This is a genomic window from Flavobacterium terrisoli (assembly GCF_030167905.1).
Taxonomy (GTDB): Bacteria; Bacteroidota; Bacteroidia; order Flavobacteriales; family Flavobacteriaceae; genus Flavobacterium; species Flavobacterium terrisoli.
Map to the genome: position 1 here is coordinate 57672 of NZ_JARGNA010000001.1, position 115343 is coordinate 173014.

A 115343-nucleotide genomic window follows, 5' to 3' on the forward strand; every position below is an offset into this window, starting at 1 on the left:
GTAGGTAAAGATGTCTGCTTTGCCGGAGAAGTAGGTTTGTCTGGTGAAATCCGTCCGGTAAACCGAGTGGAACAACGCATACAGGAAGCGGAAAAGTTAGGTTTTGCCACTATCTTTGTGTCTAAATACAATAAGATTGCGGTCAAAAACCCGCTGATTAAAATCGTTTTAGTCTCCAAAATCGAAGAAGTGGTCGAACAATTGTTTGGGTAATTTATAAATCCTAATCCTATAAATTATTCGCTAAATTATATAAACCAAAATTTGGTGGCTATAATTACTTTTGATTTAGCAATAAAAATTGAAAAACAGCGTTTTAAGTAAATAACAACACCTATTTATGAAAACAAAAATACTTTTCTTTTTACTTTTTTTAGTTGGTCTTATCTCCTGCAACCCGTCAAATACTTTTAGCCAGTTTGATAAAATGCCCGAAAGTAACCATTGGGAACAATCCGATGCCAAGACTTATGAATTTACCATTGACAATGATACCATTCTCTACGATATAAAGTTCCTTTTCAGTCATGTTTACGGATATCAATTTCCTGATTTTCCGTTGGATATTAGTATAGAAAGTCCGGATGGAAAAAAAGAAGTTTTAAATACGACTTTACTGATCAAAGATGGTAACGGAAATGACCTTGGAGAATGTTCAGGTGATATTTGTGATCTTTCAACAATTATTCGAGGGAAAACCATTCTTCAAAAAGGCAAGTATAAGATTACTGTTTCACATAGTTTCAAAGGACCATATTTGCCCAATGTAATTGGTGTTGGATTAGAAGTTGACAAAGCAGAATAAATGAAACGAAAAAACAAAAAAATAATATTCCGAACTCTAAAAGTCTGTGGTGTTCTCTTACTGCTGGGAATTGCTTTGCTTTTTGTTTTTCGGGATGCTATTTTGGAGAAAGTCATTCGCCGCATTGATGCCAAAATGGAGCGCGATTACCAATGCCATTTGAACATTGTCAAAGCCGAATTCCATGGTTTAACCGATTTAGAGTTCCAAAAGATTACTTTGGTTCCTGAAGCCGCGGATACTTTGGTTCGCATAGACGAATTGAAAACCAGTGTCAGCTTTTGGAAATTAATTATGGGCGATATTCAGTTGGGCAAACTCGAAATCAATAAAGGTTATGTCCAGTTGGTGAAAACCAAAACCGGCAACAACTATGATGCTTTTCTGCGTTCCAAAAAAGAAAAATCAGACAATGACGAAGTCAATTACGCCAAACTGTTAAACCGAATTTCTTCCAATTTGATGGATTTGGTGCCAACAGACATGCATGTCAAAGGCTTTGCGTTCCGATTTGATGATAGAAAGAATGGCCATAAAGCGGTATTTGATTTTAGCCGGCTGATTTTAGCCGATAAAAAACTCAATACTTTAATCCAGGTAACTTCTGATGGTTTCTCCCAACAATGGGCAGTCAATGGTTTTGCCGATCCGAGAGACCGAAAAGCCGATTTGGAATTTTACAACCCAAAAAACGACACGATACGACTTCCTTATCTGGACAAGAAATTCAACCTAAAAGCCGGTTTCAAATCGATTCATTTCAATCTGGAAAACCTATCGATGGATAGTGGCGATTTGCATATTGAAGGTTATTCTTCTATTCAGAATTTGATGGTCAATCATCCCAAAATCGCCAGCAAAGATGTCGTTATCAAAAACGCCCGTTTTGATTACCACTGGATAGTCGGGCCGCGTTTTATGGCTTTGGACAGTACGTCAATCATGCAGTTGAACAGCATCAAATGCAAACCTTATATTTCGTATACCAATGAAGATGAAAAAGTATATGCCTTCAAATTGAACATTCCTAAAATGAGAGCACAGGACTTTATTGTTTCGCTGCCAACGGGTTTGTTTCGTCATTTTGAAGGCATGGAAGCACAAGGTTATTTTAGTTATGCGCTCAATTTTGAATACAACGACCACAAACCGAATGACATCATTTTTGAAAGCAAACTCTTCCCCGAGCGTTTAAAAATCACCAAATATGGCGAAGCCGATCTGAACAAAATCAATGGTGAATTCATTTACCGAGCAATTGACAAAGGTGTGGCACAAAGACCGATTGCCGTTGGGAATTCCAATTACAGTTATACGCCGTTATCCGAGATGTCGCCTTATCTCACAAAGTGTGTGCTGACCAGCGAAGATCCATCGTTTTTTGACCATAAAGGCTTTATCAATTCGGCGTTCAAACAATCGATCGCCAAGAATATCAAAACCAAAAAATTTGCGCGTGGCGCGAGTACCATCAGCATGCAATTGGTCAAAAATGTATTCTTAACCCGAGAAAAAACCTTATCCAGAAAACTGGAAGAAATCCTTTTGGTTTACATCTTAGAGAACAATCGCATCAGTTCCAAAGAGCGCATGCTTGAAGTGTATTTCAACATTATAGAATGGGGGCCAAATATCTATGGCATTGGCGAAGCATCGCGTTTTTACTTTAACAAAATCCCGCGTGATTTGAATGTAAACCAATGTTTGTTCCTGGCAAGCATTATCCCGAAACCCAAAGGTTTTATGGAGCGTTTGGTCAATACCGAAAAGCTCAAACCTTATGCCCAGCAGCAAAACGATTTCCTAATGCGATTGATGTTCAAAAGAAACCTTATCACCGTCAGCGATACCATCGGCAACTTTGCTTTGGATGTTTCAGGACCGGCCAAAATGTATCTCAGACAAAAACCAACTGCCGCTCAAAGCGATAGTTTGAGTGTGGATGATTTTGATTTCTAATTATTTGAATCTTTTGAGGAATTCTTCTTTGTAGGTTGGGGAAATTTCCACTTCGGCTTCGTCAAAAAGCGTAACAAAACCACCTTTGTTATAGGTTTTTACAAAATTGACATTGATGATGTGTGACTTGTGGACGCGCATGAAAGGATAAGGCAAAATCTCTGAAAAGTGCTTTAGAAAACGGCAAACCATTTTTTTGCTGCCATTGGCCAGATACAAATCTGTGAAATTCCCGTTCCCGCGAAGCCTTACGATGTCTTCCATTTTGACCACTTCAAAACCTTCCAAAGTAGGTAAAATCACCTGTGCTTTTTCCGGTTTGGTTTCCCTAAAATTCTCCACGATGATTTTGTTTCTGTTGAAGATTTCGTGGTTCATGATTTGTTGCTGCACTTTGTTCACTGCCACGATTAACTCTTCGATGCTGATGGGTTTGAGCAAATAATACGCCGCACTCTGATTCAACGCCTTCAATGAATATTCCGAAAATGCGGTGACAAATATGGTTTCAAAATGCAAATCCTTACAGGCTTCCAACACGTCAAAAGCATTCCCGAAAGGCATTTCCACATCGAGAAAAACCAATTGCGGTTGCACTTCATGAATCAATGGAACAGCTTGTTTGATGTTTTCGGCTTCGCCCAAAACTTCAATCTGCGGACAATACTTTTGAAGATAATTCTTCAGTACTTCCCGCGCTGCTTTTTCGTCTTCAACGATTACACTTCTGATTTTAGATTGGGTCATGGCATTTTATAAATAAAAGGGAATTCAATGGTTACAATGGTTCCGGTTAGCGGTTTTTCTTTTTCCTTGAGGCTGAACTGAATGTCTTTTTGGTACAATTCCTTGAGCAATGCAATGCGCTCTTTGGTATTGTTAACGCCACGCGACTGGTGCATTTTTTGGTTGTCGGTTTTGAGTTCATTGCTCTGAGCCAATCCAATGCCATCATCGTCAACAGTAATCACGATGCCGTTTTTATCGGGTTTGACCGTAAGCAACAACAATCCTTTGTCTTTTTTGTAACGTAGACCGTGCCAAATAGCATTTTCCAGATGTGGCTGGATAATCATATTGGGTACAAAAACGGTATCGGTATCCAACGTTTCATCGACTACAATTTTGTAATCAAACTTATCGTGAAAACGAAGGTGTTCTAAATCAAGATACTTCTGCAACTGCTCAATTTCGTTGCTCAGCGTGACAAAATCATTATTGGAATTGACCATGATATTGCGCATCAACTGGGAATAATTGGTCAGGTATTTATTGGCTTCCAACTCTTTATTTTGCGAGATAAACTGGTTGACGCTGTTGAGGCTGTTGAAAATAAAATGTGGATTCATCTCTCTGCGCAAAGACTGCAAAGCAATTTTTTTGTTCTTTTTCTTGATTGCATAAAATGCCTTGACGATTAAGGAGAAAAAAACCAGCAGTAAAATTACAGCTCCAATCAGAAAGAAGTTAAAGGTGTTTTTCTTCTCAATCAATTCGTCTTTTAGTGCTTTTTCTTTTTCGAGCTGCTCGATTTTATCTTCGGTAACCTGAAATATTTTAGAGTCGATTAAGGTCGTATCCGATTCGATTATCCTATCGAAATTTTGCAGAAAGTCGCTGTAAATCGCCAAACTTTCCTTGTCATTACCTTGTTGTTTGTAATAGTTCACCAAAGCAATCAAACTCTTTTTCACTTCAGCAGTATTTCCTTTTTCAGATGCCAAAGCGTAAGCTCTTTTCAATTCATCGACTGCTTTTTCGGGCTCATTTTTCTTAAAATAAATAGTAGCCAATTTTTGCTGTTGGATAATCTGTGTCGTAAAATCATTATTGGTTTCCGCTTCCTGCAATAGCTTCTGATTGATGTCTAAGGCTTTGTCAAAGTCATTTTCAGCCACATAAATCTCTGCAATCTTGTTCTTGATATTGATGGCTTTTGGTGATTTGGTTTCGGTAAAATCCAAAGCCCTGTTGTAATTCATAATGGCTTCTTTCGGATTGGCTTCGGCTTTGCTGGCTTCGGCTTTTTTCTCATAAGCATCGGTCAATTCATCCTTTTTATTTTCTTTTTCCAAAATCTTGATGTTGGAATCTAGATAATTGTTTTTGCTTTCGGAAGTACTACTGTTGCTAAGTCGTTTGACATCATTGGCATTGACTTTCTCCAAATCTTTGTCTGACGTTTGCTCGCTTGCCATTTTGTAATTGCTCGTCGCTTCTTCAAATTTTTTCTGACTTTCCTGCACTTTAGCGAGGTTTCGAACGACTCTGGCAACGTCATCTTTTCGTTTGAGTTTGGTGTATGTTGTCAACGCTTTTTTATAATATTCTTCGGCTTTGACCACATTCCCTTTCTGACTGAATCCTTGTGCCAAATCCTCATAGCTTTTGGCGATTTTGGCTTCATCATTAGAATCTAAAGACTCTTTTAATTCGACGGCTTTCTGACTGAATTTCTTCTGTACCGGCTGGGACTGTTTCTTCTTAATAGTGTCCTGAGCCTTGGCTTCAAAAGAAGTCAAAAGCAAACCGAAAATGATCATTATAAAAGAAATACCGTAGCGCATATTGATAAAATAAAGGCAATGTAAAGTAAATCAATTTAAAATGGTTGTACAAATCGTTTCACCAAGTCAAAAAGCGGTTTCACCCTTTTTGAAAAAAACGGATTTTAACAATTTATAGGTTTGTATGGTAATCATCAAAAACCATCCTATGAAAACTTATTTTTTACTGATTTTGGCACTTGTTTTTTGGAACTCCAATGCACAAACCATCGATTCCCGAAAATACATTGAAGTAACCGCTAGCGCCGAAATGTCTGTACAACCCGACGAGATTGAACTCGAAATTGTTTTAATGGAATACGACTTGAGTGGTAAAAAAGTAAAACTGGATGATATTCAGGACAAGTTCTATAAAGCGCTTAAAGACAATCATATCGATACCAAAACCCTGGCACTGGAAAGTACTGACAATAGTTGGTATTGGTGGTATTGGTGGAATTATCGCCACGAACATTACCGTACCAAAACCATTAAACTCAAACTGAACAACCAAACCAACTTCCTAAAACTGGTAGAAGATTTAAATGAAAAATGGACGCAAAGCATTCGCATTTCCAAAACCACTCACCAGGAAATCCAGCGTTTGCGGAAAGAAGTCAAAATCGAAGCCATGAAAGCCGCCAAAGCAAAAGCCACTTATTTACTTGAAAGCGTTGATGAAAAGATAGGGCATTTGTTGGCTGTGGAAGAAATGCCCGAAGCCACTACAAACTACAACAACTTTTGGTACGGAAGGCAAAACCTCTTGAGCAACGTCAGCAATTCGGTAGTGAGCAATTCATCTTCCGATCCCGATTCCGGAATTGATAATGTTGGCGCCATCAAATTACGTTATGAAATTAAAGCAAAATATGAAATTCAATAATCTTAAAAACAACTATTATGAAAACCGAAAATCTTTTAATAGTCTTGAGTGCTTCAGCCCTTTTGGGCGGAGTATTCCTCAAAAATGAAATTGCATCAGGCAACAAAGGTGCTGTCAATTATGAAAAACCTAAACCTGAAGAAAAACCCTGTGTCTTTATGTCGGTTATGGGTGAACAATCCGTAAGCAATTATGCTGCATTCAAAGATGATTCCAAAATGACAGCCGTCATAGAAGCCGGTCAAAATTGGCTCTTAAAAGCCCAAAACAAAGATGGTGGCTGGGGCGCAGGTTCGCACGGTAATCAAAGAGAAATGAATCCACATGCGGTTAGTTCGGATCCGGCAACAACAGCCATGGCAGCGATGGCTTTATACCGCTGTGGCCATACCATTGATAAAGGAATCTACAAAGAAAAACTCACTGATGCATTACTTTTTTTGCTTAACGAAGTTGAGAAAAACAAAGACGGTGAATTCATTACTCAAATTCGCGGAACGCAGATACAATCCAAATTAGGCCAGAATATTGATGCCGTTTTAACCCTTCAGTTTTTAAACCAGGTAATTCCAACATTAACCAATCAACAGATGGCGGACAGAGTGGAAAAAGCCATTCAGATTTGTGTTGATAAAATTGAAAAGTCATATGGTAGTGATGGAAAAGTATCCGGTGCCGGATGGGCTGGCGTACTACAATCCTCATTTGCGAATTCAGGTTTGGAACAAGCGGCCAAAAACAAAAACATTAAAGTCAGCAAAGAAAAAATTGATGCGGCCCGAAATTACCAAAAAGCGAATTACAATCCTGACAATAATACCGCGAAAACTGAAGATGGTGCCGGCGTTATGCTTTATGCCGTAAGCAGTTCTGTCAGAGGAAGCGCCGCCGAAGCACAGGAAGCTGAAAAAATATTCGAAGAAGCAAAGTCATCAGGGAAAATTGATAAAAGCGCTAAAATGAATCGTGAAAACCTGGAAAAAATAGGGGTTTCCAAAGAAAAAGCAGCCAGTTATGATGTAGCCGATAAAGTATACAAAGCCGCCAAAGTAAAAGCCATGGACAATGATGTCCTAAATGGATTTGGCAATAACGGCGGAGAAGAATTCCTGAGCTTCCTGCAAACCGGCGAATCTATGATTGTAAAAAAAGACAACGACTGGAAAAACTGGTATGACAATATTGGCGGAAAATTAATCAAAATCCAAAACGAAGACGGAAGTTGGAACGGTCATCACTGCATCACCAGCCCGGCATTTTGTACTGCCACAAGTCTGTTGATTTTAACCATTGAAAACGACATTAAAAACCTTCAAGAATAATCTAAAAACTAAAACCATGAAGACAAACCTCTTATTAAGATCAGTGCTTGTTGCCGTTTCATTGACATTATTGAGCTGCAACCAATCGAATGCCAAACCTGTAGAAAAAGCCAAAACGTCAACTGAAGAAACCACCAAAATTCAAGTGGCACTTTTGCTGGATACTTCCAACAGCATGGACGGTTTAATCGAACAGGCCAAATCACGGCTTTGGAACATTGTCAATACTTTGACCACTTTGAAATATGAAGGCAAAACGCCCAATATAGAAATTGCATTGTATGAATATGGCAATGACAATCTTTCGGGGCAAACCAACTTTATCCGACAAGTAACGCCTTTGACAACCGACCTTGATTTAATCTCCGAAAAACTCTTTGCGCTTCGCACCAATGGCGGTAATGAATACTGTGGCGCTGTGATTCAGGATGCGACCAAGCAACTCAAATGGGACGACGGAAGAGACAATATGAAATTGCTTTACATCGCCGGGAATGAAGGTTTTAATCAGGGTGGCATTGATTATAAAGAAGCTTTAGCAACCGCTTTGCAGCAAAAAATTTATGTCAACACCATTTACTGTGGTGATCAGGCTTCGGGTATAAGATTACTTTGGAAAGATGGCGCTGATAAAGGTCAGGGCAAATATTTCAATATCGATTCCAATGCTGCGGTACAATACATCAATACGCCTTATGATGTTGAAATTACCAAATGCAATGACAAAATCAACACCACTTATATTGGTTATGGCAGCAAAGGAGAATCCAAAAAAATGAATCAGGCCACACAGGACAAAAATGCCGAAAGTGTTTCTTATGCCAATAAAACGGAGCGTTCTATCAGCAAAACCAAAATGGTTTACAAAAATGACGATTGGGATTTGGTGGATAAAGTAAAACAAGACAAAGACGCTGTACTGAAACTCAAAAAAGAGGAATTGCCCAAAGAGTATCAAAACAAAACAAAAGAAGAAATTCAAAAAATAGTGGTTGAAAAAACCGCTGAAAGAGAGAAAATCCAGAAAGAAATAGCAGTATTGGCTAAAAAACGTCAGGAATATATTGACGCCGAAGCCAAAAAAACCAAAACCAAAGACGATTTGGGCGACGCCATCGGCAAGTCGATTGTTAGTTTGGCCAAAACCAAAGGCTATACTGTAGAGTAAAGCAAAGATTATAAAAGGTGATTTTTAAAAACTACAGCCGGAAACAGTTGTGGTTTTTATTTTATATACTAATTCCAACCTTTTTGCGTTATAATTACTCTATCTCTTATACTCTAACTCTTTATATATGAAAAAACTGTTTTTATTAGCGTTTTTGGTTTCAGCAATTGGGTTTGCACAAGACAACTCCGCCACCGTACTTTTTGACTATGACAAATTCTTTTTGACTGACAGTGCCAAGTCAAAATTGGATGCTGTGATTTTAAAGATGAATTTGAACCAATTAAAATCGGTGGAACTTAATGGCAATACCGATGCCGATGGGAATTCGAAATACAACATTACTTTATCAAAAAACAGGGCAAATGAAGTGCTGCAATATTTGGTGTCCAAAGGGATTCCGGCTGATAAAATCCAATTGAGATTTGATGGCGAAAACAAACCGGTGGCAGAAAATGCCAGCGATACCGGAAAGCAACAAAACCGAAGAGTGGAAATCACTTTTGCTTTTGAAGAGGAACAATACACCAACACCATCTTTACCAAATTGCAAAAGGAAAGCCAGCACTTTACCGGAAAATCGAATGAAGTCATCACAATTACCGGAAAAGAAGGAACCAAAATCACCATTCCGAAAAACACATTGATGAAAGCCAACGGTAAATATGCTATTGGCAAAATTGATATTGAACTTCAGGAATTTTACAAGAAATCGGATGCGGTTGGTGCCAATTTACACACGATGTCTAATGGGATTATGCTCGAAAGCGGCGGGATGATTTATATCAAGGCAACCTCAAAAGGGGAAGAATTACAGTTGAAAAAAGGAAGCAAAATGACCATTGAATTTGCTTCAAAAAACAACCCTGGCGATATGCAGACTTTTTATGGCTACCAAAAAAAAGACAAATCCGTTGATTGGAGCACCAACGAATTGATTCCGGTGGTGTCTGAAGATGAACAAGATGGCAATGCCTATTGGATGACAATTAGCACTTATTTTATCAATGACAAAATTATTTCCCGTGATACCGTTAGAGGAAGCTCTGACGGACTTGAAACTTCAAATAAGAGATTCCAAAGAAAAGCTGAAGAATCAAAAAACGTCAAAGCCTTACAAAATACAATTTTACAATCAACAAAGCTGGGTTGGATCAACTGCGACCGTTTTTATGATGTAAAAGACAAAACGGATTTGTTTGTCAATGTTGATTTGAAATACAAACCCGAAGTCAGGCTGATTTTCAAAGATATCAATTCCATCATGTCGGGCTATATCAACAATGACAACAAAGTAGTTTTGGGCCAAATTCCGATAGGCCAAAAAGCCACGCTGATTGCTTTTAGCTGTGTTGCCGATGAAGTTTATATGGCGGTGAAAGAAATCGAGATTGATAAAAATGGCGCTATCGATTTAGCACTCAATAAAACCTCCTTGGAAGAATTTAAAACCGCTGTACAGCAACTTAATTGATCTTTTCATTCTAAAACGCAATCAATAAAGATTGCGTTTTTTGTATAACCCTTTGATTACAAAAGTTTTATTTTTAACTTTACCAAAAACAACCTACTATGAAAAGAATTCTACCTTTTGTTTTTGGCCTTTTAACCACTTGTGCTTTTGCCCAAACTATCGGATTGCAAAGTTTTGCAACCGGTTTTACTTCTCCTGTTGAAATCGCTCATCCGGCCAATGATGCCCGATTATTTGTAGTGCAGCAAGGCGGTTTAATCCGAATTGTCAATGCCAACGGAACGGTAAATGCAACGCCGTTTTTGACTTTAACTACAGCGACCATTTCTACCGGTGGCGAAAGAGGTTTGCTGGGTTTGGCTTTCCACCCCAATTATGCTACCAATGGTTATTTCTATGTGAACTATACCCGTGCCGGTGATGGCGCTACGGTAATTGCCCGTTATACGGTTTCGACCGACCCGAATATAGCCAATGCTGCAAGTGCTTCTATATTATTAACTATATCACAGCCATTCAGCAATCACAATGGCGGTTCTATAAAATTTGGTCCCGATGGTTATCTTTATATTGGTATGGGTGACGGCGGAAGTGGCGGTGATCCCGGAAACAGAGCCCAAAATATCAATGAAAATTTAGGCAAGATGTTGCGCATCGATGTTGATTCGGCTTCGCCTTATGCCAGTCCGTCAACCAATCCTTATGTTGGCATTGCAGGTAATGATGAAATTTGGGCCATCGGCATGCGTAATCCCTGGAAGTTTTCTTTCAACCGTTTGAATGGTGATTTGTGGATTGCTGATGTAGGTCAGAATGCCATAGAAGAAGTCAACAAAACAGCCTGGCCTTTACCAAATACGGCGCTGAATTTCGGTTGGCGATGTTATGAAGGCAATGTTGCTTATGATAATTCCGGCAGTTGTCCGACTTACGCTAATACCGTTGCTCCGATTTCAGTTTATACTCATGGTGCTACCGGTCGTTGTTCGGTTACCGGAGGTTATTTCTATACCGGTTCGACCTATCCTAATTTTGCCAACAAATATTTCTTTGCCGACTATTGTACTGCAGAAATCGGCTGGATTAACAATGCAGGAACGATAACCTGGAATTATGATGCTTCGGGTGTCATTACAACTTTTGGCGAAGACAAAGACGGCGAATTGTATGTGGCCAATAGCGGAACAATTTATAAATTGATTGATACTTCTTTGGGAACGGATAGTTTTAGCCAAAATGGATTGCGTATGTATCCGAATCCGGCCAATAATGAATTGTTCATTAAAAGTGAAAACAACATCGTGTTATCTTCCCTAAAAATAATTGACCTCACCGGAAAAATCATCTTACTTCAAAATCTAAACGATGCCGAGACAAACATGGTAAACGTTTCAGGTATAGCCAAAGGAATGTATTTGGTTGAAATAGGAAGTCAATCCGGAAAGTACTTTCAATCTAAACTTGTAGTGGAATAAGTCAGCATGAAGAATCTTTTTTGGGGCATTTTAATCATTATAGCGGTTTGTTCCGGCTATCATTTTGTGGTCAAAAAAAGCTCTGAAAATCATATTGCTGCCACTGTTTCAAATGATATAACCAATCAAAGATTAAAGAGCAAAGTCGATAGCATCAAAACATTTCTCGCCAAAAAAACCGAATATAATAATGAGGTCGCTTTCTTTATTGACATGAAAATCAAGTCGGGCAAAAACCGCTTTTTTATCTATAATTTAAAAGAAAACAAAGTCATAGATGAAGGATTGGTTGCCCATGGTTCGGGTTCGGAAACCGGTATTGAGGGCCAACTTAAATTTAGCAATACTCCAAACTCCAACAGCTCTTCCCTGGGAAAGTATGCTATCGGAAACCACTATAACGGAAAATTTGGCAAGGCCTATAAACTCTATGGTTTAGACCGTAGCAACAGCAAAGCTTTTGATCGTTTCATTGTACTGCATTATTTCAGCAAAGTTCCTTATGAACAGCAAATAAATCCTATCTGCAACAGCTTGGGTTGCCCAATGGTAAATGAAAAGTACTTTAAGAGAATTGAGAAAATCCTCGATAAGACCGAGAAGAAAATTCTTTTGACCATTTACTATTAAAAGAAGGCATTACTTTTTCTTGTTTTCCAACTCAGCGATTTTTGACAGTAAATCATTAATCTGTCTTTCCTTTTGCTTATTATCGGTAATCAGAAAATTAATCTGGGCGATAATGCTCTCCGGAAAATTATTTTCAAAATCAATGCATATTATTGGTTCTCTTTGATTTATTTTCAGATAATTGGATTCCGGCTTCTCCTCCAAAAAATAATTGAACCCAACATCAAAATAGTGGCAAACCTTATTCATTAGGATAAAATCAATCGATTTGTCCTCACTGCTTTCAATATGACAAAGCTTGGTTTGTGAAATTCCCAAGATTGTGGAAAGCTCCATCTGAGAAATTTTTTTGCTTTCTCTCAACCGCTTAATCTTAATTCCGATCTCCATAATTTATTCATTTTGAGTTTAACATTATTTATAATCAAATAGAATTTTACTACAAACATAAATAATTTTGAGTGATTTTATTTGTTAAATTTTAAACTATTTGTATTATGAATGTAAGAATTATCTATTTTTGTATGAGCTTCTTATTTTTCTCTGTTTTTTTAACCGGCTGTCAGACAGAGGATTTGTATTTAAAAAATGAAGAAGCAGGAATTAAGAGTGATGTTCGAATCAAACATCTAAAAGGATTAGAGGCAAAGAAAGCCGGAAATTTGTTAAAAAGTGTATTAGAGAAATCGGGAGGATTGCATCTGGGTTCGGGCTCTGCGTCCATGAGAACCGATGAAGAATCTATCGATTACAACAATATACTTTTGGTGCTGGATACGTTAGGAATAAAGAATTACACCTTTAAGATTTTAAATCATCCTAATGACGACTACAAAACTTTCCACAATTTGGTTTTAACCGATAAGAATGGTGAATTTGAATTAACGGTAATGAAATATGAAATGACCGATTCATTTGCGGAGCAGTATGCTGCGTTTCTGAAAAGTTTTAACGAATTTGAAGGCAAGATTTCTGCCATGGGTTTGAGTACAGCTTTAGACCCTTGCGGTGAAATTGTAAATGATTATCCTGCTACTATAGCCAATCCTAATGAAGATGATGGCGGTGGTAGTGGTGAAACTGATCCACCACCAGCGGGCAATCCGGGAGATGGCAGTTCTGTAGGCGGCGGAAATACATGGTGCCTAACACTTGTGATAAAATTTGTATGCTCTTGTGGCAGGTCATATGGCAGCTGGGATGATTATACGGGTTCAATCTGTGGCGATGGCAGTAATCCCGGTTTTACTGTAACTATGGTAATCAGTTATAGTTTAGATGCAGGCTGTAGATCAGCTGGCGAACCTTGCAATCCGGATGGGGTGATTGGGGTGATTGACCCAGAGGAGACACCTTGTGCTGGAGACCCAGTTAAAGACCCTAAAATTTGTCCTTCATCTCCCTCTAACCCAGCGGGTGGCACTTATGGCTGCACGCGAAATGACCCCAATCGAACATGTGACGGATATGTTGGAAAGAAAAAGCATGGAGGAGTTGATATTCAAGGAAACCTAAATGACAAAGTATACAGCATGTATGGTGGCAAAATAGTTAATATTCGAAAAACAATGGGTGCTACTCAATATCAAGCTAATTCTTTAGGAAACTATATTGAAGTTGAATCAGTGGTAAATGGACAAACGATTAGGATTAAATATTGCCATTTAGGAAATGTCAATTTTGAAGAAGAAGACATAATCCCTCAAGGAACAAACATTGGCACTATAGGAAGATCTGGTAATGCTGCTGCTAAAGGTGTTACTACTCATCTACATATTCAGTCAACAGTTAAAATTGGAAGTACTTACCAAGCATCAAATCCAATTGATCTTTTTACAACTACATTTAACGAAGTGACATTTGAACCTGAAACCGATTGCAATTAAAATTTAAAACATTTAAAATATGAAAAAAACAGTATCCTTTTTATTACTTATGGTAACAATCATGAGTACTAATGCGCAAAACAATGACTCGTTATTATTCAGTCAAATAACAATTAATGCATTTTCAATTGTACAAACAGAAAACTCATTAACAACACTATTGGGAAATCCTAGTTCTATAGATAATTATGAAAATGAAATCAACAAAGAGACTTGGTTGGATTATAAATATTCTGTGAATTCATTTTACTTTTTTGAGAATAAAATGGTGTCATTTGATTTAAAAAACAGTGCTTTTTATTTTTACAATCCTTCGATAAAGGCCGGTAACAATATTTCAGAAGTTAGTAGCTTTTTCCCAAATTCTTATTCAAATAGAGAAGTAATAGACAATTTAGGTTTTATAATTATTGACATCAATATGCAAGATGGAACAGCATCTGATACATTTGTTGTCATAAATTACAGTCCAACTTCTAATGTAATATCCTCAATACACTTAGGTTCAAAATAATTAAGGCGCAGGATCAGGAAATACCACTTGAATTTTATTAATTCCGGCAACAACTTCAGGAGACAGTTTTATTTCAAAAGCTGTAATGTTCTCCTGAAGTTGTTCCATTGTAGTCGCACCAATAATCGTTGACATCACAAACTCCTGCTGGTTTACGAATGCCAATGCCATTTGGGTTAATGTCAGTCCATTGGCCTGTGCCAATTCCTGATATAGTTTTGTAGCTTTATAACAGTTTTCATTTGAATAACGGGTAAACTGCGGAAACAATCCCAATCTTGAGGTTGGCTGAATGCCATTCAAATGTTTTCCGGTTAAAAAACTAAACGCCAAAGGCGAATAAGCCATCAAACCTACATTTTCGCGCAAACAAATTTCGGACAAACCTACTTCAAACAAACGGTTCAATAACGAATACGGATTTTGAATGGTCACAATTTTAGGCAAATTGTGCTTTTCGCTTTCGCTGATAAACTTCATCACGCCATATGGATTCTCATTCGAAACACCAATATGCTTGATTTTTCCTTCTTTGATTAAACCGTCATAAACGCTTAACACTTCAAAGAAATTGTCCTGCCATTGCGGGTCAACTTTGGAAACACCGCGTTGCCCAAACATATTCATTACCCGTTCCGGCCAATGCATTTGGTACAAATCGATATAATCTGTCTGCAGATTTCTTAAGCTCAATTCTACTGCTTCGTGGATATTTTTTTTGGAAAAATCCAACGGTTGGCGAATGTAAGCCATACCTCGATTGGGTCCGGCAATTTTAGTAGCAATTACTAAATCTTCCCGCTTTCCCGTTTTCTTTAACCAGGTACCGATATATTTTTCCGTCAAACCAAGTGTTGCCTGACGTGCCGCAATCGGATACATTTCTGCAGTATCAATAAAATTAACGCCTTTTTCAACGGCATAATCCAATTGGGAATGCGCATCGCTTTCGGTGTTTTGTTCGCCAAAGGTCATCGTGCCCAAACAGATTTTGCTGACTTTTATATCGGTATTCGGTAAAGTGGTATAGTTCATTTGTCTTGCTTTTCGCTGGGCAAAAGTAAAATATTAACACCGTTAATTTTGCCCGATTAACGGATTTTTTGGAAACGTTTACACAAAAAAAGGTTCCAAGTCAAAACTCAGAACCTTAGTCGCTCAGCACCTTAGTGCCTATTTCTTAAAACTCATTCAGCATTTTAGAAATTTCATCCAATTTTGGCGTCAAGATGATTTCAATTCTACGGTTTTTGGCTTTGCCTTCCGGTGTATCATTGCTCATGATTGGGGCGAATTCGCCACGACCGGCCGCGGTTAAATTCTTCTTTTGAATACCTCCGTTTTCCCCTAAAATATTTACGATAGCAGTGGCTCTTTTAGTCGATAAGTCCCAGTTGCTTTCAATTCCGCCACCAATACTTCCAAGAATTTTGTCATTATCGGTATGGCCTTCAATCAAAACGGTAATATCCGGATTTTGTGCCAATACTTTGCCTACTTCAACAACCGCTTTTCTTCCTTCTGCGCCAACAGCCCAACTTCCGGTTTGGAACAACAATTTGTTTTCCATCGAAACATAAACCTTTCCATTTTTCATTTCAACGGTCAATCCTTTTCCTTCGAAGGCGTTCAAGGCTTTTGATAAAGTGTCTTTTAGTTTTTTCATCGCGGCATCTTTGGCCGCAATCATGCTTTCCAGTTCGTTCAAACGTTTGGTACTTGCCGCCAATTCATCTCTCATTTTATTCAATCGGTCTTGTTCTACAGCCATAGCTTTTTCTTTAGCTTCTAACTGTGCTAACAATTCACGGTTTTTATTCATATTGGTTTCCAAAGCATCATTGCTGTTTTTTTCCAATGCCGAATAGGATTCCTGCAATGCTTTTAAATTATTAGAAGTTGCCGTGCAATCTGCCTGTAGTTTGTCTCTGTCTGCCTTTAACCTGGACAATTCAGCCGTCAATGACTTGTTTACCGAATCAAACTCGGCATTGGCCTTGTGCAATTCATCCACTTCATCAGCCAAAGACCTGTTTTCCTTTTTCAAATCGGTGTATTTGTTCTCCAAATCATTGTAGATTTTTTTGGAAACACATGATGTCATTAAACTCAGTATGGCTAGGCCAAAAAATAATTTTTTTATCATTTTTTCTATTTTTATTTCGCTGCGCACCGATTATTAATTTTTCTTAATATCAAATGCCTCGGGTCTATATTCTATTCTCTTTGTTCTTATTCAATCTCTACTAAAACCGGACAATGGTCTGAATGTTTGGCTTCGGGTAAAATCACTGCTCTGGTCAACCGGTTTCTTAATGGCTCACTTGCCAAACAATAATCAATTCTCCAACCCTTGTTGTTATTTCGGGCTCCGGCTCTATAACTCCACCAACTGTAATGATGTGGCTCTTTATTAAAATGACGGAACGTATCTATAAAACCGCTTTTCATGAATTTGTCCAACCAGGCACGTTCTTCGGGTAAAAATCCGGAAACGGTTTTATTGCGGACTGGGTCATGAATATCAATGGCTTCATGACAAATGTTATAATCTCCGCAAATGATAAGGTTTGGAATCTCTTTCTTTAATTCGTCAATATAATTCCGGAAATCATCCATATACATGAACTTGTGACTTAATCGGTCGATATTGGTTCCTGAAGGCAAATACAAACTCATCACCGAGAAATCATCAAAATCCAATCGAAGGTTTCTGCCTTCAAAATCCATATGGGCAATTCCGGTTCCGAAAACCACATTTTTGGGTTTTACTTTTGACAAGATAGCTACACCGCTGTATCCTTTTTTATTGGCCGGAAACCAATAGTGATAAGGATAACCCGAAAGTTCTACATCAAGCAAAGGAATCTGGTCTTCGGTAGCTTTTATTTCCTGGAGACAAATTATATCGGGATTGGCTTGCTGCAACCAATTCAAAAATCCTTTTGAAATCGCTGCACGAATGCCATTAACATTATAAGAAATGATTCTCATTAAGCTTTACATTAGTTTTAACTTGGTTGAATTCGACCAAAAGGCCTCGAGTCCAAAAGTAGATAAAAACACAAACATTTGAAACCCAAAATACATAATAAAAAATTAAAATTTAACGGCTGTTTTCCGTTTTTTCTGGAAGCTATTTCGCGAGAATTACTATCTTTGTTTCTTACTCAAAAAATGAACGGTATAAATGGGTTTAGTTACTGCTAAAGAAGTTGCAAAGGCAATAAACGCTGATAAATATGGGGTTTTAGGAACTTTTTGTGGCTGGTTACTAATGAAAGCTCTAAAAATTTCGACCTTAAATAAAGTCTACGACCGCAACAAACATTTGAGCGAAGTAGAATTCCTGAATGCCATTTTGGATGAGTTCCAAATTAAGTTTGAAATTCCTGAAGAAGATTTAAAAAGATTACCAAAAGAAGGTCCGTATATTACCATTTCAAACCATCCGTTGGGTGGAATTGATGGTATATTATTGTTGAAATTAATGCTCGAAAGAGAGCCTAATTTCAAAATCATTGCCAATTTCCTGTTGCATCGCATCGAACCGATGAAGCCTTATATTATGCCTGTGAATCCTTTTGAAAATCACAAAGATGCTAAGTCAAGCGTAATCGGGATCAAGGAAACCCTGCGTCATTTGAGTGATGGAAAACCGTTGGGCATGTTTCCTGCTGGAGAAGTTTCAACTTATAAAGATGGGCAATTGGTGGTCGATAAAGACTGGGAAGAAGGCGCAATTAAAGTGATCAGAAAAGCGCAGGTTCCTGTGATTCCGATTTATTTCCATGCCAAGAACAGTCGCTTTTTCTATTTCTTATCCAAAATAAATCCAACACTTCGTACGGCCAAACTGCCTTCTGAATTGTTGACCCAAAAAGACCGCGTGATTAAAGTTCGTATCGGAAAACCGATTTCGGTTGCCGAACAAAACGAACACAAAACCATTGAGGAATACTCAGAGTTTTTGCGTCGCAAAACCTATATGTTGGCCAACTCTTTCAATGAAGAATCTAAATTACTGAGTTCACAAAACCTGAACCTCAACTTAAACCTAAAAACGCCTAAGAGCCCAAAGCAGATTGTAAAACCTGCCAATCACGACAAAATCTTAGAAGAAATTGAAGTATTAAAGCAAGGCGATTTTAGATTATTGCAAAGTAAAAACTATTTGGTTTTCTTAGCAACTGCCGATATAATTCCAAACATTTTACACGAGATTGGCCGCTTACGCGAAATTACTTTTAGAGCTGTTGGTGAAGGCACAAACGAATCCATCGACCTTGATCAATATGATAATTATTACCAGCACATGTTTTTGTGGGATGATGAATCACAGCAAATTGCCGGGGCTTATCGCATGGGATTTGGTTCTGAAATATTCCCGAAATATGGAATAGAAGGTTTTTATCTGCAGGACTTATTCCGATTTGAGCCCGAATTGTATGGCATGATGGAGCAATCCATCGAAATGGGAAGAGCATTTATTGTTAGTGATTACCAACAAAAACCAATGCCTTTATTCCTGCTTTGGAAAGGAATTGTGCACACAACATTGCGTTATCCGGAACACAAATACCTAATTGGCGGCGTGAGTATCAGCAACCAATTCACCGAGTTCTCAAAATCGCTGATGATTGAGTTTATGAAGTCGCATTATTATGATCCTTATGTGGCACAATACATCCATCCGAAGAAAGAATTCAAGGTAAAACTGAAAGATGCCGATAAAGACTTTGTTTTCAATGAAACCGAGGCCGATTTGAATAAATTTGACAAAATAATAGACGAAGTCGAACCGGGAACTTTGAGATTACCGGTGCTGATCAAAAAATACATCAAGCAAAATGCCCGCGTGGTTGCGTTTAATGTTGACCCATTATTCAATAATGCAGTCGATGGATTGATGTATATCCGAATTGCCGATTTACCGGAAAGCACCGTAAAACCTGTCATGGAAGAATTTCAGGCCGAACTCGAACGAAAAGAGAAAAATTACAAATAAAAAAGTCCCGAATAAATCGGGACTTTTGTTTTTATATAGAGCGAAACTTTAAGCTGCTTCGAATCCTTCTATTGCTTTTGGATCTGAACCGTATTGGTTTTCTCCACGGTTTCCTTCAGTAAAAAACAACACTATAAGCCAAATAGCGCCCACTAATGGAATTAATGCTATAAATAGGAACCATCCGCTTTTGCCTACGTCGTGTAAACGTCTTACTGCTACAGCCAATCCCGGTAAAAACACCGCTAAAGCATAAATAGCATAAACCCAGCCATAAGGCAGTGGTGCGAAATTAGTTCCCAATCCACCGTCAATCATGATTGCGACGATGGCAACAATTAAATTCATTAATGTGTAATACCAATATTCTGAACGTCTTGCACGTCCATTAAAGTTGGCATAGTTTTCAAATACTACTTTTTTGTACCATTTTAACATATTCTAGATTTTTTGGTTAGCCCTACTCTTTATGGATTTTCGGTTACTCCTTTTTGGTTAGTTATTTCAAATATAAAAGAATTTAATTATTAAATGCATTTTTACATAAAAAAAGGCAACTCAATGAGTTACCTTTTTTATTATTCCAGCTTTACCTTTTCCTGAAAGGCTTTCCAGTCTTTATCAGTTAAAGTTGGTTTGCTTTTTAATTTCTTCCCTTTGATATATTCTAAAATATACTTGGCCCGTGCTTCTGATTCCGGGTGGTCTGAAATCCAGTACATCGCTTTGTCTATATTGCTGTCCATCGCCATTTGGTACATAAAATCGGCCATAGGTTTTGGATCAATTTTGGCGTTTATCATATAATCAACACTGGTGATGTCGGCTTCTTTTTCCAGAGATCTGTCATAGGCTGATGATGTCAGGGCTTTCAAAATTTCCCTGGCCATTGCGCCACCTTTGCTTCCTCCAGCAGCCGTTAACAGTACTGAATATCCCAATTCTTTGGACAATTTCTTCATTACGTGGTTTTTCTCGATGTGAGCAATCTCGTGTCCTAAAACACCCTGTAAGGCTTCCTGTCTTTTACAATCTTCGATTAAACCGGTATACACCACCAAATGGTTATTGGGCAACGCAAAAGCATTGATTTCATCTTTGATGATGATATGAACCTTTAACGAATCCCTTTCAATATCATTGGCTTCACACAACGGATTAATCAAACTGTCCAGTGTTTGTACTAGCGTATCATTGGTTACTATATCTTCGGTATTCGAAATTTCAGACCAAATCAAATCACCCAATTTATTTTCAAGATTTGATGTTCTTTCTTTTACGTCAAAGAACTTCATAAAATCCAATTGGGAAAATCCAAACCAAACCGCCGTAAATCCCATTACTATAATTAGCCCCTGAAAAATGGTTTTCTTTATCATTATGGTTTACAAATTAAGTTAGTAATATTTCCAAAGAACAAAAACTGCACATGTTTCCCTTTTCGGGTTTGTACAGCCGCGTAAATAGTGGAGAAAATCTCCAATATGTTAAACAGGATTACCGTAAAGATATAAGCAAAATACTCATTGCTGACTTTTTCATCTGAAAACAAAATTGAAATAGTCCACCAAAAACTGGCACTGTTGATTCCAAGCAAAGCCAATTGGGAAAATAAGGCTTGTGTACAATGCCATCGTACAAAATAAGTACCTTTTCTATTGGCCAAAAAGAAAAAGAAAGTCGCCAAAAGGTTAATGATCGGCAAAGGCAATCCCGCAATTAATGCGACCAAAGACATCAAATAACTGTTGGATGATTTTTCACATTCGTGCTCGCCCGGTTTATAGGCAAAAGAGGTTTCTTGTATCATAGATTTTTATATAAATTCCAAATCCAATTGAGAAGTACTAAAAGGATTAAAACAATGGCTATCCATGGTTTTCTAATCGTAGCTTCTGCTTTTTTATAGGCTTTAAAAAAGGTTTCCTTTTTTAAAGCAATATCGGTCAAAACCCAAACAGGGCAGCCTATCATGATTACAGCAACAATTATTCCAAAAGGGTTGAGTAATAAGGAGTCAATTAATTTACCTTCCAAAAGCAACGTTACAGCCCGAGTGGTACCACAGGACGGACACGGATAACCGGTCACATTTTTGATGATACACACTCCAACTGTTTCCCGTTGTATATTTTGAATGGAATAAAAAAGATAAATAAATCCCGCTAAACAAGCTATAAGCAACAAGGAATATAACTTATTTCGGGTCATTTATTAATAGAATGTGTTTTGGAATACTTCCATATTTTTCTCGCGAGTGGCACCCATAATAAGGAACCAATCTACAATTTGCCAAATTCCTAAACCTCCACAAGTTAAAAGTTTGGCCACGCCCATTCCGGTATCACCAATCATAAAACGGTCAATTCCTAAAGCACCACCTAAAAGTGATACAATTAATGAAGTTGTTGGGTCTTTGAATTGAAGAGTTTGCACTAAACCCCATTTAGATTCGTCAAGGCTTAATAATTTTTCTCTAACAGCGTTTAGATGATGGCTTTCAAAATACTTTGCATTCATCATCATAAACATGTCAACTTTTTGTGCTTCCATAATAATGTTTTATTGGTTATGTTAAGATGGGTCTAATATATAAAATTCTTATAAAAGAACACTATTCCCTAAAGACTATTACAAAAATGCGGAGTCAATAGGCTCCCAAAGTTCAATCTTGTTTCCTTCAGGATCTAATATCCAACCGAATTTCCCATAATCATAAGTCTCCATTTCGCCCACAATTGTTACACCTTCTTCCTTTAAAACTTTTAGCAAAGCTTCCAAATCGTGCACTCTGTAGTTCATCATAAAGGGTTTTTCGCTTGGCGAAAAATATTTGGTATTGGCCTCAAATGGCGACCATTGAGTAGAGCATTCATTTCCTTCCTTGTCTTTCCACCAAAATGTCCAGCCATAGGTATCCACCGGGATTCCGAGATGTGTTGCATACCATTCCTTTATCGCATTTGGGTCTTCACATTTGAAGAAAAAACCACCCAAACCCGTTACTCTTTTAATGTCTTTATCGCTCATCTTGCTCACTTTTATAAAAAATGGTTACCGCCAATAAAAGTAAAACGCCTTCAATGGAAAAGAAAACCATATGATTTAAAAACTCCTGAGCAATATAATTACAGCCCAATCCGAAAGCAATCAGCCCGATACTCAAATACAAAACCTGAACACGGGCAACGTGTTTCCCTTCCAGAATTGGCTTTGCCAAAAAGAACATCCAAATGCTCGAAAGCAACATCATGATTGATGAATAAAGCCAAATCATTTGCATTCCCTTTGTGGCTTCACCTCTAATTTCTCCTTTTTCGATATGATCTAACACTGCCGGAAAACCCAGAAAGGCATGAGGGAAAAATTGCAGGAAAGTTAGGATTCCCACAACTACAACTAAGTAATAACTAACTTTGTTCATAAATCAATCTTTAAAAGGTTTATAAACAAAGCTAGTAATTAAATTAATGCTTGATAATTATCGGATTACTTTTTTGGTGACTGAAATTCCGTCTTGTGAAGTAATTTGGACTAACAATACCTGATTCGCCAAACTGACATTAATCACCGTTTGGGCCGCATTGACATTTTTTTGCTCTTGCAATAATCTGCCTCTGATGTCAAATACTTTAACCGAATCCATTACGATACTGCCGGTATTGACAACCAATTCCTCAGCAGGATTTTCATAAACAACCACCTGATTTTCATTGAAAGTTGGCAAACCAACACTCAAAGGGATTTGGTAAAGAATGTCAAATCGGGAGTCAAATGTACCCGCTGCGGAAGTGAAAGTATAGCTTCCTGTTTTTAAATCCTGAATGATTCCGGTAGTATTATCCCTTAAGTAAATGCTTTGTTCCCCTAAAAACAATCCGTCAACATGATCAATCGCAATGGTATAATTTCCGGCATTGGTGGCCTTAAAATTCATTGGAACAACATCATTAATATCAAAAGGCAATGCTCTTCCTTGTATGGCATATTTTTCGGCACCAATAATTGACGTCAAAGCTATATCGCCATCGTTGATGTATTTACCGTCAATTGACACATCATATCCCAGAGTAGCATTGGCAACATATCCTAACAAGGTTTGTGAGAATGAACCCGTACTATTGAAGGCATTTAACCAAATCTTACTTTGCTCTGCAATATCAGAAGTAGTATTTGAATTTCTGAAGAACTGATTGGCATGATTATCAACACGCATTGAATTATTAAAGTTGAGCGCAGTTCCGTTGCCAGAGGCTTCTACAAAAAATCCCTGTCCGGTCTGAATGACACCATTAGGGTCAAAAACCTGTGCTTCACCATTACTGGTAAATCCGATAGTAGTCCAGGTACAATAGGATGGACTCAAAACATTGTTGGTCTTTCTCCAAAAATACAAAGCTCCGGTAATATTGGCACTGTTGGCCGAAACAAAAGCATTGGCATTAATCGGTGACGGATATGGATTTCCAACCAAATTGAATCGCTGTCCGGATGCAATGTCAGTCATTGTATAATTGTAATTTCCATTATTTGGCACTCCCGAAAATTGTCCGTTCCAGACAGTAGGTGTAGTCGGATGTGTATTCGGCATTCTTATCAAATATCCTTTCGCTGTAACAAATGTAACCGAAGGCGTTATGGCATCATAGAAATTGGTACTGGTATTATAGGTATAGAAACGATTCGTTAATGTTTCAGGAGAAAAATCTAAAAGTGTCTGGCTTCCTAAAACAGGGCTAGACCATAAAGTATAGTCTAATCTCATCAAGGCAGAACTGTTACGTCTGACAAAGATTGACCCCGAATTGGCATTTGTTGTTCCGCCCTGAATCAAATTTGCATTATTATTAAAGGTAACCACACTTCCTGTTTCAGTAACCAAAGCACCACTTAACGTAACCGTATCACCTGATGAAATCTGGACCACAGCATTGTTGTTGATAGTTAACGAACAGGCATTAATATTATTTCCGCCGGAAGTATATGCATCTGAAATTACTGCACTGGTTGTGGCATTTGGTGCTCCATTAGTCCATATTCCACCGCTCCAGGTTGTGGAACTTATAGTAACACTAGTATCTCCTGAGTTGGCTTCCGTACACAGACCGCTTTGAACAACGGCTCTGAATCTGGTTGTTTGGGTTAATGCTCCCGAGGTATAACTAGCAGAAGTATTTGAAATAGGTGTCCAAACAGAAAATGGACTTACAGAAGATTCCCAACGTATTACATTACCCGTATATCCCGATAAAGTTAAAAGTCCACTGGTTGAACCTGCACAAATTGACGAACCACCAGACGTTGTTCCGCCAACAGACGCCGGGGAAACCTCAACATTTGCATTATCAGTAGCAGTAATTCCATTATTGTCTTTGATAGTAATCACATAATTCAAAGTTCCTGAAGCCGTAGTTGAAGGAACAGCAGTTTCATCCGTTCCCAATCCGCTTGACCACAAATAAGTATAAGGTGCATCTCCACCTGTTGGAGTAGCCGTAAGTGTAACCACATCATTCAAACAGAAGGTACCGTAACCGGAAATCATTGCGGTGAAATTGCCGCCTTTGATTCCTGTAAAAGCAGAAGTCTGACCACTTGTTAGTGTAGCTCCGGTGGCCAAAAGTGTATTGCCTGACAATGCGGTATATTTTATCCAGGGATTGGAAGCCTGGTTAAAAGTTCCATTCAATTGTGCACTACTAATATCGCCTTCCATACCTGTAATATCTGATGCACTATATGTAGCCGAAATATTAGCCATGGCACCTGTAATTCCTGACTCGCTTACTTTCCAATAACGTGTCAAATGGTTGGTTGTACTTGAGTTATTAGGATGAATGGCATCAACTACTGAAACACCTACATAAGCACTCGAAAAGGAGCCTGCCGTTACTGAAACCGTTATCGGTGAATACTCTGCCGTAACAGTGTTATCCCCAATCGGAAAAGTATAAGAACCGGTATTAGTGAAAGTTCTTCTTACTTCTCCAGAACCACTGGCAACTATCATATTGGTTGCCGAAAATGCTCCTGAAACTGCTGCTGCTAAAGTCAGGTTATAATTCCCTAAATCTAGATTCCCTGCAGTTAAGGTAAGGGTACCATTAACAAAGGTATTGGTCCCGAGTGAAACACCGGAATCCAAATTATTAACGGTTAAATTATTGAAAGTTGGTGTGGAAGTCCCGGCAATAATTTGAGGTTCTGAGCCCAACATTGCTATTGTCTTCCCTGTAAAATCAACCGACTGATTGAGTGTAAGATTTCCGGCTATGTTTAAGGAAGTTGGGAAAACTGCCCCGGTTCCGTTTATAATCAGGTTGTGATAGGCCTGTAAGCCTCCATTTGGAGTAACAATTGTTTGATTGGTACCCGTGTAAATCACCGTATTTTCAATTGAGCCAGAAGTAAAGCTTCCATTACGGGTGAACGTTCCCGCAATCTGCATAATGTTATCCGTTAAAGGTCGCAAACTGGCTCCGGAATTGATGGTGATATTATTGAAATTAGTACTTCCGGCCATTGTGGCATCGGCATTGGTAAAAATAACCGCACTTGTTCCGGTTCCGGGATTATATGTTCCATTATTAATCCAAGCTCCGGCACCATTGTTAACTGTAAACTGCGAATTAGCCGGCGCATTCAAAATTCCTCCTGCATCAATATTTAAAGAACCTAACAATACTGCCGGATTCAAAGTAGGATCATTTGGTGTTGTAGCCGCATCCGGAATATAAACAATCGTAAAATCTGATGGCGTGGCATTTGGTGTCCAATTGGCCGCTGTTGTCCAAGAATCACTTACAGAGCCGTTCCATGTTAATGATCCCGCCGCTGATTCATCCAATGTTAAAAGCACCTGGTTAAAAGTTCCAGTAAAATACAATCCAACATTCACATTGGTCAATTCAACCCAATTTTCAGTTGTATTATAATTGGATCTTCCTTGTTCTAAAACAGTAGAAGAAGCAACGATATAAGCCCAGTCCACTAATTTAATTTCAGCATTGCCATTGAGTTCAGTATCTAAATAATGCGCCTTAATCACTGCTTTGGTTCCTGAACCTCCGGTTTGTATAAAATCATACGTTCGATTGATGGCTCCTGTTCTCCAGCTTGGTGCTGCTCCTATGGCAATTTTCAAACTCATGGATGTTGGCAATGTTCCGATATTTGGAAATATTATCGAGGTATAAGTATTCCCAAATGTATAGAGCGTATTTGCAACGATGCTATTTCTTGTTACAATTCCTGTAACATCACCTATTCCTGTATTGGTTGCATTTGCTCCCATGGTTAATGTAAAAGTTGCCATCGAAAGACTTCCTAAAGTTGAAGATGGATTGGCTGTTGGCAAATGGAGAACATCATTCACTGTTAAATTTCCTGCTGCGGTAGCGCCACCAGTAGATGATGAAGTTAAATTTTGGTAAGTTCCTACTACTATAGTTTGGGCCGCTGAAGTCGCATTATAGTTTATCGTTCCTGAACCACTCCAGGTTTTCCCTGAAGGAATCGGTAAAGATGATGTGTTTTGAGTCGATATCGTTCCGTTATTTGCGATTCCGCTTAACGTACCTGTTAAAGCATTGGTTCCCAGATTAAGAGTTTGCCCTAAAACAGTAGTCAAAGTTCCGTTAACCACAACAGGGTTCAAAACAGTTACAGTATTGGATGCTGTAGTATTGATGCTTAAATTATTCAATAAATTAGTTGTTCCTAAAGTAGTCTGGTCAAAACTCAAAGACGGACTTACCGCTCCACTAATAATCAGGTTACTTGAAGCACTTCCCTTTAATCCTCCTGTTGTTGTATTAGTTACTATTCCATTTAGGGTTAAAGTATTTCCATTGAGATCAACCTTACCTCCGTTAAATGTAATATCACCGGCAACTGTTGTGCTGCCTGACAAAGTCGCATTTCCTAAAACTACAAAGTTTTCTGCATTGCCATTAAAAGAAGCATAGTTCGTAGACGGGTTGGCCACCATAACAATATCGTCCAATCCAAACTGATCAAAATCAACACTTCCAGAAACTGTTGCTCCCGACCATCTGAAATAATAATAATTGTTGTTGGCTATACTCAATCCTGTTAGTGTTACAACTCTGTAATAGGCTTTCCATCCGGGTGAAGCATCGGCTGCTGCCGGAGAAACTACATTAAGCCCTGCTACTCCTGTATAAGTCGAATTGTCTGCTGAATGACTAAAATTAAAACTGCTTGAAGCTGCCTGGTCATTATAAATATAAACTTTATAGCCGATACTTATTGAAGTCACCGCGGCTCCGGTCTGATTTTGAAAACGCAGTGTTACAGTACCCGGAGCAAAATCTCCGGTCGCTGGTTTTATTCCTAATGAAAAATTATTGGTTGTTGTCTCAAAAGCATAAACCCCACCAACCGAAACAGATCCTGTAGCTGTTCCTCTATCATAATCCTGTCCGTCTGTACTTGTTCCGCCAAAAGCAATTGCGCCATCAGTAAAACCAGTCATAGCCCAGGCATTGGAATTTAATTCCCCATTTGTTAAAGATGGTGACAACCCTGCCGCCTGATAGATACCTTCGTTTACTCCATCGATGGTGGTATCGAAATTAATGGTATTGGCTGTATTGGCTGTATAAATTTGCCATCCAACTGGCGCGTTAAGTGTCGTTCTGTTTCCGGTTGCGGGTGTGGTGGTTAAATAACTTTCCGTACCGGCAGAACCATTGTAATCATAAACCGCTACGTGGTAGGTCGTATTTGGCTGTAATCCGGAGAGGTTGATCGTATTGGCAGTTCCGGCATAGATAACATAATTTCCCGTACCGATTTCGGAACCTGCGCCAAAAGAATTAACCGCAGTATAAGTTACACCATCAACAGGATTTGAATTAACAGCACTTCCGTTTTTAATTAAAACGATATGGTTTGCCCCGTTTCCATTGGTCCAGTTAACAGTAAAAGTAGTCGATGTTACTGATGTGAAATTAACTGCAGTGGCTTGAATCGTTGGTTTTGCAGCAATAACTGTGGCAGCTACAGAGATTGTTTTTGTGGCACCTCCAGTTGTTGTATGATCAATTGTGGCAGCATAAATCCCCGATGGTGCCGAAGCTTTAACTCGGGCATAAATAGTTGTGTTACTTACACTTCCCGCCGTTTGTGTCAAGGACAATGACGCAAAATAAGTTGTCCCATTGGTTGAAATTTCAAAATTCGCAGGCGCTGTTATACCGATATTAGCCGTTAAATTGGTCCCGCTTACGGTATACGTTTGAGCAGAAGAAGCGGTTCCTGTTATGGTCGTCATTGTGTTTAAACCACTGGTAGAAAGGGCAATATTAGGAACTCCTGCCGGGTCGATGGTAAAGTTTTGTGCATTCGATACCGCTGTTCCATTAGCTACAGTAATAGCTGCTGTTCCTGCCGTAGTAATATCTGTTGCCAGTATGGATGCTGTGAGTTGAGTTGTCGAAACAAAGGTTGTACTTCTGTTACTCCCATTCCATTTAACCACACTGGTTCCGTTTACAAAATTGTTTCCATTAACCGTGAGTGTAAAAGCTCCGGTACCAGCTACTTTTGAGGGTGGTGCTAATGAGGTGATGCTAGGCACCACTACGGTTATTTTAACATTGTCAAATAGCGCCGATTGGTTAAACTTTGTGCTAGCATTCCAAAACCCACCCATAATTGGCAAAGCGGTTCCTGTGTAGGTACTGTTCACCGTTGGGCTTCCCTGCAATGTCAAACTTCCTGAATTGGGATCCAAAAAGGCCGTACCATCATTTCTCACATAAAGTTTCCAAGTATTGGTAGATGGTGTGTAAATAACCTTTACACTGATATAAGGATTCCCAAAATCAGTAAGCCCTGAAGTATTAGAGGTAACAATTGTCGTCGAGGTTTGAAGTCCGGAAGAATAACTAACCAATCTCAAAGGATCCGTTTTTCCCGAATTCCCTAAAGTCACTGCATAACCAGTTCCTGAACTGTTTGTGGTTCCTGAAGTTCCGGCAAGGATAAAAGCAACACCATAATTCCCACTGGCAAAACCACTCGGATTAGCTTGTGGCTGACGCATATTAAATGTCCAGGTAACATCGCCAGGATTCGAATTTAAAGTTGTGCTGTAAGGTGTTAAAAAACCAGCAGTGTTAGTATAACCCATAACCCATCCGGCCAAATTTCCCGCTGATGAGGCATCGTTGCCCAAGATTAATAACCCAGAATTAATTCCGGCTCCATAATCAACCCCGCTTCGGGACAAATTCCAAGTCGGACTTGTTCCTATAGGTCCATTTGCAGTAGTAAAAGTTGTTCCTGCTGAAGTGGTAAAATTATCATTAAAAACAGTTGCAACTTGAGCATTTAAATTTACTGTGCTGAAAAACACCAGCAGCAAAGCAGTAAAGAGTAATCTTCTTTTCATAATATTGAAGTTTATGTTTGATTTTTGTGGGGCGAAATGCAGTAAATAAAGAATAATGATTTTTTTCTTATTTTTTTAATTTATAAAAATCCTAAACATTTATAAATGAGCAAGTAGAGAGAATAATTTTTGATTTATTTTACAAATTTCAGGAAATGTACAAGAATCTAAAAGAATTAATTTCACAAATCGATAAACAACACAATTGTATAGACCAAAGGCTGTAATATCCTGTTAAATAACCTGTTTTAAATATTTTTTTAAGAAAAAACTTATTATTTTTATTTTGGCCTTCAGATAAAATTATGGTTAAGTCCTATGATTTTATCGACTATGGTCTGCGCCAGTTTTTGATGACTTTCAAATGTCCAGCCGGCGATATGTGGCGTTAATAAAACATTTTCGGCTTCCAATAAATACTCAAAAGCTTTTGGTTTTTCAGTATCGATAAAAAGATTCTCAAAAGATAATTTCTCATATTCCAGCACGTCCAATCCGGCGCCTAAAACTTTCCCCGATTTCAAGGCTTCAACCAAATCAGCCGTGACAACATTATTACCACGTGATGTATTGATAAACCAAAACGGTTTGGCAAAAGCATTGATGAATTGCGTGTTTAACATCTTATCCGTTTCAGGAGTTGAAGGAATGTGCAGGCTTAATACATCGGCTTTGGCCTGCAATTCTGAAAGCGAAACCTGTTTGGCATTGGCATCACCAACATTATCCAAAATATCATAACACAAAACTTCCACGTCAAAGCCTTTCAGTTTTTTGGCAAATGATTTTCCCATATTCCCATAACCAATGAGACCGACCGTTTTGCCATCCAATTCATGACCACGATTGCCTTCACGAACCCAATGTCCCTGACGCACCAATCTGTCGGCTCGGTTCAGTTTGTTAAGTAAAGATAAAAGCATACCCAAGGTATGTTCGCCAACGGCATTTCGGTTGCCTTCCGGAGCCGCAATGAGGTGAATGCCTTTTGCTGCTGCATACTCACAATCGATACTTTCCAATCCGGCGCCAACACGGGCAATGAATTTGAGATTAATTGCTTTATCTATAAATTCTCTGTCTATTTTAAATCGACTGCGGATAACAACGCCATGATAGTTTTGAATTTTGGCTTCGATTTCGGTTTTAGAAGAAGTAAAATCGGCTTCATTCTGAAAACCGGCTTGTTCCAATTGTTCCCACAACAATGGATGATTGCTGTCGATATGAAGAATTTTAATGTCTTGGTTGGGCATGATGGCAAATTGAAGAGTAAAGATAGTATTTATTAAAAGACAATAAAAAAAGCCATCAAATTTCTCTGATGGCAATTTCCTTTTGAATGGCTTATAATAATCGTTGGGTGTTATTCCGCTACGATACATACAATTCGGCTAAGCCTCGGGTTATTTTTTGAGTACTTGTATAACGGTTCCTAATAATACATTGGCACCAATCGCCAAATCTTCATACGAAGCATATTCCAGCGGATTGTGGCTGATGCCGTCTTTGCAGCGCACGAATATCATTCCGTAATCACAGGCATAAGACAACGCCAATGCATCATGGAAAGGTCCGCTCATCAGTTCGATTTCATCCAATTGTAGTTTTTGACATTCGTTGTGAATGATTTCCTTAATCCAGTCGGCACAATATCTTGGATCACTTTTGGTGTCTTCGGAGATTTCGTAAGTCAGTTTATGTTTGGCACAAATTGATTCAATTCTATCGCGAAGCTGTTTCTCGTAACGGTTTCTTCGTTCCAAATCGATGTCGCGCAAATCAACGGTAAACGTGACTTCTTCCGGAATAATATTTCTGGATGCCGGAAAAATTTGCAGCGTTCCAACGGTTCCCACAGTTGGATTTCCAGGAACCTGCGTCGCAATTTCATTGACCGCTACAATAATTTCGGCTGCGCCAACTAACGCATCTTTACGAATCGGCATTGGTACGGAACCGGTGTGTCCGGCCATTCCTTTGAGTTTGACTGTCCACCACAATGGTCCCGAAATTCCGGAAACCACTCCGATAGGTTTGTGTGCCAAATCTAAAATCGGGCCTTGTTCGATATGGAGTTCCAAAAAGCAAAAAATGCTTCCGGGTTTGTATTCGGATTCCTTGAATTTGGTAATATCACACCCAAAATCCTTTAAGGCTTGTCCGCGAGTAATTCCGTCCTTATCGGCGCGTTCCAACTCGCCTTCTTCCAGTTTTCCCAGAATGCCGCGTGAACCAAATAAGCCTTTGTTAAAACGCCAGCCTTCTTCATCGGCAAACGAAATGACTTCTATACTTCGTTCGGGAACGATGCCATTATCGTGTAAAGTTTTAACAACTTCAATCGCACACAACACGCCTGCTACGCCGTCAAAACGTCCGCCATACGGTTGCGAATCGAGATGCGAACCCATCATCAAAACGGGTAGATCGGGATTTTTGCCTTCGAGCCTTCCGATAAGGTTTCCGAAGTTATCGATGCGAACCGACATGCCGGCTTCCTTCATCCAGGAACCGGCGATTTCAAAACCTTGTTTTTCCAACTCGGTATGCGCAGGACGACAGGTTCCGGTTTCACCGATTTTGCCTATTTCAGACATGGCTTCAAAATGGCTTTGAAGTCGAGTTCTGTTTATATTCATTTTATTATAGTTCTTTAGTTTTATTTATTGACGAACTAAAGTTCGTATACCTGACTGCCACTGGCAGTCCTCCTCTTAATCTCAAATATCCAGGAACCGGCGATTTCAAAACCTTGTTTTTCCAACTCGGTATGCGCAGGACGACAGGTTCCGGTTTCACCGATTTTGCCTATTTCAGACATGGCTTCAAAATGGCTTTGAAGTCGAGAAGAATTTATTTTCATCTATTTTGAATTATAAATTATAAATTATAAATGAAAAATAGCATCGGAATTAAAACCCAATTTAAAATTCAACATTTAAAATTTAAAATAATTTTTTAGTGGTCGTTTAACGGTCTGCCTTCTCTTTGCCAGTCTTTCCAGTTCACGTATTCCGGTGCCACGCGGTGGACTTCCATCGTGATACATTCGTCAACCGGGCAAACCAATTTGCACAAATTACAGCCTACACATTCTTCTTCTTTGACAGTGTAATTGTTGTAAGGAACACCTCTTTCGATGTTGATGGATTGGTGCGATGTGTCTTCGCAGGCGATGTAACACAAACCACAGTGGATGCATTTGTCCTGATCGATTTTGGCGATATGATGGTAATTGATATCCAAATCTTCCCAATGCGTTATTTTCTCTACTGATTTACCAATGAAATCAGTCGTTTTCTGATAGCCTTTTTCATCCATCCAGTTGTTTAAACCTTCGCACATGTCTTCCACAATTCGGAAACCGTGCGTCATCGCAGCGGTACAAACTTGTACAGAAGTTGCTCCTAACAACATGAATTCGACTGCATCTTTCCAGGTACTCACACCACCAATTCCGGAGATTGGCACTTTATTGGTTACCTCATCTTGGGCAATTGTAGTCAGCATTTTTAACGCAATCGGTTTCACGGCCGGACCGCAATACCCTCCAAAAACACTTTTCCCGGCTACATATGGATTCGGCACCAAAGTATCCAAATCAATTCCGGTGACACTTTGAATCGTGTTGATTAAACTCAACGCACTCGTTCCACCTTCTACTGCAGCTCTTCCTGTTGGAACAACAGAATGCACATTGGGCGTAAGCTTGGTAATTACGGGAATCGTTGCTTTTTCCATAACCCATTCGACTACCATTTTGGCAATTTCAGGATCTTGTCCGACGGCGGCTCCCATGCCTCTTTCAGTCATTCCGTGTGGGCAGCCAAAGTTGAGTTCAAATCCCATCGCTCCGGCATCTTCACATTTCATGATGAGCTCGTGCCAAGATTTGCGGTCATTGTCCGCCATCAGCGAAACAATCATCGCTCTATCCGGGAACATTTTTACAACTTGGGTGATTTCTTTTAGGTTGATATCCAAAGGTCGGTCACTGATTAATTCGATGTTGTTGAATCCCATGATGCGCTTTCTTCCATATTCCACAGAGGAATAACGGGAGGAAACATTCTTTACCTGTGAACCTAGAGTTTTCCAAACGACACCGCCCCAGCCGGCTTCAAAAGCACGGACAACGTTGATTAATTTATCGGTTGGCGGCGCACTGGCAAGCCAGAATGGATTCGGTGATTTTATGCCTAAAAAATCGGTTGATATATCTGCCATAATCTTAATTATTGAAGGTTGGTTTTAATTCGGATTCGATGATGTAATCCGGACTGATGATGTATTTTAAAATAGCGGCTGCTCCGTCTTTTCCGGCCTGAACGGCATCGACAACTTCTCGCCCACCGTTGACACAATCGCCACCGGCGAAAACTCCGGCTATTTTAGCTGCTGATTTTCCGCTCACTGAAATTTTGCCATTGTTATTTTCGATATTATTGTCATTGACTAAAGATTGGAAAGGCATTTGCCCTGCTGCTTTAATCACCATATCCACATCCAACGTAAACGTTTCTCCGGAAACTACCGGACTTCTTCTACCACTGGCATCAGGTTCGCCGAGTTTCATTACATCGCAAATGAGTTGAGATACTTTGCCATTATCGCCTTTGATTTCTTTTGGAGCAGCTAACCAGATTACTTTACAACCATCCAATTTGGCGATGTCCAATTCTTTTTCGGTACACGGCATTTCAGCCTGCGTTCTTCGGTACACCAAAGTCACATCGGAAGCGCCTAATCTTTTGGCTTGTGTTGCCGCATCAATCGCTGTCATTCCCATGCCGATTACGGCTACTTTATCGCCTACGGCAATTTTGGAATAATCGTTATCGCGTAATTCGTAAATGAATTTGATGGCATCTTCCACGCCTTGCAAATGTTCGCCTTCAATATCCAATTGACGCGCCATTCCAACTCCGAACGCCATATACACGGCGTCATAGTTTTGTTGCAAATATTCTAACGTAACATCTTTGCCAAATTCCTGATTGTATTTGATATCAATGCCACCGATAGATGTGATATAATTTACCTCATCTTCGCAGAACTCCGGTGTCACTTTATAGGCTGCAATGCCGTAGGTCATCAAACCGCCGCCTTTACTTTCTTTTTCATAAATGGTCACATCTATTCCTTCGCGGCTCAAGGTATGTGCACAACTCAATCCCGCAGGACCGGCGCCAACGATGGCTACTTTTTTACCTTTCGAAGGTTTTCTTTCGAATAATTGCCAGTTGTTTTCCATCGCTTTTTCGGTTGAATAGCGTTGGAGTTTGGCAATATTGATTGGTGTTTCGTGCATTAAATTATAGACACAAGCACCTTCACACAATTTCTCTACCGGACAGACTTTGCTGCAACCGGCACCCATAATATTGGAAGAAAAAATAGTATGTGCCGAACCTTTGAGGTTATCGGTGGTGATTTGTCTAATGAATTTTGGGACGTTGATAGACGTTGGACACGACTTCATACAAGGCGGATCGTAACAGAACAGGCAACGGTTGGCTTCCACCAAAGCAGAATCTCTGGTTTCAAACGGCGGATGAATATCGGTGAAATTTTCCTGGTATTCGGCCGGAGTTAATCGGTTATTTTTTATGCTCATATTTTGGTTGGGTTAATTATCTTAATTATATCTTTTTGGTTCATTAAGGCGCAGTTATTTCGCCATAGGTTTCAGGTCTTCGGTCTCTGTAAAATTGCCATTTGCCACGGATTTGTTCGATTAAGTCCAAATCGAATTCGGCTACCAACAACTCATCTTTATCTTCGGAAGCACAGGCGAAAATTTCGCCTAGCGGATTGACGAAATAAGACGTTCCGTAAAAACGTCCGAGGTTCCATGGTTTTTCAATTCCGACACGGTTGATACAACCCATGAAATAGCCATTGGCTACGGCATGCGCCGGTTGTTCGAGTTTCCATAAATATTGGGATTGCCCAACGGTTGTCGCAGACGGATTGTACACGATTTCAGCTCCGTTCAAACCAAGACATCTGGCACCATCAGGGAAATGACGGTCGTAGCAAATGTAAACACCGACTTTCGCATATTTTGTTTGAAAAACAGGATAGCCTAAGTTGCCCGGTTTGAAGAAATATTTTTCCCAAAAACCACCCGTTTGCGGAATGTGATTTTTACGGTATTTGCCCAAATAAGTCCCATCGGCATCAATGACAGCAGCAGTGTTGTACAACACGCCGGCTTGGTCTTTTTCATACACCGGAACGATGATAACCATGTCATACTTTTTGGCATACACTTGCATTCTTTCGGTCGTTGGACCAGGAACACTTTCTGCCGAAGCATACCAAGCGCTGTCTTGTCCCGGACAGAAATACGGCGTGTTGAAAATTTCCTGAAAACACAAAATCTGAACACCTTGACGACCCGCTTCTTCAATATACGGAATATGCTTTTGCAGCATCGCTTCCATGATTTCGGGAATTGTGCCTTCGCCTTCCGTTTTGGCCAAACTCAATTGGATTAAACCCGATTTTACTATTCTTGCCATAGCTTTTTTATTATTTTGAATTATAAATTATAAATTTTGAATTATGGCTTTTCATTTAAAATTCAACATTTATAATTTAAAATAATTTAAATCTTTCCTTGTACTTTATTTCGTTTTACAAACTGACCGTAGCCTTTTTGTACTTTACATTCATTATTGTCAATAACCACTGTGCCGCGAAGCAGAACGGTTTTTACTTTCCCTTTCAATTCCCAACCTTCATAACCGCTGTAATCCACATTCATATGATGCGTTTTGGCGGAAAGCGTGTGTTTTTCATTGGCGTCAATCAGAATAATATCGGCATCGCTGCCTACGGCTATGGTTCCTTTTTTCGGGAACATACCGAAGATTTTTGCCGGATTGGTACAAGCTACTTCGACGTATTTATTCAAGGTGATTCTGCCTTTGTTTACGCCTTCGCTGAAGAGTAATTCCATACGGTTTTCGATTGCGGGATGGCCATTCGGGATTTTGGAAAAATCATCTTTCCCCATTAATTTTTGTTCCCACATAAACGGGCAATGGTCGGTTGCCACGACCTGCACCATTCCCTGATTGATTCCGGCCCAAAGGGTTTCCTGATCTTTCTTTTCACGCAATGGAGGCGACATTACCCATTTGGCACCTTCAAAATTTTGCTCATACAAACTGGCATCCAACAACAAATACTGGATACAGGTTTCTACAAACACATTTTGGTTTCTTCTTGTAGCATTTCGAACGGCATTTAATGCTCCCTCGCAAGTCAGGTGAACAATATAACCCGGACAGCCTGTGTAATTGATCATATCTACAAAACGTTCGCTGGCTTCAGCTTCGGTAACCTCGGGTTGTGATAAATAATGATAAAGTGGAGACATTTTTCCTTCTTCTTTATGTTTTTGGATTAGGTAATCAATCATATCGCCGTTGGTTGCGTGAACATTAATCAATCCTCCGTGTTTTTTAACTTCTTCCTGAAGGCCAATCATTTGACGGTCATCAATCATCAGCGCGCCTTTGTACGCCATGAAAGTTTTGAAAGACGTGATGCCTTCGACTTCAATAAAATGCTGAATTTCTTTTTTGGTTTCGTCATTGAAATCGGTCACCGCCATGTGGAAACTGTAATCGCCCACCGCATTGTTATCACTTCTGCCTTTCCATTCCTGTAGGGCAGATTGCAGGCTTTTGCCTTGCGTTTGCAGGATGAAATCTATCACAGTGGTCGTTCCGCCATATAAGGCCGCACGAGTTCCGGTTTCGTAATTGTCGCTGGAATACGTTCCCATGAACGGCATGTCCAAATGCACGTGTGGATCTATTCCGCCTGGCATTACCAACTTTCCTGAGGCATCAATTACTTCATCGGCCTGAACATTTAAGTTTTTACCGATAGCAGAAACCGTTTCGCCTTCAATATATATATCAGCCACATAATCATCGGTAGCTGTTATAATTCTTCCGTTTTTAATTAAAATACTCATAATCTAATCTTGATATTTTCTCATTAATAACCAATACACAAAACCACTCAAAATAAAGCCGACAAACCATGCATAATTGTACAAGCCTAATAACCAAGATGGAAATAGGTCTGCCGGAAACACTTTTATTGTGGTAAAAAATCCCGGTACATTGGGTAGAATTCCAATGACTAAGGCAATGATGGCACAGAAATTAAATCCTTTTATAAAAGCATAAATCCCATCCGTTTTATACAACTCATCAACCTGTAAAGTCTGTTTTCGGATGAAATAATAATCGACTATCATGATGCCACCAACTGGTCCGAGTAAACTCGAATAGCCTACCAACCAAGTAAAAATATAACCCGTTGGATCGGCAATCAGTTTCCAGGGAAAGATCATGATTCCGATAATTCCTGTGATATAACCACCTTTTCTGAAGTCGATTTTGGAAGGCGATAAATTGGCAAAATCATTCGCCGGACTTACTATATTCGCGGCAATATTGGTTGCTAATGTTGATATCGCCACCGCAATCATCGCAATGCTAACTAACAATTTACTATCAAACTTTCCGGCTAAAATCACTGGATCCCAAATGGTCGTTCCGAAAACAATTGTGGTTGCCGAAGTCACTACAACCCCTACGAATGCAAACATCGTCATCGATGTTGGTAAGCCGTAAATCTGTCCTTTGATTTGGGCTTTTTGGGATGTTGCGTATCTTGTGAAATCGGGAATATTTAAAGACAATGTCGCCCAAAATCCCACCATTCCGGTCAGCGCCGGAAAGAAGAAATGGAAGAAATCAACGGAATTGGTGAATTTAGATTTGGTTTCCAAAATTGGACCCAAACCATTTGCCGCACTAATTGCCCAGAACAGCAAAGCCAATGCGGCAACCGGTAAAAAGATGGCTTTGAACACCAATAATTTTCTTATGCTGTCTACTCCTAAATACACTACATACATATTGAGTAACCAAAACAGCAAAAAACAAATCGCCGGTCCGGTTTGCAATCCCCAGGAATCCGGGAAAACTTGTGGTAAGGTTTCAATACTTGGTATCCACAAGCGCGCCATTTGATAAATCGCAAATCCACCAATCCAGGTTTGGATTCCGAACCACCCACAAGCCACAATGGCTCTGAGGAGCGCCGGAATGTTGGCTCCTATCGTCCCGAAGCTCGCTCTCGCAAATACCGGAAATGGAATTCCATATTTAGCGCCCGCGTGACCATTTAAAATCATAGGGATTAAAACAATGGTGTTTCCTAAAAATATGGTCAAGATTGCCTGCCACCAATTCATGCCACCTTCAATCAGCGAACTCGACAGCATATAGGTCGGAATACAAAGACTCATACTGATCCACAGCGCAGCATAATTCCAAGTCGTCCAGCTTCTTTTTTCAGCTGGAACCGGCGCCAAGTCTTCACTATACAAAGACGTGTTTGTATGATTTTGGTTTTCGGACATGTTGGGTTTAGAGTTTTATTTCGCTGCGCGCCATACAGTTCGGCTACGCCTCGGGTTGTTTATACTAAGGCAGCGTCTGAAATTTTTAAAGCTTCACTGATAATCGCTAAACCTTCATCGATTTGCGCTTCCGTGACACATAATGGCGGTGCTATAAAAATGTAGCCCCAGCGAACAAACGTGTACATGCCTAATTCACGTATTTTGCCCGCAATGGCATTGGTCACTTTTAAATCGTCACCGGCGCCATTATAAGGCGAAATCAATTCGCCTGTCGCTTTGTTTTTTAACACATCCAAACAGCCTAACAATCCTGTGTTGCGGAAAGCTCCCATACTCGGATGTTGGCTTCGCATCGCTTGCACTCTGGATTCTAAATAGACTCCCATTTTTTGGGTATTTTCTATCAATCGGTCGCTTTCATAAATATTGATTACAGCTAAAGCCGCCGCCAATGCTACCGGATGACCATTATAGGTCAAGCCAATCATCATCGGTGTGTTCTGAAATTTCTCAGCAATTTTATCGGAAACCATCAAACAGCCTAACGGCAAATAAGACGCGGTTAATCCTTTCGCCATACAAACCATATCGGGAACGATGTCGTGGTTTTCAAAACCAAACCATTTTCCGGTGCGGCCAAAACCACTCATAACCTCATCGGCTACGAATAAGATTCCGTATTTTTCACATAGTGCTTTTACGCCTTTCAAGTAACCTTTAGGATAATGCAAACAACCCGAAGAACCGCTTTCGCCTTCAAAAATAAAAGCTGCAATATTGGTTTTGCCTTCGAGATGAATCACTCTTTCTACGTATTCCAAACTCAGATTCAACTTGGTCGTTTCGTCTAAATCTTTCATCCCAAAGAAATAATATGGATCATCAAGATGCACCGCATTTGGCATTTGTTGGGAATCATTCGCTAATTTTCTTGGATCGCCACCAACGGTCATGCCGCCAATGGAACCGCCGTGAAACGCTCGGTATCTTCCAATAATTTTATGCCTTCCGGTGTACAATCTTGCTAGTTTAATGGCATTGTCAATCGATGACGTTCCGCATAAAGTATAGAATGCTTTGTTCAAATCGCCCGGGCATATTTCGGCCAATTTTCTTGACAACTTCGCTCTGATTTCCGTCGTGCAACTTGGCGTTACAAAACTTACTTTTTGCATTTGCTCTACGACTGCATCGGTAACTCTTTGGTCACCATGACCGATATTGACAGACATTAAGCCCGAAGAAAAATCGATGATTCGGTTACCGTCGTAGTCATATAAATACACGCCTTCGGCTCTTTCTATCGCGATTGGGTTAACACTCGCTTGGGCTGACCAGGAAAACAAGCTAAATTCTTTGCTGTCGCTGATGATTTGTTCTTTGCTCAAGGTTTGTTCTTTTGTAACCATTTTTTTCTATTTTGAATGTTGAATTATAAATTTTAAATGGGTTTGTACTAATCTAGAATGTCCTAGCCCCGATAGTAGCAAGTATCCTTTTTTCTAAAAAAAAGATACTGCGGATAGCGGGATTAGCTCCTGAAAATTTCCAATAATTTAAAATTCAAAATTTATAATTTATAATAATTTCTTCTTAGCTCATCCAGTTTACACCGGCTTCCGCATTCCATTTAATCGTGCTCTTTTTCAATTTGGTCCAAAACTCAATTGAGCTTTTTCCGGTAATATCGCCTACGCCAAATTTACTTTCGTTCCAACCGCCAAAACTGAACGGTTCTCTCGGCACCGGAACACCCACGTTTACGCCAATCATTCCCGCGCTGGCTTTGTCGATAATGTAACGTGCCATACCGCCATTTTGGGTAAAGACACTCGCGGCATTTCCGTATGGATTTTTGTTTTCGATGGCTAAAGCTTCATCAACCGTATTGGTTCTAATGATAGAGATTACCGGTCCGAAGATTTCTTCACGCGCCACACTCATTTCCGGTGTTACAAAGTCGATTACTGTTGGCCCAACATACGTTCCGTTTTCCTTTCCGGCTACTTTGGTATTTCTACCATCGACTAATATTTTGGCGCCGTCTTTTTCGGCTTGAGTGATATAACTTTCGATTCTGTCTTGAGATTCTTTATTGATGACTGCTCCAAGGTTTTGACCCGGAACAATTTTGCGTGCTTCATCACAAATTTTGCCGACAATTGCATCCACATTTCCAACACCAATCATCGCCGAAGCGGCCATACAACGTTGCCCGGCACAACCTGACATGGAAGCCGCTACGTTTTGCGCGGTCATTTCCGGAATCGCATCGGGTAACACCATCAGGTGGTTTTTGGCTCCGCCTAGAGCTAAGCATCTTTTTAGATTATTGGTGGCTCTTTGGTACACAATCTTCGCTACTTTGGTCGAGCCCACAAACGAAACCGCTTCAATTTTGGGATGGTCACAAATCGCATTTACAATATCAACATCACCATGAACGACGTTGAAAACACCATCCGGAAGTCCGGCTTCTTTTAACAATTCAGCCAAACGACCACAGCTCAACGGCACTTTTTCTGAAGGTTTGATGATCATACAGTTTCCTAATGCAATCGCATTCGGAATCGTCCAATTGGGTACCATCGAAGGGAAATTAAATGGTACAATAGAAGCCACAACGCCCAACGGCACATGCTCTGTTCTGCATTCTACGCCTTTGCTTACTTCCAGTAATTCTCCTGTAATTAATTGTGGTAAAGAAGTGGCAAACTCGGTGAGCTCAATGCATTTTTCTATTTCGGCTACAGATTCACCATAAGTTTTTCCGTTTTCTTCGCTGCACAATTCTGCGAGTTCTTTTAGGTTTTTTTCCAATAACGCTTTGTATCTGAAGAACACTTGTACTCGTTCCTTAATAGGTGTTTTGCTCCAGGCTGGAAAGGCTGCCTGTGCTGCTTTCACTGCATCGTCTAAATCTTTCGCACTTGACAAAGGGACTGTAGATAAAAAACTCCCATCTAAGGGAGAAATAACGTTTAAAGTTTGTGTTGTTGAGGATGGGACGAACCGCCCATTGATGTAATTCTGAATTGCTGAATATTTCATTTAAATTATTGTTATTTTACAAATATTTTAATAAAAGTAATAACAATTTCATAATAAACAAATTTTAGCTATGAATTATTATCATTTTGGTATTTTTAGCCAAAATTCATAAGTATTAACAAGGCGAACCGTTATAAAACTATAGAATTGTAACAAATTCAACAGATTACACACTAACTTTACGCGATTCATGGTTAAATCGACTTTTGTTGGCGGTTTACCTTGTAGATTAGCATTTTAACCAAATTAAAACACAATGAGAAATACAAAAATTTTGCTATTATCAGCCTCCGTATTATTGGCGGCTTGTAGCCAAAAAGAACTCACTTCGGGTATCAATAAAAAAAACATGGATACGCTGGTAAAACCCGGCGACAACTTTGCCAAATATGTAAACGGAACCTGGATGAAAACCGCCAAGATTCCAGCAGACAAAGCGTCTTATGGTGCTTTTGATATGCTGTATGATCAATCTCAAAAAGACGTTAAAGCCATTATCGAAGCAGCTGCAAAAGGCAGTAATGCCGAAGGTTCAGACGAACAAAAAATCGGAGATTACTATGCTTCATTTATGGACAGAAAAACACGTGATGCCAAAGGTATTGCACCTATTCAACCTGAATTAAAGGCCATTGATGCGATTGCATCTTATGATGACCTCGCGGCTTATTTTGGCCAGGCCAACAGAAAAGGAATTGCTATCCCGTTTAGTGTTTCGGTGTATACTGATTTTAAAGATCCTACTAAATATACTCTAATTACCTGGCAAGGCGGTTTAGGTCTTCCGGAAAGAGAATACTATTTGGCTACCGATGCTAAGATGATGGATATCCGCAAAAAATATGTAGCTCATATAGAAAAGATGTTTCAATTGACCAACCAGCCGAATGCGGCTCAAAGTGCAGCGACTATCATGGCTTTGGAAACCACTTTGGCCGGCCAACACATGAAAAAGGAAGAAACCCGTGATATTGTAAAATTGTACAATGCCTACGCGGTAAAAGATTTAAAAACTTTGATGCCTGATTTCAACTGGACTGCGATGCTGAAAAATGCCGGAGTGGAAAAAGAAAAAAATCTGGTGGTAACTCAGGTAGAATATACCAAAAGCCTGAACAACATTATCAAATCGACACCGATTGACACTTGGAAAACCTATTTGAAATGGGGTGTAATCAATAAATCGGCCGGTGTTTTAACAACCGCTTTAGACAAACAAAACTTCGAGTTTTACGGGAAAACTTTATATGGAACCGAAAAACAACAGGAAGACTGGAAACGTGCAGTGGAAACTGTAAACGGCGGTTTGGGCGAAGTGGTAGGCAAAGTATATGTAAAAGAACATTTCTCTCCTGAAGCCAAAGAGCGTATGGTTGGTATGGTGAAAAACCTACTGAAAGCCTATGCCGAAAGCATCAAAACATTGGATTGGATGAGTGAGGCAACTAAAAAAGAAGCCTTGAAAAAAGTGGACAACTTTATGATTAAAATTGGTTATCCTGACAAATGGAGAGATTACTCTGCGCTCAAAATCGATAAGAATGATTTTTATGGTAACGGCTTACGTGCCGCCGAATTTGAATACAACCGTAACTTAGCCAAACTGGGTAAACCGGTGGATCGTACAGAATGGGGAATGAATCCTCAAACAGTTAACGCCTATTACAATCCTTCGTTAAACGAAATTGTATTCCCGGCTGCGATTTTGAAACCGCCTTTCTTTGATTTGAATGCGGATGATGCTGTAAATTATGGTGGAATCGGTGCGGTTATTGGTCACGAAATCGGTCATGGTTTTGACGATCAAGGAAGTGCTTTTGATGGTAAAGGCGTTATGAAAAACTGGTGGACACCACAAGATTTAGCCGCATTTAAAAAGAAAACAGGCGCTTTGGTTGAGCAATACAGCAGCTTTAAGGCATTCCCTGATTTGAATGTAAACGGTGCTTTTACTTTGGGTGAAAACATTGGAGATTTAGGCGGATTGAGCATTGCGATTAAAGCTTACAAAGCTTCATTAAACGGAAAAGAAGCTCCGGTAATGGATGGCTTTACCGGTATGCAACGTGTGTTTTTAGGTTGGGGACAAGTTTGGGCAGAGAAATCCCGTGAAGAGGCTTTGCGTAGCCAAATAGCAGGCGATCCGCATTCACCGGCATTGTTCAGGGTAAACGGAACCGTGCGCAACATTCCTGAATTCTACGAAGCGTTCAACATCAAACCAACTGATTCATTATACTTAGCGCCTGAAAAGCGTGTGAAGATTTGGTAAACAAAACTTTTTATAAAAGAAACCCCGACGTGATGTTGGGGGTTTTTGTTGGTTAAAGAAAGTAATCCTTAATTCCACTTTTTTTCCTAAGTTTGAGAATCAAAAAATTCATTTTATGAAAATCAGAGCCAACCTTTTTAATTTCATAGCGACAATCTTGTTTCCGTTTTTCTGCTTCAGCCAAATTACCATTACCAATACCGCTGAAGTAGCCAAAATTAAACAAGGCACAACCTTCTTTGCGATGAAAGATCCGGCCTCGCCCAAAGACGTGGCTTTTGTTGAGGCCATAAAAAAAGCATGGACACTTTCGAAAGTAGAATGTATCAAATATACTGATGTAGAAAAAAACATTGCGCCCAATAATAGCTTTGTGACGATTGGCGCCAACATGACCACTTCCAATAGTACTACAGCCGCTACCGAAACCCGCATTTATTTGGAACTGTGGACAACCAACGGTAAGTATACTTATGACCCAAAGAAAAGAAGACACTTCAATCAGACCGATAAAATCGTAGTCGCGACTATAGAACTCTTTGGCGACTTCTACGCCCAAAACAATCCAAGCGCATTATATAAAATGGATTATGATGCTGCCGGACATTTTAAAAATTGGGGAACCGGCGTTTTATCCAATTACATCCAACAACTGAATTTGCTCTTAGACAAAGGCACTGAAACCCTCGCCAAAACCGAAATCAGCAACAAAGAAGAAATCAAAAAGATGTCAACTTCTACACTTTTCATCCCCGATTATGCAATGATTAAGTTTTCTAAAAACTCCGATGACGAAAGCAAAAAATATGATGATAAAGAAATATTTGATGGATTTTCACAATCTTATAAAGTCTTGCCTTTGGCCGAGCTCAATGATAAAATCCTGACAAACGCCATGCCGTTTTATTACTTATTGTTCATCAAAACCCCAGCGGAGAAATTTGTCACTGTAACCAACTCACAATCCGGAGAAATCATCTATTCGGCTTATTCCGGTTCGGCTGCCAATTTCAAATCCGCCGACTTAAAAGAGCTGCAAAAAGCAGTATTGAAAAAGTAAATTATACATTTCTCAAAAACAAAGTGGTTATTTTTTAAATTCTCAAAAACAATTCTATTTCATTAAAATTTAGATAAAAATTTAATTTTACCCTAAACAAATTTGCCATTTACCATCAATGATTTGCAATTTTAAATAACTTTACCCTATAAAATTAGGGGTTGGTTTTAAAATTGAATTTTCATGAAAATCGAAAAACGCTGGATAGTTTCTTTTCTCATCATTACTTTAGTGGCCATTTCGGGTTTATTCTGGCCTGAAAAATTGGCCGAAAACAACGATGCTTTCAATCCTGTTGACACGATTAGTTATTCCGATGTTGCGTGGCTACTCACCGCTTCCTGTTTGGTTTTATTAATGACTCCCGGTTTGTCTTTCTTTTACGGCGGAATGGTTGGAAAGAAAAACGTGATTTCCACCATGCTCAAGAGTTTTATCTGTCTTGGTGTAATCAGCATGCTTTGGGTTGTAGTTGGTTTTTCACTTTCTTTTGGCGCTCCGATTGGTCCAACGATAAATGGCGTACATTATGGCATCATTGGCAACCCGTTTGATTTTGCTTTCTTTAGCTATGTCGAAATGCATCCGCACAAGACTATGGCTTCCTCGATACCTTTTATTTTGTTTGCTTTGTTTCAAATGAAATTTGCAGTCATAACACCGGCCATCATTACCGGCGCGCTTGCGGAACGCATCCGTTTCATTTCCTTTTTGCTCTTTATTTGTTTGTTTACCCTTTGTATCTATGCGCCTTTATGCCATATGATTTGGCACCCAAACGGTCTCTTGGGCAGTTATTTCGGTGTAAAGGATTTTGCGGGTGGAACGGTTGTTCACATGAGTGCAGGTTTTGCGGCATTGGCTGGTGTTTTAGTTTTAGGTAAAAGGAAAAACAGCGAACACATTCCAACAAACATTCCGTTTGTGTTGTTAGGCACAGGCATGCTTTGGTTTGGCTGGTTCGGATTCAATGCCGGTTCGGCTTTAGCCGCTAATGCTACGGCAGCGATGGCTTTTGCTACTACCACGATTTGTTCTGCTTCCGCGATGTTGTCTTGGGTGTTTTTTGACCGAATGAATGGCAGAAAAGTATCGGCTCTGGGCGCTTGTATCGGTGCTGTAGTTGGATTGGTAGTCATCACGCCTTCTGCGGGTTATGTGACCATTCCACAAAGTATTTTCTTCGGATTTATTGGCGCTTTGGTCTCCAACAAAATGGTCTATTGGAAAAAACTAAAACAAATCGATGATACCCTTGATGTATTTGCCTGTCATGGCGTGGGCGGAATTATGGGAATGATACTCACTGCAATTTTTGCCAAAGGAGAAAATGCGAGTTTACTCTATGGCGGCTGGAGCATCTTTGGTCATCATATGATGGCTTTGGTGTTGGTTTCCGTATTTACTTTTGGTGGTGCTTATTTATTGTTCAAACTGACGAATATTATCATTCCGATTCGTGTTTCAGAAGAATCAGAAAATATGGGATTAGACTTGTCCCAGCACGGCGAAGCCTTTTAGTCTTCCAAAAGCAAAGTGGCTAAAGCGTTGTCCCTTTCGTAGATGTCTTTATGGAAATTGATAACACCGTCTTCATCTACCCAAGCAGTGAAATAACCAATATAGACTGGGATTTTACTTTTTAAAGTATACCACTTTTCTTTACCGGCGTTCATGGCTTCTTCAATTTTTTCGGGTGTCCAATTGGGATCATCAGCCAAAATCATATTCGCCAGTTCTTTGGGTTTGGCCACACGGATGCAACCATGGCTAAAGGCTCTTTTCTCTTCGTTGAACAACGTCTTCGCCGGTGAATCGTGCAGGTAAATATTATTGGAATTCGGGAATAAAAATTTCACCAAACCTAAGGAATTTGTCGGCCCCGGTTTTTGACGAATGTTGCTTCCTTTCCATTCCATATTGTGTTTGGACAGATAGTTTGGATCTTTTTTAATCGCCGGAAGAATTTCTTTGTCGCGGATGCTTTTCGGTACATTCCAATAAGGACTAAAAACAATATAACTCATCATACCACTGAAAATAACGGTTTCATTCATCTGGTTTCCTACAACTACGTTAGAAACCAAAACAGCTTTGCCGTTTTTATAATAACTCAGTCGATAGGATGGGATATTAACCACAATAAACTCTTTGGCTTTGGTCAAATCGGTTGAAATCCAGCGGCAGCGTTCCATATTGACCATAATGGTTTTGATGCGATCGCTAATCGGCACATTCATTTCGTCTATGTGTTTTTGTTGAATAATTTTGTCAGCCGAAAACCCATTGCGCTTTTTGTATTTCAAAACAGCCTGCTGCAACGACTCATCATAAACAGAACTCTTAGAATCGGTTTCAATATCCGAAGTGAGGAACAATCTGTTTCTGATTTGCAGCACCAATTCAGAACTGTCACCAGGCTTCATTTGCTTAAAATCAGTCGGAGTTGTAATCGGTGTCCAACCGCCATTTTGTTCGATGGTTCGGTATTTTTGCAAAACACTTTTCAGCTTGTAATATTGTCCTATCAATTGTTCTTTGTTGTCAATTAATTTGGGATCGATCAGCAAAGAATCCAGATACTTCACATAGGACATTTTCTTTCTGGGCAAATACCAGCCCAACTCCTCTGTCTTAGTACTGTCAATGCCCTGAAGCACTTTATTGGTATAATAGAAATAGTAATTGGTCAGGAACAATTCAACATCCACGTTGGGTTTGGCTGAAGTTCGCAGAAACATACCGTCCAGAATGTCTTTGTAGGGAACTTTCGCCTGAACACCTTCTTCAAACAGGTTGTTCATCTTGTTGTAAATCACTTCGGCGGTTTCTTTTCGCCCTTTTTTATCATACCAGATATAGGTGTACCCGTTTTTCTGATAGAGTGAAACGGATTGTTTTTTGTATAAAACCAATTTGGGATATCTGGCATAAAATGCTTCCACCAATGTGCTGTCAAAAGACAGTGAAACATCTTCCGGATGATACTTGCTACTGACTTTTGCATTCGTCAATTGGTCTTCTTTTTTTGCACAATACCAACTGGTCAGAGAAAAACCAAGTGCCAAAACCACAACCAAAATCCCTAACCACTGTTTGTTTTCCATAGCCAAACGTATATTCATTTCATAAAATTACAAAAACTAATCGGCTAATTATTACAAAATTGTATATTTACTTTATATATAAACAACACCCGGCAAGATGAAAAAAGTTCTTTTTTTGGCATTCTTTTTCAGTTTATCGATGGCTAAGGCACAAAGAATTGACCTGGAAAATATCAATTCGGTTTTAGACACCTGGCACAAATCGGCCGCTGAAGCCAATTTCAAAGATTACTTCAACGCGATGACTGACGACGCCATATTCATAGGCACTGATGCCACTGAAAACTGGGATAAAAAAGCATTTCAAGCCTTTGCAAAACCTTATTTTGACCGAGGCAAAGCTTGGAATTTTACCGCATTGGAACGTCATATTTATTTCAGTAAAGACGGCAAAACCGCTTGGTTTGATGAATTGCTAAACACCCAAATGAAAATCTGTCGTGGCTCGGGTGTAATGGCCTTGGTTGATGGACAATGGAAAATTAAGCATTATGTGCTTTCAATGACAGTCCCTAACGACAACACAGATGAAGTGGTAAAAATCAAAACCCCAATCGAAGATAAATTCATCTCAGAATTGAAAGCCAAGAAAAAATAATTTTTTTCCTAATTACTTCAAATCCATAGTCTTTCTTTTCTCGTACATGAGAATAAGAACCCCAATTCTACGATTATGGACATCAACAAAAAAATCAATGCCCTTTTTGGCACTATAGCATTTATAGTATTATTTATGCTGGTTTTTCTGGCTTGCTACATGGCCCTGTTTGCTCCCGTTTCAAAAATCAGCCTGTAAATTCAGGCCAAAAAGCAACAACATCTTACACTAAATATTAAGGTTAGTTTTGTTTTTGTTATGAGAAAAGCGTTGCGCCCACAAGCAGCGCTTTTCGATTTTTAGGCGTTCCATATTACTGTCGGAGTATTTTTTTTGCTTTTATAAAAACCAAAATCGAAATCACTTCGTACATGAGGGAAACACAAAAACAAAAACTCATGAAAATCAACAAAACCGTAAAGAGAATAGTATGGAGCGTCTTGGGAACAGGACTTTTGCTGTTTGTGATTCTGGTTTATCATATTGCCAATGCCAGACCAGTAGAAAATGCAACGATACAAATAAGCCGTATCGATTTTGATAAGCCTTTTGATTCTCTAAGCACTGTGGCGATTAAAGAAAAACTGCACAGTATCAAAGGCGTTAAAAGTGATATCATCGTGAAAAAAAATGTGGTGGTTTATTTCCACGACAATACTGTAGCCGATTCCAAAAAAGTATATGACGAATTAATGAACAAAGGTGATTACAGAGCCGAGCGTTTTATACTACCTCCTAGCCTAGCCAACAAACAAGTTTGTCCCGTAATGAAAAAAGACGGATTCAAATATAAATTTTCAAAATTCATTCAAGGCGTTTTTAATTAATCCACTAAATATATCATTATGAAAAAGTATTCAAAATTAGCACTCTGTGCTTTAGTCTTCGGAGCCGTTGTCTTCGTTTCTTGTAGCAGTGACGACGATTCTCCACCAGCAACACCTTCAATCTATGAGAGATTAGGAGGAACAACTATGGTTGCCGATCCTGATAATCCGGGACAAATGATTGAACAAGGTCGTCTAAGTTACCGCAAAGTAGTAAACACTACTGTTGGTTTAATTGTAGCCGATGTTCAAGCCAATGCGTCAGGTAATTTAGGAGCTCACTTTACTCCTGTTTTAACAGAAGTTGGCGCCGGAAACACCACTAACTTGGCTATTTTGGTAGACAATCTTACCGATTTCTTCTCCTTTAATACCGGCGGAACTAATGCGGTTAATACGTATTCAGGTTTGGATATGGTAACGGCTCACAACCCATCGTTGAACCCGAGAATGGGAACCACTTCTACAGATGCTAATTACACAAAATTTGTTGGTTATGTAGGCGCCGCTGCCAATCAAAACGGTGTTGCTTCTAACACGGAATTGTATGCTGATATTGTCGCGGTATTGGAATCTTTAAGAGATCCAATAGTGCAATAGTACTCACTTATTATTGCCAAAAAACGCTGCCAATGGCAGCGTTTTTTTATGGTATTTATTTCAGATTTTCTAACATCTCAACGGTCATCGAAGCCAAATCAAACTTGTGCTTCCACTTCCAGTCTTTCTGTGCCGCAGTGTCATCAATAGACGCTGGCCAACTGTCGGCTATCTTCTGACGGAAATCCGGTTTATAAGAAATGGTAAAATCAGGAATGTGGTTTCTGATTTCAGCCGCAATTTCTTTTGGCGTAAAGCTTACTCCGGCCAAATTATAGGAAGAACGGATTTTGATATCTTCACTTGAAGCTTGCATGATTTCCACCGTAGCATTAATTGCATCATCCATATACATCATCGGCAAGGCCGTATCTTCCGAAAGGAAACATTCATATTTTCCGTCTTTCAAAGCTTTGTGGTAAATGTCCACCGCGTAATCGGTAGTTCCGCCGCCTGGTTCTGTTGACCAACTGATCAATCCCGGATAACGAATACTTCTCACATCAACGCCATAAATGTTATGGTAATATTCACACCATCTTTCACCGGTTTGCTTGCTGATGCCATACACCGTTGTTGGTTCCATAATGGTATATTGTGGTGTATTGTTTCGCGGTGTTGTAGGTCCGAAAACTGCGATGCTCGATGGCCAGAATATTTTTTTGATTTTTCCGGCTTTCGCCAAATTCAATACGTGGAAAAGCGAATTCATATTCAAATCCCAAGCAAAAGCAGGATTTTTTTCAGCAGTAGCCGAAAGTAAAGCCGCCATCAAATACACATCGGTAATTTGATACTGCTCAATTAAATGTTCAATTTGGTTATAATCTAAGGCATTTACCACTTCGAAGATGCCTTCGTTTACGATATCAATATTCAACTTTCTGATATCTGAAGCCACTACATTGTCAACGCCGTAAATGTTTCTTAGTTTTTTGGTCAGCTCGGTTCCAATTTGGCCACAAGCACCAATAATTAGGATTTTTGTACTCATTTAGTTTGTGTTGTTTTGGCAAAGATAACGTTTTCGCAACTTTTAATTATGCAAAATCTTTTGCAAAAATTACAATCCCTTTAACTACTTCATAATGAAGTTTCCTTTTACCTTTGTACCTTTACGACTTAAATTCATTTTGATGCAAATACGTTTTTCTGCATTGGTTTTAATGCTGTTGTGTTTGGTTTCCTGTCAGGAAGATCCAAAAATCCGCCTATTGGAACAGGAAAAAGAAGCCAACAAACAAGAGGCTATTTTTAATACCATTAATAGCGGTTGGAATTTTAACACCCAACTCAAAAATGAAACAGCCCGTTCACTAACCACGAATTGGGCAGAATGGCGCGTATTTCTGAATGAACTGGGTCAAAAACCAAAGAGCAGTATCGGCGCTTTTAAATCAAAAGCCAAAGCGCTTTCAAAAAGAGCGGCAGACCTGAATAAAAATATTCCGCCGAAGTTCGCCTTACCCGAAGTCAAGAGCAGAATCGCGACGATAAGCACCAAGATCAATTCTATCAATCTGTTCATCAATCTGCAACAGATTCCCGATTCAAAAATTGTAAAACTGGTACAGGAAATCAACACCGAAGTGGCTTCCTTACAGTTCCAACTGGATGAAATTACCCGAAAAAGCAACATCAAAATTGAAGAAGGTGAAAGCGATATGTTGCGAATGTTAGACACCACACGTGCGATTCCAAATAATCCAAGTATAAAACCACGTCAATAAGCTTTGAGCCAAAACTCTTTATACAACAGTTATCTTCATTCGGCGAAAGTCAAACAAATAGCGGACAGTCTTGACACGAGCGTTAGCGAACTGGCTAAGCAAAACCCTTTGGCTAAAATTCAGCTGAAAGGACTTTTGGGTTCATCATTGTCGTTTGTATTTCAGGCTGTTTTTAAGAAAAGTGAAAAGCCATTTCTTCTAATCTTAAACGAAAAAGAAGAAGCGGCTTATTATCTCAACGATTTGGAACAAATGATTGGCGCCAATGACGTGCTGTTTTATCCGAGTTCGTATCGCCGTCCATACCAAATTGAAGAAACCGATAACGCCAATGTTTTATTGCGCTCCGAGGTTTTAAACCGAATCAATTCGCGAAAAAAACCGGCGGTGATTGTCACCTATCCCGAAGCACTTTTTGAGAAAGTCGTGACGCGAAAAGAACTCGACAAAAACACGTTGAAAGTGTCCGTTGGCGATAATGTTTCCATCGATTTTATCAACGAAGTCTTATTCGAGTATGAATTCAAACGCGTCGATTTTATCACCGAACCGGGAGAATTCTCTGTTCGTGGTGGTATTCTGGATGTGTTTTCGTTTTCCAATGACAATCCGTATCGCATTGAGTTTTTTGGCAACGAAGTCGACAGCATCCGAACCTTTGATGTGGAAACGCAACTGTCGGTAGAAAAGCAAAATAAGATTACCATCATTCCCAATCTGGAGAATAAATTCATCAAGGAAAACCGCGAGAGTTTCCTTGATTATATCAGCGACAAAACTGTTTTATGTATTGAAAACACGGAGTTTTTAACTGCCCAACTCGACAAACTTTTTGGCAAAGCCATCGAAACTTTTGACAAATTATCAAAAGACGTCAAACACGCTGCGCCGGAACATTTGTTCTTAAACCAGGAAGGATTTTTGCGCAAAGCGTTGGATTTTTCCATCATCGAATTGGCGAACAAGCCGCTGTTCAAAACGACTAAAACTTTCGAATTTCACATACAACCTCAGCCTTCTTTCAACAAGCAATTTGATTTGCTGTTGAACAATTTGAGCGACAATCATTTCAACGGTTATACCAATTATTTGTATTGTGCCAATGAAGCGCAGGCGAATCGTTTTCATGATATTTTCGAATCGATTGATGAAGAAAATCACGAGAATGTCCGCAAGCAATACCATACAATAGTATCCTCTTTGTACCAAGGTTTTATAGACGAGGAAAACCAAATTGCCTGTTATACCGACCATCAGATTTTTGAACGTTACCACAAATTCAGCATCAAAAACGGCTATTCAAAAAAGCAAACCCTGACACTCAAAGAGTTGAATTCTTTGTCTGTTGGTGATTATGTAACCCATATCGACCACGGTATCGGAAAGTTTGGTGGTTTACAGAAAATTCAGGTTGAAGGCAGAACACAGGAAGCGATTAAATTGGTTTATGCCGACAACGACATAGTGTATGTAAGCATTCATTCGCTGCATAAAATCTCAAAATACAACGGCAAAGACGGCACGCCGCCGAAGATTTACAAACTGGGTTCGAATGCCTGGAAGGTTTTAAAACAGAAAACCAAAGCACGTGTCAAACACATTGCGTTCAACTTAATTCAATTATACGCCAAACGAAGATTGGAAAAAGGATTCCAGTTTGCACCCGATAGTTATTTGCAAAAAGAATTAGAAAGCTCGTTCATTTACGAAGATACGCCCGACCAAATCACAGCCACACAAGACGTCAAAGCCGATATGGAAAAAGACCGTCCGATGGACCGATTGGTTTGTGGTGACGTAGGTTTCGGGAAAACGGAAGTTGCGATTCGTGCCGCTTTCAAAGCGGTGGACAACAGCAAACAAGTTGCGGTTTTGGTGCCAACAACCATTTTGGCCTACCAACATTACAGAACGTTTACCGAGCGTTTAAAAGAAATGCCGGTTCGAGTTGGCTATTTAAACCGATTCAGAACGGCCAAACAAAAAACACAAACCTTAGAAGAATTGGCTTCAGGGAAATTGGATATTATCATTGGTACACACCAATTGGTCAACAAAAATGTACAGTTTAAAGATTTAGGCTTGCTGATTGTAGATGAAGAACAAAAGTTTGGCGTCAACGTCAAAGACAAATTGAAAACTATTGCGGCCAACGTAGATACCTTAACCTTAACCGCCACACCGATTCCGAGAACTTTGCAGTTTTCATTGATGGCAGCAAGGGATTTATCGGTGATTACTACACCACCGCCGAATAGATATCCTATCGAATCACAGGTCGTTGGTTTTAATGAAGAGTTGATTCGCGATGCGATTTCGTATGAAATTCAACGTAACGGACAGGTTTTCTTTATCAACAACCGAATTGAAAACATCAAGGAAATTGCCGGTATGATTCAAAGATTGGTTCCCGATGCGCGCGTTGGTATTGGTCACGGTCAAATGGAAGGCACAAAGCTGGAAGAACTGATGCTTGGCTTTATGAACGGCGAATTTGATGTTTTGGTTGCGACAACCATTATTGAAAGTGGCTTGGATGTACCAAATGCCAACACGATTTTCATCAATAATGCCAATAATTTTGGCCTTTCGGATTTGCATCAAATGCGCGGAAGAGTTGGCCGTAGCAATAAAAAAGCGTTCTGTTATTTTATTTGTCCACCCTATTCTGCGATGACCGATGATGCCCGAAAAAGGATTCAGGCCTTGGAACAATTCAGCGAATTGGGAAGCGGTTTTAACATTGCAATGAAAGATTTGGAGATTCGCGGTGCCGGAGATTTATTGGGCGGAGAACAAAGTGGTTTCATCAACGAAATTGGTTTTGAAACCTACCAGAAAATCATGAACGAAGCCATTGAAGAGTTGAAGGAAAACAAATTCAAGGAATTATACGAATCCGATAGCGACATTGACACCAAAGAATATGTCAAGGATTTACAGATTGATACTGACTTCGAATTATTGTTCCCGGATGAATACATCAACAACATTTCCGAGCGTTTGAATTTGTATAACGAGCTTGGCAACATTAAAGACGAAGAAGGCTTATTGGCCTATGAAAACAAACTGATGGACCGTTTCGGGCCATTGCCAAAAGAAGCCAAAGCGCTTTTGAACAGCATCCGCATCAAATGGATTGCGACGCAAGTGGGTATTGAAAAAATCGTTATGAAACAAGGCAAGCTGATTGGTTATTTTGTCTCTGACCAACAATCGGAATACTACAATTCAAAGCAATTCAGAAACATGTTACAGTTTGTTCAGCAGCATGCTAATATCTGTAAAATGAAAGAGAAAGAGACTAAAAATGGATTGCGATTATTGTTGACTTTCGAAAATGTAAAATCAATTTCACGAGCGTTAGAATTCATGGAACTGATGAAAAGATAAATAAAAAAGCCACTCTGATTGAGTGGCTTTTTCTTTATAAATAATTGCGGTAATTACATTTTCAAAACTTTGAAATTGGCTTCAACACCGTTGATTTTCAATTTGAAGAAATAGGTTCCGCTTGCATAAGTTGACATATTCACATTGGTAGTCATTTCATTCATCTTCTGATTCAGTAACAATTGCCCCTGAACGTTATAAACGGTCACTTCAGAGATTGGATCTTTAGAGGTAATGGTTAAGTTTCCGTTAGTCGGATTCGGATAATAGCTGAAATCAATAAAATCAGCCTCAACTTCACCCAAAGTTCCTGTACAAGTGATGGTCGCGTTCCATCCTGAAGCAACTTCAAATTCGTCTGAATAAAACCTAAAGGTTAAAGAACCATCCGTTGCGGTTGAATTGTACTGCCCGGGAGGTATTGATCCTGTTAATCCGGCACCAAAAGTCAAATCAGGATCATCAACCGTTGGACCATTGTGGATGTACAAAAAGTCATAACCATCCTCAAGATTAAAGGCTCCGAAACTCGCTCTGATCTTCAATCCGTTTCCTGCAGGGATAATGGTTCTGGTCCAAGATTCATTATTGGTATAATTCCCGGAAGTTCCACCAGTATCAGTAAAAGAGGTATTTGAACAGAAATTAACCGCATTGGTTGCAAATATTTTTTCTCTTATTACCGGTTCGATATTAGTAGTACATACCGGTCTGATTTTGATTCTGTAATAAGTATTGGCATTCAATCCTGAAACTGAGTAACTATTGGTTGTTACGGTATTCCAAACCGGAGTTGCTGTTGCAAAAGGGGTAACCGAAATTTGCCAACTGGTTGTGCCGCTTGTATCTGTCCAGGTGATTGTTGTTGAATTGTTCGTGAGATTTGTTGTAGTAATATCTGTAACACTATTGATGCAATAGGTAATACAATCTAAGCTCAAACAAGTTTTACTGTTTACGTTAGCTACAATCAAAGCTGATGGTTGAGGACCAAATCCGTTATTAAAACTGATTCCTACATTAGCAATCAAATGGCAATAACTCATGATGGTTCCCTTTACATTGGTAGCAGGAATTGGTCCTTGAGGACAACTGTTGTCTCCAAAACCTGCCTGCTGCCCGCAGCCATCAATAACCGTATTGTTGCCGTTCCAGGCACATTGGTGTGTATGAGGAGAACCTAAAGAATGTCCGAACTCATGCGTGATTACCTGCACTGTCCATGAAAAAGTCGGAACCGTTGCAAAGTTAAGATCTACATCCGAGTAACTGTGGTTGTTGGTTTGACAAAGGGTATTGAGATAAGCAACACCTCCCAAACCTCCTTCATCTATTCCAACCAATTGCCCTACGTCACCATCAAAAACGGGAGTCAAGTCTCTAAAGGTTGTTAAATAGGCAATTGAGGCAGTTCCTACACCTTCATAAGGATCGGCGTTGGTCCAAATAAATATAGATTTCAAACCTGTTGTGATACCGTCAAGGTTATATAATGTTTGCACATTATTAAAAACCGATGTCATCCAATTGGTTGTCGCAGTTGTGTCTTCTCCATTCTCAAGGTACAAATTGTTATCTACTTCAAAATAGAATCCTACACAACGATTGGTTTCAACACTATTGATGTTTTTATTGTTTTCAGAAGGGGAATGTGGTATATAAGCTTCTTCTTTCACATGACAGTCAAAGCCGCTGAAAACTTTCATTTTTGCATCTGAATAGACGATATAGTCTGTTGTATTATTGGGCTTGATTAATTTACCGACAACGATATTGCCCAACTCATTACTCGAAATCATTCCGTTGAATTCTCCGTTAAAAAAGTTAAATGACGACACCGAGTTGGTTTCTCCTTTGATGATTCCGCGATAATAAACCCCTTTTTGGTATGCAATGTTTTTAGCGACATCGGTATCTACGTGAAATCCTTCCATAAAAGGATTTACTTTGTATAGTAAAATAGAAATCGTTTGGTTTTGGTATGGGATTTCCAATTCAAAAGTGTTGTATTGGCTGCTCACAATTTCATTGACTTTTGCCAAATTTATAGTGGCTAATGTTGCCCCTTCAACCACTTTCTCTACTTCACTATTGACAGCATTTGGAGTTGGTGACAAGACTGAAATGGCTTTAAAGTCGGCGTTTAGATTTTGCAGTTCCGATACTCTTTCTGCTATTTTATTTTGTGCAGTTATGGATAACGCAATCAAAAAAACAGCAAATGGTAAAATTTTTTTCATAACGGTATTTGTTTTTTGACAAAGTTATTGAAATTCAGATAATTTGGTTATTAAATTATTTTAAAATGAGGTAATTTAAAAATGATAAAAAGCATCTTCAATGTGCTCAATTCTATAATTCCCTTCATCCTTAAAGATGGCAATTATATCAAATCGAACCGTAACATCCAAATCATTGGAGATTACATATTCATTTACGGCCTTGACCAAGAGTTGGATTTTCCTGGGTTTGACAAAATCCTGAGGCAGACCAAATTCAATGCTCGAACGGGTTTTAACCTCAACAATGGCTAAGGTATTTTCTTTTTGGGCAATGATGTCAATCTCAGCTTTTTGAAAAGTCCAATTGGTTTCCAAAACTGTATAGCTGTTTTGCTGCAGGAAATCTACCGCCAATTCTTCTCCTAATTTGCCCAGTTCATTGTGTTCTGCCATTATTCAAAAACCACTTTGCTTTTTTCAGCCGTTACTTCAATCGAAACCTGTCTGCCAAAAATCATCGCGCGATTGTCTCTGATATGTCCGGCCGGGAAATTATAGATAATTGGAATGTCCAGTCCTTTGGTCACATCTTCTATGATTTCCAAAGCATTTCTTCCCCACGGAATGTCGTTGTCTTTCATTTCGGTCATGCCGCCAACAATGATGCCTTTCAATCCCGACAAACAGCCGTTGCGTTTGAGGTTCATCATCATACGATCGATGTGGTATAAATATTCATCCAAATCTTCTAAGAAAAGTATTTTCCCATCACAATCAATTGCCGATTCTGAACCCAACAAACTGTATAAAATCGATAAATTGCCCCCAACCAATTCACCTTTGGCTTTGCCCACATGATTCAGGGCATCACAATCTAAAGTGTATTGTAATTTATCCCCGAATAATGCCGTACATAATGAATTCTTGGCTTCATCAGTCGCTCTTGGAATCGCAACCGGCATCGTACCGTGAATGGATTCAATTCCCATTCGGTTCAAATGGCTGTGCAAAACCGTTACGTCGCTAAATCCCACAATCCATTTTGGATTTTGCTTGAATTTGGTAAAATCCAATTGATCAATGATTTTCACCGTGCCATAACCGCCGCGTACACACCAAATCGCTTTGATATTTGGATTGTCCATCTGCTCCTGAAAATCGGCTGTTCTTTGCGCATCGGTTCCGGCCAATTGATAATAATCCAAGCCTATTGTACTTCCTATTTTGACTTTTAAACCCCAGCCTTCGAGCATGTCAATGGTTGGTTTCAGATTGTCTTCAATGTTTTTTCTGGCTGTGGAAACGATGGCAACCGTGTCGCCTTTTTGCAAATATGGTGGTGTAATCATCTTTTTTTGGGAATAAGAGGAAAATGTAATTAAAGAAATTAAAATTATTAGCGTTCGCATTAATCCATAAAGATTAGTAAAATTGGCAGTCTCAAAAGTAAACAAATCCCAAAATTAATTCGTCTATTCGTAGCTAAAAAGTTATTTTTGCTGTCTATTTCAAAGAATATGTTAGAAAATCCAAAAAGATATACCATTACGGCGGCTTTGCCTTATACTAATGGACCAATTCACATCGGGCATTTGGCCGGAGTTTACGTTCCGTCTGATATTTATGCGCGTTATTTAAGATTACAGGGAAAAGACGTTGCCTTTATTTGTGGCAGCGACGAACACGGTGTGGCGATTTCAATGAAAGCCAAAAAAGAAGGCATTACGCCACAACAGGTCATTGACAAATATGACGGCATTATCCGTCAATCTTTTATAGATTTCGGAATTTCGTTTGACAATTATTCGCGTACATCTTCCAAAATACACCACGATACGGCTTCTGAATTTTTTAGAAAATTATACGACAATGGCGACTTCATCGAAGAAGTAACCGAACAATTATACGATGCCAAAGCCGAACAATTTTTGGCCGACCGTTTTGTAACCGGAACTTGTCCAAGATGTGAAAACCCTGAGGCTTACGGCGACCAATGTGAGCGTTGTGGCTCTACCCTGAACGCAACTGATTTGATCAATCCGAAATCAACCATTACCGGAGAAACGCCGATTTTGAAATCCACGAAACACTGGTTTTTGCCTTTGGACCGTTACCAGGATTTCATGAAAGAATGGATTTTGGTTGGCCACAAAAATGACTGGAAAGCCAATGTTTTAGGACAGGTGAAATCCTGGCTGGATGATGGCGATGGATTAAAACCACGTGCCGTAACCCGCGATTTGGATTGGGGAATTGACGTTCCGGTTGAAGGTGCGGAAGGCAAAAAATTATACGTATGGTTTGATGCTCCGATTGGTTATATTTCTTCTACCAAGGAATGGGCAGCCCGCGAAGGCAAAAACTGGGAAGATTACTGGAAAAAAGACGATACCAAATTGGTTCACTTTATCGGGAAAGACAACATCGTTTTTCACTGCATCATTTTCCCGGCGATGCTGAAAGCTGAAGGCAGTTTTATTTTACCGGACAATGTTCCTGCGAATGAATTCCTGAATTTGGAAGGCAACAAATTGTCGACTTCTAAAAACTGGGCGGTGTGGTTACACGAATATTTAATCGATTTCCCTGAAAAGCAAGACGTATTGCGTTATGCTTTGACGGCAAATGCACCCGAAACCAAAGACAACGACTTTACCTGGAAAGATTTTCAGGCGAGAAATAACAACGAATTGGCCGCAATTTTTGGAAACTTCATCAATCGTGTGGTCGTGTTGACCAATAAATATTACAACGGCATCATTCCGGCTCCGAATGAATTCAGCAAAGTGGACGAACAAACTTTAGCCGAATTAAAAGCCTATCCGGCGGTGATTTCAAGTTCATTGGAACGTTACCGTTTCAGGGAAGCACAAGGTGAATTGATGAATGTTGCCCGTTTGGGGAATAAATATCTGGCCGATGAAGAACCATGGAAAATGGTCAAAACCAATCCGGAAAGAGTGCAAACCCAAATGTATGTGGCCTTGCAGATTGCGGCTGCTTTACAAGCGTTAGCCGAACCGTTTTTGCCGTTTACTTCAGCCAAATTATCAAGAATTTTAAAATTGGATACCGTAAGCTGGAATTCGGTTGCTGAAACCTCTGAATTATTGTCTGTCGGACATCAAATTGGCGAAGCCGAGATTTTGTTTACCCAAATTGAAGATGCCGAAATCCAAAAACAAATAGACAAACTCGAAGCGACAAAAAAAGCCAACGTTATGGAAAACCAAGTAACCGAACCACAAAAACCAACATCAACCTTTGAAGATTTCTCCAAATTAGATTTGCGTGTCGGAACGATTTTGGAAGCCGAAAAAATGCCTAAAGCCAATAAACTTTTGGTATTGAAAGTAGACACCGGAATTGACGTTCGCACTATCGTTTCCGGAATTGCCGAGCATTTTTCACCGGAAGAAGTCGTTGGAAAACGCGTAACGGTTTTAGTGAATTTGGCCCCGAGAGCTTTGCGCGGTGTGGAAAGTCAGGGCATGATTTTGATGACCAACAATGCCGAAGGCAAATTGGTTTTTGTCAATCCGGATGCGGATGGTGTGGATAATGGCGCTTTGATTAGCTAAACTCAAAAACATGAAAAAAATATTCCTATTTGCTGTAGTCTTTATAAATATCTCTTTTTGTTTTGCTCAACAACAGACCGCTTCTTTTGAACCTTCTGTTAAAGAGAAAAAAGATGTCTTTACGGTTGTAAATTCAAAGGATAATAAAGTAGCCTTGTTTTTTAGTGATAAAAAGTCAATTAGTGCTTTACTTTTTGATGAAGGGTTAAAACTAAGTGATACCATTACGACGACTTATTCTAATAAGGAAGTGGATGACATCATAGGTTATAGTTACACCGGACAAAAATATTATGTGTATTGGAGCGGTTCCGAAGACACTCAAATTATAGCACAATGTTATGATTTTGACGCCAAAAAAAGCAACAGTTCTCCCATTTCAATTGATATAGGAAAAGAGAAAATAATTGACAAAATTACTATTCAAAATACGTTCTATATCATTACCGCTTTAAAACACACCAGTATTCTGAATTTTTATTGTTTCACCGATGGAAAAATGAACAAAAAAACTGTGGATTGTTCTAATTACAGGTTTATTGACAGTTCCAGCAAAAAAGTTTCTTTCTGGGAAATGTACAACGAATTTAGCAGTACTATCTATTATAATGGAATCAACAATATCTTAGATGAAACACCTGCTTCACTTGTATTGAGCACCCATAAAAAGAAGGCTTTTGTCAATGGCAACAGCATCATCTTTACCTTTGATACTAATGAAGATTTCACGCAAACATTAACCATTAATTTGTCTGATTTCAGCGCTACACAAAAGGCATTTGCTCAGGTTCCGATGCCAAAGAGAGAAATGGGTGAGATTGATTCCAATTCCTTTTTTGTGAATAACAATATGATTCAGATAAAATCTGATTGGAGCGTGATTTATGTCACTGTAAAAGACATGAGCGGAATCGAATTAAAAAAATTGGCCATGTATCCCGGAAAAGAAATCGAATTTAAAAATTCAGAGATTATTCAAGAAAACGGAGGTATAAATAGCACCCGAATTTTAGACAAATCAAGTCAGTTGGTTAGAAAAATTAGCAATTTGAATCCTTCTGTTTCATCCTACTTCTATAATGGAAGATACAATTTAGTGATTGGAGGTGTTTCTAATCCGCAACAAGACGGTGTTTTGATTGGTGCCATGGTTGGTGGTTTTACGGGCGCCATGATTGGAGCGGCAATTTCGTCTAACTATTCTATGAATAATTTATCTTCTTATAATGATAGAATGGTGGTGTATATTAATTGTTTGTTTGACCAGGATTTTAACCATATAAAAGAAGAAGGCAAAAAATTGGCTTTTGACAAATTGCGTGTATTTGAGGAAGAGAACAAGAAAATACTCATGAACCAATCAATTTTTAAACTTAATAACAAATTGTATATGGGTGCTTTTGATAAAAGTACCAAACTCTATACTTTTTATCAATTTGAAGATTAATTTATGAATCTAAAAGTAATTGCTTTCGATGCCGATGACACTTTGTTTGTCAACGAACCCTATTTTCAGGAAACAGAAGAGAAATTCTGTGCCTTGATGTCGGCCTATTTGTCGCAACATTCGCTGTCGCAGGAATTGTTTAAAACCGAAATTGCCAACTTAGAATTATATGGTTACGGTATCAAAGGCTATATCCTTTCGATGATTGAAGCGGCGATGAAAATTTCGAACAATACCATTTCGATGGAAGTCATTGAAAAGATTACCCAATACGGCAAAGAATTGCTTCAAAAACCCATCGAATTATTGGATGGCGTTGAAGAAACTCTGGAAGCTTTAAAAGGAAAATACAAATTGGTTGTCGCCACCAAAGGCGATTTATTGGACCAAAGAAGAAAACTGCACAATTCTGGTTTGGGGCATTATTTTCACCATATCGAAGTGATGTCGGACAAAAAAGAAAAGGATTATGAAGATTTGTTAAAGCGTTTGGACATCAAAGCGGATGAGTTTTTTATGATTGGAAATTCGCTGAAATCGGATGTTTTACCGGTGTTGAATATCGGCGGTTATGCGGTGCATATTCCGTTTCACACAACTTGGGAACATGAAAAAATCAGCCACAATGTGGAGCATAAAAACTTTACGGCTCTAGAAAAAATCACAGAAGTACTGCCAATTTTATTAAAATAAAGTGAAACAGAAATTAAACCTCGACACCTGGAACAGAAAGGAACATTTCCTGTTTTTCAAGCAAATGGAAGAACCGTTTTTTGGCGTTTCAACCCGAGTAGATTGTACCAAAGCCTATGCAAAAGCTAAGGAATTGGGCGTTACTTTTTTTACTTATTATTTGCACAAAACCTTAACGGCAGTCAATGCTGTAGAGAATTTTCGATACCGGATAATTGACAACGAAGTATATGTTTTTGATCGGATTGATGTTTCGGCGACGATTTTGAGAGAAGACAATACTTTTGGGTTTTCCTTTATGGAGTATGATGAAAATTTGAAGGAATTTGCAGAAATAACCAAAAAAGAAATTGCCCGGATTCACAACACAACAGGATTAATCACGCGTGATTTTGAGATCAATTTGATTCACTTTTCGGCTTTGCCTTGGATTGATTTTACTTCTTATTCTCATGCCCGAAGTTTTACTTCTGGAGACAGTTGTCCCAAAGTTTCTTTTGGTAAAATGATTGAAGAAAACGGCAAAAAAACTATGCCCATAGCGGTTCATGTACATCACGGACTGGTTGATGGTTACCATGTTGGGCAATTTTTAACTTTGTTTCAAGAGTTGTTGAACGAATAATTTTCTAACTTTACAAAAAAGACACACCATGTTACAAACTAATATCGAAAAAGCACTCAACAATCAAATTCGCATTGAAGCGGAATCATCGCAAATCTATTTGTCAATGGCTTGTTGGGCTGAAGTAAACGGATTGGAAGGTGTTGCGCAGTTTATGTACAACCAATCTGATGAAGAGCGCATGCACATGCTGAAATTGGTTAAATATGTTAACGAAAGAGGCTCGCATGCTAACATTACCGAACTAAAAGCACCCAAAACAAAATTCGGAACGTTTAAGGAAATGTTTGAGGAATTGTACCAACACGAGTTGTTTGTTTCTAATTCAATCAACGAATTGGTTCATATCACTTTGGGTGAAAAAGATTATGCGACGCATAACTTCCTGCAATGGTATGTGGCAGAACAAATCGAAGAAGAAGCCCAAGCCAAAACCATTTTGGATAAAATCAATCTGATTGGTGAAGACCGCGGCGGTTTGTATTTGTTTGACCGTGACATCCAACAATTGGTAGTGACCAGTTCGGTCTCTTTGAATACAAAACCGTAAGTTAGTCTCCTACGTACTTATTATTAAATGTAGAAAAGGTGGGCAAGAAAGAAAAAGATAAGACTAAAGACAAGGATAAAAAGTACAAAAAACTACTCCTTAAAACACATAAGATTGCGGAAAACTGCAAGTCTGACTGTTGTGAAAAATACAAAAAATCAGAAGACAAGCGATGCAAAAGATGTCCGATGTTTGATATATTGAAAAAACTAAACAAAGTAAAAAGCCTTCATCATTAGAAGGCTTTTTTATTTAATCAAAGTACGTCCAATTCGAACCGTCGCTGATGACAATCACGCTTCGTTTACTGTTTTCATACATATAAATCTGGGCGCTTCCCGTAGTTGATCCTTTTGGAAATAACAATCCACTAGCCGAAGTGAGTTTGGCCGTTATCGTATTGTGTATGTTTCTGATGATATAAACCCTTCCGGGATAAGAAACCGGATTAGGCAATTGAAATTCCTGATCCGTGGCTTGTGGCACAATGGAAATATACACCCCATCATTGATTAAGGTAGCCGAACCGCTTCCGGTGAGCGTAACGGTTTTAAGGGATAAATTACCATTAATGTCCAATGTACTTAACGGCGTTGTCGTATTAATCCCAACTTGGGCAAAACCAAAACATACAGCGCAAAAGGCTGCCATTAAAATCAATATGCATTTTAATTTTTTCATGTTTTGGTTTGGTTCTGACAACGAAATATAATTAAATAATCCAACGGGGAGCCTTGTTTTATTTGTGTATCCTCAACGAAAACGTTTGCGTGTTGACAACTTTTAATTTTTTAAGTTAAAATATTACGAAATCACAAAATAAAAAAACGACAGAATTCCCATTCTGCCGTTTTCTCCTAACTGACTGTAAAATGTTATTTCCCTAACAGCAAAATATCATTCACAACCACTTCCGTGATGTAGCGTTTTGTACCGTCTTTATCATCGTAGCTTCTGTGCGTCAGTTTCCCGTCGATGGCTACTTCTTTGCCTTTGGTGACATACTTTTCGATGATTTCTGCCGTTTTGCCCCAAGCCGTTACGCGGTGCCATTCGGTGTTTTCTACTTTTTCACCTTTGTCATTGGTATAATAATCATTGGTAGCGATGGTGATGTTGGCTACTTTTTTTCCTCCATCAAAGGTTTTTACTTCCGGCTCTTGTCCTACGTGTCCGATTAACTGTACTCTGTTTTTCATTGCATTCATGGCGTTTAAAATTTTAACTGTTATTGTTATTTGTGAATTACTCCTGTCAGCTATCCGTTGTTGGTTTCCGACGAGGCAAAGTTGTGACAGTTCAAAAAAATTAGTCGGTTTCTTACCGTTTACTTTCGGTTGTAATTGTTTGTAAACGTTTGTAAACGGTAATTTTTTTGTATATTTGTTGAAAATCAATTGTTTATGAGCCCCGAAATAAATAAAGTAGGATTGCGGAATCTTCTCATTGAAGATTACAAAGAATTGAAAAGGTCAATGATAGACGCCTATCCTGAAATGGAAAATGCCTATTGGCCCGAGTCACAAATTGAAAAATTACTTCAAATTTTTCCCGAAGGGCAATTGGTTATTTTGGTCGATGATAAAGTAGTCGGTTCTGCCCTGTCTTTAATCGTCAACGAAGACTTGATTGACAAAAATCACACTTACAGACAAATCACCGGGGATTTTACTTTTTCAACCCACAGCAAAAAAGGTGATATCCTCTACGGAATAGACGTTTTTATACATCCCGATTACAGAGGTTTGCGATTGGGCCGTCGTTTGTATGATGCGCGAAAAGCCTTGTGCGAACAGCTCAATTTAAAATCAATTGTATTTGCCGGAAGAATACCCAATTACAGCAAATATTCGAACGATTTAACCCCAAAAGCCTACATCGAAAAAATCAAAAGAAAAGAACTTTACGATCCGGTTTTGTCCTTTCAGTTGAGCAATGATTTCCATGAAGTGCGTGTCATCCAAAACTATCTGGAAGATGACAAAAGCTCTAAAGAGTATGCGGTTTTACTCGAATGGAATAACATCTATTATGATGCTAATCCCAAGCTCATCAATACCCACAAAAGTATTATTCGCCTCGGGCTTATCCAATGGCAGATGCGACCGCTCGACAATCTCCAAGCTTTGTTTGATCAGGCAGAATTCTTTATCGATGCTGTTTCGGGCTATGGAAGTGATTTTGCACTTTTCCCCGAATTGTTTATTGCGCCATTGATGGCCGATTACAACCATCTTTCCGAAGCCGATGCCATTAGGGAGTTGGCTAAGTTTGCCGAACCGATTCGCAAAAAATTTCAGGAGTTTGCCATTTCGTATAACATCAACATCATTTCCGGAAGCATGCCATTGCTTGAAGATGGAAAGTTGCACAACGCCGGTTTTCTATGTAAAAGAGATGGAACTTTTGAAATGTACCGAAAAATACACATCACGCCTAATGAAATTTTCCATTGGGGAATTACCGGCGGTGACATTTTCCACACTTTTGAAACCGATTGCTGCAAAATTGGGATTATGATTTGTTATGATGTTGAATTTCCTGAACTCTCCAGATTATTGGCAGATGAAGGCATGGATATTCTTTTTGTACCGTTCCTAACCGATACCCAAAATGGTTATACCCGCGTGAAACATTGTGCTCAGGCACGCGCGATTGAAAACGAGTGTTTTGTAGCTATTGCCGGTTGTGTTGGGAATTTGCCCAAAGTGAACAACATGGACATCCAATTTGCGCAGGCGGCGGTTTTCACACCGTCTGATTTTGCCTTCCCGAGTAATGGTATCAAAGCAGAAGCCACGCCCAATACCGAAATGACTTTGATTGTTGATGTCGATATCAATTTACTAAAAGAGTTACACGAACATGGTAGCGTCAAAACCATGAAAGACCGAAGAACCGATTTATACGAACTAAAGAAAAAATAAAAGCCATGACTAAAACCTGTTTGGAATGCGGCGAAAAGATTGTAGGCCGTGAGGACAAGAAATTCTGCAGCGACGGTTGCCGCAATGCCTACAATAACAAAATCAACAAAGACAGCACCAATTATATGCGGAACATCAACAACAAGTTGCGCAAAAATTACCGCATTCTTTCTGAGTTGAATGTCGAAGGCAAATCGAAAACGACAAAAGCAAAACTGCTGAGCAAAGGTTTCGACTTTGATTATCTGACCAATATTCTGAGCACCAAAACCGGAAATACATACCATTTTGTGTATGACCAAGGCTATATGCTTTTGGACAATGATTTTTATATGTTAGTTAAAAAAGATATTTAGTAAATTTACCAAGTGCAAGATTTGAATTACTGCTCGAAATGGTGATTCTTATCCGAACAAACAACTAACCGGGAATGAAAAACAACCAACCATCACTAATTAGCTTTCTTTTCTTAGCGGCCGTTATTTCGGGGATATTTTACTTTATGATGCCCCAAAGCTACGACGAAACCGAAGCACCGCTTTCCGAATTTTCCACCCAGCGCGCTTTACAAACCGTTAAGGCAATGACCGTAAGACCACACTTTGTTGGCTCCAAAAACCACGAAGTCGTTGCTCAATATCTTCAAAAAGAACTGCAGAATTTAGGTTTGGAAACTACTTTTCAGGAAGGATTTACGATGACCGAAAAAGGGACTTTGGTGAAGTCAAAAAACATTTTGGCTCGCATTAAAGGAACCGCAAATACAAAAGCCTTATTATTGCTTTCGCATTATGACAGCGCACCGCATTCTTTCTCTCACGGCGCCAGTGATGATGCTTCGGGAGTAGCCACAATCATAGAAGGTGTTCGTGCTTTTTTACACAATAAAACGCCTCATAAAAATGACATTATCATACTATTTAGTGATGCCGAGGAATTGGGATTAAATGGTGCCGCACTTTTTGTAACGCAACACCAATGGGCAAAGGAAGTGGGTTTGGCCTTAAATTTTGAAGCGCGCGGTTCTTCGGGACCGAGTTATATGCTGATGGAAACCAATCAGGGCAATGCCAATATGGTGGAAGCGTTTAGCAATGGAGACGTACAATATCCGGTTTCAAATTCACTGATGTACAGTATTTATAAAATGCTCCCGAATGATACCGATTTGACAGTTTTCAGGGAACAGGGAAAAATTCAGGGATTCAATTTTGCTTTTATTGATAGTCATTATAACTATCATACTGCTCAGGACAAGGTTCAAAATTTAGACCCGAACACTTTGGCACATCAGGGAACTTATCTGGTTCCGCTGTTGAATCATTTTGGTAATGCCGATTTAAAAAATCTGGATTCTTCCTCTGATAAAGTGTATTTCAACATTCCGTTTGGCTTTGTGAGTTATCCATTTGGCTGGATTTTACCCATGCTGATCATTGGATTCGGCTTGGTTTTATTGTTTATGTTTATCGGTTTGGGGAAACAGGTTTTGCGCATGGACGAAATCATCAAAGGTTTTGTTCCGCTTTTGGTCTCGATGCTTACCGCTGGTATATTGACTTATGTTGGTTGGAAATTACTCCTTAATTTCTATCCTGAATACCAGGACATTCTTCAGGGTTTCACTTATAATGGGCATTATTATATTTACGCTTTTGTGAGTTTGACCTTGTCGATTTGCTTTTTGTTTTACCAAAACAACGGCAAACGCAATCCTGAATTGAACCAAATGGTCGCACCATTATTCGTTTGGTTGCTACTCAATATCGGTATTGCTTTGAAATTACCAGGAGCCGGATTTTTGATTATCCCGGTGCTTTCGAGTGCATTAATGTTGGGTATTTTTGTATTGACGCAAAGATCCAATTGGTTTATCAATTGTCTCTTATCCATTCCAACATTAATCCTCATCGTGCCGTTTATCCAAATGTTCCCAATAGGTTTGGGGTTGAAAATCCTTTTTGGAAGCGCGATTCTAACCGTTTTGGCATTCTCTTTATTGTTGCCTGTTTTTGGTTCGTTCCAACGAAAAGGCATTTGGGCCGCATTCTTCTTTCTGGTTTCGATTGGCCTGTTTGTCAAAGCGCATCAGGATTCGGGTTATGCTTATGGAAAAGCCAAACCAAACAGCTTGGTTTACATTTTGGATGCCGACAGCAACAAAGCGCATTGGGCAACTTATGATGTCAATTTAGACGAATGGACCAAAGTTTATCTGGGCGAAAATCCAAAAAGCGGCTCTGCCTTAAACACCAATAAACTGTATAGCAAATATGGATCGGAGTTTACCTATATGGCTGTTGCTCCGGTGAAAAATTTAGCCAAGCCAACCATAGAATTTTTACGCGACACGGTAAAAGGAACCCAACATTTGTATCGCATCAGAATTACGCCAAACCGAAAAGTAAATCGCTACGATCTCTTTAACAACAACGGAATTCAAATCAATAACCTCAGAGGTAATGGTGTAAAATCTATTGATTTTGAAAGCAATATAGCTACTAAAACCACCGGCAAAATATTGAGTTATTACGTTGTGGATAATCTTCCATTGGAACTGACTTTCTCGATTTCGGCCAAGCAAAAACTCGATTTGAATTTGGTGGAAAGTTCGTTTGACTTGATGACCAATCCAATGTTTACCATGGTCAAAAGAAAAAACTGGATGATTCCAACGCCATTCGTATTAAATGATGCTGTGATTGTCCGCCAGAAACTAAAAGCTTCGGCCAAAGTTGCTGAGACAAAGCCAGTTTACAGAATAACCACAGAAAAAGACAGTCTGGCAATAGTGGCTGACAGTTTACGATAATGAAAAAAATCAGCATTTTAGGTTGTGGCTGGTTGGGTTTGCCTTTGGCCAAATCATTACTCGCGAAAGGATTTTCGGTTAAAGGTTCGACGACTTCATTAGCCAAAATTTCGCTTTTGAACAATGCCGGAATTGAAGCTTTTCAGATAGAAGTCTCAGAACAGGAAATCAAAGGTGAAATTGAATCATTTCTTGAAAATTCCGAAATCCTAATCATTGATATTCCACCAAAACTAAGAGGGACAAATTCCGAAAATTTTGTAGCCAAAATTCAAAACCTGATTCCGTTTATCAAAAAATCAACGGTTCAGAAAGTCCTTTTTATCAGTTCCACAGCAATTTATAATGACAATTATTCTACCGTTACGGAAACAACACAAACCGAACCCGATACCGAAAGCGGAAAGCAATTGCTCGAAGTGGAAAAACTTTTTCTGCTCAGCATTTTCGATTTTAGCACAACTATAATACGCTTTGGTGGATTGATTGGTGATGACCGGCATCCTGTACATTTTTTGGCCGGAAAACAAAATCTCGGAAATCCCGATGCGCCAATTAATTTAATCCATCAAATAGACTGCATCGGAATTATCGAGAGGATAATCGAGTTGAATCGTTGGAACGACAAATTCAATGCTGTAGCGCCATTTCATCCCAAAAGAAAAGAATATTACACCCAAAAAGCAACAGAATTGGGATTACCTTTGCCTCAATTTGCAGAAACCTCAACTTCCTTTGGCAAAGTAATCCTTGCCAATAAAATAGAAGACGACCTGAACTATGTATTTCAAAATACAATATTATGAGCACAGATGAAATTATTGGAACCATTGGCGTTGGCACAATCCTTATAGCCTATTTTTTAAACATTTTTTCACTAATTAAGAAAGAAGGTGTTTTGTTTTATGTGATGAATATTGTCGGGGCAGGCATTGCCTGTTTTGCTTCGGTTCTGATAAGTTTTTGGCCGTTCATCATCCTCGAAGGAACCTGGGTAGTTGTGAGTGTCATTGGCTTACTGAAAACCATAAAAAAACCTCAAGGATAACTTGAGGTTTTTATTTATATCTTTTTTGGATTACCAAATTTTTACTCGTTTGTTTGGCTCAACATACATCCCGTCGCCCGGTTTGATATTGAATGCCTGATAAAAAGTTTCCAAATTCAATAACGGCACATAAGCTCTGTACATTCCCAGTGTATGCGGATCGGTTTTCACCTGATTTTTGATGGCTTCGTCACGCATTTTACTTCTCCAGATGGTTGCCCATGAGATAAACAAACGTTGTTCCGGTGTGTAACCATCGATTAATCCCGGATTGCCATTTTCTTTTAAGTACAATTGCAAACCGTCATAAGCCGCATTAATTCCGCCTAAGTCACCAATATTTTCCCCTAAAGTAAACTTACCATCCACATGAATGCCGGGTAACGGTTCCAAAGCAGAATATTGATCCGCTAAAGCATTCCCAAGCGATGTAAACTTTGTTAAATCGTCAGCTGTCCACCAATCTACTAAATTCCCTTCTGCATTGTATCTAGAACCTTCATCATCAAAACCATGTGAAATTTCGTGTCCGATTACCGCTCCGATTCCACCATAATTTACAGCTTCATCGGCCTTATAATCGTAAAACGGTGCCTGCAAAATTGCTGCCGGAAAAACAATCTCATTATATGATGGATTGTAATAGGCATTTACCGTTTGCGGTGACATTCCCCATTCGGTTTTGTCTACCGGTTTGCCAATTTTCTCAAGGCTTTTAGCGTGATTCCATTTGGATACATTCAGCACATTATCAAAATAACTTCCGCCTTCCGTTGGGTTTTTTACCGTCAAAGCAGAATAGTCTTTCCACTTGTCCGGATAACCTATTTTTATCGTCAGGCTGTACAGTTTTTCTATGGCTTTATTCTTGGTTTCGGCCGACATCCAGTCCAATTTATTGATACGGTTTTCAAAAGCACGCTGCACGTTTTTAATCATTTTTTGGGCTTTTACTTTGGCTTCAGCCGGGAACATTTTTTCTACGTATAATTTCCCTAAAGCTTCTCCAACACTTCCGTTAACCGTTTGCAACGCTCTTTCTTCCAACGGTCTTTGTTTGATCGCACCAGTTAAGGTTTTGCCATAAAAATCAAAATTGACCGCACCGATTTCCGTTGACAACATTCCGGCAGAACGGTTCAATAATGACCAACGCATATAAGCTTTCCAATCCTCAATGCTGTTTTGGGCCAAAAGCACTTGTAGTGCTTTCATGTATCTTGGTTGTGATATGATAATCGTGTCCAGTTTTTTGAAACCAACACCGGATAAATAATTGCTCCAATCAATCGCAGGAACCATTTTCTGTAAATCGGCAATAGCGGCCGGATTGTATTGTAATCTGGCATCTCTGCGCTCTACTCTGGTCAATCTTGGTTCAGACATTGCCGTTTCAAAAGCGACAATTCTTTGGGCTTCTGATTTGGCTTGTTCAGGTGTTTTCCCAATAAATGCCAACATTCTGGCAACATGCGTCTGGTATTTATCGCGTTTTTCCTTTGAATCTTTATCATCAGCAACATAATAATCCCTATCAGGTAATCCTAATCTTCCGGCACCAAGCGTCACCGAATTTTTATTACTGTCTTTGTCATCGGCTCCAACACCAACACCAAAGAAACCGATGCCTCCAAGCGGTTCCATTTCAATCAATACTTTTTGTAAATCTGAAATGTTTTTTATCGCATCAATTTTAGCCAAATATGGCTTTATCGGACCGATGCCCTGTTTGTTTCTGGCCACAGTATCCATAATTGATTTGAAAAGATTAACGGCTTTTCCCTGATCGGTATTCGATTTGTATTTTGGATTATTGGCCGCTTCCTTTAAAATAGCCAAAGCATCTTTGTCGGTTCTTTGACGCAATTCGTCAAAACTCCCCCAACGGGTTTTATCTGCAGGAATCTCTGTGTTTTTAACCCAGGTTCCGTTCACAAAACGAAAGAAATCATCATTTGGCCTTACCGATTTATCCATCAGGGACAAATCAATTCCCGGCTTTTTTTGTTGTGCATTGCCTTCCAGAACTCCGGTCAATAAAACAGCCGTCAGCAATGCTCTTGAAATCGCATTTATTTTCATAAATAGTTTAGTTTATGTTAGTAATCGCAAAATTATCAATTTCAGTTCCTGAAATTAATTTTTAACAAAAATATAAGTCTTGATTAAGGCTAAAAAGTTACAAATGATGGTTTTGCTTTTGTATTTTTGCCACTCGAGACCTTTAGGTCGAATTGTTTACGAAGTAAAAAAAAAAGAATGCTTGCTTTCCTTAAAAAATACAGAATCTTTATTGGCACTTTTATCCTATTTTCCATCATAACGGTTTCTCTTTTTTACAATGTTTTAAAACCAGGAAAAACACTTCCTATATTCAATCCTGCGGATGTCAATCCGGAATTGGTTGACAGCACGGTGCAGTATGTTGAAAAATACCATACCATCGCCGACTTTTCCTTTACCAACCAAAACGGAAAAACGATTACCCAAAAAGATTATGATGGCAAGATTTATATCGCCGATTTTTTCTTTACGACCTGTGGTTCGATTTGCCCCATCATGACCACCAATATGATTGATGTACAAAAGGCTTTTTTGAACAACCCAAAAGTGATGATGTTGTCACATTCGGTAACGCCAGAAATTGACAGCGTTCCGGTGTTGAAAAAATATGCTGTTGACAAAGGTGTTGTAGATGCCAAATGGAACCTGGTTACCGGTGACAAAAAGGAAATCTATCGCATGGCCAGAAAATCTTATTTGGCCGTCAAATTGGGCAAGCCCGAAGAACTTTACGATATGGTTCACACCGAAAATTTTGTTTTGGTAGATACCAAAAGACGTGTTCGCGGATTTTATGACGGCACCAAAAAAGAAGATATTCAGAAATTAATTACCGATATTAATTGGTTACTGGAAAACGATTAAATTAGTTTCGCTGATAATTATCTTCTGATATTCTTTTTTTATCCTTATTTTTGCAATCTTAATTCAATCTAAATAAGCATTGAGAACCACCGTTGATTTATTAAAAATTGGAGACAAAGCCGTAATCACTCATGTTGATTTGGATAAAATCCCGCTAAAGCTTTTAGAAATGGGATGTTTGCCGGATAATGACCTGGAGATTATTCAGATTGCTCCGCTTGGTGATCCGATTTATATCAACGTAAACAATGGCTCTCATTTGGCAATACGAAAAGAAACCGCTCATGAGATTGAAGTCGAAATCCATGAGAAATAGTCAAAAATGAGCATCCATCACCTCAACGTAGCGCTTATTGGAAACCCGAATACCGGAAAAACTTCGGTGTTCAATCAACTCACAGGATTAAACCAACAGGTTGGGAATTATCCCGGAATTACCGTTGAAAAAAAGCTTGGGTTTTGCAAATTGCCCAACAACATCAAAGCCAATATCCTTGATTTACCGGGAACGTATAGTTTGAATGCCAGTTCGATTGATGAAAATGTAGTTATCGAATTGCTGCTCAATAAAAACGACAAGCTTTTCCCTGATGTGGCCATCGTCGTGACTGATGTTGAAAATCTGAAAAGAAACTTATTACTTTTTACCCAAATCAAAGACCTCGAAATTCCTACCATTTTGGTCATCAATATGTCTGACCGAATGAAACCCAAAGGAATCACACTCGATATTTCGTATTTGGAGGTACAGTTAAAAACCAGAATCGTGTTGGTCAGCACCCGAAAAGGCATCGGGATTGACGAACTCAAAAACACGATAGTTGATTATAAAAATCTTTCCACAGAACCGTGTTTGAACGCATCGAGCATTGATGTGGAATATTTCAACAAACTCCGTCATGCGTTTCCGAATCAGTTGTTGTACAAACTTTGGTTGGTGATTACCCAGGACGTTAACTTTTTGAATCTGGAGCGAAAGGAAATCCAGAGTTCGTTTGCCAAATCGCATTCCGATTTAAAGCGCTTACAGCAAAAAGAAACCATCAAGCGCTATCAGTTTATTAACGACACCTTGAAAATCGGACAGCAGATAGACACTGCCAACGGCTCAGATTTGCGTTCGAAACTGGATAAAGTTTTAACCCACAAAATCTTTGGTTATGTTATTTTCTTTGGCATTTTATTGCTGATTTTTCAATCCATTTTTGATTGGTCAAAGATTCCGATGGAGTTTATTGACAGCACTTTTACCAATTTGGCCAACTATTGCAAAAACAATCTGCCGAGTGGTGAATTCACCAATTTAATCAGCGAAGGAATCATACCGGGCATTGGCGGTATTGTGATTTTTATTCCGCAAATTGCTTTTCTCTTCCTGTTTATCTCAGTCCTCGAAGAAAGCGGTTATATGAGTCGTGTGGTCTTTTTGATGGACAAAATCATGCGCCGTTACGGACTATCCGGAAAAAGCGTTGTACCGTTAATTTCGGGTACGGCTTGTGCGATTCCTGCAATTATGGGTGCCAGAAATATTGAAAACTGGAAAGAAAGATTGATTACCATTTTAGTAACGCCATTCATCACTTGTTCGGCGCGTTTACCGGTTTACGCCATCATTATTGCGCTAATTATCCCGGAAGAAAGAATCTTGGGCGTTTTCAGTTTGCAAGGCGCGACCTTAATGGTATTGTATCTTTTAGGCTTCGCCGTAGCGATTTTATCGGCTTATCTTTTGAATAAAATTTTAAAGCTGAAAGCCAAATCCTATTTCGTAGTTGAAATGCCAAATTACAAATTACCGCTTTTCAAAAACGTGGCGATTAATGTGATTGAAAAAACAAAAGCCTTTGTTTTTGGTGCCGGAAAAATAATTTTGGCACTATCAATTATCCTTTGGTTTTTAGGATCTCATGGCCCGAAAAAAGGATTTGACAATGCAGAAAGTCTGGTGATTAAAAAAGTCAAATTAGAGAACAGACTGGATGATTTAGAATATGTGAATGACCAAATCAGTTCGCACAAATTAGAGAATTCCTATATTGGTATTATGGGGAAATCGATCGAACCTGTCATCCGACCTTTGGGTTATGATTGGAAAATCGGAATTGCGGTCGTGAGTTCGTTTGCAGCTCGTGAAGTTTTTGTCGGAACCTTGGCCACGATTTACAGCGTTGGAAGCCACGGCGATGAAGAATCCACCATTAAAAACCGCATGGATGCTGAAGTTTATCCCGATGGTAGAAAAGTTTTCAATTTTGCCACCGGCGTTTCGCTATTGCTTTTTTATGCTTTTGCAATGCAATGTATCAGTACTTTGGCGATTGTAAAAAAAGAGACCAACAGTTGGAAATGGCCGATAATCCAATTGGTATTTATGAGTGGTTTTGCTTATCTGACGGCACTTGCTGCCTACCAATTTTTAAAATAAACCAAGTGCTGTTTTGAGTTCGGTTCAGTTTTTGTGGTTCTCAAAAAAACACTCTACTCCATGAAAAAAGTCGCGCCATTACTCTTATTGTTGTTCAGTTACAACCTTGTTATCAGCCAAACAAAAGTAGATAAGTCCAAAAAGGAATTAAATTCAAATTCCGGTTCCAGCTCGAGTAGCTCAAGTTCAAGCAGTTCCCGAAGCAATAATAATGACGATGATGGCGAATGTGTGAGCATTTGGATAGAAATAACCTGGGGAATTTTTAAATATGGTTTTATCGGTGATTATAAAAACGAAGATCATTTGTATAATAATTTAACCGATTATCCTTATTACAATGACGATTCGGGAAATTATGAAGATTACAACACAGAAGATGCGGATACTTTGAAAAAGAACTTCCGATTTGATTTGCAGAACAACCTGCTTTACAGCGATAAGGATTTATTTGCCAATCATGTTAAACTAAAAATAAGACCGTTCAACTATTTTTATGTCCAGACCGATTATCATCAGTTGTTTGAAAAAAATAAATTAACCAACTCAACGGATCAGCTTTCGTTGTTTTATTTCAATTTGGGTTATGACCGATTGCGGTTTGAAAAAGTGAATTTTGGTTGGACCATTGGTGCCAGTTATGTGGGAAATGAAGTCAAAAAAGCCGGATTTTCTTTTGGTGTCAACACCGAAATTTTCCTTGGCCATAACGTCAGTTTATTGGCTGCAGCCAAATGGAGCGGCATTAACGGACAACCGGTAAATGTTTATGAACTCGAAGGCAAATACCATCTCAAAAGATATTTCGTATCTTTAGGATATCAACATTTAAAAATTGCGACACCAACCTATAATTTTGTATCGATTGGCGGCGGAATTTATCTCAATTAATATGGAACTACAGGGAATACTCGTTTATCTGGCATTGGGAATTGCCATTGGGTTTTTAGCCCAGAAATTTATCGGCAAAAAAAAGGCCAAAAAAGATTGTGGCAAAGACGATTGTGGTTGCCACTAAATCAGTTTGATAAAGAGATTTCCGGCAATTTTATTGGAAATCAACAAATCATTGCCCTCTATTTTTACATTCAGCGACAAGTCAAAATCTTCAATCGAATTGACTTTAATCGTAACGCCCAAAGCGATTTTATTTTTGTCCAGATACTTCAAAAACTCTGCGGAAGAATCCTTTACGCCAACACAAATTCCGGTTTGATTGACCTTCAATTCCGAAAGCAATAATTTTTCCACTTTGATGATTTTCCCTTTGGCATCCGGGATTGGGTCACCATGTGGATCTTCAGTAGGATTCCCTAAAAAATCATCAAGTTTGTTGATCAGTTTCTCCGATTTGATGTGTTCCAATTGCTCGGCAATATCATGGACTTCATCCCAGGGAAACTGTAATTTATCTACCAGGAAAACTTCCCATAAACGGTGCTTTCTCACAATCATTTTGGCGGCCAAACTGCCTTCTGCCGTCAGTGAAACGCCTTGGTATTTTTTATAAACAATAAGGTCTTTGTCGGCCAATTTCTTAAGCATATCGGTAACCGAAGACGCTTTGGTCTCCATTTTTTCGGCAATGGCATTCGTGCTCACTTCTGTTCCCGAAGCAGACGTAATATGATAAATGGTCTTTAAATAATTCTCTTCTGAAAGCGTCATGCTGCTTAGTTTTTGATAATGTACAATGGGATTTTGATGCCGTGACGAACCTGATCCACAGTCGTTCCAAAAATCAAATCCTTAAGACCGGTATGTCCGTGCGTTCCCATAATCAGCAAATCATATTCGCCTTCATTGATGATACTCGGAATGACTTTCCCCGGATTACCAAAACCTAATTCGGTCTCGATATGATAGCCTTTTTCAGTTAAAAGATGACGATATTCCAATAACATTTTCTCATCGATGGACGTTTCATGGTCACGCACTGTTGCGCCATAAACTAATGCTCCAACGGTTTCAACAACGTGTATCAAAGTATAATGTGCTTCTTTTCCTCCGAGGCTGAAGGCGTGATTCAAGGCTTTTTCATCAGCGACAGAAAAGTCAACCGAAACCGCAATATTCTTTTTACTCACATTCTTATAATCGGCTAATTTCAGAATCAAATGGTGTGGTGAATGGTTTTCTATTCTTGGTTTGGCCTTGGTCACAAAAGGTTTGAACACGATATACAAAAGCAATATCAAAAAACCAACCGCCAACGGCACAACCGTAAGCCACAACACTGCCGGATTATCAGAAGTTTCCAACCAACCCTGAATCTCATTAAAAACCAATTTGGCATTCAGCGAAACAATAATCGTAGCAATAATCCAAGCCGCTATTTGTGTGGTTCTGCCGATATGATGTCCTTTCATTTTTGATTTGTCACTCACAAAATGAATCAGCGGAATAATGGCAAAACCGAGTTGCAAACTCAAAATCACCTGACTCAAAATCAACATTTTTCCGGTTACGCTTTCGCCAAAAACAGAAATCACAATCACCGCGGGAACAATCGCAATCAAACGTGTGATGATTCTTCGAACCCAAGGCTGGATTCTCAAATTCAGATAACCTTCCATAATGATTTGCCCGGCTAAGGTTCCGGTAATGGTGGAACTTTGTCCGGCTGCAATCAACGCCACGGCGAATAATATTGGTGCCCATTGTGTTCCCAATAACGGTTCTAACAATCGGTGTGCATCCTGAATTTCGGCGATTTCAAACAAACCATTTTTATAAAAGGTTGCCGCTGCCAGAATCAAAATTGCCGCATTGACAAAGAAGGCCAAATTCAGAGCAATCGTGCTATCGATAAAATTATATTTCAAGGCCTGTTTGATGCCTTTGTCGTCGCGGTCAAATTTTCGGGTTTGCACCAATGAGGAATGCAAATACAAATTATGTGGCATTACCGTGGCGCCAATGATACCGATAGCAATGTATAAAGCGCCTTCACTTGGCAACGATGGAATCAATCCTTTCATGATACTGCCAACTTCAGGTTGGGCAAATATCATTTCAAAAACAAAGGAAAAACCAATAATCGCTACCAAAGCAATGATAAAGGCTTCCATTTTTCGAATGCCTTTATTGATCAGGAAAAGCAACAGGAAAGTATCCAAAACCGTAATCACAACGCCTTCAATCAACGGAATGCCAAAAAGTAAATTCAGACCAATTGCCATTCCCAAAACTTCCGCTAAATCACAAGCTGCAATGGCTATTTCGGCCAAAAAGTAAAGGATGTAATTGATGCCTTTCGAATAGGTTTCCCTCGAAGCCTGCGCCAAATCGCGTTGGGTTACAATGCCCAGTCGCGCACTCAAACTTTGCAAAAGTAACGCCATAATGTTACTCATCAGCAACACCCAAATTAAGGCATAGCCAAACTGACTTCCGCCGGCTATATCAGTCGCCCAGTTTCCCGGATCCATATAACCGACACTGATTAAATAAGCAGGTCCAAAAAAGGCCAGTATTTTTCTAAAAACTGTAGTTTTATTTTGGGTCGAAACCGACTCATTTACTTCTTCCAGTGATTTGCTCATTTCTCGATTTTAAGTATTTAAACAACAAATGTAGACAACAATTTTTGTTTAGTAAAATTTATTTTTTAGTTTTGTCTAAAATTTTATTTTGCCAAATGAAAAAGATTGTTCTTTTAATGATTGCACTGTGTTTCAATTCCGCGTTATCACAAGTAAAAGATTCCATAGCTGAAAATTCAAAATCCGAAGTATTAGGAGAAGTTGTGGTGTCGGGCACTTTAAAACCGGTTTCCCGTTTGGAAACTCCGGTTCCGGTAGAAATATATACTAGTGCATTTTTGAAGAAAAACCCAACTTCCAATGTTTTTGAGGCATTACAAAACGTAAATGGCGTTCGACCACAATTGAATTGCAATATTTGCAGCACTGGTGATATTCACATCAACGGACTTGAAGGTCCATATACAATGGTTACTATCGACGGAATGCCAATCGTGAGTGCGCTTTCAACCGTTTACGGATTGTCGGGAATTCCGAATTCTCTCATCGATAGAATTGAAATAATAAAAGGTCCTGCCTCAAGTTTGTATGGCAGTGAAGCCGTTGGCGGATTGATTAATATCATTACCAAAAAAACCAAAACCGCACCTTTGTTTACTGCTGATGTCTTTTCCACTTCCTGGTTGGAAAACAATATTGACTTGGGTTTCAAAGCCAATTTGGGTCAAAATACAGAGTCCTTAATTGGGCTTAACTATTACAATTACAACAGTCCGATTGACAACAATAACGATAATTTCACCGATGTAACGCTTCAGGAAAGAATCTCCATTTTCAACAAGTGGAATTTCATCAGAAAAAACCAAAAGGAATTTACTGTCGCCGGTAGGATTTTTTATGAAGACCGTTGGGGAGGCGAAATGCAATGGAATAAAAGTTACCGCGGCGGCAACGAAGTGTATGGCGAAAGCATTTACACCACAAGATTTGAGTTGTTGAGCAAATACCAATTACCAGTAAAAGAAGATATGTTTTTGTCGTTTTCGGTAACATCGCATGACCAGAATTCGGTTTATGGAACGACTTTGTATTTGGCGCAGCAAAAAATTGCCTTTGGACAATACCTTTGGGACAAAAAATTGGAGAAGCACAATTTGCTTTTTGGTGCAGCCATTCGCCACCAATATTACAACGACAATACAACCGCAACAACTACTGCCGAAAAGACCAATATTTATAGTGCTTTTGTTCAGAACGAAATTAAATTGGCTGAAAAACACCATCTGTTATTGGGCGCAAGATATGATTACAACAACAACCATGGCCACATTTTCACACCACGCATTGCCTACAAATGGAATCCGACGATGAACGATGTTTTTAGAATCAATGCCGGTACCGGATTTAGGATTGTAAACTTATTTACCGAAGAACATGCCGCGTTAACCGGTTCTAGAGAAGTGGTTATGACCGAAAACTTAGAGCCTGAAAAGTCCTATAACATCAATTTCAATTACCTCAAAAAATTCAGGTTTGATAACGCCGCTTTTCTCGGGATTGAATTATCGACTTGGTACACCTATTTCACCAACCAAATCATTCCGGATTATGACACCAATCCGAACCAAATCATTTACCAAAACCTGAATGGTTATTCGGAAGCCGTTGGTTTCAGCGGAAATGTTGACTTGGTTACGCCTCATGGATTTAAAGCGATTATCGGTTTCACGGTTTTAGACCCAAAAAATGTAAAGAACGGCATCACGACCCAACCGGTTTTAACCGAAAAGTACAGCATGAATTGGGCTTTAACCTATGATATTCCCGATTGGTTCTTGTCGATTGATTACACCGGAAATCTTTACGGCCCGATGCGATTGCCACTTTTGGGACCGCTGGATCCAAGAGACGAATATTCCCAACCATGGAGTTTGCAGAACATCCAATTTACTTATAAAAAATTCCGTAATTTTGAGCTTTACGGAGGCATAAAGAACATTTTGAATTGGACGCCCAACAAAGGAAATCCGTTTATTATTGCCAGGGCAGAAGATCCTTTTGACGAAAATGTTGATTATGATGCCAACGGAAATGTGATGGCAACACCATCAAATCCATATGCGCTGACCTTTGATCCGAGTTATGTTTACGCACCGAATCAAGGCATCAGAGGATTTCTGGGACTGAGATATACACTTTATTAATGAAACACTACCATTACATTTTTACCGGTTCGGGTTTATCCGCTTTGATGACGGTATATGAAATGGTGCTTTCCGGAAAATTCAAGGACAAATCCATTCTTCTTATTGACGAGAATTCCAAAAAAGCCAATGACCGAACCTGGTGTTTTTGGGATGAAAAAGGTTTGTATGATGATTTGGCTTCCGCCCAATGGAACTCGGCTTGGTTCAAAAACAAATACTTTGAAAGACAACTAAATCTCGTTCCATACCAATACAAAATGGTCAAAGGATTGGATTTTTACAATCACGTTTTCGAAGTGATTTCAAAAGAAGACAATATTGATTTTATCAATCAAAAAGTAATCGATTTTCAGGAATTAGGACATCATTGTGTGGTCAAAACGAACCAGCAAAGCTTTACCTGTAACCAAATTTTTAATTCGATTTTCAATCCGAAATGGGTGAAAAACCAAACCAAATATCCTTTTTTGCACCAACATTTTATCGGTTGGTTTATCAAAAGTAAAGAAGCGGTTTTCACTCCGGATTGTGCCACGTTTATGGATTTTTCGGTCGAACAAAAAGGCAACACCCGATTTATGTATGTTTTGCCAACCTCAGAAACAGAAGCATTAATAGAATATACTTTGTTCTCTAAAGATTTGCTGTCAAAGGAAGAATACGAAACCGAAATCAAAAACTACATCCAAAAACTCGGCATCACTGAATACGAAATCGTAGAAAAGGAACAAGGCAATATCCCGATGACGTGTTATCCTTTTTGGAAACACAATTCGAAAAACATCTTAAACATTGGCTCTGCTGGTGGTTGGACAAAAGCCAGCACCGGTTATACTTTTAAAAATACAACGAAAAAAACAAAAGCATTGGTTCAGTTTTTATCCAAAGAAAATGATTTAACAAAATTTCACAAAGCTGATAAATTCTGGTTTTACGACTTATTGCTTTTGGATATTTTGGATCAAAAAAACCATTTGGGTTCAACCATCTTTTCGGCTATGTTTGAAAAGGGAAATTCCACAGTAATCTTCAAATTCTTAGATGAAGAAACTTCGTTTTGGGAAGATTTGCGGGTTATCTGGAAGTGTCCGAAAGGTCTTTTTATCAAAGCATTTTTTGGTCGTATTTTCAATCTATGAAATCATAACAAATCTTTATGATTACTTGCTAAAACGCAAGCATAAAACTTTGTAACTTTGCAACGTTAAATTTTTTAAACATACAAATTATGTATCCAGAAGAAATGGTATTGCCAATGCGTGCTGAACTTTCAGAAGCAGGCTTTCAGGAATTATATACAGCAGCTGACGTAAAAAATGCTATCAAAGCAGAAGGAACAACTTTAGTAGTGGTGAATTCGGTTTGTGGTTGCGCGGCAAGAAATGCCCGTCCGGGCGCAAAAATGAGTTTAGATGGTGTCAAAAAACCAGACCATTTAATCACTGTTTTTGCCGGTGTTGACAAAGAAGCAGTTGATGCAGCAAGAGAAGAAATGTTTCCTTTTCCACCATCATCACCAAGTATGGCTTTGTTCAAAAACGGAGAATTGGTACACATGTTAGAACGTCATCATATCGAAGGTCGTCCGGCGGAATTAATCGCTGAAAACCTTAAAGATGCTTACGCTGAGTTTTGCTAAAAAATAAAAACCTTTCTTTTTGAAAGGTTTTTTTATTTCCTGACGCAACCTTTTTAATTTAATTGCGTCTAGGAAATAAGATGCCATGCTAAATGGGAGAAATGCTATGAAAAAGAAACCCAACCGGTCCCAAAACTGTTTGGGTTTTTTTATTTCAAAAAAAATGTAAATTTGCACCGGATTCTTCCATTTAGAGTCCAAAACACATTTCTCACTTAAACGTTTATAGCATGCAACTGTATAACACCTTAAGCGCAGAAGAAAGAAAAGAGCTGATTGATTTAGCCGGACAACAAAGACTTACTTTGTCTTTCTATGCGTATGCCAAAATTGAAGATCCAAAAAAATTTCGCGACGATTTATTTATAGCCTGGAACGCACTTGATGCATTGGGCCGTACTTATGTCGCCCATGAAGGCATCAATGCCCAGATGAGTGTTCCTGCAGAAAACTTTGAAGCTTTCAGGGACACGCTTGAAGTCTATGATTTTATGAAAGGCATTCGCTTGAATGTCGCCGTCGAACATGATGACCATTCATTTTTGAAACTGACGGTTAAAGTGCGTCACAAAATCGTAGCCGATGGTTTGAACGACGATACTTTTGATGTAACCAATAAAGGAATTCACCTAAACGCTTCTGCGTTCAACCAAATTTTAGAAGATCCAAATACGATAGTCGTGGATTTCAGGAACCATTACGAAAGTGAAATCGGGCATTTCAAAGGCGCGATAACTCCTGATGTGGAAACCTTCCGTGAAAGTCTGCCGATTATCAATGAGCAATTGAAAGATTTCAAAGAAGATAAAAATCTGGTGATGTATTGTACCGGTGGAATCCGTTGCGAAAAAGCCAGCGCCTATTTCAAACATCAGGGTTTTAAAAATGTGTACCAATTAGAAGGCGGCATTATCCAATACGCCAAACAAATCAAGGAAGAAAATCTGGAAAGTAAATTCATCGGGAAGAACTTTGTGTTTGACCATCGTTTGGGAGAAAGAATTACCGACGATATCGTTGCCCAATGTCACCAGTGTGGCAAACCTTGTGACAATCACACTAACTGTTCCAATGACGGTTGTCATTTGTTGTTTATCCAATGTGATGACTGTAAGGCAGCCATGGAAAACTGTTGTTCCACCGAATGTTTGGAAATCACCCATTTGCCTTTGGCTGAACAGGTAAAATTGAGAAGCGGAAAACAGGTTGGAAACAAAGTCTTCCGAAAAGGAAAATCTGAAAACCTAAAATACAAACACTCTGGTGAACTGGCCGGAATTCCTTTGGCTACAGCCAAAACCACCGACATTCGTCAAAAAATAAAAATCAAAAAAGCATTGGTTGGTAAAGCTGAGCATTATTACACTAAAGCCAGTGTTGGTCTTTTTATTATCGAAAATCAGGAATTGAATTTGGGTGATAAAATTATCATTTCGGGACCAACGACCGGTAACCAGGAATTGGTTTTAGAAAAAATGTTGGTCAACGGAGCAGAAAGCACTGTGGCTAAAATGGGTGACAAAATTACTTTTGAAGTGCCTTTCCGAATTCGTTTGTCGGACAAATTGTTTAAGATCATCGGATAAAAAAGTCCTTATTTCTCATAAAACTCCAAATTCCAACAACCCAAACGCCGTTGGAATTTGGAGTTTTCTCTTTTGTTTTTTAACATTTAAATATACTATCTTTACACTTTTAACGTTTATGATTAGTAGCCTCGTTGGAATGACGAAGCGACCAACATACATATATCCAAATTATGGCTTGTCAAAGTTGTTCAACATCTGATGGTGGTGCACCAAAAGGATGCAAAAATAATGGGACTTGCGGCACCGATAGCTGCAACAAATTAACCGTTTTCGATTGGCTCTCCAACATGAGTTTGCCCAATGGTGAAGCGCCTTTTGACTGTGTCGAAGTGCGTTTTAAAAACGGGAGAAAAGAATTTTACCGCAATACCGAAAAACTGACTTTAAGCATTGGTGACGTTGTTGCTACTGAAGCTTCACCGGGTCATGATGTCGGAATTGTAACGCTAACCGGCGAATTGGTAAAAATCCAAATGAAGAAAAAAGGGGTGAATCACACCAGCCCTGAAATCGCCAAAGTGTACCGAAAAGCATCCCAAAAAGATATCGATATCTGGAGCGATTCCCGTGATAAGGAAGAACCGATGAAAGTAAAAGCCCGTGAATTGGCGATTGCGCACAAATTGGAAATGAAAATTTCCGATATCGAATTCCAAGGCGATGGTTCCAAAGTGACTTTTTATTATACGGCCAATGATCGTGTGGATTTCCGTTTGCTAATCAAGGATTACGCCCGTGAATTCAGCACCAGAATCGAGATGAAACAAGTCGGTTTCCGTCAGGAAGCTTCCCGACTTGGTGGAATCGGTTCTTGTGGAAGAGAATTGTGTTGTTCCACCTGGCTAACCGATTTCAGAAGCGTGAATACCTCTGCAGCGCGTTACCAACAATTGTCTTTGAATCCTCAAAAATTAGCCGGTCAATGTGGAAAACTGAAATGTTGTCTGAACTATGAGTTAGACACTTATATGGACGCATTAAAAGATTTCCCTGATTTTGAAACCAAATTAAAAACCGAAAAAGGTGATGCTGTTTGTCAAAAACAGGACATTTTCAAAGGCTTAATGTGGTTTGCTTATTTTGACAACTTTGCCAATTGGCATGTGTTAAAAATTGATCAGGTTAAGGAAATAGTAGCACTAAACAAACAAGGCAAAAAAGTAAGTTCGCTTGAAGATTTTGCCGTTGAAATTGTGGCTGAACCTGAAAAAGATTTCAATAATGCGATGGGGCAAGAGAGTTTGACCCGTTTTGACCAACCGAGAAATAAGAAAAGGAATAACAACAAGAATAAAAAGCGTAAACCTTTTGGCGCTGATAAAAAACCATCACCTGAGAATAAAAATGAGCCTAAGAATAAGAAATAGTTTTATCCTGCTCTTGGTAGCGGTACTTTTATTTTCTTGCGACGAAAAAAGAGTCTTTGACGAATACAAGTCAGTCGGAAAGGAATGGCACAAAGACAGCATTGTGACTTTTGATTTGCCACAATTGGATCCAAAGAAAATGTACAATCTGTATGTTAACGTAAGAGATAATGACGATTATCCATTTAATAATTTGTTTCTGATTGTGTCGCTGGAACAGCCCAACAGAAAAGTGTTAGTGGATACTTTGGAGTACCAGATGACCAATCCTGATGGCACGCTTCTTGGTGACGGATTTACGGACATCAAGGAAAACAAGTTGTTTTATAAAGACAAACAGAGTTTTACGCAAAAAGGAGTTTATAAAATTCATATCAGGCACGCGGTGCGACAAACCGGCAAAATAGAAGGCGTTCCTTCACTTCCGGGTGTATCCGATGTTGGTTTCAGAATAGAATCTACAGATTAAAAATATGACACAAAAAACGAATACAACGGTCAAAGATATCAAGTACTACCAAAGAAAATTTTGGCAGTTATTCCTTTATGGACTTGGAATCATGGTATTGTTTTTCTTCCTGGCTTCCTGGGGATTTTTCGGTAGCATGCCATCTTTTGAAGACTTGGAAAACCCCGAATCCAATCTGGCCACCGAAATCATTTCTTCCGATGGTGTGACCATTGGTAAGTTTTATAACGAAAACCGAACACCAATCAAATACGAAGATTTACCGCCACATTTGGTAAAAGCTTTAGTGGCTACCGAAGATGAGCGTTTCTACGAGCATTCCGGAATTGACGCCAGAAGGACTTTTGGTGCAGCGCTGAAATTAGGCGCCGATGGTGGTGCGAGTACATTGACCCAACAATTGGCCAAATTATTATTCCATGGTGAAGGTTCAAGTTTCAAGCCTTTCCGTATCATTCAAAAAGTAAAGGAATGGATTATTGCAGTAAAACTGGAACGCCAATACACCAAAAACGAAATCATCGCCATGTATTTGAACAAAGCCGATTTTGTGAATACCGCGGTAGGAATTCGTTCCGCTTCCAAAGTATATTTCGGCAAAGAACCACGCGATTTATCGATTGATGAAGCGGCAATGTTTGTCGGGATGCTTAAAAATCCTTCGCTTTACAATCCGCTGCGTCGTCTGGAAAAAGTAAAAAACAGACGAAATACGGTTTTGGATCAAATGGTGCGAAACAAAGTTTTGGATGCTGCAGCCAAAGATACTTTAGCCAGCAAACCTATCGTTTTGAACTTCCATCCCGAAAGCCACAAAGAAGGAACAGCGACCTATTTCCGTGAATTCCTTAGAGAATACATGAAGAATTGGGCCAAAGAAAACAAAAGACCTGATGGCAGCGACTGGGATATTTACAGCGATGGTTTGAAAATTTACACGACTATCGATTCCAAAATTCAGGAGCATGCTGAAGAAGCGGTTCAGGCACACATGAAAAACCTGCAACAGGAATTTTTCGCGCAGCAGAAAGACAATAAAAATGCACCTTTCGTCAATATTACTCCTGAAGAAACCAAAAGAATCATCTCTCAGGCGATGAAAAATTCTGAACGTTGGCGCGTGATGAAAGAGATGGACAAAACAGAAGACGAAATCATCGCTTCTTTTGACATCAAAACCAAAATGAAAATCTTCTCCTGGAAAGGCGAAATCGATACGTTGATGACACCGATGGATTCCATCCGTTATTACAAACACTTCCTGCAGGCAGGATTGATGTCGATGGAACCACAAACCGGTCATATCAAGGCTTGGGTTGGCGGAATCGATTATAAATATTTCCAATACGACCACGTAGGTCAAGGCGCAAGACAAGTTGGTTCTACTTTCAAACCATTCGTTTACGCCACCGCTATCGAGCAATTGGGCATGTCGCCTTGTGATTCTATCATCGACAGCCCGTTTATGATCCACAAAGGAAGACACAATGTAACCGAAGATTGGGAACCTAAAAATTCCGATCACCAATACCGTGGCATGGTGACTTTAAAACGCGCTTTGGCTTTATCCATCAATACGGTTTCGGCCAAACTGATTGACAAAACCGGTCCGGAAGCCGTAGCCGCTTTGACCAAAAAATTAGGCGTGAAATCAGAAATTCCTGCACAACCCTCAATTGCATTGGGTGCAGTAGAAATCACAGTAGAAGATATGGTCGCGGCTTACAGTACGTTTGCCAATCAAGGCGTTTACATCAAACCGCAATTCATCAGCAGAATCGAAGATAAAAACGGTGTCGTGCTTTACGAACCGGTTCCTGATACGCATGACGTATTGAACAAAGACATTGCCTATGCCGTAATTAAATTACTGGAAGGCGTGACCGAAAGCGGTTCGGGTGTGCGTTTGCGTACACAAGGCGGCGGAAGCGGTGACAATCGTTGGACCGGATATCCATACATGTTTACCAATCCAATTGCGGGTAAAACCGGAACATCACAGAATCAATCTGATGGTTGGTTTATTGGTATGGTTCCGAATTTGGTAACCGGAGTCTGGGTTGGTTGTGAAGACCGTTCGGCTCGTTTCAAAGGCATCACTTACGGACAAGGAGCAACAGCTGCACTACCAATTTGGGGTTATATGATGAAGAAATGCTATGAAGACAAAGACCTTCAAATCTCCAAAGATCCGTTCCAAAGACCGGATAACCTTTCCATCAAAGTAGATTGTTGGGCTCCGCCAAAAGCAGAAGTCGATTCAACGGCAGTTCCAACAGAGGAAGAAGAACAAAATCCGGAAGAATTTGGTTTGTAATTGTTAGGAGCTTTTCCGGCTGTCCGCGTCAATCTTTTGCTGTCGCTTCGCAAGCTCAGCGTAAGCAAAAGGATTTCTGCTTCCATCCGGGCTATAAAAAATAAAAGAATCTCATTTGCCTTTGCAGATGGGATTTTTTATTTTCCCTATTCGTTTTTAAATTCCTAAATTTACGCCTCAAACAAAACAACACTAATCAATCATGATTAATAAAAAAGTAAACTCTGTACAAGAAGCACTGCAAGGCATCGAAGACAATATGACCATCATGCTCGGTGGTTTTGGGCTTTGTGGCATTCCTGAAAACAGCATTGCCGAATTGGTAAAGAAAGAAACGACAGGACTAACCTGCATTTCCAATAATGCCGGTGTCGATGATTTCGGATTGGGCTTGTTGCTTCAAAAAAGACAAATCAAAAAAATGATATCTTCTTACGTAGGAGAAAATGCCGAATTCGAACGCCAAATGCTTTCGGGTGAATTGGATGTAGAATTAACACCACAAGGAACGTTAGCCGAAAAATGCCGCGCTGCACAAGCCGGAATTCCTGCTTTCTTCACGCCTGCCGGTTACGGAACCGAAGTAGCTGAAGGCAAAGAAGTACGCGAATTCAATGGTAAAATGCACATCATGGAACTGGCCTATAAAGCCGACTTTTCTATTGTAAAAGCCTGGAAAGGTGACGAAGCCGGAAACCTGATTTTCAAAGGAACCGCCCGCAACTTTAATGCTCCAATGGCCGGTGCCGCTAAAATCACCATCGCGGAAGTCGAAGAATTAGTACCGGTAGGTTCATTGGATCCAAATCAAATTCACATTCCGGGCATTATGGTGCAACGCATCTTCAAAGGCGAGAAATTTGAAAAGAGAATTGAGCAACGTACCACCCGAAAAAGAAGTTAATCATGTTAGGAAAAGAAGAAATCGCAAAAAGAATAGCCCAAGAGGTTAAGGATAAGTATTTCGTTAACCTGGGTATCGGAATCCCGACTTTGGTAGCCAACTATGTTCGTACCGATATTTCGGTGGAATTTCAATCTGAAAATGGCGTGTTGGGCATGGGTCCATTTCCTTTTGAAGGCGAAGAAGATGCAGACGTCATCAACGCCGGAAAACAAACCATCACGACCTTACCGGGAGCCAGTTTTTTTGACTCGGCTTTTAGTTTCGGAATGATACGCTCACAGAAAGTAGATTTAACCATTTTGGGTGCTATGGAAGTTGCCGAAAATGGAGATATCGCCAACTGGAAAATTCCGGGCAAAATGGTTAAAGGAATGGGCGGCGCTATGGATTTAGTGGCTTCTGCCGAAAATATTATCGTGGCCATGATGCACGTGAACAAAGCAGGCGAAAGCAAGATTCTGAAAAAATGTACTTTGCCTTTAACCGGTGTTGGCTGTGTGAAAAAAGTGGTAACCGAATTGGCTGTAATGGAAGTTACCCCAAAAGGTTTCAAACTATTGGAACGCGCTCCGGGTGTTTCGGTTGAGCATATCATTGCTTCTACCGAAGCCGATTTGATTATCGAAGGCGATATTCCGGAAATGGTGATTTAATCCATTTCAGATAAAATAAGAAACCACAAAACTCAATTGAATTTTGTGGTTTTTTTATGGATAAGCCTTTCTTTATTTTTTGGTGGCCAAATACTCTAACAGTATGGGTGAGGCATTTCCAAAGGTCGGTGGCTGGTCGGTAATACTGACCGTTTTTTTCTTATTGAGTTTATAGACCAAATCAAATTCGGTGGTAAATAAAATAACCGACGAAAACGGATTATTAATGAACGGCAACAATCTGTCGAAAGCCCCATCTATCGAATAAAACTCAACGATTTCTTCTTGTTGGAATTTGAATTTGAGTTCCAATTGTAAATCCTCCGCTTCAATTACCGGACGGATATAAATGTTCATCAATTGCGTATTCCCAATGGTTTTAGCAAAAGTTAATTTGGCAAACGTTCCATCGGCCAAACTTTCCTTTACTTTACTATAGAATTCGTTGAATGTTGCTGTAAATTCCATCTTTATAAATTGGCAAAAAAATCGTTGCCTTTGTCATCGGTAATGATGAACGCCGGGAAATCTTTTACGGTGATTTTGCGAACGGCTTCCATACCCAATTCCTCAAAATCGACTACTTCCACTTTCAAAATATTTTCTTTGGCCAAAATCGCTGCTGGTCCGCCAACAGAACCCAAATAGAATCCGCCATATTTATTACAGGCTGCCATCACGTCTTTGCTTCGGTTTCCTTTGGCCAACATTACCATACTTCCGCCATGACTTTGGAATTCGTCTACATAAACGTCCATTCTTCCAGCAGTCGTTGGACCAAAACTTCCCGATGGCATACCTTCCGGTGTTTTTGCCGGCCCAGCGTAATACACCGGATGGTTTTTAAAATACTCCGGCATTGGTTTTCCGGCATCCAATAATTCTTTGATTTTGGCGTGGGCAATATCACGAGCCACGATTACGGTTCCGTTTAATTTCAAACGGGTTTTGATTGGATACTTGGTCAACTCCGCTAAAATTTCACTCATCGGTCGGTTCAAATCAATTTCTACCGGTGCTTCCAAATGTGGTGGCGTGGCCGGTAAGAATTGTTTGGGATTGACTTCCAATTGTTCCAAATAAATTCCTTCTTTGGTGATTTTGCCTTTTATATTTCTATCCGCCGAACAGGAAACGCCCAAGCCAACCGGACAGGAAGCAGCGTGTCTCGGCAAACGAATAACACGAACATCATGAGCAAAATATTTCCCGCCAAACTGGGCACCGATGGCGCTTTCCTGACAAATTTGCAACACTTTCTTTTCCCATTCCAAATCGCGGAACGCTTGTCCCGACATGTTTCCGGAAGTCGGAAGATTGTCATAATAACCGGCTGAGGCTTTTTTCACCGCAGCCAAATTGGCTTCCGCCGAAGTGCCTCCGATTACCAAAGCCAAGTGATAGGGCGGACACGCAGAAGTGCCTAAATCTTTTATTTTCTCGCGAACGAATTCGTCTAGGGATTTTTCGTTTAAGAGTGATTTTGTTTTTTGATACAGGAATGTTTTATTGGCGCTTCCACCGCCTTTGGCCAAAAATAAAAACTCATAACTTGCTCCTTTTTTGGCATAAATATCAATCTGTGCCGGAAGATTAGAACCCGAGTTTTTTTCTTCAAACATCGAAATCGGAACGATTTGAGAATACCTTAAATTTTTGATTTGGTACGAATTGAAAATACCTTTCGACAACCATTCGGCGTCATCGGCTCCGGTATACACATTCTCTCCTTTTTTGGCCATCACAATCGCCGTTCCGGTATCCTGGCAAGAAGGCAATTCACCTTCTACGGCTACCGCAGCATTTTGCAATAAATTATAGGCTACGAATCTATCATTGTCTGTTGCTTCCGGATCGTTTAGGATGTTTTGCAGTTTTTGCAAATGGGCTGTTCGCAACATAAACGAAACATCACCCATGGCTTCCTGGGCAAGCAGTTCCAAACCTTTTGGATCAACGGTCAGGATTTCACGGTCACCAAATTGTTCTGTTTTAACGTAATCGGAAGTGAGTTTTTTGTATTGTGTATCGTCTTTGAGAATCGGATACGGATCTTGGTATATAAAGTCCATTGTGTGTTATTTTGAGCAGCAAAGTTAGGGAAAGTAAACTTATTTTGGAATTTAGGCATTGAGAAATAAAAGAATCAATAGAACCGTTATCCCGAGTGAAATATAACCTAAACGAATAGTTCCTTTTTCTTCTAAAAGATTCGAATATCGTCTTTGTCCTCCATAATAAATCCATTTCAGAAAAGCACCAAAATAGAGTGGAATTAATTCGCCTGTAAATTCAATTATAAATTCTAAAAAACTTCCCATTTATTATTCTACAAAAAACCAAGTCGCCACAAAAATCGCGGTAATCACACAGATTAAGTCAACCAACAACATTGTCGCCAATGTGTATCTTGTATTCTTAATATTGACCGAACCAAAGTAAACCGCAATCACATAGAAAGTGGTTTCGGCACTGCATTGGAAAATACAGCTCAGCCTTCCGGTTAAAGAATCGGGACCGAAAGTACGCATCGAATCAATCATAAAGCCACGTGAACCGCCCGAACTGAAAGGTCTTAACATCGCCACCGGTAAAGAATCCGTAATTTCTTTAGTCACACCAATATTTAAAAACACAAAGGAAAGTCCGCTACTGATGATGTCAAACAAGCCGCTGTTCCTGAAAAAGGAAATCGCCACCAACATTCCCAACACATAAGGGAAAATCTTGACGCCGGTTTGCACACCATTGTTTGCTCCAGCTACAAAAGCGTCAAAAACGGTAGTCGCATTCTCGGTGAATTTCTTTTCCTTCATAAAGGCAAATAGCAAAGTAAAGCCGATAATGACCACCAGCATCAATCCGGAAAGATTGGAGGTGAAAAAGTTTTTACCCACCAAATCCAATCCGTTAATATAGAACAGCAAACCGACAATGGCCGCCACAACGCTCATCAAGGCGACCAATAAGGTCGCACTTTTGAAATTGATTTTTTGGCGAATGCCGACAATAATCATGGCGGCTATGGTTCCGATAAAGGAAGTGATGATACACGGTAACATGACATCGGCCGGATTTTCGGCATTTTGGGCTGCGCGGTATCCGATAATGGATGTTGGAATCAAGGTCAAACCTGCCGCGTGCAAACACATGAACATGATTTGGGCATCACTCGCCTTGTCTTTTTCGGGATTGATTTCCTGCAGACTTTGCATGGCTTTTAATCCGAATGGCGTGGCTGCTGAATCCAATCCAAGGAAATTGGCGGCAAAATTCAAAGTCATATACGAGATTGATTCGTGGTTTTTTGGAACCGAAGGAAAGACTTTGGCAAAAACAGGGCTCAATTTTCTGGCCAGTATTTCGGACGCTCCGGAAATGATTAATAGCTCCATCAATCCGCAAAAGAAAGCCAGATACGCCATCAAAGGAAGGATTATGTCAAATAAGGTGACTTTACACGTTGGCAATAAACCGTCTGTTTTTTGGATGCCGCTGTATATTTTTACTGTTTGATTTTTATAGACATAAGTAGTGTCTGCATTGAGCGTATCGCGGTTGATTACAAAGGTTTTTTCCTCATTTTTAGCAATGCTGTCCTGGATAAATTTTGGGATTTCATTGAGGTATTTCTCTGAAATTAAAACCGGATCGTCTTTTTTACCGTTTAATATATGATCGATAGTATAACTATTGCCCGAAAATAAACTGAAAATCACAAAGGTGATGGAGGCGATAAAAATGACAAGCCAAAATCTACTGAGAACCATAATCTGTTTTTTTGTAAATATACTATATTCTGAAATTTGGGCTGCAATATTTTTATAGGCTTTGAAATAAATTTTTTATAAAAAACCAAGTCTATATGTAGTAAAATTTGATTTATTTCAAACGAGGCTTAATAATTAATTAATATTTAACACTAATTTAATCTTATTACGCTGAGATTTATATATTTGCAACCTTTAAACAACAAACTAACTATTCTTTTAGAAAATATGAAAAAGAACTATTTATTATTACTTCTTACCATCTTTGTTTCATGTTCCGTATTTGGTCAGTCTCAGGAAGATATCAAAAAAATCACCGCGGAATATGACATCGCAAAGCTTAAGCAAAAAGAAGCCTTTTACAGAAAAAGAGATCGTGCTGAAAAGCAAAAAGCAGTAGCTACGGCTTTACAAAGAAATTGGCCTATCTATGTTGAAGGTCCTAATGGAAGCATTAAGGAATTAATGAGACTTTCTCCTGAAGGTTTACCAATATATTATGCAACGGATAACGTTAATGCAGCAAAAACAACAAGAGCAAATCACTTAAATTCAGGTGGTTCATTAGGTCTTAATTTAGACGGACAAGGAATGACTGCCCGTGTTTGGGATGGAGGAAACGTAAGAACAAATCATAATTCTTTTGGAGGACGTGTTGTTGCTGTTGATTTATCGGGTACTGAAACCGTTCTACACGCTACGCACGTAACCGGAACCGTTGTTGCAGGTGCAAATATAGCCGCCGCTAAAGGAATGGCAAGCCAGGCCAATGCGCGTACATTTGATTGGGGAGAAGATGATGCAGAAGCCGTTTCAGAAACAATGCAGGGAATGTTGATTTCAAACCATTCTTATGGAACACCAATTAGCGGTACCGGAGATCCTTTACCGGCCTGGTATATTGGTTCTTATACCTATTCTGCTTATTTGTGGGATGACATCGCTTATGACGCACCTTATTATTTAGCGGTAATGTCTGCCGGAAATGAAGGTGGAAATGATGATAATGCTGAACCACTTGCTTCAGGATATGATAAATTAGTGGGTAACAAAGGGGCAAAAAATAATATGGTTGTAGCCAATGCTTTGGACGCAACGGTAGCCGCAGACGGAACGCTTACTGCTGATGTACAGATCAATCCTTCAAGTAGTCAGGGACCAACAGATGATCTTAGGGTTAAACCGGACATTACAGGGAACGGAACAAATGTTACCTCAACCAGTAATTCAGGTATTAGTGCTACCGCAGCTCTTAGCGGAACTTCAATGGCTTCTCCAAATGTAGCCGGAAGTCTTCTTTTATTACAACAACACTACCACAATTTAACCAACAGTTATATGCGTGCTTCAACGCTAAAAGGCTTGGCTTGTCATACAGCAGACGACGCGGGTGAAGTTGGCCCTGATCCAGTTTATGGTTGGGGACTACTGAATTGTAAAAAAGCCGCTCAAGCTTTAACCGGTAACGGTTTATCTGCTTGGGTTTCCGAGGAAAATTTGGCAGACGGACAGGAATTCAGCATTACCGTAAACGCTATCGGAACTACTCCATTAATTGCTTCAATTACCTGGACAGATGTTCCCGGGACAATAAATACAGGTGGCTTGCCAGCCAATGACCAAACACCTGCATTAGTAAACGATTTAGATATCAGAGTCGTTAAAAACTCGACTATATCTTTCCCATGGAGATTGAATCCTGATGATCCGACAGGTGCTGCAATCAGAACGGGCGACAACAATGTTGACAATGTTGAGCAAGTAAAAATTGACGCTCCTACTGCCGGACAATATACTATTACTGTTAAACACAAAGGAACTTTAGTGAATGGCGGACAAAAATTCTCATTGGTAATTACCGGTTTGACTTCAACTTTTGCGCTTAATTCAACTTCAGATAATTTAACTGTTTGTGCTAACCAAAATGCAGTTTATACATTTAACTATAGCCAAACTGGTGGAGGAACTACAACATTCTCTGCAGTGGGTTTACCAACAGGTGCTTCAGCATCATTTTCGCCAAATTCTTTGAGTGCCAATGGTACTGTTACCATGACTGTAACCGGTTTGAATGGAATTGCTCCGGGAGAATATTTTGTTGGTATCAAAGGAACTAGTGCTACAGAAACTGAAACAAGATATAAAACATTAAGAGTGTTCAATGGTACTTCTTTTGAAGCAGTTGCATTGCAATCTCCAGCAAACGCACAAAACGGATTGTCAACTACTGCGGTTTTACAATGGAATAGCCAGCCTAATGCCTTGACTTATAATGTTCAGGTTTCAACTACTCCTAATTTCTCGTCGATATTTACTAGTGACGCAGTGACCAATACACAATTTAGCGTGGCAGGTTTAGCACAGGCCACCAGATATTACTGGAGAGTTATTCCACAAAATGAATGTGGTGTTGCTGCTGCAAGTGGCGCAACGGTTTACTATTTTGATACAGGAACCCTTGTTTGTAATATCAATTTCGCTGCTGAAGATTTTTCAGATGCAACTATTGAAGATGTTCCAAATTCAACTGCTTCTGTTCCTTTAACCATTACTGGTGGTTATACTATTGGTGATTTAAATGTAAATATTGGCATAACGCATGATTATGTTCAGGATATGACCATTTTACTTGAAGGTCCGGCATCTATCGGAAGTCCTATCATTACCTTATTTGAAGAAGCTTGTGGTGATAACGAAAATATTCTTTGTACACTGGATGATGACGGTGACATTCCAACATGTTCAGGTACTCCTGCAATTACCGGAATCATCGCCCCTGTTGACCCATTGAGCGCTTTGAATACATTGCCTGCAAATGGAGTCTGGACACTAAGGGTAATTGATCCTTACAATCAGGATGGTGGTTCTATCGATAGTTTTAGCATTGATATTTGTAGTGTTGCTGTAGCTTTGTCTGTAGCCGATAATCCGATATCAAACAGCAGCGTATATCCAAATCCAACCAAAGGAATCGTAAATGTTGCTATTCCGTCATTAACCGAAAAAGCAACGATTACATTATATGATTTACAAGGAAGAGCCATTATGACCAAAGACACTAATGAAGTGTATACTTCTTTTGGCATAGAAAATCTTCAGGATGGTGTTTACCTGGTGAACATTGCCAATAATCAAGGTTCTATTACGAAGAAAATAGTTTTGAAAAGAAACTAATACGATAAAGAACAATAAATAAAAAAGAGGTCAATTGACCTCTTTTTTTATACATGTAATATTTCATCTTCAATCAGTAAATCTTCCCTGCGGAGTCGAAGGAAAATCTGTGCAACCGCAATCACATCTTTTTCACAATAGGTTACGATTCTGTCGATGTCTTTTTCCACATAAAAAACATGGGCTACCTGACTCCCATCGATATCGCCTTTAGGAGAAGGAATGCCCAATATTTTGGTCAGTAATTTTAAGGACGTGAAATGTTTATAGTCGCCAAATTTCCACAGTTCCAATGTATCGAGATGCGGAATTTCCCAAGGTTTTTTGCCAAATAAATTCAGCTTTCCCGGAATGGCAATCTGATTGATAATCATGCGGCGTGCGATAAAGGGAATGTCAAATTCTTTGGCATTATGCCCACACAAAAGATGTTGGGCCTGTCCAAAATGATTGTCGAGCAAAGCCGAGAAATCCTTTAATATCTTTTTCTCTTCACCAAAAAAAGACGTTACCCTAAAGTTTCTGATGTCACTTTTATTGGCAAAATAGCCTACTGAGATACAGACAATCTTTCCAAACTCTGCCCAAATTCCGGCACGGTCATAAAATTCTTCCGGCGTATGCTCATCTCGTCTTTGGTATTGTGTTTTTTGTTCCCAAAGTGATTTCATTTCGTCATCCAAAGCTTTGAAGTTGTCTTCTTCCGGAACAGTTTCTATATCGAGAAAGAGGATGTTATTGAGTGGAATCTTTTCTATCATAAGAATAAAATTAAGAATTAACCGACTTAAAATTAATGATTTATTTTAAATATGAAAGAAAAATAGTTAAAAAAGTGATTGTTGCGCGCTTGGGCTTTCGTGCTCCAAAAGCCATTTTTTACGCCAAAGTCCACCGGCATATCCGGTTAATGAACCATCGGTGCCGATAACGCGGTGACAGGGAACCACTATCCAAAGTGGATTTTTACCATTGGCAGAAGCCACAGCACGAATCGCTTTGACATCGCCTAGTTTTTTGGACAAATCGAGATAAGACATGGTTTTCCCAAAAGGAATATTGAGCAATTCCTGCCAAACCCGTTGTTGGAATTCGGTTCCGTCAGGGTTCATTTTGAAATCAAAATCGTTGCGGTTTCCCTCAAAATAATCCTGAAGTTGTTGGACAGCTTCCTGTAAAACGGTTGGAATTGTAGTGGTAAGTTCGCCTTCTTCTAAAATCGAAATGACTGCAATGCCGTTATCATCGCCAGAAATTTTGGCAACGCCGAGCGGTGTTTTGATAAAAGCAGTTTCCATCGGATAAAGTTATGAAATATTACTTTGAAAAACTATAGATATAATCTTCCAACGCTTTCAATTCTTCGTCACTCATCAACTTGGTGATGGCAAAATTGGTCTTCATCACTTCATACTGACTTGGGTCAACAATCGGCTCGCTTTCTTCCTTCAAAAAGTTAACAATGCTGCCGCCTTTTTCTTTGTAGATTTTGGCAATTTCTGTAATGCTTGGCCCAATTACTTTTTGCTCCGGTAAATGACAAGCGGTACAAGTTCCTTTACCTTCAAACAATTCTTGACCGGAAATGGCTACTGCCGTTTCGTCTGTTTTTGGCTCATCATAATTATCTTCTTTTTTACAAGAGATGAATGACACCAATGCCAATAATAATATTAATTTCTTCACTTTATTTATTTAAAAGAATAGCTGCTTCTTTGGCAAAATATGTCGAAATCAAACTCGCTCCGGCGCGCTTGATACACATCAATTGTTCCATCATGATTTTGTCGTGATCGAGCCAACCTCTTTCGGAAGCGGCCTTAATCATAGCATATTCGCCCGAAACATGGAAAACTGTCACCGGAACATTCACGGCATTCTTCACTTCACGAACGATATCCAAATACGCAATTCCCGGTTTTACCATCACCATATCGGCGCCTTCTTCTACATCCATTAGCGCTTCTTTGATGGCTTCGATTCGGTTGGCATAATCCATTTGGTACGTCTTTTTATCTTTCGGAACAACTACATCGGCTTCTCTTGGCGCACTGTCTAAGGCATCGCGGAACGGCCCGTAAAATGCCGAAGCATATTTGGCTGAATAACTCATAATCCCAACGTTTGAAAATCCTGCAGCATCCAATCCCTGGCGCAATCTTAAAACGCGTCCGTCCATCATGTCGCTTGGTGCGACAAAATCGGCTCCGGCCTGCGCATGCGAAACGGCCATTTTTACCAAGGCGTCGTTGGTGGCATCATTGGCAATATCACCGTTCTCGATAATTCCGTCGTGACCATATATGGAATACGGATCCAAAGCCACATCGGGCATCACAATCATTTCAGGACAAGCCGCTTTGATGGCTTTGATCGCTTGCTGCATCAGTCCGTTTGGATTCCAGGCTTCTTTTCCGGTGTTGTCTTTTAGCGATTCATCGACCTTCACATAAATGTTTACGGCGCGGATTCCCAAAGCGTAAATTTCCTTTACTTCTTTTACCGTTAAATCAATCGAACGACGGAAAATACCCGGCATCGATGCAATTTCAGATTGGTAGTTTTTGCCTTCCGTAATAAACATCGGGAACATAAAGTCGGCCGGACTTAAACTCGTTTCACGCACTAACGAACGAATGCTTTCGTTGATGCGTAATCTTCTGCCTCTTTGTAATGGGAACATATTTTTAGCTTTTAGCTGTTAGCAATTAGCCTTCAGCGTTATTTAATTTTATTATTAATCCGTTGAGCATTTTTTTGACTTCTTCAATTTGATTCAAAAGGATTTGGCCTTGCTCTTTTTCTAGAAAATTTAATTCGATACTCAAAAATATTTGATATTCTAATTCATTTGCTGAACCGAACGAAATGTATAGAAATCGACAAAAATCTTTATCAGAGTTTCTGCCGCAACCTTCAGCAATATTGGTTGGGATAGATGATGAAGATCTTTTAATTTGACTTGTCAAACCAAATATTTCGTCTTTCGGAAAAGTTGGCAGCATTTTATAAACATCTAAAGTTAACTGATGTGATTTCTCCCAAACTAAAAATTTCTTATAATCTCTCATCTCATTTGCATCTGTTAGCTAATTGCTAAAAGCTGACAGCTAAATTATCCAATCGATTGGATTCTCTAATACGTTTATTAATTTTTCTTCTTCGCTTCCGGCTTCCGGATGATGGTCATAAACCCATTGTACATGCGGTGGCAATGACATCAGGATGCTTTCAATCCTACCGTTGGTTTTGAGTCCGAATAGCGTGCCTTTGTCGTGAACCAAATTGAATTCCACATAACGACCACGACGAATTTCCTGCCAGGTTCTTTGTTCTGCCGTATAAGTCAATTCCTTTCTTCTCTCTACAATCGGAACATAGGCTTCACAGAAACTGTTCCCAACTTCCGTTACGAAGTTATACCAATCTTCCATTGACATATCGGCTGTTTCTTTACAATAATCAAAGAACAAACCGCCTATGCCACGCGCTTCATTTCGGTGTGCATTCCAAAAATAAGTGTCGCATTGTTTTTTGAATTTTGGATAAAACTCCGGATTGTGTTTGTCGCAAGCCGTTTTACAGGTTTGGTGAAAATGTTTGGCATCTTCTTCAAACAAATAATAAGGCGTTAAATCCTGTCCGCCACCAAACCATGAATTGATTACGTTGCCATTATCATCATACATTTCGAAATAGCGCCAATTGGCATGAACCGTTGGCACCATTGGGCTTTTCGGGTGAATTACTAAACTCAGTCCGCACGCAAAAAAATCAGCTTCTCCAACTCCAAACATTTTCTGCATGGCTTCGGGTAATTTCCCGTGAACTGCTGATATGTTCACACCGCCTTTTTCAATTACGGCTCCATTTTCAATCACGCGTGTTCTTCCGCCGCCGCCTTCCGGTCGTTCCCAAATATCTTCCCGAAATTGGGCTACACCATCTGTCGCTTCTAATGCTGAAGTGATTTGATCTTGTAATTGTAATATGTATTGATAGAACTTATCTTTCATTACTGATTGTATTCTTTCACCGCTTCGATAAACGCCTTGGCATGATCTACCGGAATATTTGGTAAAATGCCGTGTCCAAGGTTTACGATATAGCTGTCTTTCCCAAACTCGTCAATCATTTGGTGTACCATTTTTTTGATGGTTGGAATCGGCGACAATAATCTTGATGGATCAAAATTTCCTTGTAACGTAATTTTTCCACCTGATAAATATCTTGCATTTCTGGCTGAGCAAGTCCAATCTACACCAAGTGCCGAAGCTTTTGATTTGGCCATGTCATTTAGGGCAAACCAACAACCTTTCCCAAACACAATCACTTTGGTATCTTCCGCCAATGCTTCCACGATTTGGTTGATGTATGGCCAAGAGAATTCGTTATAATCAACCGGCGACAACATTCCGCCCCAGGAATCGAAAATCTGAACGGCGTTACAACCTGCTTTTACTTTTTCCTTTAAATATAATATGGTCGTATCGGTGATTTTTTGCAATAAAGTATGCGCCGCTAAAGGGTTTGAGAAACAAAATCCTTTGGCGGTATCAAAACTTTTCGAGCCTTTTCCTTCAACCGCATAACAGAAGATTGTCCATGGTGAACCGGCGAAGCCAATTAATGGCACCTCATCGTTCAGCATTTCTTTGGTCAATTTGATAGCTTCAAAAACATACCCCAAAGTTTCATGTACATCCGGAACGAAAACCTGATTGACTTGCTCCATTGTTCGGATTGGGTCAGGAATAATCGGTCCCAAATTGTCTTTCAATTCTACATGGATTCCCATCGCTCTTGGCACGACCAAAATATCTGAGAACAAAATCGCTGCATCGGGTTTTACAATCCTAATCGGCTGAACCGTGATTTCGGCTGCCAATTCGGGAGTTTCACAACGGGTGAAAAAATCATATTTGTCGCGTAACGCTCTGAATTCCGGCAAATATCTTCCCGCCTGACGCATCATCCAAACCGGTGGACGTTCTACTGTTTCATTGTTTAAGGCGCGAAGGAATAAATCGTTTTTAATCATATTTTTGGTTTTGTCATTTGGCATTGGCCAAACTATATTTTATTAAAAAATTCTATACTTTTTATAATGGTGCTTTCTATCGTTGGTTGGTTTGCAATAACCACTTTCTTGGTAATGCTTCTCAAACTTTTAGCCGTGGTACCGCCTATGCAAAAACAAATTTCATCCTGAAGGACATTCATTTTCAAATAACTTTGCACGCCTGACGGGCTAAAAAACAAAATCCCGTTCAGGTTTTCATCCGCCTTGTGTGGCGTTAAAACCGTTTCATACACTTCTACTTCTTCAAAAACCACTTCTGCCAATCGCAAAGAATCAGGCAAAATGTCTCTTCGCAGGTTTCCGCAGAAAAAGGTAAAGCTGCTTTTGAAATATTGGTTACAAATGATGGATGCCAACTCCGAAGCATAATCCGAACTTACAATGACTTCAAAGCCGTTTTCCTCGAGCATGGCTCTGGTTTTTTCGCCAACACAAAAACATTTTCTGGTTTTTATTTCGACTATTCTTTCATTCTCCAAAACGCTTTCGACTGCATTCTGGCTGGTAAAAATCAGAAAGTCATTAATGCTTTCTATTCCGAATTGTCTGTTCACCACATTGATGAAATCTTCTTCGGTTAGAGCAAAATTCGCGCTCGACAATAGTTGCTTTTGGTTTTCCGTAAGCTTTCTGGTTGACAATATGCGAATTTGATTTTCCATCTTTTATACTTTAGGTTTTAGCTGTTTCCTAAGCTCGGCCATCAACTCTTTTCCTCCATTTTCCAATACTTCCTGCGCCGAATGATAGCCTAATTTCTTCCACTCTGAAATATCAACCGCTTTCCTGATTTCAAATTTTTGTTTTCCATCCAACGACAACAAAACGCCGTGAAAGTCAATCATGTCATCATGCTGATTGTATTTGGCCAAAGCTCCGATTGGTGCAGTACAACCGCCTTCCAGCGTTCTCAAAAACTGTCTTTCTATATAGGTGCAAATCTCGGTTTCGATATCATTCAATTGCGAAACGGCATCAATCGTGTAATTGTCATTCCCCATCGCAACCACTACCATCGCGCCTTGTGCCGGTGCCGGAATCATCCAATCCAAATCGATAAAAGTTTCCGGTTTTAAATTAATGCGTTCCAAACCCGCTGCCGCAAACACTGCTCCGCTCCAGTCGTTGTCTTTCAACTTTTGCATGCGCGTATTGACGTTGCCTCGCAAATCGGTTACGGTGTGATTTGGATATTTATTGAGCCATTGTGCCTGACGACGTAAACTTCCGGTAGCAATAGTTCCGTTTCCGTTTAGAAAATCGGTATTGCCTTTGTGAACCAAAATATCCAAGACATTCGCTCTTTCCAAAACCGCTGCCTGTACAATCCCAACAGGTAAAGCCGTTGGCACATCTTTCATCGAATGCACAGCGATATCGACTTGGCCATTGAGCATGGCGATGTCTAAAGTTTTGGTAAAAATTCCGGTGATTCCCAGTTCGTATAAAGGTTTATCGAGGATGATATCGCCTTGTGATTTCACCGCAACAATTTCGGTTTTATAGCCCAAATCGTTGAGTTTCTTTTGAACGGTGTGTGCTTGCCAAAGTGCGAGTTCGCTGTCGCGAGTTCCTATCCTAATTGTCTTGTTCATTTTCTCTTTATTGGCGTTTCTTTATACAATTTTGAATATTCACTTGTACATCCACTACACACATTTATAATTGTGTTTCTTGTCCTGATACTATTAATTATCCTGTTTTCTTCTCCGGTTAAAACAACTTTTTTGTTATCTCTTAAAAATTCTAAAGCAGTAACTCCATTCGCCTGAAGTCCTAAGTCATACGATTTTAACCAATCGAAGAACGTTTTTCTGTTTTCAGCCTTGTCAAAAAATAACCCTTCATGTGTTGGAACCCCATAATCTATTGGGCTATATCCACAAAAGAAACCATAAGTCGTTTGTTTTTCAAACGATGATATAAAATCTTTTACAGTCGTTTTTGTCTGGTAGAATTTGTCATGAAGATTCACATAACGTTGGACTTTAACTTCGTCATAATAAATTTGTGAATCTGGCGCATAATTTTTTAGGTTTAAAAAAGCGATGATACTATCATTTTTAACTACTAAATCAACAATATAACCAAAGTTATTAGCTCTGTCTGAAGGAGCTTGTCCATAATTATTTATGGTGATTAACATTCTTTTATTATGATAACCAAAATCTAAATTTCTGTCAAAAATAAGCTTAGTATCTTTTTTTATAACCTTGTAATCACTTTTAAAATCATGATTGAGGACAACATCTAAACTGAAATTTTTATAATCTTTAAAAATCTCATTCATTTCATGACTTACCCTTTGATAACTGTTTTGAGAAAAAATAACATTAATAGAAAATAGCAGAAAAACTACTAGAATGATTCTATTAATTCTAATTTTAAAACTCATTTAAAAGAATGATTTCTCTTGGTCTAATTGGAAAACTTTTTCAATCCATTCAATGCCTTCATCCATAGAATCACCATCTTTCAGGTGATTTACAAAATGATTAGTGATTTTTTGGATAATTCTATTGCTGATTAATTCAGCTTGTTCTTCGTCGAAATTGGATAACTTTTTGCGTTGCACATTCAATTCGCCTTCTTTGATGGAATTTAATTTTTCCTTCAAAGCCTGAATCGTTGGGGCAAATTTTCTGTTTTTGGCCCAAGCCATAAACTCTTCTTTGATTTCTTCAATAATGGCTTCAGCTGCCGGAATGTGTAATTTTCTGTTTTCTAAAGTCTCGTCGGTAATTTGAGAAAGATGATCTAAATGAATCAAAGTCACGCCTTCCACTTCTTTTACATTTTCGTTTACATTCTTTGGAATCGATAAATCCAAAATCAACAATGGTTTTTTCAAATTCAGAATCGCTTTGTCAATCGTTGGGTTTTGCGCGCCGGTAGCAACAACCACGACATCCGCTTTTTGTAGTTCCAATTGTAAATCGGCGTAATCTTTAACGACAACATCCAACTTCTGACCCAACTTCTCCGCTTTGTCTTTGGTACGGTTGATTAAAGTAACATGATCATGTTTGGTGTGTTTTACCAGATTTTCACAAGTGTTTCGGCCAATTTTTCCGGTTCCGAAAAGCAAGATGTTTTTATTGGCAATGTCTTCAACGTTTCTAATGATATATTGTACTGAAGCAAAAGAAACCGAAGTCGCTCCGGTAGAAATTTCAGTGTCGGTTTTGATTTTTTTGCTGGCTTGGATAACCGAATTGACCAATCTTTCCATGAAAGCATTCACCAAACCGTTTGATTTGCTTTCGGTAAAAGCGATTTTCATTTGGCTGATGATTTCGAAGTCACCAAGTATTTGACTGTCCAAACCGGTTCCTACGCGGAACATGTGATTAATGGCTTCCTGGTTTTTATAGATATAAGCCACTTCCTGAAACTCAGGAACTGAGCCTTGGCTATTCTCGCAAAGTAATTTGATTAACTCGTATGGGTGATTGGCAAAACCATATATTTCAGTACGGTTACAGGTTGATGTAACGATTAAGGCTTCGATTCCTTCTGCTTCGGCTTGCATCAATAAAGTTGATTTCGCTTTGGCATCCAAACTGAACTTTCCTCTGATTTCAGCATCTGCTTTTTTGTAACTTAATCCTACGGCGTAAAAAGAGGTATGTTTCGACATATTAAAATTTTCCATAAACTACTTTCCTTAAAAAGTTCAACAAAAATATTACTAACCATTTTATAAAAATAACGCTGTAGGGACTTTTTATGTCGCTGTGAGATATTTTGATTGCCAAATATCTTTTTAGCGTTATTTATCATAAATTTGCAGTGAAATCAAGTCTTCACAAATTCTTTATGTAGATTCATTCTAAATAAGATTTTCCCTTGGTTTCAAAATCATATACGAAAAAACATCGCTATGGGTTCTCAGGAAATAATAACAATTGAAAATGATTTTACTTTGATTCGTTTTCAAAACGATGAAAATGAAAACTTTCACGTGAAAAGGCACATCAGTCAAGGGCTGATTCAATTTCACTTTGGGATTAAGGGCAAAGCAAAATTTGTCTTCAATCAGGGAAATTATGCCTTGGATTTGAGAGAAGAGAAGTCATTATTGTTCTATAATCCGCAAAAAGAATTGCCTTTGGATTTAGAATTGGCACCTAATTCATGGGTCATTTCAGTGATTATTTCCATTCAAAAGTTCCATTCCTTGTTTACCAACCAGGCGGACCATATTCCGTTCCTTAGTCCGGAAAACAACGACAAAAAATATTATAAGGAAGACGATATCAGTCCGTCAATGGCAATTGTATTGAGCCAAATGTTTCATTATTCGCTCAATCCATCCATCAAAAACCTTTATTACAAAGGAAAAGGTTACGAATTGCTGAGCTTATATTTCAACCGAAATGAAGATCCAAATGCGGAGCAATGTCCGTTCCTAATTGACGAAGACAATGTGTTCAAAATCAAAAAAGCCAAAGAAATCATGATTGCCAACATGGCTGAACCGCCAGGATTGGAAGAACTTTCGGAACAGGTTGGTTTGAGTTTGAAAAAACTCAAAATGGGTTTTAAACAAATTTATGGTGACACGGTTTATGGTTTCCTGTTCGATTATAAAATGGATTACGCACGACAGTTGTTGGATTCCGGTTCGTATAATGTGAATGAAGTTGGGCTCAAAATCGGTTACAGCACCGGAAGTCATTTTATCGCGGCGTTCAAAAAGAAATTTGCCACAACACCGAAAAAATACCTGATGTCAATCAATCAAAATACATTATAGCATCAATCTCGTATATGCGAGTATCAATAAAAAATTAAGTACAAACCAAGCCAAAAAAGAAGTTTCATTACTTTTATCAAACAAAATTGCCACAATGAAAGGAGTATTATTAGTCAATCTCGGTTCGCCCGAAAGTCCAACAGCCAAAGATGTAAAGCCCTATTTAGATGAATTTTTAATGGATAAATACGTGATTGACGTTCCGTATTTATTGCGTGCTTTATTGGTTCGCGGTATCATCTTAAGAAATCGACCTAAGAATTCGGCGGAAGCCTATGAAAAAATCTGGACCAAAGAAGGTTCGCCTTTGGTAGTCATTTCCAAAAAAATGCACAAAAAGGTAGAGAAACTGGTTGATGTCCCGGTCGCTTTGGCGATGCGTTATGGTACAATGACCATTCAAAAAGGATTACAGGAGCTCAAAGACAAAGGCGTAACCGAAGTGATGTTGTTGGCTTTGTATCCGCAATATGCGATGGCTTCAACGACAACGATTTGGGCTTTGGCAGACGAATTGCAAAAAACCCATTTCCCGGAAATGAAAATCACCAAAGTTCCGGCATTTTACAACAAACCTGATTTTATAAACGTTTTAGCCAATTCGATTAAAAAACATTTAACCGGAGTTGATTATGACCATTTATTGTTTTCCTATCACGGGATTCCAAAACGCCATATCCGCAAAACCGATGTCACCAAATCCCATTGTACGATTGATGGTAAATGTTGTGTGACGGCTTCGCCGGCGCATGAATTCTGCTATCGCCATCAATGTTATGAAACGACAAGACAAGTGGTTGAATTACTCGGCATCCCGGAAGGCAAATACAGCCAAACCTTCCAATCGCGTTTGGCCGGAGACAAATGGTTGACGCCTTATACCGATGTTGAAATCAACAACATGCCCAAAAAAGGGATTAAAAAATTGGCCGTCGTAACACCGGCTTTCGTTTCAGATTGTTTGGAAACACTGGAAGAAATTGCCATGCGCGCCAATGAAGATTTCAAAGAACACGGCGGTGAAGAATTCTTTGCTGTGCCTTGTTTGAATGACGAAGACGAATGGTGTCAGGTAGTTGCCAATTGGGTAAAAGATTGGGCAAAATGATCAAGTTAAAAAAACATTTATTTTTAATAGGAATAGTGATAATTGCCATTGGATTTGTATATGATTTAGTATTTGCCGGAATTCCCTATCAAGATCCTTCGCCGCAATTATTGGAAAAATACAATCAAAATGCTTTTGTTTCTGATCTAATAATTAAGTTTGGACTATTCATTACACTTATTGGAATTGTTTTTAAGATAATTCCATCCAAAGAAAATAAATAATGGAACTCTACAACTACATAAAATCGTTACACCTCATCTTTGTCATTACTTGGTTTGCAGGCTTGTTTTATATTGTGCGTTTGTTTGTGTACCAAATTGAAGCCAACGACAAGCCTTCACCCGAGAAGGAAATCCTGCAGAAACAATACAAAATCATGACCTATCGCCTGTGGTATATCATCACGTGGCCGAGTGCTGTTTTGGCAACGATATTCGCCTTGTGGCTGTTACATTTAATGCCCGGTTGGTTGCAAATGCCATGGATGCAGGTTAAACTTTGTTTTGTGGCTTTGTTGTTTGCCTATCATTTCAAATGCCATCAGATTTATAATCAGTTGCAGCAAGACCAATTCAAATACAGCTCCAACTTTATGCGACTGTGGAATGAAGGCGCGACGATTATCCTTTTTGCAGTGGTTTTTTTAGTAATTTTAAAGAATGCTTTCAACTGGATTTATGGCGTTGTCGGAATCGTTTTGTTCTCGATTTTAATCATGTTGGGCTTTAAATTTTACAAACGAATTCGAGAAAAGAAATAATGCTAAACGGCTTCAAAATGTCAATGCTTTCACTCCGAATCAGGATTTTCCTGTCGATGATTATATTGATATTGATTGCCTCGATTTTGATGGCTTCCATTTCAATTATTCAGTTTAAGAACGAAGCCAAAGATTACCATCAGGAGCGCTTAGACCGAAAAGAATTTGCCATCAAAGAGCACATCAACTACGTGCTTTCCACGACAACTTATCCATTGACTCCCGAGAATCTTCCGCTGATTTTTAAAGATAAAATCCACGAACTTTCGGATATTCATAACCTGGAAATCAATATTTATTCGCTTCAGGGAAAATTGGTGAAATCTTCCAAATCTTCTTTTTCCGTAGATAAAGTTGCGCCACCGATTCCGAATTATATTCTCAAACTCGTTCAGTCTTCCGTAGACAAAAGATATGTCGATATCAAAAGTATTGACGGCGTCAAAAACCGTTCGTCTTATAGCCAAATCAAAGACGACAAGTTCAAGCCACTGGGCATTTTGAATATTCCTTATGTAGAAGATGATGGATTTTATGAAACTGAATTGCGCGAATTCCTGTTGCGCCTGAGTCAGGTGTATTCATTTATGTTGGTGATTGCTTTTGCCCTGGCTTATTTCCTGTCGAGTTACATTACCAAATCGCTGAAAACCATTTCGGATAAAATCAACGAAACGAGCCTGAACCAAAAGAACGAAAAGATTGTCATCGAAGCCAATAGTAAAGAAATCAACTCTTTGATCAATGCCTATAACCAAATGGTGGACAAGCTGGAAGAAAGTGCATCGATGTTGGCGCAAAGCGAGCGTGAACAGGCTTGGCGCGAAATGGCAAAACAGGTCGCACACGAAATCAAAAATCCACTCACGCCAATGCGTTTGACCGTACAGAGTTTCCAGCGAAAATTTGACCCAAATGATCCTGAGTTAAAGCAAAAACTAAACGATTATTCCAAAACCCTAATCCAGCAAATCGATACGATGAGCTCCGTCGCTTCGGCGTTTTCGAACTTTGCTTCGATGCCGGCACAACAAAATGAAACCCTGAATGTGGTTGAAGTTGTTGAGTTTTCATTGGATATTTTCAACGAAGATTTTGTCAGATTCGAAAGCAGTTCGGATGAAATCATCACGGTTATGGATAGAACACAGTTGATTCGGATCATCACCAATTTGGTTAAAAATGCCATTCAGGCGATACCGGATGAACAGGAAGAAAAAGACATTTTGGTTTCGGTCAATGAAATGGAAGACAAAGTTATCATTTCGGTAAAGGACAACGGAATCGGAATTGATGCCGAAAACACCGAACATATTTTCGAACCAAAATTCACCACCAAAACCAGCGGTATGGGATTGGGATTGGGAATTATCAAAAACATTATCGAAAATTACAAAGGAACCATTACTTTTGAAACAGAACCGGAAAAAGGCTCAACCTTTATTGTGTCGCTTCCAATTGTTAAATAAAATACACAAACTATGGACTTCGAAAACATACTCGTTGCGATTGACAACGGCATTGGACAAATCACCATCAATCGTCCGGCGAAATTAAACGCTTTGAACAAAGCTACGATTCAGGAATTACACGATGCTTTTGAACAATTGGAAAGCAATACAGATGTTCGAGTGATTATCATCACAGGTGAAGGCGAAAAGGCTTTTGTTGCCGGCGCTGACATTGCTGAATTTGCCAATTTCTCTATTGAAGAAGGTGCACAATTGGCGGCTCAGGGACAGGAATTGTTATTTGATTTTGTCGAAAAACTGAAAACGCCGGTCATTGCAGCAGTCAATGGTTTTGCCTTAGGCGGCGGATTAGAATTGGCCATGTCCTGTCATTTCCGCATTGCTTCGGATAATGCCAAAATGGGATTGCCTGAAGTATCGTTAGGAGTAATTCCGGGTTATGGCGGAACACAACGTTTGCCACAACTGATTGGAAAAGGCCGCGCCATGGAAATGATTATGACAGCCGGAATGATTTCGGCCGAAGAGGCTTTCCGTGCCGGATTGGTAAATCATGTTGTGCCACAGGCCGAATTGTTGGATTTTACCAAAGGCATTGCCACTAAAATCATGCGCAATTCTCCATCGGCTATCAGCAAGGCCATAAAAGCGGTGAATGCCAATTACAAACACGATGTGGATGGTTTTGATGTGGAAATCAGAAACTTTGGCAAATGCTTCGGCACCGAAGATTTTAAGGAAGGCACCACAGCTTTTTTGGAAAAGAGAAAAGCAACATTTACAGGAAAATAAACAGAATCCCGCAGAACAGCGGGATTTTTTATATATTCGATTTTATAAAACCTCTTAAACAATGAAGAAGTATTTTTTTGTTTTTATTTTTTTAGGTCTTTCGACTGTTTCTTATTCACAAAATATTCCTTTTACACTCCAAAAGAGTGCTCTTTTTCAGGATGAATTTAGAAATTCTGTACTGCTTCTTTCTGAGAAAAATGACAAGGGCGAACTGCTTTTGGTTCGTTCTTATGAAGGCTCAATGGTTTCGCAGGCCACGGGCTACTATATTGAATATTATGATGACAATCTCAAATTCAAACGAGGTTTTGAATATGAAATGAAACACCCGAATTATCAGAAATACAATTTAATTTTAGGCGTTTTCACGATGGGAAGCAATCTTCATTTTGTCGAAATTTATTATGACTTAAATGAGAAAATGTTCGTTTGCCTTGACAATGTCATGGCAGAAGATTTTAAGATTACACCGAAAGAATTGTTCAGATTGTCCCGTGATGAAATGAAAAAATTTGGGTCTTTCAATTTACAGCAAAAGTTTTATGCAAGAAGCAAAGAGGTTTGGACCAATGATAATGTCGGCGCTATCAATGCCGAAAGCGAATTGGCCAATTTAGATACTTATTACCAAATATTCTTTAGCGGAAATGCTACAGGCAATTACAATTACAGCACTATTTATTCCAATGAAAAAGCAGGAAGCGGTTCCGACATTGTTTTAGTGGTAAACGAAACCAAATCGGATTTTGCGATTGCCATAGATGTAAAAGGCGCCGAGAACGATGGTTTGAAATTGTATTTATTCGATAAAGATCTCAACAAGAAAATGGATCTCATTTACACCAATGAGGCCAAAGACAAAAAGTGTTTTTTTCAAAATATTCAGGTATCAGATGATGGTAACGCTATCTATGTTTTAGCCAAAGCCTATGATAAAGACCTGAAGAAAAAAACGGAAGGCGGAAAATACTATTTTGAATTAACAAAAGTATTGCCCGAGAAACAAGTTTCACAAAAGATTGCTATAGGCGAGCACTTTTTAGGAACCTTAAAAACATATTACCGCAATGATGAGTTGACTTTACTTGGGCTTTATTCAGACCAAAAAGACTTTAGGTATACCGGTATTTTTTGTTCTAAAGTTGACACCAATACCCTGGAAACTAAGTCTTCTCATTACAATCCGTTTACAGAACAATTCCTTTTTGACAAATATGGCACCGGAACGCACAAAAACTTAAAGAATATCCGCTTTAAAAAGATTTTCTTTAAAGACAACGGTGAAATTATCTTAAACGCAGAGGAAGAATATGTTACCAGCAATGCCAGTGGATTTGCCGCATCGGGTGCAATGCCTGCTACGAATAGCTCAAGCACCTATTATTCTTATGATGATATCATCATTGCGCAATTTAATGCGGAAGGCAGTTTGCTTTGGGCGAGGAACATCAATAAAAAACAAACCACTACGGACGATGAAAACAGTTTTATTTCCTATACTTCTGCTATCAGAAATGACAAAACTTATTTCTTCATCAATACCAAGGACAAAATCAAGAAGCTCAAAAATGACCGCATCGAATTTGGTAAAATCAGAAAGAATAAATCCAATCTTAATATTATTGAAGTTAATGCCAATGGCGATTTCGATTACCAGGAAATCTTGGATGACGAACAAAATGAAGTGCCTTTTATGGTGGCCAAAGGCGTCATCATCGACAATAATGTTTATCTTTTAGGAAGAAAAGGCAAAAACAAACAACTGCTGAAAATCACTTTATAAAACAAAAAGAGAACCAAATGGTTCTCTTTTTTTATTTCTCTCCTTCCCATTCCGCATAAAACTGCGCCAGGAAATTTTCCATGTATTGGTGTCTTTGCAAAGCAATTTTCTTTCCGGTTTCGGTATTCATCCGGTCTTTCAGCAACAACAGTTTTTCGTAGAAATGATTGAGTGTTGGTGACTCGCTCTTTTTATATTCTTCTTTGCTCATGTCTAATTTTGGTGGAATCGCCGGATTATAAAGCGCTCTGTTTTTGAAACCGCCATAGTTAAAACACCGGGCAATGCCAATAGCGCCAAGTGCATCCAACCGGTCGGCATCCTGAACGATTTCCAATTCTTTGGAATTGAATTTCTTTTCAAAATTGCCGCCTTTGAACGAAACATTTTCAATGATACTGATTACATTGACAATGGTTGTTTCATCTACCTTTTCGGCTTCCAGAAAAGCACGTGCCGTTCTTGGTCCGACAGTTTCATCGCCATCGTGAAATTTACTGTCGGCAATATCATGGAGCAATGCGCCTAGTTTTACCACGGTCAAATCA

Annotated in this window: 103 protein-coding genes (2 of these 103 cut by a window edge); 53 read left to right on the top strand and 50 right to left on the bottom strand. The window is 39.2% G+C overall.

All coding sequences use genetic code 11. From position 1 onward, the window contains the following. The 3 genes from radA to P1K33_RS00240 form a co-directional block, all read left to right on the top strand. Positions 1–213, top strand: partial view of a DNA repair protein RadA gene (gene radA / locus P1K33_RS00230; RefSeq protein WP_284650816.1) — the final stretch only. The gene continues 1149 nt to the left of window position 1, outside the view; 213 of the gene's 1362 nt are visible here — the last part of the coding sequence; its start codon lies beyond the left edge, outside the window; its stop codon occupies positions 211–213. Between the two features lie 127 nt (positions 214–340). Beyond that, on the top strand, positions 341–805 hold the full coding sequence (locus P1K33_RS00235) for a gliding motility lipoprotein GldH family protein (RefSeq protein WP_284650818.1): 465 nt from the start codon (positions 341–343) through the stop codon (positions 803–805). Then, positions 806–2764 carry a transglycosylase domain-containing protein gene (locus P1K33_RS00240; protein ID WP_284650820.1) on the top strand — a complete coding sequence of 653 codons (1959 nt, stop codon included), beginning with the start codon at positions 806–808 and terminating at the stop codon, positions 2762–2764. Here the strand turns inward: P1K33_RS00240 and P1K33_RS00245 are convergent, their stop codons facing one another. After that, the gene (locus P1K33_RS00245; protein WP_284650822.1) at positions 2765–3511 is read right to left on the bottom strand and encodes a LytR/AlgR family response regulator transcription factor; all 747 of its coding nucleotides are present in this window, start codon (positions 3509–3511) and stop codon (positions 2765–2767) included. Next, positions 3508–5331 (bottom strand): tetratricopeptide repeat-containing sensor histidine kinase, encoded by a 1824-nt coding sequence (locus P1K33_RS00250; RefSeq protein ID WP_284650824.1) that lies wholly within the window; start codon positions 5329–5331, stop codon positions 3508–3510. The genes P1K33_RS00245 and P1K33_RS00250 overlap by 4 nt, the downstream gene beginning before the upstream one ends. Positions 5332–5479: 148 nt before the next feature. On the opposite strand from P1K33_RS00250, the gene P1K33_RS00255 reads away from it, so the two are divergent. The 6 genes from P1K33_RS00255 (at position 5480) to P1K33_RS00280 (ending at position 12265) form a co-directional block, all read left to right on the top strand. Continuing rightward, the gene (locus tag P1K33_RS00255) at positions 5480–6196 is read left to right on the top strand and encodes an SIMPL domain-containing protein (RefSeq protein ID WP_284650826.1); all 717 of its coding nucleotides are present in this window, start codon (positions 5480–5482) and stop codon (positions 6194–6196) included. Between the two features lie 17 nt (positions 6197–6213). Next, the gene (locus P1K33_RS00260; RefSeq protein WP_284650828.1) at positions 6214–7518 is read left to right on the top strand and encodes a prenyltransferase/squalene oxidase repeat-containing protein; all 1305 of its coding nucleotides are present in this window, start codon (positions 6214–6216) and stop codon (positions 7516–7518) included. A gap of 16 nt (positions 7519–7534) precedes the next feature. After that, positions 7535–8686: a vWA domain-containing protein gene (locus tag P1K33_RS00265; protein WP_284650830.1), complete on the top strand. Its 1152-nt coding sequence runs from the start codon at positions 7535–7537 to the stop codon at positions 8684–8686. A gap of 127 nt (positions 8687–8813) precedes the next feature. Beyond that, positions 8814–10160 carry an OmpA family protein gene (locus tag P1K33_RS00270; RefSeq protein WP_284650832.1) on the top strand — a complete coding sequence of 449 codons (1347 nt, stop codon included), beginning with the start codon at positions 8814–8816 and terminating at the stop codon, positions 10158–10160. 98 nt (positions 10161–10258) lie between these two features. Continuing rightward, positions 10259–11635, top strand: coding sequence for a PQQ-dependent sugar dehydrogenase (locus P1K33_RS00275; protein ID WP_284650834.1), 1377 nt, complete (start codon positions 10259–10261; stop codon positions 11633–11635). A gap of 6 nt (positions 11636–11641) precedes the next feature. Next, positions 11642–12265, top strand: coding sequence for a murein L,D-transpeptidase catalytic domain-containing protein (locus P1K33_RS00280; RefSeq protein WP_284650835.1), 624 nt, complete (start codon positions 11642–11644; stop codon positions 12263–12265). 9 nt (positions 12266–12274) lie between these two features. Here the strand turns inward: P1K33_RS00280 and P1K33_RS00285 are convergent, their stop codons facing one another. Next, complete coding sequence (locus tag P1K33_RS00285) at positions 12275–12655, bottom strand: helix-turn-helix domain-containing protein (RefSeq protein ID WP_284650838.1); 381 nt, start codon at positions 12653–12655, stop codon at positions 12275–12277. A 134-nt stretch (positions 12656–12789) separates the two neighbouring features. Between P1K33_RS00285 and P1K33_RS00290 the strand changes: the two genes are divergently transcribed. Continuing rightward, on the top strand, positions 12790–14151 hold the full coding sequence (locus P1K33_RS00290; protein ID WP_284650840.1) for a M23 family metallopeptidase: 1362 nt from the start codon (positions 12790–12792) through the stop codon (positions 14149–14151). 19 nt (positions 14152–14170) lie between these two features. After that, entirely contained in the window at positions 14171–14665 is a 495-nt protein-coding gene (locus tag P1K33_RS00295; protein ID WP_284650842.1) for a hypothetical protein, read from the top strand. Here P1K33_RS00295 and P1K33_RS00300 read toward each other — a convergent pair whose 3' ends face one another. The 3 genes from P1K33_RS00300 to P1K33_RS00310 form a co-directional block, all read right to left on the bottom strand. Then, positions 14666–15700, bottom strand: coding sequence for an NADP(H)-dependent aldo-keto reductase (locus P1K33_RS00300; RefSeq protein ID WP_284650844.1), 1035 nt, complete (start codon positions 15698–15700; stop codon positions 14666–14668). Positions 15701–15845: 145 nt separating this feature from the next. Then, positions 15846–16811 (bottom strand): OmpA family protein, encoded by a 966-nt coding sequence (locus P1K33_RS00305; RefSeq protein ID WP_284650845.1) that lies wholly within the window; start codon positions 16809–16811, stop codon positions 15846–15848. Positions 16812–16897: 86 nt separating this feature from the next. Beyond that, a complete protein-coding gene (locus P1K33_RS00310; protein WP_284650846.1) occupies positions 16898–17659 on the bottom strand; it encodes an exodeoxyribonuclease III in 762 nt (253 codons plus the stop codon). Between the two features lie 196 nt (positions 17660–17855). Here P1K33_RS00310 and P1K33_RS00315 point away from each other — a divergent pair, with 196 nt between their 5' ends. Next, a complete protein-coding gene (locus P1K33_RS00315; RefSeq protein WP_284650847.1) occupies positions 17856–19673 on the top strand; it encodes a GNAT family N-acyltransferase in 1818 nt (605 codons plus the stop codon). A 48-nt stretch (positions 19674–19721) separates the two neighbouring features. On the opposite strand, the gene P1K33_RS00320 is transcribed toward P1K33_RS00315, so the two are convergent. The 18 genes from P1K33_RS00320 to P1K33_RS00405 form a co-directional block, all read right to left on the bottom strand. Then, positions 19722–20111 carry a DUF805 domain-containing protein gene (locus P1K33_RS00320; RefSeq protein ID WP_284650848.1) on the bottom strand — a complete coding sequence of 130 codons (390 nt, stop codon included), beginning with the start codon at positions 20109–20111 and terminating at the stop codon, positions 19722–19724. 140 nt (positions 20112–20251) lie between these two features. Next, positions 20252–21052, bottom strand: coding sequence for a M48 family metallopeptidase (locus tag P1K33_RS00325; protein ID WP_284650850.1), 801 nt, complete (start codon positions 21050–21052; stop codon positions 20252–20254). Then, entirely contained in the window at positions 21052–21483 is a 432-nt protein-coding gene (locus P1K33_RS00330; protein ID WP_284650851.1) for a magnetosome magnetite crystal formation protein family, read from the bottom strand. The genes P1K33_RS00325 and P1K33_RS00330 overlap by 1 nt, the downstream gene beginning before the upstream one ends. After that, the gene (locus P1K33_RS00335) at positions 21480–21782 is read right to left on the bottom strand and encodes a DUF2752 domain-containing protein (RefSeq protein ID WP_284650852.1); all 303 of its coding nucleotides are present in this window, start codon (positions 21780–21782) and stop codon (positions 21480–21482) included. The genes P1K33_RS00330 and P1K33_RS00335 overlap by 4 nt, the downstream gene beginning before the upstream one ends. Before the next feature lie 105 nt (positions 21783–21887). Then, positions 21888–22226 (bottom strand): TM2 domain-containing protein, encoded by a 339-nt coding sequence (locus P1K33_RS00340; RefSeq protein WP_284650853.1) that lies wholly within the window; start codon positions 22224–22226, stop codon positions 21888–21890. A gap of 78 nt (positions 22227–22304) precedes the next feature. Next, positions 22305–22703 (bottom strand): VOC family protein, encoded by a 399-nt coding sequence (locus P1K33_RS00345; RefSeq protein WP_284650854.1) that lies wholly within the window; start codon positions 22701–22703, stop codon positions 22305–22307. Beyond that, complete coding sequence (locus P1K33_RS00350; protein WP_284650855.1) at positions 22693–23097, bottom strand: hypothetical protein; 405 nt, start codon at positions 23095–23097, stop codon at positions 22693–22695. Before P1K33_RS00350 ends, P1K33_RS00345 begins: the two co-directional genes overlap by 11 nt. Positions 23098–23154: 57 nt before the next feature. Continuing rightward, positions 23155–30093, bottom strand: a complete 6939-nt coding sequence (locus P1K33_RS00355) for a RemA C-terminal-like gliding motility protein (protein ID WP_284650856.1) — start codon at positions 30091–30093, stop codon at positions 23155–23157. 293 nt (positions 30094–30386) lie between these two features. Then, positions 30387–31349 carry a 2-hydroxyacid dehydrogenase gene (locus tag P1K33_RS00360; protein WP_284650857.1) on the bottom strand — a complete coding sequence of 321 codons (963 nt, stop codon included), beginning with the start codon at positions 31347–31349 and terminating at the stop codon, positions 30387–30389. Positions 31350–31499: 150 nt separating this feature from the next. Beyond that, a complete protein-coding gene (locus P1K33_RS00365; RefSeq protein WP_284650858.1) occupies positions 31500–32735 on the bottom strand; it encodes a M20 family metallo-hydrolase in 1236 nt (411 codons plus the stop codon). 35 nt (positions 32736–32770) lie between these two features. Further along, entirely contained in the window at positions 32771–32959 is a 189-nt protein-coding gene (locus tag P1K33_RS00370) for a hypothetical protein (RefSeq protein WP_284650859.1), read from the bottom strand. Positions 32960–33054: 95 nt separating this feature from the next. Continuing rightward, positions 33055–34323, bottom strand: a complete 1269-nt coding sequence (preA, locus tag P1K33_RS00375; protein WP_284650860.1) for an NAD-dependent dihydropyrimidine dehydrogenase subunit PreA — start codon at positions 34321–34323, stop codon at positions 33055–33057. A gap of 4 nt (positions 34324–34327) precedes the next feature. Beyond that, positions 34328–35713: an NAD(P)-dependent oxidoreductase gene (locus P1K33_RS00380; RefSeq protein WP_284650861.1), complete on the bottom strand. Its 1386-nt coding sequence runs from the start codon at positions 35711–35713 to the stop codon at positions 34328–34330. 43 nt (positions 35714–35756) lie between these two features. After that, positions 35757–36623: a nitrilase-related carbon-nitrogen hydrolase gene (locus P1K33_RS00385; RefSeq protein WP_284650862.1), complete on the bottom strand. Its 867-nt coding sequence runs from the start codon at positions 36621–36623 to the stop codon at positions 35757–35759. 86 nt (positions 36624–36709) lie between these two features. Further along, positions 36710–38092, bottom strand: a complete 1383-nt coding sequence (gene hydA / locus P1K33_RS00390) for a dihydropyrimidinase (RefSeq protein ID WP_284650863.1) — start codon at positions 38090–38092, stop codon at positions 36710–36712. A gap of 3 nt (positions 38093–38095) precedes the next feature. Further along, on the bottom strand, positions 38096–39553 hold the full coding sequence (locus P1K33_RS00395) for an NCS1 family nucleobase:cation symporter-1 (protein WP_284650864.1): 1458 nt from the start codon (positions 39551–39553) through the stop codon (positions 38096–38098). Positions 39554–39612: 59 nt separating this feature from the next. Beyond that, the gene (locus P1K33_RS00400) at positions 39613–40965 is read right to left on the bottom strand and encodes an aminotransferase class III-fold pyridoxal phosphate-dependent enzyme (RefSeq protein ID WP_284650865.1); all 1353 of its coding nucleotides are present in this window, start codon (positions 40963–40965) and stop codon (positions 39613–39615) included. Positions 40966–41149: 184 nt separating this feature from the next. Continuing rightward, on the bottom strand, positions 41150–42607 hold the full coding sequence (locus P1K33_RS00405) for a CoA-acylating methylmalonate-semialdehyde dehydrogenase (protein WP_284650866.1): 1458 nt from the start codon (positions 42605–42607) through the stop codon (positions 41150–41152). Between the two features lie 256 nt (positions 42608–42863). Here P1K33_RS00405 and P1K33_RS00410 point away from each other — a divergent pair, with 256 nt between their 5' ends. The 3 genes from P1K33_RS00410 to P1K33_RS00420 all read left to right on the top strand — a co-directional run bounded on the left by P1K33_RS00410 (position 42864) and on the right by P1K33_RS00420 (position 47460). Continuing rightward, the gene (locus P1K33_RS00410) at positions 42864–44879 is read left to right on the top strand and encodes a M13 family metallopeptidase (RefSeq protein WP_284650867.1); all 2016 of its coding nucleotides are present in this window, start codon (positions 42864–42866) and stop codon (positions 44877–44879) included. Between the two features lie 115 nt (positions 44880–44994). Next, positions 44995–45939, top strand: a complete 945-nt coding sequence (locus tag P1K33_RS00415) for a hypothetical protein (protein ID WP_284650868.1) — start codon at positions 44995–44997, stop codon at positions 45937–45939. 183 nt (positions 45940–46122) lie between these two features. After that, positions 46123–47460, top strand: a complete 1338-nt coding sequence (locus P1K33_RS00420; RefSeq protein ID WP_284650869.1) for an ammonium transporter — start codon at positions 46123–46125, stop codon at positions 47458–47460. On the opposite strand, the gene P1K33_RS00425 is transcribed toward P1K33_RS00420, so the two are convergent. After that, entirely contained in the window at positions 47457–49046 is a 1590-nt protein-coding gene (locus P1K33_RS00425; protein ID WP_284650870.1) for a L,D-transpeptidase family protein, read from the bottom strand. The genes P1K33_RS00420 and P1K33_RS00425 overlap by 4 nt on opposite strands. A 97-nt stretch (positions 49047–49143) precedes the next feature. On the opposite strand from P1K33_RS00425, the gene P1K33_RS00430 reads away from it, so the two are divergent. The 4 genes from P1K33_RS00430 (at position 49144) to P1K33_RS00445 (ending at position 51071) form a co-directional block, all read left to right on the top strand. Next, positions 49144–49644, top strand: a complete 501-nt coding sequence (locus P1K33_RS00430; protein ID WP_284650871.1) for a nuclear transport factor 2 family protein — start codon at positions 49144–49146, stop codon at positions 49642–49644. Between the two features lie 75 nt (positions 49645–49719). Next, positions 49720–49842, top strand: coding sequence for a hypothetical protein (locus P1K33_RS00435; RefSeq protein ID WP_284650872.1), 123 nt, complete (start codon positions 49720–49722; stop codon positions 49840–49842). Positions 49843–50042: 200 nt separating this feature from the next. Next, positions 50043–50471, top strand: coding sequence for a hypothetical protein (locus tag P1K33_RS00440; RefSeq protein WP_284650873.1), 429 nt, complete (start codon positions 50043–50045; stop codon positions 50469–50471). Positions 50472–50489: 18 nt separating this feature from the next. Beyond that, positions 50490–51071, top strand: a complete 582-nt coding sequence (locus P1K33_RS00445) for a globin family protein (RefSeq protein WP_284650874.1) — start codon at positions 50490–50492, stop codon at positions 51069–51071. A gap of 55 nt (positions 51072–51126) precedes the next feature. Here P1K33_RS00445 and P1K33_RS00450 read toward each other — a convergent pair whose 3' ends face one another. Beyond that, complete coding sequence (locus P1K33_RS00450) at positions 51127–52065, bottom strand: L-threonine 3-dehydrogenase (RefSeq protein WP_284650875.1); 939 nt, start codon at positions 52063–52065, stop codon at positions 51127–51129. Positions 52066–52207: 142 nt separating this feature from the next. On the opposite strand from P1K33_RS00450, the gene P1K33_RS00455 reads away from it, so the two are divergent. Together P1K33_RS00455 and mfd are read left to right on the top strand one after the other, a co-directional pair. Next, a complete protein-coding gene (locus tag P1K33_RS00455; RefSeq protein WP_284650876.1) occupies positions 52208–52801 on the top strand; it encodes a hypothetical protein in 594 nt (197 codons plus the stop codon). A 3-nt stretch (positions 52802–52804) separates the two neighbouring features. Then, on the top strand, positions 52805–56194 hold the full coding sequence (gene mfd, locus P1K33_RS00460; RefSeq protein ID WP_372508178.1) for a transcription-repair coupling factor: 3390 nt from the start codon (positions 52805–52807) through the stop codon (positions 56192–56194). A gap of 53 nt (positions 56195–56247) precedes the next feature. Here the strand turns inward: mfd and P1K33_RS00465 are convergent, their stop codons facing one another. The 3 genes from P1K33_RS00465 to P1K33_RS00475 all read right to left on the bottom strand — a co-directional run bounded on the left by P1K33_RS00465 (position 56248) and on the right by P1K33_RS00475 (position 59765). Beyond that, positions 56248–58434: a M12 family metallo-peptidase gene (locus tag P1K33_RS00465; RefSeq protein WP_284650877.1), complete on the bottom strand. Its 2187-nt coding sequence runs from the start codon at positions 58432–58434 to the stop codon at positions 56248–56250. 75 nt (positions 58435–58509) lie between these two features. Further along, positions 58510–58869: a YraN family protein gene (locus P1K33_RS00470; RefSeq protein WP_284650878.1), complete on the bottom strand. Its 360-nt coding sequence runs from the start codon at positions 58867–58869 to the stop codon at positions 58510–58512. Continuing rightward, on the bottom strand, positions 58869–59765 hold the full coding sequence (locus P1K33_RS00475) for a S66 peptidase family protein (protein ID WP_284650879.1): 897 nt from the start codon (positions 59763–59765) through the stop codon (positions 58869–58871). Before P1K33_RS00475 ends, P1K33_RS00470 begins: the two co-directional genes overlap by 1 nt. A gap of 168 nt (positions 59766–59933) precedes the next feature. Between P1K33_RS00475 and metG the strand changes: the two genes are divergently transcribed. Genes metG through P1K33_RS00500 form a run of 5 tightly spaced genes read left to right on the top strand, consistent with a single transcriptional unit; the run spans position 59934 to position 65312 of the window. Continuing rightward, positions 59934–61997: a methionine--tRNA ligase gene (metG, locus tag P1K33_RS00480; protein WP_284651193.1), complete on the top strand. Its 2064-nt coding sequence runs from the start codon at positions 59934–59936 to the stop codon at positions 61995–61997. Positions 61998–62007: 10 nt separating this feature from the next. Continuing rightward, complete coding sequence (locus tag P1K33_RS00485; RefSeq protein WP_284650880.1) at positions 62008–63444, top strand: hypothetical protein; 1437 nt, start codon at positions 62008–62010, stop codon at positions 63442–63444. Between the two features lie 3 nt (positions 63445–63447). Next, positions 63448–64137: an HAD family hydrolase gene (locus P1K33_RS00490; RefSeq protein ID WP_284650881.1), complete on the top strand. Its 690-nt coding sequence runs from the start codon at positions 63448–63450 to the stop codon at positions 64135–64137. Between the two features lies 1 nt (position 64138). After that, positions 64139–64762: a chloramphenicol acetyltransferase gene (locus P1K33_RS00495; RefSeq protein ID WP_284650882.1), complete on the top strand. Its 624-nt coding sequence runs from the start codon at positions 64139–64141 to the stop codon at positions 64760–64762. Positions 64763–64790: 28 nt separating this feature from the next. Then, positions 64791–65312 (top strand): ferritin, encoded by a 522-nt coding sequence (locus P1K33_RS00500; RefSeq protein WP_284650883.1) that lies wholly within the window; start codon positions 64791–64793, stop codon positions 65310–65312. Between the two features lie 252 nt (positions 65313–65564). Here P1K33_RS00500 and P1K33_RS00510 read toward each other — a convergent pair whose 3' ends face one another. Next, entirely contained in the window at positions 65565–65993 is a 429-nt protein-coding gene (locus P1K33_RS00510) for a hypothetical protein (RefSeq protein ID WP_284650885.1), read from the bottom strand. 194 nt (positions 65994–66187) lie between these two features. Beyond that, positions 66188–66520: a single-stranded DNA-binding protein gene (locus P1K33_RS00515; protein ID WP_284650886.1), complete on the bottom strand. Its 333-nt coding sequence runs from the start codon at positions 66518–66520 to the stop codon at positions 66188–66190. 195 nt (positions 66521–66715) lie between these two features. On the opposite strand from P1K33_RS00515, the gene P1K33_RS00520 reads away from it, so the two are divergent. From P1K33_RS00520 to P1K33_RS00540, 5 genes are all read left to right on the top strand, one after another. Further along, positions 66716–68239, top strand: a complete 1524-nt coding sequence (locus P1K33_RS00520; RefSeq protein ID WP_284650887.1) for a bifunctional GNAT family N-acetyltransferase/carbon-nitrogen hydrolase family protein — start codon at positions 66716–66718, stop codon at positions 68237–68239. A 5-nt stretch (positions 68240–68244) separates the two neighbouring features. Beyond that, complete coding sequence (locus P1K33_RS00525; RefSeq protein ID WP_284650888.1) at positions 68245–68595, top strand: hypothetical protein; 351 nt, start codon at positions 68245–68247, stop codon at positions 68593–68595. Positions 68596–68669: 74 nt separating this feature from the next. After that, the gene (locus P1K33_RS00530) at positions 68670–71051 is read left to right on the top strand and encodes a M28 family peptidase (protein ID WP_284650889.1); all 2382 of its coding nucleotides are present in this window, start codon (positions 68670–68672) and stop codon (positions 71049–71051) included. Next, complete coding sequence (locus tag P1K33_RS00535; RefSeq protein WP_284650890.1) at positions 71051–71857, top strand: SDR family oxidoreductase; 807 nt, start codon at positions 71051–71053, stop codon at positions 71855–71857. Before P1K33_RS00530 ends, P1K33_RS00535 begins: the two co-directional genes overlap by 1 nt. Then, positions 71854–72099 (top strand): CBU_0592 family membrane protein, encoded by a 246-nt coding sequence (locus P1K33_RS00540; RefSeq protein ID WP_284650891.1) that lies wholly within the window; start codon positions 71854–71856, stop codon positions 72097–72099. Before P1K33_RS00535 ends, P1K33_RS00540 begins: the two co-directional genes overlap by 4 nt. 30 nt (positions 72100–72129) lie before the next feature. Here the strand turns inward: P1K33_RS00540 and P1K33_RS00545 are convergent, their stop codons facing one another. Further along, a complete protein-coding gene (locus P1K33_RS00545) occupies positions 72130–74181 on the bottom strand; it encodes a M13 family metallopeptidase (RefSeq protein ID WP_284650892.1) in 2052 nt (683 codons plus the stop codon). A gap of 177 nt (positions 74182–74358) precedes the next feature. Between P1K33_RS00545 and P1K33_RS00550 the strand changes: the two genes are divergently transcribed. The 5 genes from P1K33_RS00550 (at position 74359) to P1K33_RS00570 (ending at position 78473) form a co-directional block, all read left to right on the top strand. After that, positions 74359–75027: an SCO family protein gene (locus P1K33_RS00550; RefSeq protein WP_284650893.1), complete on the top strand. Its 669-nt coding sequence runs from the start codon at positions 74359–74361 to the stop codon at positions 75025–75027. 79 nt (positions 75028–75106) lie between these two features. Then, the gene (locus P1K33_RS00555; protein WP_284650894.1) at positions 75107–75343 is read left to right on the top strand and encodes a FeoA family protein; all 237 of its coding nucleotides are present in this window, start codon (positions 75107–75109) and stop codon (positions 75341–75343) included. Positions 75344–75349: 6 nt separating this feature from the next. After that, a complete protein-coding gene (gene feoB / locus P1K33_RS00560) occupies positions 75350–77455 on the top strand; it encodes a ferrous iron transport protein B (RefSeq protein WP_284650895.1) in 2106 nt (701 codons plus the stop codon). A gap of 60 nt (positions 77456–77515) precedes the next feature. Further along, entirely contained in the window at positions 77516–78346 is an 831-nt protein-coding gene (locus tag P1K33_RS00565; RefSeq protein WP_284650896.1) for a hypothetical protein, read from the top strand. A gap of 1 nt (position 78347) precedes the next feature. Further along, positions 78348–78473 carry a FeoB-associated Cys-rich membrane protein gene (locus P1K33_RS00570; RefSeq protein WP_284650897.1) on the top strand — a complete coding sequence of 42 codons (126 nt, stop codon included), beginning with the start codon at positions 78348–78350 and terminating at the stop codon, positions 78471–78473. On the opposite strand, the gene P1K33_RS00575 is transcribed toward P1K33_RS00570, so the two are convergent. Next, on the bottom strand, positions 78470–79123 hold the full coding sequence (locus P1K33_RS00575; protein WP_284650898.1) for a metal-dependent transcriptional regulator: 654 nt from the start codon (positions 79121–79123) through the stop codon (positions 78470–78472). The genes P1K33_RS00570 and P1K33_RS00575 overlap by 4 nt on opposite strands. A 5-nt stretch (positions 79124–79128) precedes the next feature. Continuing rightward, the gene (locus P1K33_RS00580; RefSeq protein WP_284650899.1) at positions 79129–81000 is read right to left on the bottom strand and encodes an Nramp family divalent metal transporter; all 1872 of its coding nucleotides are present in this window, start codon (positions 80998–81000) and stop codon (positions 79129–79131) included. A gap of 95 nt (positions 81001–81095) precedes the next feature. On the opposite strand from P1K33_RS00580, the gene P1K33_RS00585 reads away from it, so the two are divergent. The 9 genes from P1K33_RS00585 to P1K33_RS00625 all read left to right on the top strand — a co-directional run bounded on the left by P1K33_RS00585 (position 81096) and on the right by P1K33_RS00625 (position 92088). Next, the gene (locus tag P1K33_RS00585; RefSeq protein ID WP_284650900.1) at positions 81096–83144 is read left to right on the top strand and encodes a TonB-dependent receptor plug domain-containing protein; all 2049 of its coding nucleotides are present in this window, start codon (positions 81096–81098) and stop codon (positions 83142–83144) included. After that, the gene (locus tag P1K33_RS00590) at positions 83144–84286 is read left to right on the top strand and encodes a lycopene cyclase family protein (RefSeq protein ID WP_284650901.1); all 1143 of its coding nucleotides are present in this window, start codon (positions 83144–83146) and stop codon (positions 84284–84286) included. The genes P1K33_RS00585 and P1K33_RS00590 overlap by 1 nt, the downstream gene beginning before the upstream one ends. Positions 84287–84375: 89 nt before the next feature. Continuing rightward, positions 84376–84786, top strand: coding sequence for a BrxA/BrxB family bacilliredoxin (locus tag P1K33_RS00595; RefSeq protein WP_284650902.1), 411 nt, complete (start codon positions 84376–84378; stop codon positions 84784–84786). 230 nt (positions 84787–85016) lie between these two features. Then, positions 85017–86372: an oxygen-dependent tRNA uridine(34) hydroxylase TrhO gene (gene trhO, locus P1K33_RS00600; protein ID WP_284650903.1), complete on the top strand. Its 1356-nt coding sequence runs from the start codon at positions 85017–85019 to the stop codon at positions 86370–86372. 173 nt (positions 86373–86545) lie between these two features. Then, the gene (locus P1K33_RS00605) at positions 86546–87742 is read left to right on the top strand and encodes a PSP1 domain-containing protein (protein WP_284650904.1); all 1197 of its coding nucleotides are present in this window, start codon (positions 86546–86548) and stop codon (positions 87740–87742) included. Continuing rightward, entirely contained in the window at positions 87720–88211 is a 492-nt protein-coding gene (locus P1K33_RS00610) for a gliding motility lipoprotein GldH (RefSeq protein ID WP_284650905.1), read from the top strand. Before P1K33_RS00605 ends, P1K33_RS00610 begins: the two co-directional genes overlap by 23 nt. A 4-nt stretch (positions 88212–88215) precedes the next feature. Next, the gene (locus P1K33_RS00615; protein WP_284650906.1) at positions 88216–90528 is read left to right on the top strand and encodes a penicillin-binding protein 1A; all 2313 of its coding nucleotides are present in this window, start codon (positions 88216–88218) and stop codon (positions 90526–90528) included. Between the two features lie 202 nt (positions 90529–90730). Beyond that, positions 90731–91432: a CoA transferase subunit A gene (locus P1K33_RS00620; RefSeq protein ID WP_284650907.1), complete on the top strand. Its 702-nt coding sequence runs from the start codon at positions 90731–90733 to the stop codon at positions 91430–91432. A 2-nt stretch (positions 91433–91434) separates the two neighbouring features. Continuing rightward, positions 91435–92088 carry a 3-oxoacid CoA-transferase subunit B gene (locus tag P1K33_RS00625; protein ID WP_284650908.1) on the top strand — a complete coding sequence of 218 codons (654 nt, stop codon included), beginning with the start codon at positions 91435–91437 and terminating at the stop codon, positions 92086–92088. Between the two features lie 72 nt (positions 92089–92160). Here P1K33_RS00625 and P1K33_RS00630 read toward each other — a convergent pair whose 3' ends face one another. Genes P1K33_RS00630 through P1K33_RS00645 form a run of 4 tightly spaced genes read right to left on the bottom strand, consistent with a single transcriptional unit; the run spans position 92161 to position 95858 of the window. Beyond that, the gene (locus P1K33_RS00630) at positions 92161–92556 is read right to left on the bottom strand and encodes a hypothetical protein (RefSeq protein ID WP_284650909.1); all 396 of its coding nucleotides are present in this window, start codon (positions 92554–92556) and stop codon (positions 92161–92163) included. A gap of 2 nt (positions 92557–92558) precedes the next feature. Further along, positions 92559–94160, bottom strand: a complete 1602-nt coding sequence (locus P1K33_RS00635) for a fumarate hydratase (protein WP_284650910.1) — start codon at positions 94158–94160, stop codon at positions 92559–92561. Between the two features lie 51 nt (positions 94161–94211). Further along, the gene (locus P1K33_RS00640) at positions 94212–94409 is read right to left on the bottom strand and encodes a hypothetical protein (RefSeq protein ID WP_284650911.1); all 198 of its coding nucleotides are present in this window, start codon (positions 94407–94409) and stop codon (positions 94212–94214) included. 3 nt (positions 94410–94412) lie between these two features. Next, the gene (locus tag P1K33_RS00645) at positions 94413–95858 is read right to left on the bottom strand and encodes a spore maturation protein (protein ID WP_284650912.1); all 1446 of its coding nucleotides are present in this window, start codon (positions 95856–95858) and stop codon (positions 94413–94415) included. 228 nt (positions 95859–96086) lie between these two features. Between P1K33_RS00645 and P1K33_RS00650 the strand changes: the two genes are divergently transcribed. Beyond that, the gene (locus tag P1K33_RS00650) at positions 96087–99032 is read left to right on the top strand and encodes a S8 family serine peptidase (RefSeq protein WP_284650913.1); all 2946 of its coding nucleotides are present in this window, start codon (positions 96087–96089) and stop codon (positions 99030–99032) included. 47 nt (positions 99033–99079) lie between these two features. On the opposite strand, the gene P1K33_RS00655 is transcribed toward P1K33_RS00650, so the two are convergent. The 11 genes from P1K33_RS00655 to hemA form a co-directional block, all read right to left on the bottom strand. Next, complete coding sequence (locus tag P1K33_RS00655) at positions 99080–99793, bottom strand: 3'-5' exonuclease (protein ID WP_284650914.1); 714 nt, start codon at positions 99791–99793, stop codon at positions 99080–99082. Between the two features lie 66 nt (positions 99794–99859). Next, on the bottom strand, positions 99860–100330 hold the full coding sequence (locus P1K33_RS00660) for a methylated-DNA--[protein]-cysteine S-methyltransferase (protein ID WP_284650915.1): 471 nt from the start codon (positions 100328–100330) through the stop codon (positions 99860–99862). Positions 100331–100349: 19 nt separating this feature from the next. Further along, on the bottom strand, positions 100350–100718 hold the full coding sequence (locus P1K33_RS00665) for a c-type cytochrome (RefSeq protein ID WP_284650916.1): 369 nt from the start codon (positions 100716–100718) through the stop codon (positions 100350–100352). A gap of 1 nt (position 100719) precedes the next feature. Then, positions 100720–101715, bottom strand: coding sequence for a porphobilinogen synthase (hemB, locus tag P1K33_RS00670; protein WP_284650917.1), 996 nt, complete (start codon positions 101713–101715; stop codon positions 100720–100722). Positions 101716–101740: 25 nt separating this feature from the next. After that, entirely contained in the window at positions 101741–102103 is a 363-nt protein-coding gene (locus tag P1K33_RS00675; protein WP_284650918.1) for a four helix bundle protein, read from the bottom strand. Between the two features lie 39 nt (positions 102104–102142). Beyond that, positions 102143–103048 carry an oxygen-dependent coproporphyrinogen oxidase gene (gene hemF, locus P1K33_RS00680; protein WP_284650919.1) on the bottom strand — a complete coding sequence of 302 codons (906 nt, stop codon included), beginning with the start codon at positions 103046–103048 and terminating at the stop codon, positions 102143–102145. Then, the gene (hemE, locus tag P1K33_RS00685; protein ID WP_284650920.1) at positions 103048–104073 is read right to left on the bottom strand and encodes a uroporphyrinogen decarboxylase; all 1026 of its coding nucleotides are present in this window, start codon (positions 104071–104073) and stop codon (positions 103048–103050) included. The genes hemF and hemE overlap by 1 nt, the downstream gene beginning before the upstream one ends. A 32-nt stretch (positions 104074–104105) precedes the next feature. Continuing rightward, on the bottom strand, positions 104106–104777 hold the full coding sequence (locus P1K33_RS00690) for a uroporphyrinogen-III synthase (protein ID WP_284650921.1): 672 nt from the start codon (positions 104775–104777) through the stop codon (positions 104106–104108). A gap of 3 nt (positions 104778–104780) precedes the next feature. Next, on the bottom strand, positions 104781–105710 hold the full coding sequence (gene hemC / locus P1K33_RS00695; RefSeq protein ID WP_284650922.1) for a hydroxymethylbilane synthase: 930 nt from the start codon (positions 105708–105710) through the stop codon (positions 104781–104783). Next, positions 105707–106510: a hypothetical protein gene (locus P1K33_RS00700; protein ID WP_284650923.1), complete on the bottom strand. Its 804-nt coding sequence runs from the start codon at positions 106508–106510 to the stop codon at positions 105707–105709. The genes hemC and P1K33_RS00700 overlap by 4 nt, the downstream gene beginning before the upstream one ends. Beyond that, the gene (gene hemA / locus P1K33_RS00705; protein WP_284650924.1) at positions 106511–107770 is read right to left on the bottom strand and encodes a glutamyl-tRNA reductase; all 1260 of its coding nucleotides are present in this window, start codon (positions 107768–107770) and stop codon (positions 106511–106513) included. Between the two features lie 228 nt (positions 107771–107998). On the opposite strand from hemA, the gene P1K33_RS00710 reads away from it, so the two are divergent. The 7 genes from P1K33_RS00710 (at position 107999) to P1K33_RS00740 (ending at position 114795) form a co-directional block, all read left to right on the top strand. Next, positions 107999–108874, top strand: a complete 876-nt coding sequence (locus P1K33_RS00710; protein ID WP_284650925.1) for an AraC family transcriptional regulator — start codon at positions 107999–108001, stop codon at positions 108872–108874. Between the two features lie 94 nt (positions 108875–108968). Then, positions 108969–109982, top strand: a complete 1014-nt coding sequence (gene hemH, locus P1K33_RS00715) for a ferrochelatase (RefSeq protein ID WP_284650926.1) — start codon at positions 108969–108971, stop codon at positions 109980–109982. Beyond that, a complete protein-coding gene (locus tag P1K33_RS00720; protein WP_284650927.1) occupies positions 109979–110206 on the top strand; it encodes a hypothetical protein in 228 nt (75 codons plus the stop codon). Before hemH ends, P1K33_RS00720 begins: the two co-directional genes overlap by 4 nt. Further along, complete coding sequence (locus tag P1K33_RS00725) at positions 110206–110745, top strand: CopD family protein (protein ID WP_284650928.1); 540 nt, start codon at positions 110206–110208, stop codon at positions 110743–110745. Before P1K33_RS00720 ends, P1K33_RS00725 begins: the two co-directional genes overlap by 1 nt. 56 nt (positions 110746–110801) lie before the next feature. After that, entirely contained in the window at positions 110802–112214 is a 1413-nt protein-coding gene (locus P1K33_RS00730; RefSeq protein WP_284651194.1) for a sensor histidine kinase, read from the top strand. 12 nt (positions 112215–112226) lie between these two features. Then, entirely contained in the window at positions 112227–113009 is a 783-nt protein-coding gene (locus tag P1K33_RS00735; RefSeq protein ID WP_284650929.1) for an enoyl-CoA hydratase/isomerase family protein, read from the top strand. A 61-nt stretch (positions 113010–113070) separates the two neighbouring features. Then, the gene (locus tag P1K33_RS00740) at positions 113071–114795 is read left to right on the top strand and encodes a hypothetical protein (RefSeq protein WP_284650930.1); all 1725 of its coding nucleotides are present in this window, start codon (positions 113071–113073) and stop codon (positions 114793–114795) included. Positions 114796–114826: 31 nt separating this feature from the next. On the opposite strand, the gene P1K33_RS00745 is transcribed toward P1K33_RS00740, so the two are convergent. Beyond that, positions 114827–115343: the 3' portion of an HD domain-containing protein gene (locus P1K33_RS00745; RefSeq protein ID WP_284650931.1), read on the bottom strand. 128 nt of this gene lie beyond the right edge of the window; the window shows 517 of its 645 coding nt (coding positions 129–645); its start codon lies off the right edge, out of view; the stop codon is at positions 114827–114829.

What these genes read in the sequence shown, in the direction of transcription:
- P1K33_RS00235 (WP_284650818.1), top strand. Translation starts at nt 341, where the DNA reads ATGAAAACAAAAATACTTTTCTTTTTACTTTTTTTAGTTGGTCTTATC.
- P1K33_RS00240 (WP_284650820.1), top strand. Translation starts at nt 806, where the DNA reads ATGAAACGAAAAAACAAAAAAATAATATTCCGAACTCTAAAAGTCTGT.
- P1K33_RS00245 (WP_284650822.1), bottom strand. Translation starts at nt 3,511, where the DNA reads ATGACCCAATCTAAAATCAGAAGTGTAATCGTTGAAGACGAAAAAGCA.
- P1K33_RS00250 (WP_284650824.1), bottom strand. Translation starts at nt 5,331, where the DNA reads ATGCGCTACGGTATTTCTTTTATAATGATCATTTTCGGTTTGCTTTTG.
- P1K33_RS00255 (WP_284650826.1), top strand. Translation starts at nt 5,480, where the DNA reads ATGAAAACTTATTTTTTACTGATTTTGGCACTTGTTTTTTGGAACTCC.
- P1K33_RS00260 (WP_284650828.1), top strand. Translation starts at nt 6,214, where the DNA reads ATGAAAACCGAAAATCTTTTAATAGTCTTGAGTGCTTCAGCCCTTTTG.
- P1K33_RS00265 (WP_284650830.1), top strand. Translation starts at nt 7,535, where the DNA reads ATGAAGACAAACCTCTTATTAAGATCAGTGCTTGTTGCCGTTTCATTG.
- P1K33_RS00270 (WP_284650832.1), top strand. Translation starts at nt 8,814, where the DNA reads ATGAAAAAACTGTTTTTATTAGCGTTTTTGGTTTCAGCAATTGGGTTT.
- P1K33_RS00275 (WP_284650834.1), top strand. Translation starts at nt 10,259, where the DNA reads ATGAAAAGAATTCTACCTTTTGTTTTTGGCCTTTTAACCACTTGTGCT.
- P1K33_RS00280 (WP_284650835.1), top strand. Translation starts at nt 11,642, where the DNA reads ATGAAGAATCTTTTTTGGGGCATTTTAATCATTATAGCGGTTTGTTCC.
- P1K33_RS00285 (WP_284650838.1), bottom strand. Translation starts at nt 12,655, where the DNA reads ATGGAGATCGGAATTAAGATTAAGCGGTTGAGAGAAAGCAAAAAAATT.
- P1K33_RS00290 (WP_284650840.1), top strand. Translation starts at nt 12,790, where the DNA reads ATGAGCTTCTTATTTTTCTCTGTTTTTTTAACCGGCTGTCAGACAGAG.
- P1K33_RS00295 (WP_284650842.1), top strand. Translation starts at nt 14,171, where the DNA reads ATGAAAAAAACAGTATCCTTTTTATTACTTATGGTAACAATCATGAGT.
- P1K33_RS00300 (WP_284650844.1), bottom strand. Translation starts at nt 15,700, where the DNA reads ATGAACTATACCACTTTACCGAATACCGATATAAAAGTCAGCAAAATC.
- P1K33_RS00305 (WP_284650845.1), bottom strand. Translation starts at nt 16,811, where the DNA reads ATGATAAAAAAATTATTTTTTGGCCTAGCCATACTGAGTTTAATGACA.
- P1K33_RS00310 (WP_284650846.1), bottom strand. Translation starts at nt 17,659, where the DNA reads ATGAGAATCATTTCTTATAATGTTAATGGCATTCGTGCAGCGATTTCA.
- P1K33_RS00315 (WP_284650847.1), top strand. Translation starts at nt 17,856, where the DNA reads ATGGGTTTAGTTACTGCTAAAGAAGTTGCAAAGGCAATAAACGCTGAT.
- P1K33_RS00320 (WP_284650848.1), bottom strand. Translation starts at nt 20,111, where the DNA reads ATGTTAAAATGGTACAAAAAAGTAGTATTTGAAAACTATGCCAACTTT.
- P1K33_RS00325 (WP_284650850.1), bottom strand. Translation starts at nt 21,052, where the DNA reads ATGATAAAGAAAACCATTTTTCAGGGGCTAATTATAGTAATGGGATTT.
- P1K33_RS00330 (WP_284650851.1), bottom strand. Translation starts at nt 21,483, where the DNA reads ATGATACAAGAAACCTCTTTTGCCTATAAACCGGGCGAGCACGAATGT.
- P1K33_RS00340 (WP_284650853.1), bottom strand. Translation starts at nt 22,226, where the DNA reads ATGGAAGCACAAAAAGTTGACATGTTTATGATGATGAATGCAAAGTAT.
- P1K33_RS00345 (WP_284650854.1), bottom strand. Translation starts at nt 22,703, where the DNA reads ATGAGCGATAAAGACATTAAAAGAGTAACGGGTTTGGGTGGTTTTTTC.
- P1K33_RS00350 (WP_284650855.1), bottom strand. Translation starts at nt 23,097, where the DNA reads ATGAACAAAGTTAGTTATTACTTAGTTGTAGTTGTGGGAATCCTAACT.
- P1K33_RS00355 (WP_284650856.1), bottom strand. Translation starts at nt 30,093, where the DNA reads ATGAAAAGAAGATTACTCTTTACTGCTTTGCTGCTGGTGTTTTTCAGC.
- P1K33_RS00360 (WP_284650857.1), bottom strand. Translation starts at nt 31,349, where the DNA reads ATGCCCAACCAAGACATTAAAATTCTTCATATCGACAGCAATCATCCA.
- P1K33_RS00365 (WP_284650858.1), bottom strand. Translation starts at nt 32,735, where the DNA reads ATGAATATAAACAGAACTCGACTTCAAAGCCATTTTGAAGCCATGTCT.
- P1K33_RS00370 (WP_284650859.1), bottom strand. Translation starts at nt 32,959, where the DNA reads ATGAAAATAAATTCTTCTCGACTTCAAAGCCATTTTGAAGCCATGTCT.
- preA (WP_284650860.1), bottom strand. Translation starts at nt 34,323, where the DNA reads ATGGCAGATATATCAACCGATTTTTTAGGCATAAAATCACCGAATCCA.
- P1K33_RS00380 (WP_284650861.1), bottom strand. Translation starts at nt 35,713, where the DNA reads ATGAGCATAAAAAATAACCGATTAACTCCGGCCGAATACCAGGAAAAT.
- P1K33_RS00385 (WP_284650862.1), bottom strand. Translation starts at nt 36,623, where the DNA reads ATGGCAAGAATAGTAAAATCGGGTTTAATCCAATTGAGTTTGGCCAAA.
- hydA (WP_284650863.1), bottom strand. Translation starts at nt 38,092, where the DNA reads ATGAGTATTTTAATTAAAAACGGAAGAATTATAACAGCTACCGATGAT.
- P1K33_RS00395 (WP_284650864.1), bottom strand. Translation starts at nt 39,553, where the DNA reads ATGTCCGAAAACCAAAATCATACAAACACGTCTTTGTATAGTGAAGAC.
- P1K33_RS00400 (WP_284650865.1), bottom strand. Translation starts at nt 40,965, where the DNA reads ATGGTTACAAAAGAACAAACCTTGAGCAAAGAACAAATCATCAGCGAC.
- P1K33_RS00405 (WP_284650866.1), bottom strand. Translation starts at nt 42,607, where the DNA reads ATGAAATATTCAGCAATTCAGAATTACATCAATGGGCGGTTCGTCCCA.
- P1K33_RS00410 (WP_284650867.1), top strand. Translation starts at nt 42,864, where the DNA reads ATGAGAAATACAAAAATTTTGCTATTATCAGCCTCCGTATTATTGGCG.
- P1K33_RS00415 (WP_284650868.1), top strand. Translation starts at nt 44,995, where the DNA reads ATGAAAATCAGAGCCAACCTTTTTAATTTCATAGCGACAATCTTGTTT.
- P1K33_RS00420 (WP_284650869.1), top strand. Translation starts at nt 46,123, where the DNA reads ATGAAAATCGAAAAACGCTGGATAGTTTCTTTTCTCATCATTACTTTA.
- P1K33_RS00425 (WP_284650870.1), bottom strand. Translation starts at nt 49,046, where the DNA reads ATGGAAAACAAACAGTGGTTAGGGATTTTGGTTGTGGTTTTGGCACTT.
- P1K33_RS00430 (WP_284650871.1), top strand. Translation starts at nt 49,144, where the DNA reads ATGAAAAAAGTTCTTTTTTTGGCATTCTTTTTCAGTTTATCGATGGCT.
- P1K33_RS00435 (WP_284650872.1), top strand. Translation starts at nt 49,720, where the DNA reads ATGGACATCAACAAAAAAATCAATGCCCTTTTTGGCACTATAGCATTT.
- P1K33_RS00440 (WP_284650873.1), top strand. Translation starts at nt 50,043, where the DNA reads ATGAAAATCAACAAAACCGTAAAGAGAATAGTATGGAGCGTCTTGGGA.
- P1K33_RS00445 (WP_284650874.1), top strand. Translation starts at nt 50,490, where the DNA reads ATGAAAAAGTATTCAAAATTAGCACTCTGTGCTTTAGTCTTCGGAGCC.
- P1K33_RS00450 (WP_284650875.1), bottom strand. Translation starts at nt 52,065, where the DNA reads ATGAGTACAAAAATCCTAATTATTGGTGCTTGTGGCCAAATTGGAACC.
- P1K33_RS00455 (WP_284650876.1), top strand. Translation starts at nt 52,208, where the DNA reads ATGCAAATACGTTTTTCTGCATTGGTTTTAATGCTGTTGTGTTTGGTT.
- P1K33_RS00465 (WP_284650877.1), bottom strand. Translation starts at nt 58,434, where the DNA reads ATGAAAAAAATTTTACCATTTGCTGTTTTTTTGATTGCGTTATCCATA.
- P1K33_RS00470 (WP_284650878.1), bottom strand. Translation starts at nt 58,869, where the DNA reads ATGGCAGAACACAATGAACTGGGCAAATTAGGAGAAGAATTGGCGGTA.
- P1K33_RS00475 (WP_284650879.1), bottom strand. Translation starts at nt 59,765, where the DNA reads ATGATTACACCACCATATTTGCAAAAAGGCGACACGGTTGCCATCGTT.
- metG (WP_284651193.1), top strand. Translation starts at nt 59,934, where the DNA reads ATGTTAGAAAATCCAAAAAGATATACCATTACGGCGGCTTTGCCTTAT.
- P1K33_RS00485 (WP_284650880.1), top strand. Translation starts at nt 62,008, where the DNA reads ATGAAAAAAATATTCCTATTTGCTGTAGTCTTTATAAATATCTCTTTT.
- P1K33_RS00490 (WP_284650881.1), top strand. Translation starts at nt 63,448, where the DNA reads ATGAATCTAAAAGTAATTGCTTTCGATGCCGATGACACTTTGTTTGTC.
- P1K33_RS00500 (WP_284650883.1), top strand. Translation starts at nt 64,791, where the DNA reads ATGTTACAAACTAATATCGAAAAAGCACTCAACAATCAAATTCGCATT.
- P1K33_RS00510 (WP_284650885.1), bottom strand. Translation starts at nt 65,993, where the DNA reads ATGAAAAAATTAAAATGCATATTGATTTTAATGGCAGCCTTTTGCGCT.
- P1K33_RS00515 (WP_284650886.1), bottom strand. Translation starts at nt 66,520, where the DNA reads ATGAATGCAATGAAAAACAGAGTACAGTTAATCGGACACGTAGGACAA.
- P1K33_RS00520 (WP_284650887.1), top strand. Translation starts at nt 66,716, where the DNA reads ATGAGCCCCGAAATAAATAAAGTAGGATTGCGGAATCTTCTCATTGAA.
- P1K33_RS00525 (WP_284650888.1), top strand. Translation starts at nt 68,245, where the DNA reads ATGACTAAAACCTGTTTGGAATGCGGCGAAAAGATTGTAGGCCGTGAG.
- P1K33_RS00530 (WP_284650889.1), top strand. Translation starts at nt 68,670, where the DNA reads ATGAAAAACAACCAACCATCACTAATTAGCTTTCTTTTCTTAGCGGCC.
- P1K33_RS00535 (WP_284650890.1), top strand. Translation starts at nt 71,051, where the DNA reads ATGAAAAAAATCAGCATTTTAGGTTGTGGCTGGTTGGGTTTGCCTTTG.
- P1K33_RS00540 (WP_284650891.1), top strand. Translation starts at nt 71,854, where the DNA reads ATGAGCACAGATGAAATTATTGGAACCATTGGCGTTGGCACAATCCTT.
- P1K33_RS00545 (WP_284650892.1), bottom strand. Translation starts at nt 74,181, where the DNA reads ATGAAAATAAATGCGATTTCAAGAGCATTGCTGACGGCTGTTTTATTG.
- P1K33_RS00550 (WP_284650893.1), top strand. Translation starts at nt 74,359, where the DNA reads ATGCTTGCTTTCCTTAAAAAATACAGAATCTTTATTGGCACTTTTATC.
- feoB (WP_284650895.1), top strand. Translation starts at nt 75,350, where the DNA reads ATGAGCATCCATCACCTCAACGTAGCGCTTATTGGAAACCCGAATACC.
- P1K33_RS00565 (WP_284650896.1), top strand. Translation starts at nt 77,516, where the DNA reads ATGAAAAAAGTCGCGCCATTACTCTTATTGTTGTTCAGTTACAACCTT.
- P1K33_RS00570 (WP_284650897.1), top strand. Translation starts at nt 78,348, where the DNA reads ATGGAACTACAGGGAATACTCGTTTATCTGGCATTGGGAATTGCCATT.
- P1K33_RS00575 (WP_284650898.1), bottom strand. Translation starts at nt 79,123, where the DNA reads ATGACGCTTTCAGAAGAGAATTATTTAAAGACCATTTATCATATTACG.
- P1K33_RS00580 (WP_284650899.1), bottom strand. Translation starts at nt 81,000, where the DNA reads ATGAGCAAATCACTGGAAGAAGTAAATGAGTCGGTTTCGACCCAAAAT.
- P1K33_RS00585 (WP_284650900.1), top strand. Translation starts at nt 81,096, where the DNA reads ATGAAAAAGATTGTTCTTTTAATGATTGCACTGTGTTTCAATTCCGCG.
- P1K33_RS00590 (WP_284650901.1), top strand. Translation starts at nt 83,144, where the DNA reads ATGAAACACTACCATTACATTTTTACCGGTTCGGGTTTATCCGCTTTG.
- P1K33_RS00595 (WP_284650902.1), top strand. Translation starts at nt 84,376, where the DNA reads ATGTATCCAGAAGAAATGGTATTGCCAATGCGTGCTGAACTTTCAGAA.
- trhO (WP_284650903.1), top strand. Translation starts at nt 85,017, where the DNA reads ATGCAACTGTATAACACCTTAAGCGCAGAAGAAAGAAAAGAGCTGATT.
- P1K33_RS00605 (WP_284650904.1), top strand. Translation starts at nt 86,546, where the DNA reads ATGGCTTGTCAAAGTTGTTCAACATCTGATGGTGGTGCACCAAAAGGA.
- P1K33_RS00610 (WP_284650905.1), top strand. Translation starts at nt 87,720, where the DNA reads ATGAGCCTAAGAATAAGAAATAGTTTTATCCTGCTCTTGGTAGCGGTA.
- P1K33_RS00615 (WP_284650906.1), top strand. Translation starts at nt 88,216, where the DNA reads ATGACACAAAAAACGAATACAACGGTCAAAGATATCAAGTACTACCAA.
- P1K33_RS00620 (WP_284650907.1), top strand. Translation starts at nt 90,731, where the DNA reads ATGATTAATAAAAAAGTAAACTCTGTACAAGAAGCACTGCAAGGCATC.
- P1K33_RS00625 (WP_284650908.1), top strand. Translation starts at nt 91,435, where the DNA reads ATGTTAGGAAAAGAAGAAATCGCAAAAAGAATAGCCCAAGAGGTTAAG.
- P1K33_RS00630 (WP_284650909.1), bottom strand. Translation starts at nt 92,556, where the DNA reads ATGGAATTTACAGCAACATTCAACGAATTCTATAGTAAAGTAAAGGAA.
- P1K33_RS00635 (WP_284650910.1), bottom strand. Translation starts at nt 94,160, where the DNA reads ATGGACTTTATATACCAAGATCCGTATCCGATTCTCAAAGACGATACA.
- P1K33_RS00640 (WP_284650911.1), bottom strand. Translation starts at nt 94,409, where the DNA reads ATGGGAAGTTTTTTAGAATTTATAATTGAATTTACAGGCGAATTAATT.
- P1K33_RS00645 (WP_284650912.1), bottom strand. Translation starts at nt 95,858, where the DNA reads ATGGTTCTCAGTAGATTTTGGCTTGTCATTTTTATCGCCTCCATCACC.
- P1K33_RS00650 (WP_284650913.1), top strand. Translation starts at nt 96,087, where the DNA reads ATGAAAAAGAACTATTTATTATTACTTCTTACCATCTTTGTTTCATGT.
- P1K33_RS00655 (WP_284650914.1), bottom strand. Translation starts at nt 99,793, where the DNA reads ATGATAGAAAAGATTCCACTCAATAACATCCTCTTTCTCGATATAGAA.
- P1K33_RS00660 (WP_284650915.1), bottom strand. Translation starts at nt 100,330, where the DNA reads ATGGAAACTGCTTTTATCAAAACACCGCTCGGCGTTGCCAAAATTTCT.
- hemB (WP_284650917.1), bottom strand. Translation starts at nt 101,715, where the DNA reads ATGTTCCCATTACAAAGAGGCAGAAGATTACGCATCAACGAAAGCATT.
- P1K33_RS00675 (WP_284650918.1), bottom strand. Translation starts at nt 102,103, where the DNA reads ATGAGAGATTATAAGAAATTTTTAGTTTGGGAGAAATCACATCAGTTA.
- hemF (WP_284650919.1), bottom strand. Translation starts at nt 103,048, where the DNA reads ATGAAAGATAAGTTCTATCAATACATATTACAATTACAAGATCAAATC.
- hemE (WP_284650920.1), bottom strand. Translation starts at nt 104,073, where the DNA reads ATGATTAAAAACGATTTATTCCTTCGCGCCTTAAACAATGAAACAGTA.
- P1K33_RS00690 (WP_284650921.1), bottom strand. Translation starts at nt 104,777, where the DNA reads ATGGAAAATCAAATTCGCATATTGTCAACCAGAAAGCTTACGGAAAAC.
- hemC (WP_284650922.1), bottom strand. Translation starts at nt 105,710, where the DNA reads ATGAACAAGACAATTAGGATAGGAACTCGCGACAGCGAACTCGCACTT.
- P1K33_RS00700 (WP_284650923.1), bottom strand. Translation starts at nt 106,510, where the DNA reads ATGAGTTTTAAAATTAGAATTAATAGAATCATTCTAGTAGTTTTTCTG.
- hemA (WP_284650924.1), bottom strand. Translation starts at nt 107,770, where the DNA reads ATGGAAAATTTTAATATGTCGAAACATACCTCTTTTTACGCCGTAGGA.
- P1K33_RS00710 (WP_284650925.1), top strand. Translation starts at nt 107,999, where the DNA reads ATGGGTTCTCAGGAAATAATAACAATTGAAAATGATTTTACTTTGATT.
- hemH (WP_284650926.1), top strand. Translation starts at nt 108,969, where the DNA reads ATGAAAGGAGTATTATTAGTCAATCTCGGTTCGCCCGAAAGTCCAACA.
- P1K33_RS00720 (WP_284650927.1), top strand. Translation starts at nt 109,979, where the DNA reads ATGATCAAGTTAAAAAAACATTTATTTTTAATAGGAATAGTGATAATT.
- P1K33_RS00725 (WP_284650928.1), top strand. Translation starts at nt 110,206, where the DNA reads ATGGAACTCTACAACTACATAAAATCGTTACACCTCATCTTTGTCATT.
- P1K33_RS00730 (WP_284651194.1), top strand. Translation starts at nt 110,802, where the DNA reads ATGATTATATTGATATTGATTGCCTCGATTTTGATGGCTTCCATTTCA.
- P1K33_RS00735 (WP_284650929.1), top strand. Translation starts at nt 112,227, where the DNA reads ATGGACTTCGAAAACATACTCGTTGCGATTGACAACGGCATTGGACAA.
- P1K33_RS00740 (WP_284650930.1), top strand. Translation starts at nt 113,071, where the DNA reads ATGAAGAAGTATTTTTTTGTTTTTATTTTTTTAGGTCTTTCGACTGTT.